The following is a 115,343-nucleotide window of genomic DNA, read 5'->3' on the forward strand; positions in this document are numbered from 1 at the left end:
GCGGCCTACACCCTGCAGGAACTCCTCACCATCAAGTCGGACGACGTGGTCGGCCGCGTGAAGGTGTACGAGGCGATCGTCAAGGGCGAGAACATTCCGGAGCCCGGTATCCCGGAGTCGTTCAAGGTGCTCTTGAAGGAACTCCAGTCGTTGTGCCTCAACGTGGAGGTGCTGTCCTCGGACGGCGCCGCCATCGAGATGCGCGACGGCGACGACGAGGACCTGGAGCGCGCCGCGGCGAACCTGGGTATCAACCTGTCCCGCAACGAGGCTGCGACGGTCGACGACCTGGCGCAGTGAGCGAACGGTCCTGGAGCGCCGAGAGGCGCTCCAGGGCAACGGATTTGAACTTTTGCTCATTCTCAACCCGAACAGGGGAAAGGAAGTTACGTGCTAGACGTCAACTTCTTCGATGAACTCCGGATCGGCCTGGCGACCGCCGAAGACATTCGCAACTGGTCTTTCGGCGAAGTCAAGAAGCCGGAGACCATCAACTACCGCACGCTGAAGCCGGAGAAGGACGGCCTCTTCTGCGAGAAGATCTTCGGTCCCACCCGGGACTGGGAGTGCTACTGCGGTAAGTACAAGCGTGTCCGCTTCAAGGGCATCATCTGTGAGCGCTGTGGTGTCGAGGTGACTCGTGCCAAGGTGCGTCGTGAGCGCATGGGCCACATCGAGCTGGCCGCCCCGGTCACCCACATCTGGTACTTCAAGGGTGTGCCGTCGCGCCTGGGCTACCTGCTCGACCTCGCGCCGAAGGATCTGGAAAAGATCATCTACTTCGCCGCGTACGTGATCACCGCGGTCGACGACGAGCTGCGCCACAACGAGCTGTCCACGCTCGAGGCGGAGATGGAGGTCGAGAAGAAGTCGGTCGCCGATCAGCGCGACGCCGACCTCGAGGCCCGCGCCCAGAAGCTGGAAGCCGACCTGGCCGAGCTGGAGGCCGAGGGCGCCAAGTCCGACGTCCGCCGCAAGGTCAAGGACGGCGGCGAGCGCGAGATGCGTCAGCTGCGCGACCGCTCCCAGCGTGAGCTGGACCGGCTCGACGAGATCTGGACCACCTTCACCAAGCTGGCCAAGAAGCAGCTGATCATCGACGAGGTGATCTACCGCGAGCTGCAGGACCGCTACGGCGAGTACTTCACCGGTGCCATGGGTGCCGAGGCGATCCAGAAGCTCATGGAGACCTTCGACATCGCCGCCGAGGCCGAGAACCTGCGCGAGACCATTCGCACGGGCAAGGGCCAGAAGAAGCTGCGCGCGCTGAAGCGTCTGAAGGTCGTGGCCGCGTTCCAGACCAACGGCAACTCGCCGATGGGCATGGTCCTCGACGCCGTGCCGGTGATCCCGCCGGAGCTGCGCCCGATGGTGCAGCTGGACGGTGGCCGCTTCGCGACCTCCGACCTGAACGACCTGTACCGCCGCGTCATCAACCGCAACAACCGGCTGAAGCGACTGATCGATCTGGGTGCGCCCGAGATCATCGTGAACAACGAGAAGCGCATGCTTCAGGAGTCGGTGGACGCGCTGTTCGACAACGGCCGTCGTGGCCGTCCGGTCACCGGTCCGGGTAACCGCCCGCTGAAGTCGCTGAGCGATCTGCTCAAGGGCAAGCAGGGTCGTTTCCGTCAGAACCTGCTCGGTAAGCGTGTCGACTACTCCGGCCGTTCGGTCATCGTCGTCGGTCCGCAGCTGAAGCTGCACCAGTGTGGTCTGCCCAAGCTGATGGCGCTCGAGCTGTTCAAGCCGTTCGTCATGAAGCGTCTGGTCGACCTGAACCACGCGCAGAACATCAAGTCCGCCAAGCGGATGGTGGAGCGGCAGCGTCCCCAGGTGTGGGATGTCCTCGAAGAGGTCATCTCCGAGCACCCGGTGCTGCTGAACCGTGCGCCCACCCTGCACCGCCTGGGTATCCAGGCCTTCGAGCCGCTGCTGGTCGAAGGTAAGGCCATCCAGCTGCACCCGCTGGTGTGTGAGGCGTTCAACGCCGACTTCGACGGTGACCAGATGGCCGTGCACCTGCCGCTGTCGGCGGAGGCGCAGGCCGAGGCCCGCATCCTCATGCTGTCCTCGAACAACATCCTGTCGCCGGCGTCGGGTCGTCCGCTCGCCATGCCGCGTCTGGACATGGTGACCGGTCTGTACTACCTGACGCGCCTGGAAGAGGGCGCGAAGGGCGAGTACCGCCCGGCCACCAAGGACGAGGCCGAGTTCGGCGTCTACTCCTCGGCCGCCGAGGCGCAGATGGCTGTCGACCGCGGTGAGCTGACCGTGCGTTCGCTGATCAAGATTCGTCTGACCGAGCAGCGTCCGCCGAAGGACGTCGAGGCCGAGCTGTTCCCGAACGGCTGGCAGCGGGGCGACGCGTGGATCACCAAGACCACGCTGGGCCGCGTCATCTTCAACGACCTGCTTCCGGCGGACTACGCGTTCATCGACGAGCCGATGCCGAAGAAGCGTCAGGCGGCGATCATCAACGATCTCGCCGAGCGCTACCCGATGATCGTCGTGGCGCAGACCGTCGACAAGCTGAAGGACTCCGGCTTCTACTGGGCCACCCGCTCCGGTGTCACCGTCTCCATGTCGGACGTGCTCGTTCCGCCGGAGAAGGCGGAGATCATGGAGCGCTACGAGGCGCAGTCGGATCAGATCGAGAAGAAGTACCAGCGTGGTGCGCTCGATCACCAGGAGCGCAACAACGCCCTGGTCAAGATCTGGCAGGAAGCGACCGAAGAGGTCGGTAAGGCGCTGCGCGCGCACTACCCGGCCGACAACCCGATCATCACGATCGTCGACTCGGGCGCGACCGGTAACTTCACCCAGACTCGTACCCTCGCCGGTATGAAGGGTCTGGTTACCAACCCGAAGGGTGAGTTCATCCCGCGGCCGATCAAGTCCTCCTTCCGTGAGGGCCTGACGGTTCTGGAGTACTTCATCAACACCCACGGTGCGCGAAAGGGTCTGGCCGACACCGCGCTTCGTACCGCCGACTCGGGTTACCTGACCCGTCGTCTGGTGGACGTGTCGCAGGACGTCATCGTGCGCGAGACCGACTGTGGCACCGAGCGCGGCATCGTGGTGCCGATCGCGGAGAAGCAGGCCGACGGCTCGCTCATCCGGGACGCCCACGTGGAGACCAGCACCTACGCTCGTACGCTGGCCACCGACGCGGTGGACGCGAACGGCAATGTCGTCGTCGAGAAGGGCCACGACCTGGGCGACCCCGCCCTGGAGGCGCTGCTCGAGGCCGGCATCACCGAGGTGAAGGTCCGTTCCGTGCTGACCTGCACCACCGGCACCGGCGTGTGTGCCACCTGCTACGGCCGCTCGATGGCGACCGGCAAGCTGGTGGACATCGGTGAGGCCGTCGGTATCGTCGCCGCCCAGTCCATCGGTGAGCCCGGTACCCAGCTGACCATGCGTACCTTCCACCAGGGTGGTGTCGCGGGTGACGACATCACGGGTGGTCTGCCCCGAGTTCAGGAGCTCTTCGAGGCTCGTGTGCCCAAGGGCAAGGCCCCCATTGCCGAGGTGTCGGGTCGCGTGCGGCTCGAGGACGACGACCGCTTCTACAAGATCACCATCATTCCGGACGACGGTTCGGACGAGGTGCTCTACGACAAGCTGTCGAAGCGTCAGCGGCTGCGGGTGTTCAAGCACGAGGACGGCTCCGAGCGTCTCCTGGCCGACGGTGACCACGTCGAGGTCGGTCAGCAGCTGCTCGAGGGCTCGGCCGATCCGCACGAGGTGCTGCGCGTGATGGGTCCGCGTCAGGTGCAGGTCCACCTGGTCCACGAGGTCCAGGAGGTGTACCGCTCGCAGGGTGTGTCCATCCACGACAAGCACATCGAGGTGATCGTCCGCCAGATGCTGCGCCGCGTCACCATCATCGATTCGGGTGCGACCGAGTTCCTCCCGGGTTCGCTGGTGGAGCGCGCCGAGTTCGAGTCCGCCAACCGCCGCGTGGTCGCGGAGGGTGGCGAGCCCGCCTCGGGTCGCCCGGTGCTGATGGGTATCACCAAGGCGTCGCTCGCGACCGATTCGTGGCTGTCGGCGGCCTCCTTCCAGGAGACCACCCGCGTGCTCACGGACGCCGCGATCAACTGCCGCTCCGACAAGCTGATCGGCCTGAAGGAGAACGTGATCATCGGTAAGCTGATCCCGGCCGGTACCGGCATCAACCGGTACCGCAACATCCAGGTTCAGCCCACCGAAGAGGCCCGCCAGGCCGCGTACGCTGTCCCGTCCTACGACGACAGCTACTACAGCCCGGACGGCTTCGGCACCTCCACCGGTGCCGCGGTCCCGCTGGACGACTACGGCTTCAGCGACTACCGCTGAGCTTTGTAGGCAGCCAATAGAATTCGGCCCCTGCTCCGATCGGAGCAGGGGCCGAACTCTTTTCACGTCCGGGTGCGCATCGCGGGCTTATGCTGGTTGCGGCGATTTAGCCCATCCCCGGTGGAGGAGCTGACATGTCCGTTGGTCGTATTCGTCACGGTGTCGTCGCGGCAGTCTCCGGGGTGGCGGTGTTGTCGCTGTGGGCGCCGCAGGCCGCGGCCGATCCGGGCGGCGGGCTGGGTGGCTGTCAGCACGGTGGAATGCTGAGCGGCACCAGGATTCCGGGTACCGGCAGCGCCGGCCAGAGCGTGCGGCGCGAGGCGGATCTGTGGGGGTGCTCCAGTCCGCTGCTGCCCGGCATCGTGTCGGGGCATTTCAGCGCCGAATTGCCGTTCAACAGTCTCGACGCGCCGTCCATGGGCCAATTCGCCTGGGCCGACGGCAGTGTCAGCACGGTGATCGCCCAGCCCAATGCGTTGTGGACGATCACCGGCGGCCCCGGCAGCGGGCACACCTTCCGGTTCAACCTCGCCGGCGAAATGAACGTGTGGTGGTACCACTGGGACAACAGTATGCCCGTGGACTCGATGATCTTCCTCGAGTGAGACGACCTTCCTCGAGTGAACCGGGAATGCGAACGGCCCGCGCTATGACGAGGAGCGCGGGCCGAATTGTGGTGCGGGGTGGGTCAGTTCGCCGGTTGGGGGGCGGCGGGGAGGGCGGCGAAGGCCGGGCGGAAGAGGTTGCCGGTGCCGGGGGCGAGGGTGTCGACGTAGCTCAGGGCCGCTTCGGTGGCCTGCTGGCCGCCCGACATCTGGAGGCCGATGGCGCCGCCGACGACGCCGCCGACCACGGCGAGCAGGGGAGCGGTGATGAAGTCGAGGACGAACAGGCCGACGGGGAAGCCCGCGATGAAGCCGATGGTGGCGCCGATGGCCGCGCCGGTGGCGACCGCGGGCAGGTTGGCCTGGACGACGTCGAAGAAGTGCTGCTGGGCGTCGACCTCACGGACCGGGGTGTCGGATTCCGCGATGGGGGTGAGGGTCAGCCGGCGGTTGTCCTGATCGATGGTCGGGGTGAATTCGGCTGTCTTGCCGTCGATGTCGTACTTCAGGGGGACCGTGGAGACCAGGACGCCCTCGTCGTTGGTCACGATGACGGCGTCGCCGTCCCAGGTGGCGAGGAAGCGCCCGGCCTGCAGGGTGCTGACGGCGGCGCGATGGTCGGCGGTGAGGGCCACGTCATAGCCGATATTGTGATCGGTGCCCTTGATCTGCAGGGCGGGTTGCTCCGGAGCCTGCGCCGGTTCGGCGGTTGCGGTGCCCGCGACAGTGGTCGCGGTCAGGCAAAGCAGGGCGGGTGCAATGTATTTGGTTATACCCATCGTGGTTTTCCCTCGAGTTGCGGACTGGTTCCCCGACATTTGCGACAAACTACCGTTATCAACTCGAGATGTGAAGGGTTGTGGCGCACAAGGGCAATCGATAAGTGGAACCGGCAGGTCAGCGCCGGTGTCAGGAGAGTGGCGTGTCGCTCGCCAGGGGGTCGTCCGCCGGCTCGCCCAGCCGGACCACCACCACGCCGATGAGAATCAATGCGCCACCGAGCAATTGGATCGGCGCGGGCACCTGGCCGAGCAGTGCCCAGGAGAACAGAATGGCGGCCAGCACCTCGCCGAGCGCGGCGAAGGACGCCAGCCGGGAGCCGAGCAGCCGGGTGGCGGCAATGCCGGTCACGTACGAGACGGCGGCGGTGATCACGCCGAGCGCGAGCAGCGGCGCCCACCAGTCCACGATGAAGCCCTGGAACGCGACGGAATTGGTAGTGGCGTGCAGCGGCACGATGCCGATCAGTCCGGCCGCCAGAATGCCGAGCCCGCCGACCAGCAGTCCGCCGGTGGCCAGCACGGTGCCGGGTACCTGGTCCCCGGCGTGCGCGGACAGGATGAAATACGCTGCAGCGCCGACCATCGCGCCCAGCGCCCAGGTGATGCCGACCCCGCTGGTGGCCGTGCCGGAGTTCAGGTCGAGCACCAGGATCAAGCCGGTCACGCCGATCACCGCGCCGAGAACGGTTGCGCGCCCGGGCTTCTGGTTGTGCCGCAGCCACAGCCACACCACCACCGCGATGGGTGCGGTGTATTCGATGAGCAGTGCCACCGCGACGTCCATGTGCGCGACGGCGTTGAAGTAGGCCAGCTGCGCGGTGGCGACGGCGAGCAGGCCGTAGCCGGCGAGCAGGGCGGCATTGCGGCGCAGCAGGTTCCAGTCGCCGCGCAGCTGCCGCGCGGCCACGGGCAGCAGGACCAGCGCGCCGAGCAGTACGCGCACGATGACCACGGCGGCCGGACTCCAGCCGGCGTCGATGAGCCCGCGGGCCAGCGGGCCGGAGAGCCCGAACGCGGCCGCCGACAGCGCGGCGCAGAGCAGCCCGGAACGCAACCGGTTCGACACCGCCGCTCTGTCATGAGTCAAAGTCGCCATGGCAAATGACGCTAGGCGGCCCGGGTGTAATCTGTCAAAGTGATTTTCGCTGATGACACAGTGGCGGCCATGGCGGCGGCGGTGGAACTGGTGAACTCGGCCGAGGACCCGGACACCCTCACCGAGATCGCCCAGCTGGACGAGTTTTTCGTCAAGCACGGCTACACCGGCGTCCACGCCCGTACCCGGGCGGAGCTGACGGCCGTCCGCGCCCAGCGCGCCCCGCTGCGCCGCCTGCTCACCGCCGACCGCGATACCGCGGTCGACCTGGTGAACGCCATCCTGGCCGAGCATCACGCGGTGCCGCGGCTGGTCCGCCACGACGGCCTCGACTACCACATCCACGCGGTCCCGCCCGAGGCTCCGCTGGATGTCCGAATGGCCGTCGAGACCGCCATGGCCATGATCGACCTGATCCGGGCCGACGAGCTGTCCCGGCTGGCCATCTGCGCCGACGAGACCTGCGCGGGCATCGTGCTGGACCTGTCCCGCAACCGTTCCCGCCGCTACTGCTCCACGGCCTGCACCAATCGCAATGCGGTCGCGGCCTACAGGGCTCGCAAAATGGTCGGTTGAGCCCGCCGGACGGTCAGCTGATCACGTCGGCGAGCCGATCCACCTGATCGGTGTCGCGGCCGTAGCAGTACAGCATCACCTCGTCCGCCCCGAGATCGCCGAATTGCCGGATGGCGTCGCGGATTTCGCCGGGCGTGGTCAGCATGCCGTCGACCATGAAGTCGGCGCGGCCGGAGAATTCGTAGTACGCGCCCATGGACGCGCGGGCGTCGTCGAGCACGGCGTCCGCGCCGAGCGCGACATTGATCTGGGCCACGATGCGGGGCGCGCCGGTGCGGCCGTGGTCGCGCCAGGAACGGCGGACCGTGTCGAAGAGCCCGCCCGCCCAGGAGGGCGCGGCGGCCGCGAGGAAGCCGCCGCCCCAGCGGCCGACGCGTTCCAGCGCGGCGGGCTGGAAGCCGCCGAAGAGCAGTTCCGGGCCGGGGAGCGAGCTCGGTGCGGGGCCGATGGGCCCGCAGGTGGAACTGAACGGTTTGCCGGCCCAGAGGTCGCGCATGAGGCCGATCTGCTCATCGAGGCGGCGGCCGCGAGTATGCAGTTCGGTGCCGGAGGCCTCGTGGTCGTCGGCGCGCCCGCCCACGCCGAGGCCGAGCACGAAGCGCCCGCCGGACAGCACATCCAGGGTGGCGGCCTGTTTAGCGAGCAGCGCGGGATCGCGCAGGGGTGCGATGAGGACCTCGGTCTGCAGCTTGACGCGGCTGGTCGCGCCGGCGAGCACGCCGAGGGTGACCAGCGGTTCGGGATTGTCGTAGACCAGACGATCGAGCAGACCGAGGGTGGAGAAGGGGCCGACGTCGGCCCGGCGCGCCCAGTCGAGCAGGGCGGGGGGATCGGAAATGGGGAGTCCGAGACCGATGTGCATTGGGGTGACCTCCATGGAGAGATGCGTGGGCACAATTGCTCTGCCGCCCACTCCGCGCCTCTCCGGAGGCGGATGCTCTCATTCTGCGGCACAACTTCCGGAGAGCATCTCTTGGATTGTGGCCAATATAGGACGCTTTCGAGCAATGTCGCAACCGGGTCGGTAGCTCCGGGTGCGCCGGGCCGGGTTGGGCGATAGTGTTGCTGCGCCGCCCTGGCGGGCCGGTGGATGGTGCTAGCGTGCCCGTACGCTGTACGAGTTCAATCGGGGTTTTCCAGGTAATGACGATGAGAACACAACTGCCGCTGCGGCCCTACGATGTCGTGCTGATCGGCGGCGGCATCATGAGCGCGACGCTCGCGATGCTGATCAAGCATCTGGAACCCAGCTGGACCATCGCCGTGTACGAGCGATTGCCCGAGGTGGGCTCCGAAGCGTCGGCGGCCTGGAACAATTCGGGCACTGGCCATGCCGGACTGTGCGAACTCGATTACACCACCGAGAATCCCGATGGCACGATCGATATCGAGCCGGCGCTCGAGCTCAATGAGCAGTTCCAGCTCACCCGGCAGCTGTGGGCGTCGCTGGTGGAATCCGGGGTGCTGCGCAAGCCGGAGACCTTCATCAATCCGGTCCCGCACCTGACGCTGGCGCGCGGGCAGCGGGAAGTGGATTTCCTGCGCCGCCGTCACGAAACCATGTCCGCGCACCACCTTTTCGCGAATATGCGATTCAGCGACGATCCGGAGGTCATCGCCGACTGGGCCCCGCTGATCACCCGGGGCCGTGACGCCTCCGAGCCGATCGCCGCGACCCGCGATATCACCGGTAGCGATGTGGATTTCGGCGAACTGACCGGCCAGCTGTTCCATTGGCTGCGCTGGCAGGATGTCGAGATACACCGCAATTGCGAGGTGCGCGGGCTGCGCCGCAACAATGACGGCACCTGGCAGTTGCGGGTCGACTGGCGCACCGACAACGACCGCCTCACGCGAAAGGCGGACGCCCGCTTCGTATTCGCGGGCGCAGGCGGCTGGGCGCTGAAAATCCTGCAGCGAGCCGGTGTTCCGGAAGTGCACGGTTATGGTCTGCTGCCGGTGAGTGGCCGATTCCTGCGCTGTGACAATCCCGCCGTGGTGGCCGAGCACGATGGGAAGGTCTATGGCAGCGCGCCCGAGGGTGCGCCGTCGATTGCCATGCCGCACTTGGATACCCGGGTCGTGAACGGCGATCGCGCGCTGCTGTTCGGTCCGTACCCGGGTGCGAATCCTCGTTTCCTGAAACGGGGTTCGCTCTTCGACGCCGCGGGGTCGGTGCGGCCGGGCAATGCGGGCCCGATCGCGGCCATGTTGAAGTCGAATCCCGAGCTGATGCGGCTGCTGGTGGCGCAGCTGGCCTCGACCCGGAAGAAGAAGCTCGCCGCGCTGCGGGAATTCGTCCCCGAGGCGCGCACCGAGGATTGGACCCTGATCACCGCGGGTCAGCGCGCCCAGCTGGTGAAGCCGGATCCGCAGCGCGGCGGGGTGCTGGCGTTCGGGACGGAAGTCGTTGCCGCGCAGGATGGTTCGATCGCCGCGGTGCTGGGCGCCACGCCGGGTGCGTCGACCGCCCCGGTGATCCTGCTCGAGGTACTGGAGCGCTGCTTCCCGCGCTACTCCCGGCTCTGGGAGCCGCGGTTGCGCGAGCTCATGCCGACGCTGGGGCAGAGCCTGGCCAACGATCCGCGGCTGGCGCGCCAGACCATGGCCCGGACTGCGGAGGCGCTGGGGCTGGCCGGCCGGGTAGTGGGCTGAACCGGCGGAAGCTGTCGTGGAGATCCGTGGCAGGAGGCTGCCGTGGACAAAGCCGCGTCCGGCCCGGTATGAAATTGGAACAGGTTTCAATTTCTGGCCGACCAGGAGAAGCGATGGACAGCGCTACCAAGGACGAGGCGAACGCCGCCATGGGCGAGATGGTGATGGCGGGCTTCCAGAAGCTCGGCTTCATCCAGTTCACCGGTATCGAGGGCGTGGACTACACCCCGGGCCGCAATGTGGTCCGCATGGCCGCGCGCCCCGAGCACTTCAACCACAATGGCGATATCCACGCCGCCCTGCTGTTCGGCCTGGCCGAGACGGCCGCCATGGGCGCGTCCATCTCCGGCATCGTGGACCTGCTCGGCGACACCTTCATCGTCGCCCGCGACGGCCGCATCGAATATCTGGCCCGCGCCAAGGGTGAGGCGGGCCCGTTCAGCGCCACCTCCGAGCTGACGCCGGAGACCATCGCCGAGACCCGCGCGAACATCGAATCCCGCACCGAGATCGAGCTCGAGGTGCCGGTGACGATCTCCGATGTCACCGGCAAGCCCGTGGCCCGCGCCGCCTTCACCGCGGTGATCCGGCCGCGCCGGAAGTGATTCCGGCGCGAGCGAAATGACTCAGCGCTCGCTGTCGAGCATGGCCATCTGCGCGGGCGCGTAGCGGCCGCCCGCCACCTGGCCGGCGGGCACGGCCGCCTCGATGGTGGCCAGCTCGGCCTCGGACAGCCGAATGTCCACCGCCGCAACGGCTTCGGCCCAGCGTTCCGGCTTCCGCGCGCCGATCAGCGGCACGATGTCCGTGCCCCGCGACAGCACCCAGGCGATGGCCAGCTGGGCCACGCTCACCTGGTGTTCGGCCGCGATCTTCGCCAGCGCGTCGACCAGGCGCAGGTTGGCGTCGAGATTCTCGCCCTGGAAACGCGGGCTGTGCGCCCGGAAATCGGAGGACGCGAACTGCTGCCCGGGCCGCAGCGAATCGCTCAACAGGCCGCGCGAGAGCACCCCGTAGGCGGTGATGCCGATGCCGAGTTCCCGTGCGACGGGCAGGATTTCGGCCTCGATGCCACGCGAGATCAGGGAGTATTCGATCTGCAGGTCCGCGATCGGGTGCACGGCCGCCGCGCGGCGCAGCGTCTCCGCGCCCACCTCGGACAGGCCGATGTGGCGGATGTAGCCGGCCTGCACCAGCTCGGCCAGGCCGCCGATGGTCTCCTCGATCGGAATGTTCGGGTCCAGCCGGGCGGGCCGGTAGATGTCGACGTAGTCGGTGCCCAGCCGCTGCAGGGAGTAGGCGAGGAAGTTCTTGGTGGCCGCGGGCCTGGTGTCGACGCCGCCGAAGCTGTTGTCGGGTCCGCGCAGCGCGCCGTACTTCACGCTGAGCAGGATGTCCTCGCGCTTGCGGTCGGCCAGCGCCTGCCGGATGAGCAGTTCGTTGTGGCCCATGCCGTAGAAGTCGCCGGTGTCGATGAGGTTCGCGCCCGAGTCGAGGGCGGCGTGCACGGTTGCGATCGAGACGGCGTCGTCGGCCGCGCCGTACATGCCGGACATGCCCATGGCTCCGAGGGCCAGGCGGGAGACGGCGGGCCCGGTCTTGCCGAGCTGGACGGTGCTGAGGTTCGTGGTCATATCGATAACACTGCGCCCCGCCGGCGAGGTCCGGGAGAGGAGCGTTCATCCAGGGATCGCCGATCCCTGGTTACCGCCTGTGGACGGCTGGGGAGTAATTCGCGCGCCGCAGACTGGGATCGCCGGTACCTGGCTAGCGGGCCGGGGACGGGGGACAGTGGTGAGGTGGATCGAACCGAGCTGGCAGACTTCCTGCGCCGCCGCCGTGAGCAGCTGCAACCCGCCACCGTCGGGTTGCCGCCGGGCGCGCGCCGCCGCACCCCGGGCCTGCGCCGCGACGAGGTCGCCATGCTCGCGGGCATGTCGACCGACTACTACACCCGGCTGGAACAGGCGCGCGGCCCGCGCCCGTCCGTGCAGGTCCTGGCCTCGCTGGCGCGGGCGCTGCGGCTGACCGACAGCGAGCGCGACCACCTCTACCACCTGTCCGGCCACCAGGCCCCCGCGCGCGGCGACGACAGTCACGTGGGACCGGGCCTGCTGCACCTGCTCTCGAAGCTGGACGACACCCCCGCCGTGGTCATCTCCGACCTGGGTGAGGTGCTGGTGCAGAACCGCATGCACACCCTGCTGTCCGGGGACTACTCGCAGCGGCGCGGGCTGGAGCGCTGCATTCCGTGGCGCTGGTTCACCGAACCGGGCTCCCGCGCCATCTTCCCGCCGCAGGACTGGGAAGCCATGAGCCACAAGCATGTCGCCGATCTCCGCGCGGTCTCCGCCCGCCGCGCCGGCGACGCCGACGTGACCGAGCTGGTGGCCCGGTTGCGGGCCGCCAGCCCGGAGTTCGAGCGGCTGTGGAACGAACACGAGGTGGGCACCGGAACCGGCCACATCAAGCGCATGGTCCACCCCGAAGTCGGTGTGCTGGAGCTGATCTGCGAACCGTTGCTCACCCCCAGCGCCACCCGGCACGTGCTGATCTACTACCCCGCGCCCGGCACCGACACCCAGGAGAAGCTGGATCTGTTGCGGGTCATCGGAACTCAGTCCATGACCAGCCGCTGACGGTCGACCGCAACGAAATCGGCCCCGAACCCGCCGTGCGGTTCGGGGCCGGCCTTCGTCTCACACGTGCGGCACGCCGCAGTTCACTCGTGCGGCACGCCGCAGTTCACTCGTGCGGCACGCCGCAGTTCACTCGTGCGGCACGCCGCAGCGGCGCTTGCGCGGCTTCAGATGCAGCCCCGGCAGCGGCGGCGCGGGGATCCGCTGGTCCGGTGTGTGCCCGGCGATATCAGCGAAACGGCCGACATCGTGCTTCTCCCAGTCGTTGCGGGCCTGTTCGATCTCCTCATGGCTGCGGGCCACGAAGTTCCACCACATGACGAGATCCTCGCCGAACGGTTCACCGCCGAGCAGCAGCAGATGCGCGCCGCCCGCGGAGTCGTGCAGCCGGAGGGACTCGCGGTCGCTGCCCAGGTAGAACAGGCTGCCGGGCGCGACGGTGGTGTCGTCGATGCTGAGCCCGCCCGCGATCACCAGCACCGCGTGCTCGAAGTCCGGATTCAGCGGCAGCGTCACCGCCGCACCCGCCTCGAGGCGCAGATCCGCGCCGACGATCGGGGTGTAGGCCCGCGCCGGGGAGGTGACCCCGCCGAGCGAGCCCAGCAGGACGACGCCGTGCAGCCCCGACAGCGCGAACTCGGGCAGGTCCCGATGCTGCTCGAAATGCGGTGCGATATCCCGGGATTCATCCGGCAGTGCCACCCACAGCTGGAGCCCGTGACCCGAGATATGGTCCGGCACCCGATATTCCGAGTGCGCGATGCCGCGTCCGGAGGTCATGAGGTTCAGCTGCCCGGGCGCGATCTCCACATCCGAGCCCACGCTGTCGCGGTGGCGGATCCGCCCGTCCAGAGGCCATGTGACCGTTTGCAATCCGATATGCGGATGCGGGTCGATATCGTGCCCCTCCGGGTTGGTGGGCGAGCCCCCGTCGAAATGGTCCAGGAAGCACCACGCGCCGACCGTCGGCAGGTCCCGCTGCGGCAGCGACCGGAAGACGGTCACCCCGCGTACGCCGCCCAGCGGCACCTCGCGGGCCGGAAAGAATTCGGCGCGTGGCCCGGGCCGCCCGGACGATTCGCACAGCGCCTCTTCCGGCCGTGGCTCCAGATCGCTCATGCCCGCTCCTCCCTGATCACCTCTTGATGCCCTTGCCCACCACGTATTCGTCGTATTCCGGGTGCTTGTCCAACCAGCCCTTGATGAACGGGCAGCGCGGCACGATGACGCGGCCGCGGGCGATCACATCCTTGATCGCCTCCTGCGCGAGCAGATTCGCCAGGCCCTTGCCGCTGAATTCCTGATCCACCTCGGTATGAATGAAGGTGGTGTCGTTGTCGTCGCGCTCGCGGTACTCGCTGAACCCGGCGAGCGAATTCCCGTACCACACCTCGTACCGGTGTTGCGCGTCGTTACGAACGACTGCGGCCGTCACGGCCTGTTCGCTCATTGTTCAGTTCTCCTTCCGCACCCGCACCGGATGTCTGCTCATAATCGACACGCGATTGAACGCGCCGATAGTGGTCGCAGCCCAGATGAGAACGGACATCTGGTCATCCGACAAATGTTGCCGCGCAGCAGCATACTCACGCTGCATGGTCTCCTCATCCGGTAATGAAGTGACCGTCTCGGCGACCGAGAGTGCGGCCTGCTGCAGTTCCGTGAACAGGTACGGACTGCGGTGCCAGGCGGTCAGGACATCCAATTGCTGCTGGGTGACACCGGCTTCGCGGGCGTACCGGGAATGCAGGTCCAGGCAGAACGGGCAGCCAGTGAGCTGGGAGACGCGCACATTCACCAATTCCATGACCGCACGGTCCAGATCGGCGGCCGCGGCGGCGTTCCGCACCGCGAGCGCGACACTGTTGAGTTCGCGGAAGACCTCGGGCGTCTGCTTGTCGATCCACAACCGGTCGTGAGTTACAGGTGACTGCATAGTGGCTGCATCGTAAGCCGAGAATGTGAACCGTGCCTTCCGGTCTGAAAATTGGTGTTTCAGTCCGAGGTCTTCCGGGGTGAACTCAGAGTGCCGCGGCCGCCCGCTGCCTCGCGAAGAAATCGAGCACGGCCGTGTGCCAGGCGTCGGGCTGCTCCACCATGACGACGTGCCCGCCCGGGAGCTCGGTGTACTCGGCCCCCGGAATCCCGGCGGCCTGCGCGCGGGCGTTGGCCGGATCGCAGAGCAGGTCGCCGGTGAGCCCGATGACCAGCGTCGGTACCGCCACCTGCGGCAGGTCGGCGCGCACATCCGTGTGCTCGATCAGCGCCGCCTGCGCGGCGGTGCCGCCCGGGATGTTCGCCGCGGTCTGCGCCAGGATCTCCGAAAGCTGCTCTTCGGGAAGGGCATTCACGAAGTCCGCGCTGAACCCGGCGAGCAGGACGAACCGCGCGAAGGATTCGCGGTCCCCGGCGGCCAGGGCACGCTGCCACAGCTGGATGTTCAGCCGCGACCGATTGTCGGGCTTGGCGAAGCCGCCGGTGAGCACCAGCCCGCGTACCCGCTCCGGATGCCGCACCGCCGCCCGGATCGCCACCGCGGTGCCGAGGGAGAAGGCGACGATCGAAAAGGTCCCGGCCCCTCGAGCCACCGCCTCGGCGACCAGGGCGTCGGCGAGGGAGTCCAGCGTGAGCGGAGTGTCATCGGTCGGGTAATCGGACCCGATGACCAGGTGATCGGTGGCGAGCAGAGGGATCAGGCCGCCGAAGTTGGCATCGATGCCGCCGCCCCCGCCGTGGGCCAGCACGATGGCGGGGCCGGAACCGGAGACCTGGGTGGTGAGGACCGGGCTTTCGGAAGAAATGTTCGTCATGGCGGCGACGTTAGGGATTCACATGGGTGTGAAGGTCAACGCGATGTGCGGGAGGTCACAGTGCTGATCGGCGAACTGTCCCGGGCCACCGGGGTGCCCGCCCGGCTGCTGCGCTACTACGAGGAGCAGGGGCTGCTTGTCCCGCACCGTGATTCGAACGGCTACCGCAGCTACCCGGCCACCGCCCCGGATCGGGTCGCCCGCATCCGCGAACTCCTCGACGCCGGACTGCCCACCCGCGATATCCGGGAACTGCTGCCCTGCGCCACCGACTCCGGCTTCCAGCACTGCGACCATTCCCGGCGGGTGGTGAGCGACGGTCTCGATCGCCTCGACGACCAGATCGCCGACCTGACCCATCGCCGCATGCTGCTGGCCCGGCAGCAGGACGCGGTCCTGGCCGCGCCCTACGACCCGAATCCCGGTGTGGCCGAGGCGTCCTGAGCCGACTCGGAACGACTAGGCGGTTCCTTCCCGGAGGCGGCGATTGACCTCGGTGAAACCCGCTGCCACAGCGGCCAATTGCTCGGGAGTGAAGGCGTCGATGAAGAATTCGCGCACTGTCTCGACGTGACCCGGGGCGGCCTGGTCGAGGCGCTCGCGTCCGGCGTCGGTGAGGCGGGCGTAGACCGCGCGTAGATCGGTGCGGCAATTGCGGCGGGTCACCAAGCCCGCTTTCTCCAGTTGGTCGACCTGGTAGGTGAGCTTGCTCTTGGAGTTGAGCAGGGTCGAGGCCAGTTCGGTCATGCGCAGTTCGCCGTCGGGGGCGGCGGCGAGGCGAACCAGGATCTCGTATTGCAGGTGGGAGAGTCCGGAGTCCCGCTCGAGCTGTCTGCCGAGTCGGCGTTCCAGCAGGCTGGAGGCACTCAGGAAGGCCAACCAGGCCGCCCGCTCCTCCTCGTTCAGCCAGCGTGGACTCATCTGCCCAGGTTACAGCCGGTTGTTCGAGTCGGAATAACCTTCCGCCTCCTGCGGTTCAAATTTGAACACTGTGCCCCATTCAAAGAACTGGTCCCTGGCCTCAGGAGAACTCTCATGAGCAGCACCTTCGTCGGCGCAAGCGTTCGCACCCGCGTGCGGATTCCGCTGACCTTCGCCGACGGCTACTCGACCACCGCACAGGCGGTCACCTTCGATGGCCTCGCCGACGGCCGCGAGCACGTGGCCCTCGTCCTCGGTGAACCCGACCCCGGTCCGGACGGGCCGGGCACGCCGCTGGTGCGGCTGCACTCGGAATGCCTCACCGGCGATGTCTTCGGCTCCGCCCGCTGCGACTGCGGACCGCAGCTGCGCGAGGCCGTCGAGCTCATCACCGGCACCGGCGGCATCCTGCTCTACCTGCGTCAGGAGGGCCGTGACATCGGCCTCTACAACAAGCTCGACGCCTACGCCCTGCAGGACTCGGGCCTGGACACCTACCAGGCCAATACCGAACTCGGCTTCGACGAGGATGCCCGCGACTACACCGCGGCCGCCCAGATGCTGGCCGCCCTCGGCGTCGGTGAACTCGACCTGCTCACCAACAATCCCGACAAGGTCCGCCAGCTGACCGCCCTCGGCGTGACGGTGCGCGACACCGTCCCCACCGGCGTCCACGCCACCCCCGACAACCTGCGCTACCTGCGGGCCAAGGCCGAGCACACCGGGCACACCATCCGGCTCGTCGGCTGAGCCGACCATAGCAATCCCCGAAAGGAAATCCCATGTCCCAGGCCGTGACTCACGAGCGGACGGACCGCATGCCGGTGCTCTACCTGAGCCACGGCGCACCGCCCCTGGCCGACGACCCGATCTGGCCCGGCCAGCTCGCCGCCTGGTCGGCCGAACTGCCCAGGCCCACCGCCATTCTGGTGGTCTCCGCGCACTGGGAGGACGCGCCCGTCACTCTCGGCGCGACCACCACCGTGCCGCTGCTCTACGACTTCTGGGGCTTCCCCGAGCACTACTACCGGGTCCGCTACGCCGCACCCGGCGCTCCCGACCTGGCCGTGAAAGTCCGTGCGCTGCTGGGCGGTCCGGGCCGGCCGGTGCACGAGGCGCCGACCCGTGGCCTCGACCACGGCGCGTACGTGCCGCTCGTCGAGATGTATCCCGACGCCGACATCCCGGTCCTGCAGCTGTCCCTGCCGACCCTCGACCCGGTCGGCCTCTACGACCTGGGCCGTCGTCTCGCCCCGCTGCGCGACGAGGGTGTCCTCATCCTCGGCAGCGGCTTCTTCACGCACAACCTGCGTGAGGCGAACTTCTCCATGCCGGCCGACTTCGCGCCCGGCTGGTCCCAGGAATTCGACCACTGGGGTGACGAGGCGCTGGCCGCCGGTGACATCGACGCCCTGCTGGACTTCGAGCACACCGCCCCCGACGCCCGCCGCGCCCACCCGCGCACCGAGCATTTCGCGCCGCTGTTCGTGACCCTCGGCGCGGGCGCGGACGAACTGGCCACGCAGCACACCGCCATCGACGGTTTCTGGTACGGAATGGCCAAGCGCTCCATCCAGATCGGCTGATCCGGGCGGAGCCGGGGCTCAGTTCCGCCGGCGGGCAGCGCCGTTCGACCCGACCAGCGGATCACACACCTGGCCGCCCCCGTAGAGCTCGATCTTGTGGTCGAGGACCACCAGGGTGGACTGGAGTTCCTCGATCTGGGTGAGCACTTCGGCGCGGGTTCGCCGGAACATCTCGAGCCGCTCCGGATAGGTGTGCTCCCCGGCCCGCACCAGCTCCGCGTACTTGACCATGTCGGCCACCGACATGCCCGTGCGCCGCAGCTTCCCGATGAACGCCAGCCACCCCAGATCCCGGTCGCTGAACCGGCGCTGGCCGGAGTGGTCGCGGCCCACGTAGTCCATCAGGCCGATGCGCTCGTACCAGCGCAGCGTGTCCCGGGTCAGGCCGCAGCGATCGGAGACCTCGCCGATCGAATACCGCGGACGTTCGTGTTCCACGGTGTCCTGTGGTGCCGGATTGCGCTGTTGTACCGGTGCTGCGCTCATCGGTCTCACCCCTTCCTGCCGAACCATCCACAACGCTAGTGGGTTGGAGTGCACTCCAAGCAAGCCTTCGGGCGTGCGACGGTGGGGGATCTGGGGTGCGCGAAGTTTCGGTGTGCGGCTCGACCGGCTCGTTTCGCGCCTACCCTGGGGTCATGGCTGGAAAAGACGTGGATCGGATCAGGGCTCGCTCGGCCCTGGAGACGGCCAAGGAACAACCGGTGATCACGGCCATTGCCGCGCTGCCCGTGGTGGCGGTGCTGGGCGTGGTGTGGTGGCTGCTCGGCTTCTGGCCGGCGCTGCTGCTCCTGCTGATCTTCGGTGGTGTCGTGGTATGGAAGGGCAAGCTACTCGGCTGAGCCCGGCCCTGCCGAGGTAACCGGACCTACCGCGGCACGTGGAATCGCACCAGTTCACCCGTGCCCGGGTCGGCGGCTGCCCACGGGCGGTCGAACTCGATGACCGCCAGCGCCGAGGTGGGGAATTTCGCGCTCATCTCCTCGGCCGGGCCGGAACGCCGGTTGGCTGCCAATTCCCATGCCGTCCAGGGCATTCCGGGGGAGTGGCCGATGACCAGCAGGGTTTCCACGGCATCGTCGGTGAGTTGCAGCATCTCGATGATGACGTGCGGGGACGCCTCGTAGATCGAACCCTCGAATGTCACCGGCGCGGTGATGCCGGTGGCCGCCAGGGTCTCCCGCGTCCGCGTCGAAGTGGAACAGAGGACGGCGTCGATCTCCGGCTGGGTGGCGCGCAGCCAGTCACCCGCCAGCGCCGCCTCGCGCCGCCCGCGCGGGGCCAGGGGCCGCTCATGGTCTTGCACGCCCTCGGGGTATCCGGATTTGCCGTGCCGCATCAGGATGAGAGTCCGCACCATAGGCATTACGGTAGGGGGCCTCGAGTGCGCCCAGGAGACCGGTCTCACAGCGGTGCACGCCGGTGCCGACGCGAGACAGTGCTCACACTCGAGGCACACTGAAGGTGGCGACACATCGCAGTGCCGACACCCGATGGAACGCCGCCTATATTAGAACGTGTTCTACCGACCCTGCTCGAGCCCGAGCGGAGTATTACACGCGACAGTTTCGAGGATCTGCGAGATATGGCCTATGTGATCACGCAGCGTTGTTGCAACGACGCCAGCTGCGTACCCGAGTGTCCGGTCGATTGCATTCGTCCCACGCCCGAGCAACGCGAGTTCGCCACCACCGAGCAGCTCTACATCGACCCGGACACCTGCATCGACTGCGGCGCCTGTGTCGATGCCTGCCCGGTCGACGCGATCTTCTCCGAGGACGATCTGCTCGCCTCGCTGGCGCGCTTCCGCGATATCAATGCCGCCTACTTCCAACGGCATCCGCTGGAGTCGAACTTCGAGCCGCTGGTCGCGTCGTCACGGGCGCCCAAGGAACTGGGCACGCTGCGGGTCGCCATCATCGGCGCGGGCCCCGCCGCCTGCTACGCCGCCGAGGAGCTGCTGCGCCGCGCCGACGTCGAGGTGGAGCTGTTCGACCGGCTGCCCACCCCGTACGGCCTGGTGCGCGCCGGCGTCGCCCCCGACCACCCGGGCACCAAGTCGGTGGCCGGCCTGTTCGAGTCGGCCTTCCGGCGCGAGGCCTTGCAGTACCGGTTGAATGTCGAAGTCGGCAAGCACATCTCGCACGAGGAGCTGCTCGCCCACCACCACGCCGTCATCTACGCCGTCGGCGCGGCCACCGACCGCCACCTCGGCATTACCGGCGAGGATCTGCCCGGCAGCCACTCCGCCACCGAGTTCGTGGCCTGGTACAACGGCCACCCGGACTTCGCCGACCGCGAATTCGACCTCTCCGGCGAGCGCGCCGTCATCGTGGGCAACGGCAATGTGGCGCTCGACGTGGCCCGCGTGCTCACCGTCGGCCCGGACGAGCTGGCCAAGACCGATATCGCCGACCACGCCCTGGATGCGCTGCGCCGCAGCAACATCAAGGAGGTCGTGGTGCTGGGCCGCCGCGGTCCGCTGCAGGCCGCCTACACCTCGCCGGAATTCCTGGCGCTGACGCACCTGAAGGGCGTCGACATCATCGTCGACCCCGAGGACCTGGTCCTGGACCCGGCCTCGCAGGCTGAGCTGGACGACCCGGAGGTCGAGCCCTCGCTGCAGCTCAAGTACACCCTCGCCCAGGAATACGCCGCCGGTTCCCGCAACCCGGACAACAAGCGAATCGTGTTCCGCTACCTGGTCTCTCCGACCGCCATCACCGGCGCCGGCAAGGCCGAGGCGGTCGAGTACGTGCACAACGAGCTGGTCGAGGAGAACGGCCGCACCGTGGCCCGCGCCTCGGACCGCACCGGCACCCTCGAGGTGTCGCTGGTGCTGCGCTCCATCGGCTACAAGGGCGAGCCCGTCGCGGACGTGCCGTTCGACGAGTCCGCCGGCGTCATCCCCAATGACAAGGGCCGAGTCCTGGCCGACGGCAACCCCGTTCCGGGCGTCTACGTCTCCGGCTGGATCAAGCGCGGCCCGCGCGGCGTCATCGGCTCCAACCGGGTCGACTCGCAGGAGACCGTCGATCAGCTCATCGAGGATTTCACCCAGGGCAAGCTCGCTGCCCCGCAAGCCGATCGCGCGGCGTTGGAGGCCCTGCTCGCCCAGCGGCAGCCCGACCAGATCGGCCGGGACGGCTGGAAGGCCATCGACGCCGCCGAGAAGACCGCGGGCAAGTCCGCGGGCCGCCCGCGCGTGAAGTTCACCAGCGTCGAGGACCTCCTCAAGGCCGCCAAGGGGTAAACCCAACTCTCGGGACTCTCCGGGGCTTCGCCCCCGAACCCCGTGGAACGCGGACCTGTCCCTGCAGCAACGGCTGTGGCCCCGCCTGTAATGGGTGGGGGCACAGCCGTTTTGGCGGTTGGCCTGGGAGTTGACGGCCGATGAGGAGGCCGTCCTCGGCGCACAGGGAGGGGACGGCGGGGTCGGGTTGGGCATTGGTGATCGGCCCGTCTCGCAGCGCCGCAGGCAAATGTCCAGCGAACGTATTGGCCCGCAGGGAATGTCGCATAAGGTCAGCCGATTTCGCAGTTGCGCCACCGGCTCAGCTGAGCAGTATCGGATTCAGCTGGGCAGTATCGGATTCAGCTGGGCAGCGGTCCGATGCGCACCGCCGTGGTCGTCACCCCGCCCACCACGAACCACAGCCGCAGCGCCGCCGGATGCCCGGTGCGGTCGCCCGGCTCGTACCGGCTGCGCACGCTGATGTGCTGACGCGCCAGCACCGGCGCCACATACTCGATGACCGCGCGATGCGGCCCGGCCACCAGCTTCGGGTAGTCGACCAGGTACTGCTCCACCGCCTGCCAGTAGGCCGCGTTGTTCACGTGGTTGTACTGGTCGATATCGGTGGCGCGCACCGGGAACGGCAGATCCACGTCCGATTCCGGCGGCGTGGGGTCGGTGAGCCAGGGCCGCCAGCGCAGCCGGTGCTGATCGGTGGTGCGGGCGAGTTCGGCCAGGCCCTCGTCGCTGATCCGGGTCGGCATATTGGTGAACTCGTTGATATTGATCCAGAACCCTTCGGTCTCGATCAGACCACCGTTCTCGCTGGTGATTCGCACCCGCATATTGGTCCACCGCGTCGACATGGCCGAACACCAGCGCCGCAGTTCCACCCGGTCCGGCCAGTGGATGGGCCGCACCACGTCCACCACGGTGCGCCGCACGATCCAGGCCGGATCCGTCTGATGGAAGAATCCGGATTGCATTTCCTCCCAGGCGATGTCCTGGAGATAACGGGCCACGGCATCGAATCGCAGCCGTTGATAGGGATCCACATCGCCGGCTCGGGCGGGCCACGCGGAAGCGAAGCCCATGCCCTCCTGGGGAAGCGGGGCGAGTGGCTCATCGAGTGACACTGGTGCTCCTCGCGCTGCACGGTGTGCCGCATGTCTTTCCAAAAGCACCGGTGAGGTGCTTGCTGACCGAAGTCCGTGACATGACTCTACGGGGCGTGCGGGACACACTCTCGTCGAGTCACCTGTACTTCTGTTCGTGGAACGACAGTGTTTCTCGGCTGCGGAGATCAGTCCAGCCGAATGGGAAACGGCACTGTTCGGGGCTTGACGGCGTCGTCGCGCAATGTCGCCGTTATCGGCGGAGGGACTATGTCGCTTTTGGGGGAATGACAGTGCGTCGCACGGCCCGTAGCCTTTCCTGTTGTACATCCAGCAGCAGGGAGGACGACGCAGGGTGGCCGCAGGGGCGAGGGCCGGTTCGCGGTTCGGGCAGTACGAGTTGCGGCGGCTGCTCGGGGTCGGCGGCATGGGCGAGGTCTACGAGGCCTACGACACGGTGCGCGACCGGGTGGTCGCGGTGAAACTGCTGGATGTCGACCTGGCGCGGCAGCCCACGTACGTCGAGCGCTTCCGCCGCGAATCCCGCACCGCCGCCAAGCTCCAGGAACCGCACGTCATTCCGGTGCACGACTGGGGTGAGGTGGACGGCGTCCTGTTCATCGACATGCGGCTGGTGCGCGGCCGCGACCTCAAGGCTTACCTGCACGACGAGGGCCCGATGGCGCCCGAGCAGACCGTCACCGTGGTGGAGCAGGTCGCCTCCGCACTCGACGCCGCTCACGAGAGTGGGCTCGTACACCGCGACGTCAAACCCGCCAATATCCTGCTCACCGGCGAAACCTTCGCCTACCTGGTGGATTTCGGCATCGCGCACACCGAGTCCGACGTCCAGCTCACCCAGACCGGCAATGCCATCGGCTCCTTCGCCTACATGGCCCCGGAACGCTTCGAGCACAATGCCTCCGTCTCGCCCGGCGCCGACATCTACGCGCTGGCCTGCGTGCTCTACGAATGCCTCACCGGCGGGCCGCCGTTCCGGGTGGAGGGCAATCTCGCCACCATCCGGGCCCACATGCTCACGCCCCCGCCGCGGCCCAGCGTCCGTGCCGGGGTCCCGGTCGGCCTGGACCAGGTGGTCGCCATCGGCATGGCCAAGGATCCGACCCGGCGCTACGCCACCGCCGGGCAACTCGCCCGCGCCGCCCGGGCCGCGCTGATACGGGTCGGCCACGGCGAGCCCACCCGCACCACCGTGCCGCCCGCCCCGCCGACCATCGGCTCCCCGGCCGTCCCGCCCGGGCACTCCGGGCCGAATTACCTCGACCGGCCGTCGGGCTCCGTCGAATACCCGCGTCCGGGTCACCCGTCCGGGACCGGCAATGTTTCCGGGGGTGCTCATCCCTCGGGCCCGGTGGATTACCCCCGTGGCGGCCAGGTTTCCGCTCCGCACACCGGGCCGGGCAACAACGAACCGACCGTGCTGCGGCGCCCGATTCCCCCCGCGCAGGCCGGGTACCTGCCCGGTCATCCGCCGTACGAAAATCCGGCAGCGTCCTACGCCGCAAACCCCGCACCGCCCTACGAGAACCCGGCCCTGCCCCGCGAGCACCCCTCCGCGCCGCTGCCGTTGCCTCCCCGGCAGCGCAACAACCTGCCGCTGCTGGTGGGTGCGCTCATCGGGGTGGTCCTGGTGCTGGGCGCGGTGCTCGCGTGGGCGCTGTTGTCCGGCAGGACCGGTGGCAACGATGCCGGCGGCGTCACGACGGTCACCGGTCCGGCGCAGACCACCGCCGCGCGCACCTCGATGACCACGGCCCCCACGACCGCCCCGACCACCACCCTGGCCCCGCTCTCGGGCACCGTATCCGGCACGGACGCACAGGGTTTCACCGCGCAGCCGCCGCACTGCAATCTCGATGACCCGGCGATGGCCATCGGCCGCACCGACAAGTCGCGCCTGGTGGTGTGCCGCACCGCGACCGGCCGCTTCTACTACAAGGGCGTGCGCATCAGCGACAACGCGGGCATCCAGCTCGATGACCCGGTGCCCGACGGTACCGGCGGCTTCACGGTCACCAATCCGACCGACGGCACGCAGTACCGGATCACCGCCTACAGCCTGGTCATCACCACTGGCGGTCAGGTCGCGGCAAATGAGTCCATGATCGAATACGCCCATCGCTGAGCCTCGGCGACCGAATTCCTTCGTGCCCGGCCGAATGATGTTGTTGCTCTCCGGCTCCCAAGGCGACAACTGATTTCGGAACGTTCGGGGTAACTCGTCGGGTACGCCCTGAATTGTTTCGGCACCATCCGCAGGCACGGGTACGAAACCGGCAACGGCTCTCAGCCGTCCGCCGAAGGCGCGGGGCGGCGGGGGGTGCTACGTTCGGCAGGTATCCGCCGGCGAATTGATCGGAGTTGATCGAGAATGCGCGCAGCCGTGGTGAGCAAGCTGGAAGGCCCGGAGGCCATCGAAGTTCTCGATATTCCCGAGCCGGCGGGGTATCCGGGCGGCGTCGTCATCGACGTGCACGCGGCCGGGATCGCCTTCCCCGATGTGCTCATGACCCGCGGTCTGTACCAGATGAAGCCGCCGCTGCCCTACGTCGTCGGCTGCGAGGTCGGTGGCATCGTGCGCCAGGCGCCGGAGGGCTCGCATGTGCGGCCCGGCGACCGGGTGGTCGCGCTGACCCTGCTCGGCAACGCGGCCGCGGAAGTCGCGGTGGCGCCGGCGGAGATGGTCTTCAAACTACCCGACAATGTCTCGCTGGAGTCCGGGGCGGGCGTGCTGTTCAACGACCTGACCGTGCACTTCTGCCTCCGGAACCGCGGCCGCCTGGCCCCGGGGGAGACCGTGCTGGTGCACGGCGCCGCCGGCGGCATCGGCACCTCCACGCTGCGCATGGCGCAGGCGCTGGGCGCTGGCCGCGTCGTCGCCGTGGTCAGCACCGAGGAGAAGGCCGAGGTCGCGCGCGCCAACGGGGCCACCGACGTGGTGCTCACCGACGGCTGGCTGGCCGCGGTCAAGGAACTCACCGGCGGCCGCGGCGTCGACATCGTGCTCGATCCGGTCGGCGGCGACCGCTTCACCGACAGCATCCGCTCGCTGGCTTCGGCCGGGCGGCTGCTGGTGGTCGGCTTCACCGCGGGCGACATCCCCACCGTCAAGGTGAACCGCCTGCTGCTCAAGAACGTCGAGGTGGTCGGCGCGGCCTGGGGTGAATGGGTCATGTCGCACCCGGGCTACCTGCAGGAACAGTGGGCCGAGGTGGAACCGCTGCTCGCGAACGGCAAGATCACCCCGCCGGAGCCCGTCCTCTACGCCCTCGCGCACACCGCCGAGGCGGTCTCCGCCCTCGACAAGCGCACCGCCACCGGCAAGGTCGTCATCACCCTCCGCTGACCGGATCGCCCGGCGCGATCGCGCGAACCAGGTGCGGCTCACGTAGCGTCACCGATCGTGAAGCTGTCCAACCGGGTGCTGAACCGGACCCTGCTCGCGCGTCAGCATCTGCTCGAGCGGTCCGGGCTCGGCGTGCACGCCCTGTGCGACCACCTCGTCGGCCTGCAGGCGCAGGACATGCTGCCGCCGTTCGTCGCATTGTGGAGCCGCACAGCCGATTTCGATCCCGAGACGGTGTCCGAGGCCCTCGACGACCGGTCGCTGGTGCGAATCACCCTGATGCGCGGCACCATTCACCTGGTCACCCCGCCCGACGCGCTGCGCATCGCCCCGCACATCCAGCCCGAACTCGAAAAGATCCCCTTCCGTAAGGGTTTCAACTTCGGCGCGCTGGTCGGCCTGGATCCCGAGGAGGTGCGTGCGCAGGGGGAACAGGTACTCGGTGAGGAGCCGACCCCCGCCGCCGCGCTGCGCGAACACGCCGCCGCCCGGTACCCGGATCGCGATCCCGGCGCGATCGTGCAGGCCTGGCTCTACCAGCTCCCCGTCCTGCAGACCCCGCCGCGCGGCCGCTGGGGCGACAGCAGCCGCCCGGTCTGGTCCCGCGTGCAACCCTGGCTCGGCGAATCCCTCGACCCCGGTTATCCGCTGGAGGAACTGCTGCTGCGCTATCTGCGCGCCTTCGGTCCCGCCACCACCATGGACATGCAGACCTGGTCCAAGCTCACCGGCATGAAGAAGGCCGTCGAGAAGCTCGGCGACCGCGTCCGTACCTACACCGACGACCGCGGCCGCACGCTCTACGACGCCGCCGACGCCACCCTCGCCGACCCCGACCTGCCCGCCCCCGTCCGCTTCCTCGGGTGGTACGACAACGCCATCCTGTCCCATCAGGACCGCACCCGCATCGTCCCCGACGGCAATGCCCCGCCCCTGCGCGCCTTCGCCAACCAGGTCTCCCCGATCCTGATCGACGGCTTCCTGGCGGGCGTCTACAAGGTGTTCGCCAAGGGGGACACCGCGTCGCTGCGGATCAGCCCGCACGCCAGGTGGTCCCGCGCCGACCGCGCCGCGGTGGAGGCGGAAGCCGCTGCCCTGCTGTCCTTCTCGGAACCGGACCGCAAGCCCGTCGTCGAAATCCTCGATCCCGGAGCGGACCTGCGTCCCTGACCGGGCGATCCGCTCCGGATTCTCAGTGCGCGGCGCGGTACGCCGGCGCCTTGCTCGACCCGGACGGGGTGAGCGTGCGCAGCAGCGGCAGGGTGCGCTGCGGGACCACGGTCGACAACACCACCACGCTGTGCGATCGCACCACCGAGCTGGTCCGGTCGATGCTCAGCAGGACCGCCTGCAAGCCGGCGTGCGAATCCGCGCCGATCCGGCACAGCACATCCCCGGAACCGGTGGTGGCGTAGGCCTCCAGCACACCGGGGATGGCGTCGAGGTCGTTGGCGACCGCCTCCAGCGCGCCCTGCGCGATCTCCAGCGTCACGAACGCCTGCACATCGAAACCGGCCGCGGTGACATCGATCTGCGGATCGTAGGAGGAGATCACCCCCGCCTCCTCCATGCGCGCGATGCGCGACTGCACGGTGGCGCGGGCGACCCGGGTGCGACGGGAGAGTTCCAGAATGCCCGCCTTCTGGTACTCGTGCATGGCGGTGAGAATGGCCAGATCCAGCTCATCCAGCCGGGCGGGCGTGCGGGACATGGCGGAACCTCCGCTCGTGAGTTCACTGCTATTCAAATTGTCCAGCACCTGGCCGCAGATGATGGTGCAATTCACCAGAGTGTCCAGTGGAATTCAGCGATATTGCCTAGTGGCGACCGCTGGGCTTTTCCTGGGCACATGAGCATCGACGCAGGACACCACGGCAGCGCTCACGCCCGCTCCGGAGTCGCTCGGGCCCGATCCGGCGACCTGCCCGGCGACGACGAACTCCGCCGCCTGGTCGGCCTGGTGGACCACGATGCCGCCGCCGACCCGTTCCCCGTGCTGGGCTGGGACGCCATCGTCTGGGTGGTCGGCAATGCCACCCAGACCGCGCACTACCTCCAGTCCGCCTTCGGCATGCGGTTGGAGGCCTACTCGGGTCCCGAAACCGGCAATCGTGACCACAAGGCCTTCGCACTGCGCAGCGGCGGCGCCCGATTCGTCGTCAAGGGCGCGGTGGATCCGGCCAGTCCGCTTGTCGCACACCACGATCTGCACGGGGACGGGGTGGTGGACATCGCGCTCGAGGTCCCGGATGTGGACCGCTGCATCCGCCGCGCCCGCGCCCAGGGCGCCACTGTACTGGTCGAACCGCACGACGAGACCGACGACTACGGCACCGTCCGCACCGCCGCCATCGCCACCTACGGCGACACCCGGCACACCCTCGTCGACCGCTCCCGCTACTACGGGCCCTACCTGCCCGGCTACACCCCGCGCCGCTCCGCCTACGCCCCGCGGGCCGGGCAACCCCGGCGCATCTTCCAGGCCATCGACCACGTGGTCGGCAATGTGGAACTCGGGCGCATGGACGAATGGGTCGAGTTCTATCGGCGCGTCATGGGTTTCGAGAACCTGGCCGAATTCGTCGGCGACGACATCGCCACCGAGTACTCCGCCCTGATGAGCAAGGTGGTGGCCAACGGCAACCACCGGGTCAAGTTCCCGCTCAACGAGCCCGCTCCCAGCCGCAAACGCTCCCAGATCGACGAGTACCTCGAGTTCTACCGCGGCCCCGGCGTCCAGCACATCGCGCTGGCGACCGGCGACATCCTCGCCGCCGTCGACGTGCTGCGCCGCGAGGGCATCGAATTCCTCGACACCCCCGACAGCTACTACGAGGACCCGGAACTGCGCGCCCGCATCGGCCACGTCCGCGTCCCGGTCGCCGAACTGCAGCGCCGCGGCATCCTGGTCGACCGTGACGAGGACGGCTACCTGCTGCAGATCTTCTGCAAACCCATCACCGACCGGCCCACCGTCTTCTTCGAGCTGATCGAACGCCACGGCTCCCTCGGTTTCGGCAAGGGCAACTTCAAAGCCCTCTTCCAGGCAATAGAACGTGAACAGGAAGCACGCGGAAACCTCTGACAGTCACTTCACTTCGCATTCCGGTACCGTCCAGAACATGAACTCGCGAACCCGTCCCGGAGCGAAGCGGAGGGGCAAGATGGGCACCGCGATCGTCACGGGGTTGAGCCTCGCGCTGCTGCTGTCGGCGTGTGGGGGGAAGAGCGATTCCGGCGACGAACCGGGGTTCCGGCCGCCGCAGAAGGTAGCGGCGCTGGGCCCGTTCGTCGGGGAGTGCGGCCATCTCACCGACGACGAGGTACGCGACCTGGGTGGGCTCGGCACCCTCACCACCGTCTTCAAGAACTCGACCGGCTGCAACTGGCAGGCCGGCGGAATCAGTTCCTCCAGCGTCACTTTCGCGTCCTACCGCGGCAGCCCCATCGATCGCGAGAAGGCGTGGGTAGCCAGCGTCGGTCGCACCCCGGACACCATCGACGTGGGCGGGAAGAAGGGCTTCCAGGCCCTCGACCCCAGCAACGCCGTCTGCGATCTCGCGGTGCAGCTGGACGACGACTTCTTCGAATGGTCCATCTCCTACGGGGTATTCAGCAGCGGCAACCTCGGCAACCCGTGCGACCGCACCCACAAGATGGCCGAACTGACCGTGCAGCGGCTCGGATGAGGGGGATCGGAATGTCAGCTCGATCCAGGCGGGTACGCGGCGCGGTCGCCCTCTCGGTGCTGGCCCTGACCGCCGCGCTGGCCGGCTGCGGCAAGACGGTCCCCGGCAGCGCCCTGCCTGCGGGCGGCACCACCGGCACCGGCGGAACCTCGCGCATCAATACCAATTTCGACAAGCTGCTGCGCGAATGCCAGGTGGTCGCCCAGGACGACATCGCGAAATCGGTGGGCGACAACATGTATGTGGAGCCGTCCTTCAATGGCGCGGTCTGCATGTGGAACCTCACCGGCGGCACCGCCGGCAGCGGCATGGTCACCCTCAGCTGGTACGAGCTGGGCTCGCTCAACAACGAGAAGCAGAACAACGACCGCCTGAAGTATGTGACGAACGACATCACCGTGCAGGGCCGCCGCTCGGTCGAAACCCGCCGCCCGAACGATGCGGACTCCTGTGGCGTGAGCGCGCCGGCCGCGGATACCGGTATCGTCGGCTGGTGGGTCAACTACCGCAGCGGATCTCAGCATGCGGACCCCTGTGATGCGGCGCGCAAGCTGGTCGAGTTGACGTTGAACCTGGCTCGATAAGGGCTCTACCAGCCCCGGTGTGGGGACCCTCTTTTGCCCCCGAAAGAGCCGACGAGTATCGTGGACCGCTGTGCCCGGAGCATGCGGGCAAGTTGATGTGCAGTACGTAGGCCAGCGAGAGCGGCTGACCGTTTCAGCATGCCTTGAAAAAGGCCTCTGAGCTGTGCACGACACGCCCGACCTCGTGGTGGAGAAATGCTACGAGAGCAGGGCGGAAAGCTCGAATGACAAAGACATGAAGTTCCAGACACCTGGTTACTAAAAGGAAAGCCGGTCTATGCCAACCATCAACCAGCTGGTCCGTAAGGGTCGCCGCGACAAGGTCGCCAAGACCAAGACTGCGGCCCTCAAGGGGAGCCCGCAGCGTCGTGGCGTGTGCACCCGCGTGTACACCACGACCCCGAAGAAGCCGAACTCCGCGCTGCGTAAGGTCGCGCGTGTTCGCCTGACCAGCGCGGTCGAGGTCACGGCTTACATCCCCGGTGAGGGCCACAACCTGCAGGAGCACTCGATGGTGCTCGTTCGCGGCGGTCGTGTGAAGGACCTCCCGGGTGTGCGCTACAAGATCATCCGCGGCTCGCTCGACACCCAGGGTGTCAAGAACCGCAAGCAGGCCCGCAGCCGCTACGGCGCCAAGAAGGAGAAGAGCTAATGCCGCGTAAGGGTCCCGCTCCCAAGCGTCCCCTGATCAACGACCCGGTCTACGGCTCGCCCCTGGTGACGCAGCTGGTCAACAAGATCCTGCTGGACGGCAAGAAGTCCACCGCCGAGCGCATCGTTTACGGCGCCCTCGAGCAGGCTCGTGAGAAGACCGGCACCGACCCGGTCGTCACCCTCAAGCGCGCGCTCGACAACGTCAAGCCCGCCCTCGAGGTCAAGCCCCGCCGCGTCGGTGGCGCCACCTACCAGGTGCCGGTCGAGGTTCGTCCCGGCCGCGCCAACACCCTGGCGCTGCGCTGGCTGGTCAACTACTCCCGCGCCCGTCGCGAGAAGACCATGATCGAGCGTCTGGCCAACGAGCTGCTGGACGCCAGCAACGGCCTGGGCGCTTCGGTGAAGCGTCGCGAGGACACCCACAAGATGGCCGAGTCCAACCGGGCCTTCGCGCACTACCGCTGGTGACCTGTGGCCCGGCCCTCCGTTCGGAAGTGCCGGGAGACGAGTCACATGTCGGGCGCGACAGCTGAGCTGTTTCAAGCGAGGCACCTACGCGTCGCGCCCGACGTTGACACCGAGGGCTTCGGAGAACTCGAGGCCTATCCCGTTGAATCCCAACTAGCTACGAGCGGGGAAGATTTCCGTGGCACAGGACGTGCTCACCGACCTGCACAAGGTCCGCAACATCGGCATCATGGCCCACATCGATGCCGGTAAGACGACGACTACCGAACGCATCCTCTTCTACACCGGTATCACCTACAAGATCGGTGAGGTGCACGACGGCGCCGCCACCATGGACTGGATGGCGCAGGAGCAGGAGCGCGGCATCACCATCACGTCGGCCGCGACGACCTGTTTCTGGAAAGACAACCAGATCAACATCATCGACACCCCCGGCCACGTGGACTTCACGGTCGAGGTCGAGCGCTCGCTGCGCGTCCTCGACGGTGCCGTCGCGGTGTTCGATGGCAAGGAAGGCGTCGAGCCGCAGTCCGAGCAGGTGTGGCGCCAGGCCGACAAGTACGACGTCCCGCGCATCTGCTTCGTCAACAAGATGGACAAGCTGGGCGCCGACTTCTACTTCACCGTCCAGACCATCAAGGACCGCCTGGGTGCGAAGCCGCTGGTCATCCAGCTGCCGATCGGCGCCGAGGACACCTTCGAGGGCATCGTCGACCTGGTCGAGAACAACGCCAAGGTCTGGCGGGGCGAGACCAAGCTCGGTGAGCAGTACGAGGTCGTCGAGATCCCGGCCGATCTGAAGGACCGCGCCGAGCAGTACCGCCAGGAGCTGCTCGAGACCGTCGCCGAGTCCGATGAGGCCCTGCTGGAGAAGTTCTTCGGCGGCGAGGAGCTCTCGGTCGAGGAGATCAAGGGCGCGATCCGCAAGATGACCGTGAACTCGGAGCTCTACCCGGTGCTCTGCGGTTCGGCGTTCAAGAACAAGGGCGTGCAGCCCATGCTCGACGCCGTCATCGACTACCTGCCGTCCCCGCTGGACGTCGAGTCCGTGCACGGTCACGTGCCGGGCAAGGAGGACGAGGTCCTCACCCGCAAGCCCAGCTCGGACGAGCCGTTCGCGGCGCTGGCGTTCAAGATCGCCACCCACCCGTTCTTCGGCAAGCTGACCTACGTCCGCGTGTACTCGGGCAAGGTCGACTCCGGTGCCCAGGTCATCAACGCGACCAAGGGCAAGAAGGAGCGTCTGGGCAAGCTGTTCCAGATGCACTCCAACAAGGAGAACCCGGTTTCCGAAGGTGTGGCCGGCCACATCTACGCGGTCATCGGCCTGAAGGACACCACCACGGGTGACACCCTGTGCGATCCGCAGAACCAGATCGTGCTCGAGTCCATGACCTTCCCGGACCCGGTCATCGAGGTGGCCATCGAGCCGAAGACCAAGGCCGACCAGGAGAAGCTGGGCGTCGCGATCCAGAAGTTCGCGGAGGAGGACCCCACCTTCAATGTGAAGCTGGACCAGGAGACCGGCCAGACCGTCATCGGCGGTATGGGCGAGCTGCAGCTCGACATCTACGTGGACCGCATGAAGCGCGAGTTCAAGGTCGAGGCCAACATCGGCAAGCCGCAGGTGGCGTACCGCGAGACCATCACCAAGAAGGTCGAGAAGCTCGAGTACACCCACAAGAAGCAGACCGGCGGCTCGGGTCAGTTCGCTCGCGTGATCATCGCCCTGGAGCCCTTCGTGGGCGAGGACGGCGCGACGTACGAGTTCGAGAACAAGGTCACCGGTGGCCGCGTTCCGCGTGAGTACATCCCGTCGGTCGACGCCGGTGCGCAGGATGCCATGCAGTACGGTGTCCTCGCCGGATTCCCGCTGGTCAACATGAAGGTCTCGCTGCTCGACGGCGCCTACCACGAGGTCGACTCCTCGGAAATGGCGTTCAAGATCGCCGGCGCGATGGCCCTCAAGGAAGCGGCCCGCAAGGCCGGTCCGGTGATCCTCGAGCCGCTCATGGCGGTCGAGGTCACCACGCCCGAGGACTACATGGGCGAAGTGATCGGCGACCTGAACTCCCGCCGTGGCCAGATCCAGGCCATGGAGGAACGCAGTGGTGCCCGTGTCGTCAAGGCGCTGGTTCCGCTCTCGGAGATGTTCGGCTACATCGGTGACCTGCGGTCGAAGACCCAGGGCCGAGCGAACTTCTCGATGGTGTTCGATTCGTACGCGGAGGTTCCGGCCAACGTGTCGAAGGAGATCATCGCCAAGGCGACCGGCGAGTAATTCGCTACGGGACGGGTTTGCGAGAATCCGTCCCGAGTCGGTCGTCTGAACGACCCCCTGTAAGAAAAAACCGCACTGCTGCAAAAGCAACGCACTAACTAGTCCAGGAGGACAACAGTGGCGAAGGCGAAGTTCGAGCGGACGAAGCCCCACGTCAACATCGGCACCATTGGTCACGTCGACCACGGCAAGACCACGCTGACTGCCGCGATCACCAAGGTGCTGGCTGACACCTACCCGGACGTGAACGCTGCGTTCGCGTTCGACCAGATCGACAAGGCGCCGGAGGAGAAGGCTCGTGGTATCACGATCAACATCTCCCACGTTGAGTACCAGACCGAGAAGCGCCACTACGCGCACGTCGACGCCCCCGGTCACGCGGACTACATCAAGAACATGATCACCGGTGCCGCCCAGATGGACGGCGCGATCCTGGTCGTGGCCGCCACCGACGGCCCGATGCCGCAGACCCGTGAGCACGTGCTGCTCGCCCGTCAGGTCGGCGTGCCCTACATCCTGGTCGCGCTGAACAAGTCCGACATGGTCGACGACGAGGAAATCCTCGAGCTCGTCGAGATGGAGGTCCGCGAGCTGCTGGCTTCGCAGGAGTTCGACGAGGATGCCCCCGTCGTGCGCGTCTCCGGCCTGAAGGCGCTCGAGGGCGACCCGAAGTGGACCCAGTCCGTGCTGGAGCTCATGAACGCCGTCGACGAGTCGATCCCGGACCCGGTCCGTGAGACCGACAAGCCGTTCCTGATGCCGATCGAGGACGTCTTCACGATCACCGGTCGTGGCACCGTCGTCACCGGTCGTATCGAGCGCGGTGTGATCAACGTGAACGAGGAAGTCGAGATCGTCGGCATCCGCGAGAAGTCGCAGAAGACCACCATCACCGGTGTCGAGATGTTCCGCAAGCTGCTGGACCAGGGCCAGGCGGGCGACAACGTCGGTCTGCTGGTTCGTGGTCTGAAGCGTGACGACGTCGAGCGTGGTCAGGTCGTCGTGAAGCCGGGCACCACCACCCCGCACACCGAGTTCGAGGGCCAGGCGTACATCCTGTCGAAGGACGAGGGTGGCCGCCACACCCCGTTCTTCAACAACTACCGCCCGCAGTTCTACTTCCGTACCACCGACGTGACCGGCGTCGTGACCCTCCCCGAGGGCACCGAGATGGTCATGCCGGGCGACAACACCGAGATGAGCGTCAAGCTCATCCAGCCGGTCGCCATGGACGAGGGCCTGCGTTTCGCGATCCGTGAGGGTGGCCGCACCGTCGGTGCCGGTCGTGTCACCAAGATCGTCAAGTGATTTTCCGAAATCACCGGTGATTCTCTGAATCGCTGACGAACGGCGTCGCTCCGAAAGGAGCGGCGCCGTTTGCGTTTCCGCGCTCCGGTCCACCCGGCGCACCACGCGATCCAGTAGCAGCCTCGAACGACGGGCCTGGCGGATCCGGGGGTGATCATGGCCGGTCGAGCTCGAATGGCGCGGATCATGACTCGCGATCGCGACCAGCGTCCCCCCAATGTGGAGAGCTTTGCCGTGCTGAGCCCGAACGCGATCGTGATGGTTAGCGCGGACGCCGGATTCTGGTCCCGGACCCGATGCCCCGTCGGCGGATGTGCAGGCCGGCAAGTGCTATCTCGCCTACGGGCGCTATCTCGCGGTCGTCAACGACAAGGATCGGGCCGAAGCCAGGCAACGCGCCGCCGCGCAATATGCACTGCTGGCCAACAGTTTCTGACTTCCGTCAGCAGACCTGCGCCTGCGAGGCTGTCGCGCCGAGGAGGCGGCCGGACTCGAAAGTAGCCGCGGCGGTGGGGAGTTGAGCGGTACGGCCGGAGGCCAGGACGCGGACGGTGCCGGTGCCCGCGGTGGGGCGGCTCAGCGCGTCCATGCGGCGCAGGGTTTGGCCGGCGACGGCTTCGGCGCTGTCGAAGACGCGGACGCCCGGGGGGAGGGTGGTGAGGATGTCGTCGAGGACGAGGGGGTAGTGGGTGCAGCCGAGGACGATGCCCTCGGTGTCGGCGGGGGTGCGGGCGGCGGCGTCGGCGATGGCCTCGGCGATGACGGGGAGGTCGCCGCGGTCGATGGCGTCGGCCAGGCCGTGGCAGGCCACGCCGGTGATATCGGCGTCGCCGCCGAAGCGGGCGATGAGGTCGGCCTGGTAGGCGCTGGCGGTGGTGGCCGCGGTCGCCCAGACCGCCACCTTCCGGCAGGCCGCGGCGGCGGGTTTGATGGCGGGCACGGTGCCGATGACCGGCACGCCGGGGCCGACCATGGTGCGGACGTGCTCGAGGGCCTGCACGCTGGCGGTATTGCAGGGCAGCACAATGACTTCCGCGCCCTCGCTCAGGGCGAGGCGCACGGTGTCCAGTACCCGGTCGATGACCCACTGCTCGGGTTTGGGTCCCCACGGCGCGCCGTCGGGGTCGTTGAGCAGCAGCAGGTCGAGATCGGGCCGCAGCTTCCGCAACCAGGCGGCCGTGGGGAGCAACCCCAGTCCGGAGTCGATGAGCGCGACGATCACACCCTGCACGGTAGTGAAGGAACCGCCTCCGCCGCGAACTGCGGGTCGAAAAACCGCGTGGGCGTGGCTCGGCCGACTGCGGCCGAGCGGGTCAGCCGACCGTCGCCGAGGGGCGCAGGGTCGCGGCGAGCTGGGCACGGGCCTTCATGACCTTCCCGGCCATGCTCGCGCCGACGACGGCGACGAGTTCGCCGCCGCGCAGGTAGTGGGCGAGGAACTTGCGCCCCTTGTCCTCGACGATCTGCACCTCGTCGGCGAGCGCCGGGATGCCGAGCACCTGGATCTTCACGTCGTACTGGTCGCTCCACACGTAGGGCACCTGCACCTCGGTGGACCGGTCGGCGCCCAGGAGCGCGGCGGCCAGCAGCTGGGCCTGCTCACCGGCGTTGGTCCAGTGTTCGACGCGCTTGTTGCGGCCGCTCGCATGCGGCCAGGCGGCCACGTCGCCGAGCGCCCAGACGCCGGGGACGCTGGTGCGCCCGGTGTCGTCGGTGAGGACGCCGCCGCCCTCGGCGGGCGCGGCCAGCGGGATCCCGGAGTCGTCGAGCCAGCCGGTGACGGGCACCGATCCGATGCCGATGACCACCAGGTCGGTCTCGATCACGCTGCCGTCGGTCAGCCGCACGCCACGGACCGTGTCGTCTTCGGTGGCAAGTGCCGAGTTGTCCTCGGTGACAAGCGATTCCACGCCGATCCCGCACCGCAGTTCGACGCCCTCGGTTTCGTGGAGCCGGGCCACCAGCGCGCCGACCTGTTCGCCGAGCGCGGCGAACAGGGGAGTGGGCTGTGGCTCGACGATGGTCACCGCCAGTCCGCGGGACCGGAAGCTGGCGGCCAGTTCGCAGCCGATGAAGCCCGCGCCGACGATGACGGCCTTGCGTGCGCTGCCGAGGTGTTCGCGCAGGGCGTGGGCGTCGGCGTGCGAGCGGAGCACGTGGACGCCCGAGACCTCGGGCAGACCCGGGATTCGCCGCGGCCGCAAACCCGTGGCGATCACGAGGGCGTCGTATCCGGCTTCACTGCCGTCGGAGAGCCGGACCCGCCGGGCGGCGGTGTCGACGCCGGTGGCGGCGACTCCCAGCCGGAGCCGGATGTGCTGCTCGGTGAAGAATTCCGCGGGCCGCAGGGCGGTGTCGTCGGTTTCGCCGCGCACGTACTGCTTGGAGAGCGGCGGCCGGTCGTAGGGCGCGCGGTTCTCGTCGCCCAGCAGGGTGAGTTCGCCGGAGTAACCCGCACGTCGCAGCTCTTCGGCCGTGCGCAGTCCCGCGAGGCCCGCGCCGACAATTAGAACGTGTTCTACCGAGTGCGACATGCGCCAACCTTAGCTGTTCCCGAGGTCACGCGCCGACGTGTCGACCGTCACACCCGAGATGCGGCCCAATCGTGTCCGGGCATTTATTGATCGGGCGGTCAATCAGGAATACAACGGGATCAGAACATATTCCCTGGCCTTTCAAAGGAGGCATTCCATGTTCACCGTGAGTCGCGCGGAGCAGGCCATGACGGTCGTGCTCGGCGCAATCGCCGCGCTGTCCCCGATCTGGGTGGCGCACAGCAACCGTGCACTGTGGACCCTTGTGGTGCTCGGCGTGCTGGTCGCACTCGCGGGCCTGGCGCAGATCGCGGAAATGGCGACCGGCACGGTCGGCTACGCGCTCGGCGTGCTGGGCGTCCTCATGTTCATCTCCCCGTGGGTGATGAACTTCCACTCCTACAGCGGCGCTTCCTGGGTCGCGTGGATCGTGGGTGTGTTGACGGTCGTGGTCGCGCTGGCGGAGATGCCCGAGGTGTCGGGCCGCTTCGGCGCAGCGGCGCATCACTGACCGATTCGCGGCGTGCCGGCCTCGGCTCTCCGTGATCACGGGTGCACAGTCCTCGTGACCGCGGGAGACGCAGCGAGGTCGGCGCGTCCGCGCGTTATGCTTGTCATCTACGTCCGCCGACCGGTGGCGGCCGCCTCCGCGTCGAAGCGTGAGGAGGAAGTCGAGCAGTGCCCACATCACGCAAAGCGGAATCGGATTCGTCGCGCACAGCAGAGTCTGAACTGCTGCGCAGTGTGGGACCCGCGCCCCGCCGGGTGGGGCGTCGTCGCAGCAAAAAGGTCGATGGTGACGCTCGCCAGCTCATCCTGGATGCCGCCGAACGGCTTTTCGCGGCCAATGGATTCGACGCGACTCCCACGGCGTCCATCGCCGAGGAGGCCGGGGTGCCCAAGGGCCTGGTCTTCTACTACTTCCCGACCAAGGGCGCGATTCTGTCGGCGCTGATGGCCGAGCGGGTCCCCTCGCAGCCGCTGGACGATATCGAGTCGGTGGTGGTGCCGGGTGATCCGGCCAAGAGCCTGGTCAATATGGATGCCGCGCTGAATCTGCGCGAGAACAATTCCTCGGTGCTGCGGGTGATCATGTGGCGCGAGGCCGATACCCATCCGGATGTGCGGAAACAATTGCGCCGCATGCGAGATCAATTGCTGGACGCGACCGCGCGGGTGCTGGCGGCGAGCGCGCCGGCCCCGGTGCAGCCGGGGACATTGCGGGCGTGTGCGGCGGCGTGGGTGTCGGCGATGCTGGCCATCGCGAGTACGGATCGGTTGCACGCCCTGGACGGGGTGCCGCTGCCGACGGCCGACGAAATTCTGAATGTTGCGCAGGTGGTGGCGGCGGGCATGACCCATCTGGGTTGAGGTTGCGAGGATCCTCAGTGACCACTGAATGTTTGCTGGCGTGTCGCTGTTTCCTCTGGTGAACTCCCGAATCACACTCGTTGTGGGGTAATCATGCGATTCTCACTGCGAAATTCGTGGAGGAACTGGTGTATACCAAGTTATTGCTGCGTGGTTTCGGAATCCTGGCGGCGGGTCTCGCGCTCGCGGGCATGACGCCCACGGTGCACGCGGATCCGATCTACCCCGCGCCCGATCCGGATCCGTTCTACGCGCAACCGGCCGATATCGCCGGCCATAACCCGGGCGACGTGTTGGCGGTGCGGCCCATGCCGCCGCTGCCGATGTTTCCCGAGACCACCGTCACGATGGTGAAATTTCGTTCCACGAATTCCGAGGGTGGTCCGATCGCGGCGGTCACCACGGTGCTCACCCCGCGCGAGCACCAGCCGGACGGGCCGCTGCTGTCGTATCAGCACATCATCAACAGCCTGGGCTCGGAATGTGCGGTGTCGCGGGTGCTGTACACCGACGACCCGAATCTGCAGGTGCGCGAGGCGGTCGCGCTGAATGTGGCGCTCCGGCGCGGCTGGTCGGTGGCGCTGCCGGATCATCTGGGCCCGAATTCCGCCTACGGCGCAGCCAGATTGGGCGGGATGATCACCCTGGACGGTATTCGCGCGGCGAAGCGGCTGCCGGAATTGGCGGTGGCGAACAGCCGGGTGGCGATGGCCGGATATTCCGGCGGCGGCATGGCGACCGCGTGGGCGGCGGCGCTCGCGCCCCGCTATGCGCCGGAGTTGGGGATCGCGGGCGCGGCCACGGGTGGCGTGCCGATGAATCTGGTGAAGATGGTGAACGCTCTTGGCCTGCAACCGCATCCGGTGTTCGGGCTGGCGATGGCGGCGGCCATCGGATTGGAGCGGGAGTATCCGGACCGGTTGCCGATCAGCACCCAGATGAACGCGGCCGGGCTGGCCGCGCGCAATGCCATGGCCAATGGCTGCGCCAATGAAATCATGGCGATCGGCGCCGGGCACAGTGCGCCCGAATTCGCGGCCAGCACCTCGCTGATCGACGATCCGGCGGTGATGTCGGTGCTGCAGGAGAACAGTCTGGAACTGTACGACGGGGTGCCGAATACGCCCATCTTCGAATGGCATTCGCCGAGTGATCCGCTGATTCCGGTGGACGCCATCGTGAATACCGATCATCGTTATTGCGCGGCCGGGGTGCAGCTGGAGATGGATCTGAATCCGTCCCCCGAGCATCTGTCGGCGGCGGTGCTGGAACTGCCCGCCGTGCTGCAGTGGATCGACGCGCGGCTGCGCGGCGAACCCGCTCCGAGCAATTGCTGAGCGGTATCAATGCCCCAATACCGTTGGTCGTGAGCCGGTTTCGCCGTGACCGCGTAGACGCCCCGGCCCTGGCCCGAGTCGCACGCGTTCCCGCGGGCCGGTAAGAATGTCGGCCATGGATGCCGATTTCGCCACCGGCCCGGGGGATTCGCGCCCCGCGCGCCAGCCGGGCTACCGACTCACCCATCCCGATACCCCGTCACCGGGCACGTCGCCGAACCAGGTGCTGACCGGCATCGACACCGGCGGCCACGCCGGCCCGGTCCGAAACGGTCAGGAGCAGGCGGTGCAGTGGTCGACCGCGCCTGTAACCCTGCGCGCCACACCGGAACCCGATGCGCTGCCGCGCCGGATCGCCCCCGACCTGCCGCAGCGCACCGCGGACCCGGAGGCGGTGGCCGCCCGGCTCGCCGCCGACGGCGAGCCGTTCTCGGCTCGGATCACCACCGACAGTGAACCGTTCGCGATGCCCGCCACCAATGGCGAGCCCTTCGCCGCGCGACCCGCCACAAACGGGTCGCCCTATGCCCGATCCACGTCCGATAGCGGATCGTTCGCCAGTGCCGCCCTCGACAGCGAGCTCTACGCGGCCGCGCCCGTGGTGGCCGACGAGACGATCGCGGTGCGCCCCGTGGCCAATGGCTCGCCGTTCGCGGCCCATTCCGGCGCGCACGAGGATGTTTTCGCGGCGAGCCGGCCCGCCGACCTGGAGGCCCCCACCGGTCGTCGGCACGCGCCGGACCCCGAGCCGCCGGCCCGGCTGGAGAGCCCCGCCCGCTTGGAGAGCCCAGCCCACATGGAGAGCTCCGCTCGCATCGAAAGCCTGGAGGCCGTCGCGGCCTCGCTGCGGGAGAGCGTGCCCGATCCCCTGCCCGAGCCCGAGCGTCCGGCGAGCGTCAAGTCCCGGCGGCGTGCGGCCCCGGAACACGCTGTGGCGCAGCCGGATTCGACAACCGCCGAGGCCAAGGCCGGCGCCGAGTTCCGGACCGGCGACGCCACCATCGATCTGCACCACATCATGCGGCTGCTGGTGGCCAGCCACGATCTGGACGTGGCCGCGGCGGCGGTCGAATCCGGCGAGATCACCGTCTCCGAACTGGCCGACGTGGCGCGGCGCACCCGCACAGCGGCCGTGGAATTGGTGGCGGCCTGGTACGGCGGAGCGGATCACATGCGGAAATTCGGCGAGGTGCTGTTACAGGCCGCGGCTGAAACCGCTTGATATAGATCTAGGATTCGATCGACATTCTCTCCGGCTCGCGGACGCAGGAGGCGCGATGAGCGGAACCGACGTGCCGTCGAAAGCCCTGACGGCGGCCGCGGTGCAGGCGGAATTGGCGGCATCCGCCGATCCGGCCGACGCGGAGCATTTGCAGCGGTTCTTCAAGACCGGGCCGGGTGAGTACGGAGAAGGGGATGTATTCATCGGCGTCCGGGTTCCGCAGACCCGGAAGGCGGTGAAACAATTTGCCGGCCTGCCGCTTTCGGAGATCGATCTGTTGCTCGACAGTCCGGTGCACGAGCACCGGCTGGCCGGATTGGTGATTCTGAACGGCGAAATGGCCGGGGCTACACGCAAACGCGGGAACAATGCGGCGTGGCAGCGGGAGATCGTCGATCTGTATGTGGCGGCCGTGCGCCGCGGCCGGGTGAACAACTGGGATCTGGTGGATGCCTCGGCGGAGTTCATTCTCGGCCCGTGGCTTTTCGAACGCTCGCGGGAGCTGCTCGACGAATTCGCGGCCGGGGATTCGCTCTGGGAGCGGCGGGTGGCCTTGCTGACCACCTTCGCGTTCATCAAGCAGGGCGATACCGCGACCACGCTCGAGCTGTGTGAGCGTCTGCTCTCCGATCGCCGCGATCTGATCCAGAAGGCGGTGGGCTGGATGCTGCGGGAGATCGGCAAGCGGGTGGATTCAGCGATTCTCATCGGATTTCTGGATGTGCACGCGGCGGATATGGGCCGTACCGCACTGAGTTATGCGACCGAGCATCTGGCTCCCGACCAGCGTGCGAAGTACCGCGCTCAGCGGTGATCCGGGGGCGGAATAGGCGCGTCGGGCGAAGCTGCAGAATTGCTGTGACGAACCACTCGGTCAGTTCGCACCGAGTGTTCATCTTGTGTTTGGTTTGCGTTTACCTGACGAGATCAGTCTGTGATCAGTCGGTGAAGGCCGATACCAGCTCGAAATGAGCCGGTGACTACCACGCAGAGACCGCCGCCTTCGGCGGGAGCGTGACTGAACGGTGATAGCTGGGAAATATCCCGAATCTCGTTCCGCCACTTGCACATCACAACCCATGCAGTGCATCGGCGAGTCCCTCCGGGTGCCCGCCGTGGTGAGCTCTGCGCCTGTTATCACCATGATCAAACGAAACCTGTTCGCCCAGCCCGTCAAGACCATCACCGGCGCAGCCGCCGCGGCCCTGGCCGTCTCGGCCGTGATCGCCGCCGGTCCGGCCGCCGCCGACATCAACGGCGTCCCACCCGAGTTCCAGGCCACCGCCCAGCAGGTCCAGCAGCAGGCCACCCAGCTCGACAGCGGCCTCCCCGCTGCGCAGCAGGACCAGGTCCGTCAGGCCCTCCAGGGCCTCCCGGCCCCGTTCAACCAGGCCCTCCCCCCGGTCTTCGCCGACGACCTGAACGGCTGGATCCAGAACGCCCTCTTCGTCATGGGCCAGCACGGCATTCCCGGCAGCTACGACGGCATCTTCCGCAACATCCAGCGTGAGTCGGGTGGCAACCCTCGGGCCATCAACCTGTACGACTCCAATGCCGCCGCGGGCATTCCGTCCAAGGGCCTGCTCCAGGTGATCGATCCCACCTTCCAGGCGTACCACGTCGACGGAACGTCCTGGGACATCTACGACCCGGTCGCCAACATCACCGCCGCCTGCAACTACGCGTCGCACCGCTACGGCTCCATCGACAACGTCTTCTCGGCGTACTAGGTAGCACCACTTTCGGTGGCTCTCCGGGGTTCAGTGCCGCACCCCCGAATAAGAATGTGGCCGTCGCGTTTTCGACGCGGCGGCCACATTTCGCTTTTCGCGGGCTCGTCAGAACTGGATCTTCAGGTGATCCGTCACCGGGCGGGCCTGGCATCCGAGGATGTAGCCGTTGGCGATGTCCTCGGGGTCGAGGATTTCGGCGTTTTCCATTTCCACTTCGCCTTCGAGGACGGTGCAGGCGCAGGAGCCGCATTCGCCTTCGAGGCAGGAGTAGGGGACGTCGAGGCCCTTGGAGAGCATGATGTCGACCAGGGTCTGGCTGCGGGGCCAGGTCATTTCGTGGGTTTCGCCGTCGAGTTCGACCTCGACGCTGGCGGCGTCGGCGGCCTCCTCGGCGGTGATCTCGGTCGGGGCGACCTCCGCGAAGGGGTCGCCGGAGAGCGAGTTGAAGACCTCGGCGTGGGTGCGATTGCGGGGCATGCCGAGCTGGCCGAGGGCGTCGTGGACGCGGTCCATGAACGGCTTGGGACCGCACATGAACGCCTCGTGGCCGGCGTAGGGCGCGACCAGGGTGGCGAAGGCGTCGGCGGTCGGCAGGCCCTGCAGGTGCTCGAGCCAGTGGATGACGACCAGCCGCTGCGGGTGCTTGTCGGCCAGCTCGCGCAGTTCCCGAGCGAAGATGACCGAGTCGTGGTCGCGGTTGGCGTAGACGACCACGATGCGGCCGTCGCCGCGGGCCAGCGCCGACTTGAGGATGGACATCACGGGTGTGATGCCACTGCCGGCCGCGAACAGCAGCAGGTCCTCGTCGAGGTTCTTGGGGGTGAAGACGCCCGAGGGCGGCAGCACCTCGAGGGAGTCGCCGGCTTTCACGTTGTCGCACACCCAGTTCGACGCGTAGCCGTCGACGGTGCGCTTGATGGTCACCTTGGGCTTGTCGTCGGTGTGCGGCGAGCTCGCCAGCGAGTAGCAGCGGGCGACGGACCCGGTGAGGTCGCTGGGGATGCGCAGGGTCAGGAACTGGCCCGGCTGGTAGGTGAAGCGCTCACGCAGGTCCTCGGGCACGTCGAATACCAGCGAGCAGGAGTCGGCCGTCTCGTTGATGACCGCGGAGACCCGCAGCACGGCCGATCGCGAGCTGTGCGGTACGTCGACGGTGGTCATAGTGTCCTCTCGAACCCGGCGGTGTGGGCAGCCGGTGCAGTCTACCTAAACTAGAACGTGTTCTAGTTTGACTATACGTGGCTGTCCCGCTGCCGGACAAGCTGAGCTTCCAGGCCCGCGATCAGTACGTCCATCGAAAAGTCGTAGGAGTACTTGCCACGCAGATCCGCCAGGTGTTTGGTAGCGCGTTCCACCGCCTCCGGGAGCACCCGGTCCAGCAGGCCCGCCCGGTCGCGCGGGTTCACCTTGGAGCGCCCGAACAGATAAGTGTGGATGGTGGCGTAGGCGGAGAGCACATTGCGCTCGTCGAAACCGGCGTCGAAGAGGATTTCCATGACAGCGGCGATCAGGTCCAGCTGTTTGCCGAGCATCTGTTCGATCAACACGTCGCCGAGACCCGGGTGTTTGCGCAATTTCTCGTCGATCTGGTCGATCAGATCCCGCAATCGCATTTGCCACGTACCGAATTCGGGTGGCGGCTTGCGCACGCCGGTGAGGGCGGCGGTGGCGACCAGATCGAGTAGCTCGCGCTTGTCGGCGACGTAGTAATAGGGGGCCATCGGTGAAACTCCGAGTTCGCGGGAGAGCCGTCGCATGGACAGCTTCTCCACACCGTCCTGCCGGACCACCCGCAGGGCGGCCTCGACGATCTCGGATTCCGAGAGGGTGTTACCGCCCCCGCCTGTCTGCATGCGCCCGACTCCCATACCGCCTCGACCACCACGGGCACGGATTTCCGTCCCCGACCTGTTCAACTCCCGAGTTTCCTCCCGCAGTGTAGAGCGCTCCCCGCATCAGCCGTCGAGCTACGGTCCGATGCATGGACAAGGCTGAATCCCGGCTGGAGATCCTCATTCCTCGACAACCTGCCGAAGCGGTAACCCAAGAGGTTCACGGCCGTCTCGATTCCGGACTGCGGCTTGATAGACCTTCGCCTCGGAGCGGGGGAGCGAACGGCTCCATAGACCTGCGCCTTGGAGGAGCGGAGGAGGGAAGAATCGAGACCGCGGCTCCATAGACCTGCGCCGTGGCCGCGAACCCGCCCGGAGCGAAGCGAAGGGCAATTAAACACACCGCGCCAATCATCATTGCCAGTGGTTGGCTGACTTAGCATTCGGGAATGCGCCATGATCGCCTTCCCGATGGTTTCGGGGTGCGAATCGATCCCAGGGTGCGCACTTATTCCGGTGGACGGCTCCTGGTCGGCGGCACGCCAACGAGGTTGCTACGGCTCGCTCCGGAAGCTGCGGCCTTGATCGGTGACGGGTACCTCGAGGTGACCGACCCCGCGTCGGCTCGGGTTGCCAGACGTCTCCTCGATTCCGGCGTCGCGAATCCGCGCCCGCGGCTGCTGCCGTCGCTGGAGGACGTCACCGTGATCGTGCCGGTGCACAACAATGCTCCCGAGCTATCGCGGCTGCTGTCGGCGCTGCGTGGCCACACGGTGATCGTGGTGGACGACGGTTCGGATCAGCCGGTGCAGATTCCGGACGCCAGAAGCCGCTGCCGGATCACGGTGCTGCGCCGCGATCGCCGGCACGGGGCGGCCGCCGCCCGCAATTTCGGATTGCGCGCCGCGGCAACCGAATTCGTGGCCTTCCTGGACCCGGAGGTGGTGCCCCGCACCGGCTGGCTGGAGGTCATGCTCGGGCACTTCAGCGATCCCAGGGTGGCGCTGGTGGCCCCGCGCATCCTGGCCATGGACCCGGATTCCACCCTGCTGGCCCGCTACGAGCACACCCGCGGCTCGGTGCATCGCGGCCGCCGTGAGTCGGCGGTGCACGCGCACGGCCCGGTGCCGTACGTGCCGAGTTCGGCGGTACTGGTGCGCCGGCTGGCGCTGCTCGGCGAGGGCGGGTTCGACGAGACCATGGCGGCGGGCGGCGATGTCGACCTGTGCTGGCGGCTCGACCGCGCGGGCTGGCGGCTGCGCTACGAACCGGCCGCCCGGGTCGCGCACAGCAATCCGGTGTCGCTGCGAAAGTGGTTCGCCCACAAGGTCACCCATGGGACCGGTGTGGCGCCGCTGGCCCAGCGGCATCCGGGCCTGGCCGCACCGCTGTCGCTACCGATCTGGACCGCGGTGTCGGCGGTGCTCCTGGGCACGATGTTGCGCTGGGGTGTGTTCGGCGGCCTGCTGACGCTGAGCGCGACCCTGGTCCGCCTACGCCGGGTCTTCGCCGGGCTGGACAATCCGACCCGGGTGGCGGCCATCTACATGACGCGCGGTTTCACCGGCGGTGTGTGGCGTCTGGCGACGGCCATGTGCCGGCACTACTGGCCGATCACGCTGCTGGGCATGCTGTGCTCGCGGCGGGTCCGTCATATCGCGTTCACCCTGGCCATGGCCGAGGGCCTGGCGGACTGGTTCACCCACCGGGAGCCGGGCAGCCTGGATCCGATCCGGTACGTGCTGTGCCGGCGGCTGGACGATGTCGCCTACGGGACGGGTCTGTGGTGGGGTGCGGCTCGCATTCGCAGCGCGGCGGCGCTGAAGCCGACCCTGCCGACGAGCTGAATTCGATGCTGCTCCCGGACTGAATTCGATGCTGCCGCCGGGATGTTCAGCGGTAGTAGATCTCGAGCGTGGTGTTGCGCCCGTCCGGAGCGAGGGTGAACACGCCGAGGGCCAGGTGCTCATCTGGGCGTCAGGCGGACGGGCATGTGCCGCACGCCGGTGTGCTTGTTGCTGCGGGTGTATTCGACGGGTGCGGTGAGTTCGGCGGTGCCGACGCGGTCGAGGAGGGCGTCGAAGACGACGCGCATCTCCATGCGGGCCAGGTTGGATCCGAGGCAGAAGTGGCCGCCGCGCCCGAAGGCGAGGTGCGGGTTGGGCCGCCGGGTGATGTCGAAGCGATGTGGCTCGGGGAAGACGCTCGCGTCCCGGTTGGCGGAGGTCCACCACAGGGTGACCTTGTCCCCGGCCCGGATTCGCTGATCCCCGAGTGTGGTGTCGCGGGTGGCGGTGCGGCGGTTGTAGGAGGTGGAGGAGGCCCAGCGCAACATTTCCTCGACCGCGCAGTCCAGCTGGGAACTGTCTTCCTGCAGCGTCCGCCAGAGTTCCGGCCGCTCGATGAGCGCGAGCATGCCGACGGCGATGGAATTGCGCGTGGTCTCGCTGCCCGCCGCGATGAGCAGGCTGAACAGCATGGCCTTCTCCATATCGGTGAGCGGCTGCCCGTCGATGGTCGCGTGGGCGGCCAGCGACATCAGATCGTCGGCGGGTGCGGCGGTCTTGGCGGCGAAGAGTTTCGCCCCGTAGGCCCGGGTCTCGGCCACGGCTCGCTGGGTGCGCGCGGTGGCCTCGCCCAGGTCCCGATCGTCGTAGTCCAGCGCCACATTCGCCCAGCCGAAGAGCTGGTGGCGATCGGCCTGCGGCACCCCGAGCAGTTGTGAGACCGCCTGCAGCGGGAGTTCGGCGGCGAGGTCGAGGAGAAAGTCGCACTCGCCCTCGGCCAGTGCTGTGTCCACGATGGCCGCGGCCCGTTCCCGGAGGTCGTCCTCGATCAGTTTCAGGGTGCGCGGCGCGACGCTCGGCATGAGCAGCTTCCGCACTCCCGCATGCCGGGGGTCGTCCATCATGTTGAGCAGCACTCCGACCGCCCAGTCCACGGGCAGATCCTCGATGAGCGTGCCCCCGCCGGCGCGCTCGCCGCCGCTCTCGGAGGAGTAGGTGGCCGAATCGCCGGCGACGGCAACGATGTCCGCGTACCGGCTGATCACCCAGAAGCCCTCTCCGGATGGGGTGTGCGCGGTGGGTGGATGCCACCACACGGGCCGTTCGGCGCGGAGATGATCGAAGACCGCGTGCGGGAAGCCGTGCGCGAAGCGGTCGAGGTCGGTCAGGTCGATGTCCTCCACGGACCCACCCTGGCACAGTGCCGGGCTGTCCGGCAGCGCATTCGACGAAGTAGACGGCCGCGAAAAGCAGAGCGCCACAATCTGATTCGCCGAAGCAACCACCACATTCAGATGCAAATGCTGAATTCGCGGCCCGCCCCGATTCTGGACTGACGGAGCGTAGGAGGGAAGAATCGGGGTCACGAGGGCCGCGACCGTCTCCAACCTCCCCGCGGCTCGCCGGAGCGTAACGGAGGCGAATAGACGCAGCTCACATTCCGTGAGGCGCCCGTTGGCGTGTGACCTGTCGGACAAACGTCCGGCTTCCGCCTTGAGGTCTTCGGTGCGCCGGTACTCTTTGGGGCGGAAAGAAAGGCAAATGGTCAGCAATCTCGCAGGTGGTGGGCAACCCAACCACGGCGTCGAACCGGGCAGTCAGCTCGGGGCGCTCGAAACATATGCCGCCCAGGCGCACGGATATCTCAGTGTGGGCGGGGATCAACTGGGGCAGTTGCCCGGCCTGCTGCGGCCGATGGTGCTCGAGTCATGGCTGCGCAGTCTGCGCGGCGGCGTCGATCCGATGGACGACGGAGACGGTCGTGGCCTGCGCGGCGCCGACCTCGAGCGCTACCGTGACGCGCATCCGATCGCCTCGGTCATGCCATTGGTGGACAAGCTATTACTGCGCGACGCGACCAGCACCGGTTTGATCGTGGTGGTGGCCGACCAGTTCGGCCGTGTGCTCTCGGTGCACGGCAATGCCGATCGGGTGCAGGCGGCCGCGGAGGCGGGCCTGCGCGAGGGCAATGACCTGAGCGAGCGCCGGGTGGGCACCAATGCGGTGGGCCTGGTGGTGCGCACCGGCCGCGCGGCCTGGATCCACGGCCCGGAGCATTTCCTGCACCGCATGCACCAGATCACCGGAGCCGCCGCGCCGGTGCACGATCCGGACGGCCGCCTGGTGGGCGTGCTGATGATTGCCGGCGGGGTGCGGGTGGCGCGCCCGGAGATCCTGGCGTTGGTGAAGGCGGCGGCAACGGCAGCGGAGATGGATCTGCTGCTGGCCGCGGTCCGTTCGGGCCAGGATCGCCGTTCGAACGCCGATGCCCCGGCGCCGGAGCGGCTGGGTCTGGAGGTGCTCGGGCTGGGGCAGCCGCAGCTGACGGTGGCGGGGGAGCGAGTCCCCCTGTCGCAACGGCACGCCGAGATTCTGCTGCTGCTGGCCGAGCACGCTGAGGGACTGTCGGCGGATCACCTGGCCTTGCTGCTGGACGACGCCGATCTGGACAATGCCACCATTCGCGCGGCCATGTCGCGGCTGCGTTCGGTGGTCGGGTCGAATGTGTTCGGCTCGCGTCCCTACCGGCTGCGCGTTCCGATCGCCACCGATGTGGAGGCGCTGCGCGCCGCGCTGGATTCCGGGGATGTGGATTCTGCGGTGCGGCTGTACGCGGGTCCGGTGCTGCCGCGTTCCACGGCGCCGGGAGTTATAGACATTCGCGATGAATTGCGAGTGCGTCTGCGCACCGCTGTATTACGTTCCGGCGACGCTTCGGTCTTGAGTCGGTGGACATCGGGTGCCGAGGGTCGTGACGATGCGGCCGCGTGGGCGGCCTATCGCGCCACCGTCGATCGTGAGTCTCCGCTGTATGCGCAGATCGAGGCCAAGATTCGCGTGCTGGATCGGCGCATGGGCGCCGATGCAACGCAGTTGCAACGTTTCGACTCATAGTCTCCACATCCGAAAGTGTGGTCAGTCACACCGCGGCCTTGTCATGTGGTCGTACCCACATTTATCGCGTTCTCGGCGCGAGGCTGTCGGCCAACTAGACGCTCGTCCAACTTTTTTTCGGGAAAAAGTTCCTTTTTATTGTGTAAACGCCTAGTGTCCACATGCATGAACGGCATCCCTGTGATGCAGGTGACAGTTGGAGGAGATCGGCAGTAGGACACCCCGGATGCGATGACCCGGAGGCACTCGCATCCCGGCCGGAGAGCCAGTAGGCCCGGCCGCTTCGAGCACTAGTTGGATCAGGCGCGGATTTCGCCGCGCATTCGTCGAATCACCCAGGGCGGTGCGATTTTTCGCGGCCTGGTGCGCCCTCGTCAGCCGAGCGCACCCAGGTCTATTTCGTGATGCCCGAAACCGTTGGTCGACATAGCAATTCGCCATGACAAGGGAGGCTCTGGTGCAGGGTACGGACTCGAGTGGTCTCGGACCGAGTGAAGTTCCGACGTCGAATGTCTCAGCGCCTTTTCCTCTCGGACCCGCACAGATCGGGGTCTGGTACGCCCAGCTGCTGAACCCCGACGTGCCGTGCAGCATGGCCCAGTACGTCGATATCCAAGGCGATTTCGATGCCGACCTGCTCCTACGCGTGTCCCAGGACGGCGTGCCGATCTGGCGCTCCTCCCAGCTGCGCTTCACCGAGATCGACGGTCAGCCCTTCCAGTACATCGACGAGTCCGCCGGTCACAACACCCGCCTCATGGACCTGCGGTCGGAGGCCGATCCCATTGCGGCCGCGCATGAATGGATGCGCACCCAGATCGTCCAGCCGGTGAACGTCCTCACCGATGCCGAGCGGCTCTTCGCGCCCGCGCTGATCCGGGTCGCCGATCAGCGCTGGTTCTGGTTCGTGGTCGGCCATCACATCGTGGGCGACGGCTATGCCGCCATGAACACCATGCAGTGGACGGCTCGGCGCTACACCGCCCTGAAGCGCGGCCTGGAACCGGAGACGGTGCAGGTCGGCACGCAGCAGGAGCTGGTCGAGTCCGAACTGGCCTACCGCGAGAGCAGCCGGTTCCGCACCGATCGCGCGCACTGGGCCCAACGAACCGCCGGCCTGGAGGGCGGCACCACCCTCAAGGGCCGTTCCGCGCCGCCGCGCGCGGGCAATATGCGCTACGGCCAGATCCTGCCCGAGGCGCTGCAGCGGCGCATCGAAAAGTGCGGCGAGCAGCACGATTCCGGTCTGCCCGGGGTGATCATCGCGGCCTTCGCGGCCTATATGGCCCGGCTCACCGGCAAGGACGAGGCGGTGCTGAGCCTGCCGGTGACGGCCCGTACCACCGCGGTCATGCGGCGCTCGACGGGCATGCTGTCCAATATCGTGCCGCTGCGCATTCCGGTCCGGGACGAGACCACCTGGGGTGAGCTGCTCACCTCGGCGCGGGTGGAGATCTCGGGCGCGCTGCGCCACCAGCGCTACCGCCACGAGGACATCCACCGCGATGCCGAACAGCAGGGCAGCCCGGCCTCGCGCGCGCTGTTCGGCCCGATGGTCAATGTCATGCTGTTCCATCCCCAACTGGAGTTCGGGGATATCCAGGCGCGTCTGCACCTGCTGTCCTCCAGCCCGATCGAGGACATGAGCCTCAATCTCTTCTACGGGGAGAACGACCGCATCCACCTCGATCTCGAGGTGAACCCGAACCTGTACACCAGCGCGGAGAACGTCCGCCACCATCGGCGCTTCCTGACCTTCCTGGAGCGGCTGGTCGGCCTGGAGTCGGATGAGCGGCTCGGGGGCGTGGACGTCTGCACCGAGCTGGAGCGCGATGTGGTGCTGCGGCTGTGGAACGACACCGCGTATCCGGTGGACGGCACGGCGACGCTGGTGTCGATGTTCGACGCGCAGGCGGCCCGTACGCCGTCGGCGCCGGCGGTGCGTTTCGCCGGTGAGCCGGCCCGCGATCTCGGCTACGGCGCGCTCGCACAGCGCGTGAATCGCCTTGCCCGTCATCTGATCTCGCTGGGCGTCGGCCCGGAGTCGCTGGTCGCACTGCACCTGCGCCGGTCGCCGGAGCTGGTGGTGGCCATGTACGCCGTGCAGGCCGCCGGTGCGGCCTATGTGCCGCTGGACCCGGACCACCCGGCCGAGCGCACCGCCCACATCCTGAAGACGGCCGCGCCCGCGCTGGTGCTGACCACCGCGGCCGATCGCCCCGAAACCGATGTCACCGCACTGGATCTGGACCTGCTGAGCGGTGACGCCCTGGCCGGATACTCGGCCGCGCCGGTGACCGATGCCGAACGCCGTGCGCCGCTGCGGCCCGCGAACACCGCCTACGTCATCTTCACTTCGGGTTCCACCGGACGCCCCAAGGGCGTGGCGGTGACCCACGCGGCGATCGTGAACCGCCTGGTGTGGATGCAGCAGACCTACCGGCTCTCGGAAGCCGATGTGGTGCTGCAGAAGACGCCCGCCACCTTCGACGTGTCGGTGTGGGAGTTCTTCTGGCCGTTGCAGATCGGCGCGACCCTGGTGCTGGCGCAGCCCGACGGCCACCGTGACCCCGCCTACCTGCGTGCCGTGATCGCCGAATACGGCGTCACCACCGCACATTTCGTGCCCTCCATGCTGGACGCGTATGTATCCGAGTTGGAGCAGTCCGCTCCGGTTCGCGGCGCGTCGCGTTCTGGACTGAGTGGAGCGGGGGAGCGCAGCGGAGGAGCGGAGGGAGGGAAGAACGCGACCTCCAGCGCCGCGAACCCGCCGGAGCGCAGCGGAGGCAAATTAAATACAGTCTTCGCCTCCGGTGAGGAGCTGCCGGGCCGGACCGCCCAGCGGCTGCGCGCGCTGACCGGCGCCGCGCTGCACAATCTCTACGGTCCCACCGAAGCTGCGGTCGATGTCACCTTCCACGAGGTGACGGCCGCGGACACCGTTTCCGTGCCGATTGGCGCACCGGTGTTCAATACCCGGCTGTACGTGCTCGATGCACGTCTGCGGCCGGTCCCCGTGGGGACCCCGGGTGAGCTGTATCTGTCGGGGGTTCAGCTCGCCCGGGGCTATGTGGCGCGTCCGGGACTGACGGCCGAGCGCTTCGTCGCCGATCCGTTCGCCGGCGAGTCCGGAGAGCTCATGTACCGGACCGGCGATCTGGTCGGCTGGACCGACAATGGTGAGCTGGAGTACCTGGGCCGCACCGATTTCCAGGTGAAGGTGCGCGGTCTGCGCATCGAGCTCGGCGAGATCGAGTCGGTGCTGGTGGCCGTGGACGGCGTCGCCCGCGCGGTGGTGATCGTGCGTGACGATCAGCTGGTGGCCTACGTGGTCGCGCCCGCCGAGGTGGACGCCACCCGGTTGAAGGCCGCAGCGGCGCGGGCGCTGCCGGGTTACATGGTGCCGAGCGCCTACGTGGTGCTGGATGCCCTGCCGGTCAATGCCTCCGGCAAGCTGGATCGGGCCGCGCTGCCCGAGCCGGTCCGGGTGGCGGTGCGGCACGAGGCGCCGGTCACCGTGACCGAGCAGGCCGTGGCGCGGGTCTTCGCTGAGGTGCTGGGTGCGAGTGAGGTCGGCCGCACCGACGATTTCTTCGCCCTGGGCGGCAACAGCCTGATCGCCACCCAGGTGGCGGCGCGGCTGAACGCCGAGCTGGGCTGCCGGCTCACCGTGCGCGAGATGTTCTCCGCCACCGGCGTATCCGAGCTGGCGGTGGTGATCGACGACCAGTTCCTGGACGCCGACGCGGATGCCGGCAGTGCGGTCGCCCTGGTGCGGCGCGAGCGCCCGGAGGCGCTGCCGCTGTCCCCGGCGCAGCAGCGCATCTGGTTCCTCAACCGTTTCGACACCGGCAGCGCCGGCTACAACATGCCCTTCGTGGTGCGCCTGCGCGGCGAGGCCGACGAGGCGGCCATGCGGGACGCGCTGATGGACGTGCTGGACCGGCACGAGGTGCTGCGCACCGTATTCCCCTCGACGGCATCGGGTTTCGCGGTGCAGCAGGTGCTGACCGTCGCCGCGGCGGCGGAGCCGGTGGCGCACGAGACCTGCGACGCTGACGAACTGGACGTGCGGATGCGCGAATTCGCGGCGCAGGGTTTCGACTTGGAATTCGAAATTCCTTTCCGTGCAAGACTGTTCACCGTCACCGGTGCGATCGCCTCGGACTGCGGACTCGGGGGTCCGGTACTGGTGGACGCCGCCGATCTGGACGTGCCCGAGTACGCCATCGCCATCGTGCTGCACCACATCGCCGCAGACGGCCTGTCGCTCCCGGTCCTGGCCCGCGACCTGATCACCGCCTACCTGGCGCGGTCGCAGGGACAGGCCCCGGCCTGGCAGCCGCTGCCCGTGCAGTACGCGGATTACACGCTGTGGCAGCGTGATCGCCTCGGCGCTGCCGACGATCCGGACTCGCTGCTGTCGCGGCAGTTGGACTTCTGGCGGCAGACCCTGGCGGGCGCCCCGGACCTGCTGGAACTCCCGGCCGACCGTCCGCGTCCGGTGGCCGCCACCGGCCGCGGCGCCAAGCTGGCCGTCGAACTGCCCGCCGAGTTGCACTCGCGCATTTCGGAAACCGCTCGGGCCGAGGGTGTTTCGACCTTCATGCTCATGCACGCCGCACTGGCGGTGCTGCTGTCCCGCCTGTCCGGTGAATCGGATATCGTCATCGGAACCCCGGTGGGCGGCCGCGGCGCGCGCGAACTCGATGACCTGATCGGCATGTTCGTCAATACGCTGCCGCTGCGCACCGACGTCGACGGCGCCCTGAGCTTCCGTGAACTCGCGCACCGGGTCCGCGACACCGATCTCGCGGCCTTCGCGCACGCGGACGTGCCCTTCGAACAGCTTGTCGAGGCACTGAATCCGGCCCGCTCGCAGTCGCGGCATCCGCTGTTCCAGGTGGCGCTGTCCTTCACCGCGACCGGAGACATCAGCCTCGAACTGCCCGGGTTGCTTGCCACGACGGGTACGCTGGACACCGAGGTGACCAAGTTCGACCTCTCGGTAGCGGTCACCGAAAGCTTCGCCGGTGCCGGTCCCGGGGAAGGTCCGGCACCGGCGGGGATTCACGCGGAGTTCGAGTTCGCGGTGGATCTGTTCGACCGAACCACCATCGAGGTCTTCGCGCATCGTTTCGTGCGCCTGCTCGAGGCCGTCACCACCGATCCCACCGTGATCGTGGACGCGCTGCCGCTGCTGGCCCCCGCCGAATACGCCGATCTGACAACCCGTTCGGGCGGTGCGGTGCAGGCCACCCGGTTGCTGCCGGACATGATGGCGCGCGCCGTGGCCGTGGGCGCGGACCGCCCGGCGCTAACCTCTGGCGAGACCACGCTCAGCTACGGCGAACTCGACGCGACCACCAACCGCCTGGCCCGCCTGCTGATCGACCGCGGCATCGGCCCGGACGATCTGGTGGCCGTCGGCTTGCCGCGGTCGCTGGAAGCCGTTGTCGCGGTGTGGGCGATCGTGAAGACCGGCGCCGCCTGGCTGCCGGTGGATCCCGCGTTTCCGGCCGAGCGCATCGCGCACATGGTCCGCGACTCGGGCGCGGTCCTCGGCGTGACCGGCTCCGCCGTGGTCGAGGGGCTGCCGGACGTACTGCCTTGGCTGATGCTCGACGAGCCCGGATTCCGGGCCGGCTGGGCGGGATTCGTGGCCGATCCGGTCGGCGATGCGGACCGGGTGCACCCCCTGCGCGCCGGGAATGTCGTCTACGCCATCTACACCTCCGGCTCGACCGGTGTACCCAAGGGCGTACTGGTCACGCACGCGGGTGTGCCGGGCCTGGCCGCCTCCCAGTACGAGCGCTACGTCGGTTCGCCGTCGGCGCGGGTGCTGCAGGGCTCCACCCCGAACTTCGACATCTCGGTCGCCGAACTGCTGATGGCGATCGAGTCGGCCGGCACGCTGGTCATCGCGCCGCCCGGGGCCACCGTGGGCCCGGAGCTGGCGGAAGTGATTCGCGCGCAACGGGTGACGCACGTGCTGATGACGCCGTCGGCGATCGGCACCATCGATCCCGCCGACGTGCCCGGCCTGCGCCACATCGCGGTCGGCGGCGAGGCCGTCCCGGCGGAGCTGGTGCGGCGCTGGGCCGAGGCCGGGCGCACCCTGGTCGATGCCTACGGGCCCACCGAGACCACCGTCGTCGTGAATGCCAGTGCGCCACTGCCCGCCAACGGCCCGGTGACCATCGGCCGTCCGCTGGCCGGGGTGCGGGAATGGGTGCTCGACGCCCGGCTGCGGCCGGTGCCGGTGGGCATGATCGGCGAACTGTACGTGGCCGGTCCGCAGCTGGCCCGCGGCTACCGCGGCCGCGCCGCCCTCACCGCCGACCGCTTCGTGGCCTGCCCGTGGGCGCCCGGTGAGCGCATGTACCGCACCGGCGACCTGGTGCGCTGGACCACCGACGGCACCGTGGACTACCTGGGCCGCAACGACTCCCAGGTCAAGGTGCGCGGCTTCCGGATCGAGCTGGGCGAGATCGAGTCCGCCGTGGCGGCGCATGCGCTGGTGCGCAGCGCCGCGGTTGTCGTGCACCGCGACGCCGTGCGCGGGGACCAGATCGTCGCCTACCTGGTGCCCGAGTCCGCGGGCCTCGACCTGGCCGAGCTGAAGGCCGGACTGGCGAATCGCCTGTCCGCGTACATGATTCCGGCCGCCTTCATGGCGCTCGACACCCTGCCGATGACCATCAACGGCAAGCTGGACTACCGCGCGCTGCCAGCACCGGTCTTCGCCAAGCGCGAATTCCGCGCCCCCGCCACGCCGGTCGAGCAGCTGGTCGCCGATGTCTTCGCCGAGGTGCTGGGTCTGGTCCCGGCCGTCGCCGAGACCGCCGTGGAAACCGTGCCGTCACGTCCCCGGCCGGCCTCGGCCGATGCCGGCGACGCCGCGCACCCGGTCGGCGCGGATGACGACTTCTTCGAGCTGGGCGGCAATTCGCTGATCGCCACCCAGGTGACCGCCCGCCTGGGTGCCGCCCTCGACACCCAGATCCCGGTGCGGCTGGTCTTCGAGGCCTCCAGCGTGGCCGAGCTGGCCGCGCGGGTGGCCGAGCTGGCCGGATCAGGTTCCCGCGCACCGCTGGTGGCGGGGGAGCGGCCCGAGGTGGTGCCGCTGTCCTATGCCCAGCAGCGCATGTGGTTCCTCAATCGCTTCGACAACAGCTCGATCGCGGACAATCTGGTCGCGGCCATCCGGCTGGACGGCCGGTTGGACGTGGACGCGCTGGCCGCGGCGGTCACCGATGTGGTGTCCCGGCACGAGACGCTGCGCACGGTGTACCCGGCCGTGGACGGCGTCGGCCGCCAGCTGGTGCTGTCCGCCGAGGCGGCCGGCATCGCCCTGGCGCCCGAGCAGGTGAGCCCGGACGCGCTGGAATCGCGCATCATCGAGCTGGCCGTGCTGCCCTTCGCGGTGGACGAGCAGCCGCCCGCGCGGCTGACGCTGCTGCGCCTGGCGCCGCAGACCCACGTGCTGGTGGTCGCCGTGCACCACATCAGCGCCGACGGCTGGTCCATCGCGCCGCTGACCCGGGATCTCATGGTGGCCTACGCCGCCCGCCGCACCGGCGCCGCGCCGCAGTGGACGCCGCTGCCGGTGCAGTACGCGGACTACACGCTGTGGCAGCGCGCGGTGCTGGGCGACGAGGACGACCCGGAATCGTTGCTGGCAGAGCAGATTCGCTTCTGGCGCGCCGAACTGTCGGGCCAGCCCGACACCTTGGAGCTGCCCAGCGACCGGCCCCGCCCGGCGGTCGCCAGCCGCCGCGGCGCGCAATACCGCTTCGCCATTTCCGCCGAGCGGCACCGCCGCCTGCGCGAGCTGGCCGAGCGCGATCACGCCACGGTGTTCATGGTGCTGCACGCCGCGTTCGCCACGCTGCTCGCGAAACTCTCCGGCACCGCGGACATTTCGATCGGCTCGCCGGTCGCGGGCCGCGGCGAGCAGGCGCTCGACGACCTGGTCGGCATGTTCGTCAACACCCTGGTGCTGCGCACCGAGGTCACCCCGCACCGCTCGTTCCGGGAGCTGCTGGCCCGGGTGCGCGAGGCCGATCTGCGGGCCTTCGCCCACGCCGACGTGCCGTTCGAGCGGCTGGTCGAGGTGATCGCGCCGATGCGCTCGCAGGCCCGCCACCCGCTGTTCCAGGTGGCCCTGGACCTGGCCAATGTCACCCAGCCCACGCTGGAGCTGGACGGCCTGACGGTGTCGCGCATCGATCTGGATCCCGGCGCCGCCAAGTTCGATCTGCAGCTGTCGGTGGGCGACGACGCCGCGACCGGCGAGCTGAGCGCCCAGTTCACCTATGCCACCGACATTTTCGACGAGGCCACCGTGGCGGCCTTCGCGCGACGGCTGGACGTGGTGCTCGAGGCCGTGACCGACGAGCCGGACCGGCTGGTCGGCGAGATCGACCTGCTCATCGGCGACGAGCGCTCCCGGGTGCTCATGTCCTGGAACGACACCACCCGCGATACCCGAGAGCTGCTGCCCGCCACCGATTCCGGCACCGCCACCCTGGTCGACGTGTTCGAGGCCAGGGCGCTGACCTGCCCGGATGCCCCGGCTGTGGAATTCGAGCACACCGATACCTCCCAACCGGCCGCGACGCTGTCCTACGGCGAGTTCGCCGCCCGGGTACATCGCCTGGCCCGCAAGCTGGCCGACTCCGGGGTGACCGCGGAATCCCGGGTGGCCCTGGCCATGCGGCGGTCGGACGACATGGTCGTGGCCATGTACGCCGTGCTCGCCGCGGGCGGCGCGTACGTGCCGGTGGACCCGGACCAGCCGCGCCTGCGCATCGACTACGTGCTCGACGCCGCCGCTCCGGTGGCCGTGCTCACCACCGTGAGCGACGGCTTCACCACCGACCGCGACCTGCCGGTGCTCGCCGTGGATGCCCTCGACCTCCGCGACTACTCGAGCGCCCCGCTCACGGACGCGGATCGCGTGGTGCCGCTTCGTGATTCGAACACCGCCTACGTGATCTTCACCTCGGGCTCGACCGGTCGCCCGAAGGGTGTGGCGGTGCCGCACTCGGCCATCGTCAACCGCCTGGTGTGGATGCAGGCCGAGTACGGCCTCACCGCCGCGGACGTCGTGCTGCAGAAGACCCCCTACACCTTCGACGTGTCGGTGTGGGAGTTCTTCTGGCCCTTGCAGGTCGGCGCCAAGCTGGTGGTGGCCGCCCCCGACGGCCACCGCGATCCGAAGTACCTCGTCGACACCATCGTCCGCACCGGCGTCACCGTCGCCCATTTCGTGCCGTCCATGCTGGCCGTCTTCGTGGCCGAGCTCGAATCAGCCGCCCGCCGAGCAGCGGAATCCCCGCCAGAGCGCAGCGGAGGCAAATTAAACACAGTGTTCGCCTCGGGTGAGGCGCTGCCCGCGCCGACCGCGCAGAAGCTGCGCGAGCTCACCGGTGCGCGCCTGCACAACCTGTACGGCCCGACCGAGGCCGCGATCGACGTCACCTATCACGAGGTGGCCGACGCGGATACGGCGTTCGTGCCGATCGGCCGCCCGGTGTGGAACACGCGCACCTACGTGCTGGACGCGCGCATGAACCCGGTCGCACCGGGCGTCGCGGGTGAGCTCTATCTGGCGGGCGACCAGCTGGCCCGGGGCTACCTGGGCCGGGCGGATCTGTCGGCGGATCGCTTCGTGGCCAACCCCTTCGGCACCGGCGAGCGCATGTACCGCACCGGTGACCTGGTCACCTGGACCCCCGAGGGGGAGCTGAACTACCTGGGCCGCACCGACTTCCAGGTGAAGCTGCGCGGCCTGCGCATCGAGCTGGGGGAGATCGAGGCGGCGCTGCTGGCGCAGCCGGGCGTCGCACAGTCGGTCGTGGTGGTGCACGCCGACGCGCACGCCGGTGACCAGCTGGCCGGATATGTGGTCCGCGAACCCGAGGCCGTGGTCGACCTGGACGCGATCAAGGCCGCCCTGGCCGCCACGCTGCCGGCCTACATGGTCCCGGCCGCGCTCGTGGTGCTGGATGCCTTCCCGCTCAATGTCTCCGGCAAGCTGGACCGTACCGCCCTGCCGGCCCCCGTCTTCGAGACCGCGGTCTACCGGGCGCCGGAGACGGTGGCCGAGGAGGTCGTGGCCGGTGTGTTCGCGGACCTGCTGGGGGTCGAGCGGGTCGGCGCGTACGACGACTTCTTCGCACGCGGCGGCAGCTCGCTGCTCGCGGCCCGCGCCGTCGCCCGGGTGGGCGCGGCCCTGGATGCCGAGCTGTCGGTGCGCGACCTGTTCGACGCCCCGACCGTCGCCGGCCTGGCGGCCATCGCGGAGGCCAAGGCGGGCACCGGAACCCAGCTGCCGCTGACCGTCCGGCCCCGCCCGGAGCGGGTGCCGCTGTCGGATGCACAGCGCCGCATGTGGTTCCTCAACCGCTACCACGCCGATGCGATCGGTGCGGGCCCCGGCGCGGCCTCGGACAATATCCCGCTCATGCTGCGGGTGTCCGGCGTGCTGGACGCCGAGGTGCTCGATGCCGCGCTGCGGGACGTGGTTTCGCGCCACGAGACCCTGCGCACCGTCTACCCCGACGGCCCGGACGGCCCCGAGCAGCAGGTGCTGGCGGCGACCGACGCCGAGCTGCTCACCGCCCGCGTCACCGCGGACGAGATCGCGGGCGGGGTGGCCGGGATCATCGGCCACGCCTTCGACCTGACCCGCGAAACACCGTTGCGCGCAGCACTGTTCAGCGTCTCGGAGACCGATCACGTGCTGGTGCTGGTGGTCCACCACATCAGCGCGGACGGGTTCTCGCTGGGCCCGCTGGCCACCGACTTCATGACGGCCTACCAGGCGCGCCGCTCCGGCGCCGCGCCCGCGTGGGCCCCGCTGCCCGTGCAGTACGCCGACTACACGCTGTGGCAGGCCGAGCGCCGCGGCGACGAATCCGATGAGCTGTCCCTGGCCCACCGGCAGCTGGAGTTCTGGCGGCAGCGCCTGGCCGGGCTGCCCGAGCAGTTGGAACTGCCCGCGGACCGGCCGCGTCCGGCGGTCGCCTCGCTGCGCGGCGGCACCCACCGCCTGAGCATCGACTCCGATCTGCACGGTCAGCTGGGCGAATTGGCGCGCAAGCACGACACCACGCTGTTCAGCACCGTGCACGCGGCGCTGGCGGTGCTGCTGGCACGGGTGTCGAACAGCACCGACATCGCGATCGGCACCCCGGTCGCGGGCCGCGGCGAGCAGGAGCTCGACGGCTTGGTCGGTATGTTCGTCAACACCCTGGTGTTGCGCAGCGAGATCGACCCGCGCGCCCGCTTCGACACCGTGCTGGACGCGGTGCGCGCGGACGACATCGCCGCGCTCTCGCACGCGGAGGTGCCCTTCGAGCGCCTGGTCGAGGTGCTGTCCCCGGCCCGGTCGCAGGCCCGGCACCCGCTGTTCCAGGTGGCCCTGACCTTCCACAACTACGCGCTGCCCACGGTCGAGCTTCCCGAGCTGCGGGTGCACCCGGAGACCCCGGACGCCGGGGTGTCCAAGTTCGACCTTCAGTTCACCGTGCTCGAGACCCACGCCGAGGACGGCCGCGCCGGTGGCATGGACATCGAGATCACCTACGCCAGTGAGCTTTTCGACGCCGACACCATCGCGTCGCTGGCTCGCTGCTTCAGCCGGGTGCTGGCGGCGGTGGCCGCCGACCACACCGTGGTGGTCGGCGATATCCAGTTGCTGAGCGGCGAGGAGAGCGCCCGGGTATTGCACGAGTGGTCCGCCACCGGTCCCGATGTCGCCGAATTCACCACTCTCGCGGACCGATTCGCGACCGCCGCCGCCCTCGACCCGGCGGCCCCGGCCGTCCGCGCCGGGGACGTGACCCTCGGCTATGCCGAGCTCGACGCCCGCTCCAACCGTCTGGCCCGCTGCCTCATCGCGGCCGGTGTCGGACCGGAATCGCTGGTGGCCGTGGCGCTTCCGCGCAGCGCGGAGCTGGCCGTGGCGCTGCTGGCCGTGGTGAAGGCCGGCGGCGGCTACCTGCCGATCGACCCGAACTACCCGGCCGACCGCATCGAGTACGTGCTCGACGACGCCCGCCCGGTGTGCGCGATCAGCAGCGGTGACGCGCAGCTGCCGGCCGGCTGGTTCGGCGGACCGGTCGTCTGCCTCGACACCATCGACCTCGACGGCTACGCCGCAGACCCGGTCACCGACCGCGACCGGCGCGCGCCGCTGCGCCCGGCCGACACCGCCTACGTCATCTACACCTCGGGTTCCACCGGCCGCCCCAAGGGTGTGGTGATCCCGCACCGCAATGTGATCCGCCTGTTCGACAATGCGCAGGGACACTACGGTTTCGGGCCCGCCGACGTGTGGACCATGTTCCACTCCTACGCCTTCGACTTCTCGGTCTGGGAGCTGTGGGGCGCGCTGCTGTACGGCGGCAGCGTGGTGATGGTCGACTACTTCACCTCGCGGTCGCCGCAGCAGTTCCGCGAACTGCTCGCCACCGCGGGCGTGACCGTGCTCAACCAGACCCCGTCCGCGTTCTACCAGCTGATCACCGCCGATGCCGAGTCCGATACCGAGCTCGCGCTGCGGTATGTGATCTTCGGCGGCGAGGCGCTGGAACCGCAGCGGCTCGCGGGCTGGTTCGCCCGGTACCCGCAGGGCCCGGCGCTGATCAACATGTATGGCATCACCGAGACCACGGTGCACGTGTCCTACCGCCCGATCGCCCCGGACACCGGCTCCGCCAGCGTGATCGGCGGCGCGCTGCCGGGTCTGACCGTGCGCGTGCTGGATTCACGACTGCGTCCGGTGCCGGTCGGCGTCCCCGGCGAAATCTATGTCTCGGGCGGGCAATTGGCGCGCGGTTACCTGAACCGCCCCGCGCTCACCGCCGGTCGCTTCGTGGCCGACCCCTACGGTGGTCCCGGCGAATCCGCCTACCGCACAGGCGATCTGGCGCGCTGGACCGCCACCGGCGACCTCGAGTACCTGGGCCGCATCGACCAGCAGGTGAACCTGCACGGCTTCCGGGTCGAGCTCGGCGAGATCGAGGCCGCGCTGCTGCGGGATCCGCAGGTGCGCGAGGCCGCGGTCATCGTGCGCCACGACGCCGCCGTGGACGCCTCCCGCATCGTCGGCTACGTGGTCCCGGCCGCGGACACCGCGCCGTCCACCGCCGACCTGCGTGCCTTCGTCGCCCGGGAGCTGCCCGAGCACATGGTGCCCGCAGCGGTGGTGATCGTGGGCCGGATCCCGCTGACCGTCAACGGCAAACTCGACCGCGCGGCGCTGCCCGCCCCGGTCTTCGAGGGCACCGAGTACCGGCAGCCGGCCACCGTCGCCGAAGAGCTCATCGCCAACGTCTACGCCGACCTGCTGAGCATCGAGCGGGTGGGCGCGGACGACGACTTCTTCGCCCTGGGCGGCTCCTCGCTGCTCGCGGCCAAGGCGGTCGCCCGCATCGGCGCCCTGTTCGACACCACGGTCGGCGTGCGCGCCCTGTTCGAGGCGCCCACCGTGACCGCCCTGGCCGCCCGCGTGCAGGCCGAGGCCGACGGGCCGAAGCGTCCGGTGCTGGTCGCCGGCGCCCGCCCCGAGCACCTGCCGCTCTCACCCGCCCAGCAGCGCATGTGGTTCCTCAACCGCTTCGATCGCGCGTCCACGGCCTACAACATCCCGCTCGCCCTGCGCCTCACCGGTGAGCTGGACGCCCCCGCGCTCGAGGCCGCCTTCGCCGCCGTGGTGGAACGCCACGAGACCCTGCGCACCGTCTATCCGGAGACCGCGGACGGGCCCGCGCAGGTGATCCTGCCTGCCGCGCAGGTGGTTTCGGAGCTGAAGCCTGTCGACGTGACCGAGGCCGAGCTGGTGGCCCGGGTCACCGAATTCGCCACCACCACCTTCGACGTGACCGTCGACGTGCCGGTGCGGGTGCTGCTGCTGCGCGTGGTCGACATCGAGGGCGCGCCCACCGGCGATCACGTGCTCGCCGGTGTGCTGCACCACATCTCGGCCGACGGCTCCTCGGTGGTCCCGTTCGTGCGCGACCTGATGGTCGCCTACGACGCCCACCTGGCCGGCTCCCGGCCGTCGTGGACCCCGCTGGCCGTGCAGTACGCCGACTACGCGCTGTGGCAGCGCGCCCTGCTCGGCGCCGAAGACGACCCTGCGTCGGTGGCCGCGGGCCAGCTCGCCTTCTGGCGGGAGACCCTGGCCGGTCTGCCCGACCAGCTGGACCTGCCCGCCGACCACCCACGCCCGGCGCGGCAGAGCCTGCGCGGCAGCTACATCCGGCTCCCGCTCGACGCCGACCTGCACGCCGGTCTGACCGAGCTGGGCCGCCGCCGCGGCGCGACCCTGTTCATGGTGGTGCACGCCGCCTTCGCGGCCCTGCTGTCCCGGCTCTCGGGCACCACCGACATCGCGGTCGGCACCCCGATCGCGGGCCGCGGCGACGCCGCCCTCGACGACGTGATCGGCATGTTCGTCAACACGCTGGTGCTGCGCACCCGCACCGATGGCGGCGAGCCGTTCACCGACCTGCTGGCCCGCGTGCGCTCCGGCGACATCGCCGCCTTCGGCAATGCCGACGTGCCCTTCGAACGCCTGGTGGAGGTGCTCAACCCGGCCCGCTCCACCGCCCGGCACCCGCTGGTCCAGGTGGGCCTGTCCTTCCAGAACCACGAGCGCGCCGAGCTGCAGCTGCCCGGCCTGACCGTGTCGGAGGTCGAATTCGACACCCACGTGGCGCAATTCGATCTGCACCTGTTCGCGGTGGACCACTACACCGGGACCGGCGCGCCCGCCGGGCTGGAGCTGACCCTCGGCTACGCCCACGACCTGTTCACCGAGGGCACCGCGCAGCGTTTCACCGCCGCCCTGGCCCGGCTGCTGGAAACCATAGCGGCGCAGCCGGACACCGTCATCGGCGATATCGACCTGCTGGGTGCGGGCCTGCGCCAGCGCATTCTGCACGACTGGAACGCCACCGCGCACCAGCTCGCGCCGGCCACCCTGGCCGATCTGGTCGATGCCCGGGTGGCGACGAACCCCGCCGCGGTCGCCCTGCTGGACGCCACTGAAACATTGCTCACCTACGCGGAATTCGACGCCCGGGTCAACCGTCTGGCCCGCCGGCTCATCGCCGCGGGCGTCGGCCCCGAGACCGGCGTGGTGCTCGCCATGCGGCGCGGCATCGATCTGGTGGTCGCCATGTACGCGGTGGTCAAGGCCGGCGGCGCCTACGTGCCGATCGACCCGGATCACCCGGCCGACCGCATCGCCTACATTGTCGAAACCGCCGCTCCGGCAGTGGTTCTCACCACGGCGGCCGACGGCGTGCCCTTCGAGGCCACGGTCCCGGTGCTCGAGGTGGACCGGCTGGAGCTGTCCGGCCTGTCCGCGGCCCCGATCACCGACGGTGAGCGGGTGCGGCGGCTGCGCCCGGAGCACCCGGCCTACATCATCTTCACCTCGGGTTCGACCGGCCTGCCCAAGGGCGTGGCGGTGCCGCACGCGGCCATCGTCAACCAGTTGCGCTGGCTGCGCGCCACCTTCGAGCTGGACGCGGGCGACCGCGCGCTGCTGAAGACCCCCGCCACCTTCGACCTGTCGGTGTGGGAGTTCTGGTCCGCGCTGACCACCGGCGGCAGCCTGGTGGTATCCGCCGCGGGCGACGAACGCGATCCCGACCGTCTGCGCGCCCTGATCGAGACCCACGCCGTCACGATCCTGCACCCGGTGCCCTCGCTGCTGGGCATGCTGCTGGCCGGCGGCCCGCTGCCCGCCTCGGTGCGCGCGGTGCTGGCCATCGGCGAGGCGCTGCCGGCCGCGACGGCCGCGGAGTTCCTCGACCAGCACCCCGACAGCGCGAATGCCGAGGGCGCACGACTGTTCAACCTCTACGGCCCCACCGAGGCGGCGGTCTCGATCACCTCCTACGAGGTGCGCGAGCGACACCGCCAGGCGGTGCCGATCGGCTCGCCCGCCTGGAACAGCCGGGTCTACGTACTCGACGCCCGCCTGTCCCCGGTCCCGATCGGCGTGCCCGGCGAGCTGTACCTGTCCGGTGCCCAGCTGGCGCGCGGCTACCACGGCCGCCCGGCCCTCACCGCCGACCGCTTCGTGGCGGACCCCTTCGCCGGCGGCCGCATGTACCGCACCGGCGATATCGTCCGCTGGCGTGCGGACGGCGCGCTCGAGTACATCGATCGCGCCGACTTCCAGGTCAAGATCGGTGGTTTCCGCATCGAGCTCGGTGAGGTGGAGACCGCGCTCTACCGGCAGCCCGGCGTGAGCGCCGCGGTCGCCGTCGCCCGCACCACCCCCGATGCGGGCGCCCGGCTGGTCGCCTACGCCGCGGTCCCCGGCACCTCCGAGGAACGCCGCGACGAGGTGTCCGCCGCCCTGCGCGTCGCGCTCACCGCGGAGCTGCCGACCTACATGGTCCCGGCCGCGCTGGTCGTGCTGGACGCCCTGCCGTTGAACGCCAACGGCAAGGTGGACCGGGCGCGGCTGCCCGAACCGGTCTTCGCCGTGGCGGCCTACCGCGAGCCGGTGACCGCGCTCGAGCAGTCCGTCGCCGCGGGCTTCGCGGAGGTCATCGGCGCGGCCGAGGCCACCCCGATCGGCCTGGACGCCGACTTCTTCGCACTGGGCGGCAATTCGCTCATGGCGACCCGCCTGGCCGCCCGGCTGGGCTCGGATCTCGGTGTGCGGGTGCCGGTCTCGGCCCTGTTCGAGGCTCCGACGGTCGGCGGGCTGGCGGGCTGGATCGCCACCGCCGATCCGGCCGAGCTGCTGCCCGCGCTGACCCGCCGCACCGACGCGGGCCCGGCCCCGCTGTCGCTGGCCCAGCAGCGCATGTGGGTGCTCAACCGCTTGCACCCGGAGTCGGGCGCCTACAACGTGCCCGCCGCCATCCGGCTCCGCTCCGTGGACCCGCGCTCCGGCGCGCTCGACAAGGCCGCGCTCACCGCGGCCCTGCGAGATGTGCTGGAGCGTCACGAGATTCTGCGCACCCGCTATCCCGAGGTGGACGGCGAGCCCGTGCAGGTGGTGCTTGAGCTGGGTGACCTCGAGGGTGAGCTCACCACGGTCCCGGTGTCCGAGAACGAGATTCAGGCCCGCCTGATCGAGGCGGCCACGGCCGGTTTCGATGTCACCGTCGCGCCGCCGGTGCGGGTGACGCTGTTCGAACTCGGCCCGGCCGACCACGTCCTGCTGGTGGTGCTGCACCACATCAGCGCCGACGGCTACTCGGTACTGCCCATGACCCGGGATCTGGTGCTGGCCTACACCTCCCGCCTGGCCGGGGACGCGCCCGCCTGGGCGCCGCTGGAGATCCAGTACGGCGACTTCGCCGCCTGGCAGCGCCGCGTGCTCGGTTCGGACGCCGATCCGGACAGCCTGCTGTCGCGGCAGCTGCGCTTCTGGGTGGACGAGCTGTCCTCCGCGCCCGAGCAGCTGGCGCTCCCCACCGACCGTCCCCGGCCGGTGCGGCGCGAGATGCTCGGCGAGACGGTCGATTTCGCGGTCGACGCGGAGACCGTCGAGCGGCTCTCGGCCCTGGCCCGCGCGCACGGCGCCACCCTGTTCGGCGTCGTGCACGCCGCCTTCGCGGTGCTGCTGGCCAAACTGTCCGGCCAGCGCGACATCTCGATCGGCGTCCCGCTCGCCGGCCGCGGCGAGCGGGCGCTGGACGACCTGATCGGCATGTTCGTCAATACCGTGGTGCTGCGCGCCGAGGTGGACGGCAAGCTCGCCTTCACCGATCTGCTGCGGCAGGTGCGCGACCGCGACCTGGCGGCATTCGCCCAGGCCGATGTGCCGTTCGAGCGCGTGGTGGAGGCCGTGCTGGCCGCCACCGGCCGGGCCCGTTCGGCGTCGGTGAGCCCGCTGTTCCAGGTGGCCTTCGCCTTCCAGAACATGTCGCCGGTCTCGGCGGCGCTGCCCGGTCTCACCGTCGAGGCGCTCGATCCCGAGCTCACCGAGGCCAAGTTCGACCTCCAGCTCACCGGTATCGAGCGGCACGACGACGCCGGCCGGGTGGTGGGCCTGGACATGCGATTCGGGTACGCCACCGACATTTTCGGTGCGGACAGCGTGCGTCTGCTGGCGCAGCGGCTGCTGCTGGTGCTGCATGCGGTGGTGGCCGATCCGGAAGCGCCGGTGCGCGACATCGACATTCGCACCGAGGCGGAACGCACCCGCCGCCCCGGCAGCGGACCGGTCAGGGACACCACGGCGGTGCCGCACGGGGCTACCGCGGCGGTGCCGCACACGGACGCGGCAGCACCGCCGCAGCCGGCCGACCTGCCCGCCCTGCTCGCCGCGGCGGCGGCGGCCGCCCCCGAGGCGGTCGCCCTCACCCACGGCGAGCACACCGTCACCTATCGGGATCTTGCCGAGAAGATCGCCGTCACCGCCCGCGCCATGGGCGCCGCCGCGAAGCCGGAGGCGCTGGTGAACGTGGCACTCGCCGGACTGGTACCCGGCATTCTGGCCGCTCTCGGCGCGGCCGGACTCCATCAGGCCCTGAGCACGCTGACCGCGGACGCGCAGGCCCTGGTTCTTCGCTCGAAGAGCACGTCGGAAGGAAGCCTCTGATGCACTACGCAGAGTCGATCGCCACCAGCCGGAACGGACGGGTCACGGCCTTGCGCCGAGCCTACGGCGTGGGCGACCTACCATGTCTGATCGCTGTCGTGGCCGAGCTGGACGCCGACCGCATAGCCCTGCGGGACGCGGGCGACACCGTCGCCTACGGCGCCCTGGCCGCCGAGATCGCCATGCTCAGCGAGGCCATGGGCGGCGCGCTGGAGCCCGAGGCGCTCATGCAGGTGGTGGTGTCCGGGCAGCTCCCTGGACTGATGAGCGGTGAGGCCGGCGGTCTCACCGCGGCGCTGGAGGCGCTGGTCGACGACGCCGTGCTGGCCGCCTCCGACGTCCTCGACCCCAAGCTGGCCCCGGTCGAGACCCTCAGCACGCAGTTCCGCGCCCAGGTGCAGCGCACCCCCGACGCGGTGGCTATGGAATTCGAGGGCGTGACGCTCACCTACGCCGAATTCGCCACCCGCGTAACGGTTCTCGCGCGGCATCTGCGCGGCCTGGGCGTCGGCCCCGATGTCCTGGTGGGCCTGTCGGTGCGCCGCTCCTTCGAGCTGATGGTCGGCATGTTCGCCATCCTCGAAGCCGGTGGCGCGTACGTGCCCCTCGATCCGGATCACCCGGCCGAGCGCATCTCCTACGTGCTCGAGGTGGCGCAGCCCGCGGTGGTGCTCACCACCACCGCCGACCAGCCCGCCTTCGCGCTCGAGGCCCCGGTGCTGCGCATCGACGAATTCGAGCGCAACGCACGGGAATACGGCATCGACGGCGATCGGCTGCTGTCCCCGGCCGACGATCCCGAGCTGCCGCAGCCGGGCCCGGACAACCTGGCCTACGTCATCTTCACCTCGGGCTCCACCGGCCGCCCCAAGGGCGTGGCCATCCCGCACCGCGCGGTCGTCGCCTTCCTGCGGTGGCAGCAGCGGCAGTTCCGGATCACCGAGGACGACGCGGTGCTGTTCAAGACCAGCACCACCTTCGACGCGTCGGTGTGGGAGATCTTCTGGCCCCTGCAGACCGGGGCGCGGCTGGTCATCACCGCTCCGGACGGTCACCTGGACCCCGCCTACCTGGTCCGCGTCATTCGCGAATCACGGGTCACCACCGCATTTTTCGTGCCGTCGATGCTGGCCGCGCTGGTGGGCGAGGTCATGCGCAGCGGCGAGGACATGCCCGATTCCCTGCGCTATCTGCTCACCGGTGGCGAGACCGTCCCCGTCGGCACCGCCGCTGACTTCCGCAGCGTCAGCGGCGCGACCCTGTTCGACGTGTACGGTCCCACCGAGTCCACCGTGCTGGCCACCGCCCACGAGGTCACCGCGGCCGATGTCGACACCATTCCGATCGGCAGCCCCGGCGACGATGTCGAACTGCTGGTCCTCGACGCGGATCTGCGCCCGGTGCCGGTCGGTGTGGTCGGCGAGCTGTACATCGCCGGTACGCAGCTGGCCCGCGGCTATGTGGGCCGCTCGGGTCTGACCGCCGAACGGTTCGTGCCCAACCCCGAGGGCCCGTCCGGCGATCGCATGTACCGCACCGGTGATCTGGTGCGCTGGGTCTCCGGTGTGGACGGCGGCCCGGACGAGCTGGAATACGTGGGCCGCAGCGACTTCCAGGTGAAGATGCGCGGCCTGCGCATCGAGCTCGGCGAGGTGGAGTCCGCGCTGCGCCGCGCCGCCGCCGTCGCGCAGGCGGCCGTGCTCATGCACACTCGCCCGAACGGCGAGCAGGCACTGGTCGGTTATGTCGTCGCGGCCGACGGCGTCGAAATCGACAGTGCCGCGGTGCTTTCCACTGCGCGGGCGCACGTGCCCGAGTACATGGTGCCGTCGCAGCTGGTCGTCCTGCCCGAGATGCCGATGAACGTGAACGGCAAGCTGGACCGGCGCGCCCTGCCCGACCCGGTCTTCGCCGACACGGCCACCGCCTACCGTGCCCCGGCCACCCCCGCCGAGGAGGCGGTCGCGGCCATCTTCGCCGACCTGCTCGACCTCACGGTGGTCGGCGCGGACGACGACTTCTTCACCCTGGGCGGCAACTCACTGATCGCCACCCGCGCCATCGCCCGGATCCGGGAGTCGCTCGGCGTCACCGTGGACGTGCGCGACTTCTTCGAGCGCCCGACCGTGTCCGCGCTGGCGGCGCTGGGTGACGGCGCGGGCCCGGCGGCCCGGCCGCCGCTGACCGCCGGGCCGCGCCCGGACCACATTCCGCTCTCGCCCGCCCAGCAGCGCATGTGGTTCCTGAACCACTTCGCGCGCAGCGAATACGACCCGGCCGCCGATGATTTCGATCCGTCGGCGGTGGACAACATGCCGTTCGCGCTGCGCCTGCGCGGCGAGCTCGACACCGCGGCGCTGGCGGCCGCCTTCGCCGACGTCATCGAGCGCCACGAGTCGCTGCGCACCTACTACCCGGCCGCCGACCAGGGGCCCGCCCAGGTGGTGCTGCCCGCTGCCGCGGTGGACCTGACCCCGCGCGAGGTGCCCGAGGACCAGCTGGCCACGACCGTATTGGCCCTGGCCGCACAGGGATTCGACGTCACCGCCGAGGTGCCGCTGCGCGCCCGGCTGCTGCGCTCGGGTCCCGGCGACCACACGCTGGTGGTGGTGGCCCACCACATCGCCGCCGACGGCGCCTCCATCGGACCGCTGGTGCGCGACCTGGTGCTGGCGTACATGGCGCGGCAGGCGGGTCAGCGGCCTTCCTACCAGCCGCTGGCCGTGCAGTACGCCGACTACGCGCTGTGGCAACGGGCCTGGATGGGCGACGAATCCGATCCGGACTCGGTGGCTTCTCGCCAGATCGCCTTCTGGGCAAGCGAACTCGCGGATCTGCCCGCTCAGATCGACCTGCCCGCAGACCGCCCGCGTCCGGCCGTGTCCACCTTCCGCGGCACCTCTTTCGAGACCGTGCTGGACGCCGACCTGCGCGCCGTGGTCGACCGGGTGGCCGCCGCCCACCGCGCCACCCCGTTCATGGTGCTGCACGCGGCACTGGCCGCAGTGCTGGCCCGGCTCTCGGGCACCGGCGACATCGCCATCGGCACCCCGGTCGCCGGGCGCGGCGACCAGGCCCTCGACGACCTGGTCGGCATGTTCGTCAACACCCTGGTGCTGCGCGCCGAGGTGCGCGGCGCCGACTCCTTCGCCGACCTGATCGCCCATGTGCGCGACCGGGATCTGCGCGCCTTCGCCCACCGCGACGTGCCCTTCGAGCGCCTGGTGGAGGTGCTCAATCCGGCCCGCGCCCGCAACCGCCACCCGCTGTTCCAGGTCGCGCTGTTCATGCAGAACCTCGGCGACCTCACCGCCGCGCTGCCGGGACTGACCGCCGAGGAACTGGACTTCGATCCGGGCATCGCCAAGTTCGACCTGCAGCTGACCGTCGTCTCCGACGGCGACCGCTACCGGGTCCAGTACACCTACGCCACCGACCTTTTCGACGATCACACGGTGCGCGAGTTCGCCGCCAAGTTCACCCGGCTGCTGAGCGCCGCCACCGCCGACGCCGCGGTGCCCGTGGGCGATATCGAACTGCTGGACGCCGGCGAGCGCGACTACGTCACCTCCAGCTGGAACGCCACCGGCTCCCGCGTCCCGGATCAGTTCCTGCACCAGGGTTTCGACGCGCAGGTGGCGCGCACCCCGCACGCCCGCGCCCTGGTCTTCGAGGACACCGAACTCACCTACGCCGAGTTCTCCGAGCGCGCGAACCGGTTGGCGCGCTACCTCATCGCCGCCGGGGTCGGCCCGGAATCGCTGGTGGTGCTGGCCATGGCCCGCTCGGTGGAACTGGCGGTCGCCATGTACGCCGTGCTGCGCGCCGGCGGCGCGTACGTGCCGGTGGACCCGTCCCACCCGGCCGAACGCATCGGCCACATCCTCACCACCGCCGGCCCGCACGCCGTGCTCACCACCCGCCGCGACGGCTTCACCCTGCCCGAAACCCTCGACGTGCCACTGCATCACCTCGACGAGCTGGAGCTGGCGGAGTACTCCGCGGCCAAGATCGGCGACCGCGAGCGGCGCGCAGTCCTGCACCCGGACCACCCGGCCTACGTCCTTTTCACCTCCGGCTCCACCGGCAAGCCCAAGGGCGTCGCGGTCACCCACCGCGCCATCGCCAACCAGCTGGCCTGGATGCAGGCGGAGTACGGCGTGCGCGGCCAGGACGTGTACCTGCAGAAGACCGCCACCACCTTCGACGTCTCACTGTGGGGCTACTTCCTGCCGCTGCGCGCGGGCGCGACCCTGGTGGTCGCCACCCCCGACGGCCACCGCGATCCCCGCTACATCGCCGAAACCATTGCCCGCCACGGGGTCACGCTCACCGACTTCGTGCCCTCCATGCTCGCGGTGTTCGCCGCGCACGCCGAGGCGGGCGAACTCGATTCGCTGCGTGAGGTCTTCGTCATCGGCGAGGCGCTGCCGCCGGAGACCGTCACCGCCTTCTGGGCCGTCAGCGACGCCGGGGTGCACAACCTCTACGGCCCGACCGAGGCCGCGGTGTCCATCACCTTTCGCGAGGCGCACAGCTCCGACACCCTCACCGTGCCGATCGGTGAGCCGGAGTGGAATTCCCAGGTGTTCGTGCTGGATTCGCGCCTGCACCCGGTGGCCATCGGGGTGCCGGGCGAACTCTATCTGGCCGGTGTGCAGCTGGCCCGCGGCTACCACGGCCGGGTCGACTTGACCTCGGATCGCTTCGTGGCCAACCCCTTCGGCGGGGTGGGTCCGGGGGGCGCGAGCGGAGCGCGTATGTACCGCACCGGCGATCTGGTGAAGTGGACCGAGGACGGCGAGCTGGTCTACCTCGAACGTCTCGACTTCCAGATCAAGTTTCGCGGCCAGCGCATCGAACTGGCCGAGATCGAGAGCGCCCTGCTGCTGGCGCCAGAGGTGGCGCAGGCCGCGGTGCGGCTCGTCACCGCCGACTCCGGCGACTACCTGGCGGGCTACGTGGTCGCGGCCCCCGGCATCGACCTGGACCCGGAGACCCTGCGGGACGGGCTGATCCGGGTGCTGCCGCCGTACATGGTGCCGACCGCCCTGATGGCGCTGCCCGAACTGCCGCTCAACTCCAGCGGCAAGCTGGACCGCAAGGCACTGCCCGTTCCGGAGCTGCGCGCCAAGAGCTTCCGCGCGCCCGTCGACGCCGCCCAGCGCCTGGTAGCGGCCGTGTTCTCCGAGGTGCTGACAGTCGAGCGGGTCGGCCTGGACGACGACTTCTTCGCCCTCGGCGGCAGCTCGCTCGACGCCGCCCGGGTGACCTCCCGCATCGGCGCCGAGCTCGGCGCCCGGGTGCCGGTGCGCCTGCTCTTCGAGGCCTCCACCGTCGAGGGCATGGCGGCCGCGCTGGTCGCCGCCAACCCCGACGCCGCCCGGCCGGTGCTGGCCGCGCGCCCGCGCCCCGACCGCATTCCGCTCTCGCCCGCCCAGCAGCGCCTGTGGTTCCTCAACAGGATCGAGACCGAGGACGGCGAGCACAGCGTCTACAACCTGCCGATCGTCCTGCGCCTGCGCGGTGCGCTGAACATCGCGGCGCTGGAACAGGCGACGCTGGACGTGCTGGCCCGCCACGAGTCCCTCCGCACCACCTACCCGGACTCGGAATCCGGCCCCTACCAGCACATTCTGGATGTGGCGGACATCGGGCTGAGCCTGAGCCCGGTGCCGGTCGCCGCCTCGGAGATCACCGGCGCGCTCGCCGCCTTCGCCTCGGCCGGATTCGACGTGACCGGCGAACTCCCCTCGCGCATCGGGCTTTTCGTGCTCGACGAGGAGACCGAGGACCGGTCCCCGGAATACGTCCTGGCCGTCGTCGTGCACCATATCGCCGCCGACGCCCTCTCGCTGGCGCCGCTGATCACCGATCTCATGCGCGCCTACACCGCCCGCCTCGCCGACACCGGACCCGGCTGGGAGCCGCTGGCGGTGCAGTACGCGGACTACAGCCTCTGGCAGCACGAATTGCTCGGCGACGACCGGGAACCGGGCTCGGTGGCACACCAGCAGCTCGAGTTCTGGCGCGCGACCCTGGCGGGCCTGCCCCCGCAGCTGGCGCTGCCGACCGACCGCGCCCGTCCCGCGACGCCCGCCAATACCGGTGCGTCCGTGTCGTTCTCGGTGGACGAGACCGTCGCCGCCGACCTGCGGGAGCTGGCCCGGGCCCACGGCGTGACCATGTTCATGGTCGTGCACGCCGCCTTCGCGGCCCTGCTGGCGCGCAGCAGCGGCACCGCCGACGTGGCCGTGGCCTCGCCGATCGGCGGCCGCGGCGAACGCGAACTCGACGCCCTCATCGGCATGTTCGTCAATACCCTGGTGCTGCGCACCCAGGTCGAGCCCGATCTGTCCTTCACCGACCTGCTGGGCCGGGTGCGCGCCGCCGACCTGGCCGCCTTCGCCCACGCCGACCTGCCCTTCGAGCGCATCGTCGACGCCCTGGCCGTGGACCGCACCACCGGCGCCCCGCCGCTGGCCCAGGTGATGCTGACCTTCACCGACGCGGCCCGCATGGGCGGCGCGCAGGCCTTCGCCCTGCCCGGCCTGACCGTGGCCCCGGTCGAGATCGACGACCCCACCGTCAAATTCGACCTGCACCTGGTGGTCGGCGAGCTGGGGGAGCGCGCCGGGCTGACCGGCAACCTGCGCTACGCGACCGAGCTCTTCGACGCCGCCACCGCTGCCGCGCTCGCCGCGCGCCTGGGCCGGGTGCTGGCGGCCGTGGCCGCCGACGCGACCGTGCGGGTCGGGGACATCGACCTGCTCGACGCCGCCGAGCGGACCCGGATTCTGCACGAATGGAACGACACCGCCGCCGCGCTCGACCTGCCCGAGGGCGATGCCGCGACGCTGGTGTCGCTGTTCGAGACCCAGGTGGCGCGGACTCCCGACGCGACCGCTCTCGCCTTCGAGGGGTCGAGCCTGACGTACAGCGAGTTCGCCGTGCGGGTACGGCAGCTGGCGCGCTGGCTGATCGGTGAGGGCGTCGGCCCGGATTCCTTCGTGGCCCTGGGCATGCGGCGCTCCCTCGACCTGCTGGTCGGCATGTACGCGGTGGCCGCCGCCGGCGCCGCGTATGTGCCGTTGGACCCGGACCACCCGGCCGAGCGCATCGAATACATCCTCGACACCGCCGATCCGGTCACCGTGCTGACCTCGGGCGAGGACCTGGCGATGGATGTCGCGCAGGTGCGGATCGATCTGCTGGATCTGACCGGGTTCTCCGACGAGCCGATCACCGACGCGGATCGCGCTGCGCCGCTGCGGGCTTCGAACAATGCCTACGTCATCTTCACGTCCGGCTCGACCGGTCGCCCGAAGGGCGTGGCGGTGCCGCACTCGGCCATCGTCAACCGCCTGGTCTGGATGCAGGCCGAGTACGGCCTGACCGCCGACGACGTGGTGCTGCAGAAGACCCCGGCCACCTTCGACGTGTCGGTGTGGGAGTTCTTCTGGCCGTTGCTGATCGGCGCCACGCTGGTGGTGGCGCGGCCGGAGGCGCATCGCGACCCGGCTCAGCTCGCGGAACTCATTGCCCGCGAAGCCGTCACGGTCACCCACTTCGTGCCCTCCATGCTCGCCGTCTTCGTCGCCGAACTCGAGACTGCGCTTCGCGTCGGCGAAACGTCGGTGGTTCGCGGCCGTCTCGATTCTGGACTGACGGAGCGGGGGAGCGAAGCGGAGGAGCGGAGGAGCGAAGAATCGAGACCTCAGGGCCGCGAACCCGCCGGAGCGGAGCGGAGGCAAATCCTACACAGCCTGCGCATGGTGTTCGCCTCCGGTGAGGCCCTGGCGCCGAAGTCCGCGCATCGACTGCGTGAGCTGACCGGTGCCGAGCTGCACAACCTCTACGGCCCGACCGAGGCCGCCGTCGACGTCACCTACCACCAGGTCGCCGACGTCGACGTGGACTCGGTGCCGATCGGCCGCCCGGTGTTCAACACCCAGGTGTACGTGCTGGATTCGCGGCTGCGGCCGGTGCCGGCGGGTATCGCCGGTGAGCTCTACCTCGCGGGCGATCAGCTCGCCACCGGCTACGTGGCACGCCCGCGCCTCACCTCGGATCGCTTCGTGGCCAACCCCTTCGGTGTCTCCGAACGCATGTACCGCACCGGCGACCTGGTGAAGTGGCTCGACAGCGGCGAACTGGAATACCTGGGCCGCACCGACTTCCAGGTGAAGTTGCGCGGTCTGCGCATCGAGCTCGGCGAGATCGAATCCGCCCTGGTCGAATCGGCGTCGATCGCCCAGGCGGCGGTCGTGGTGCGCGGTTCCGGCCGCGCCGGCGCCGAGCCGCAGCTGGTCGCCTACCTGGTGCCCGCCCCCGGCGCGGAGATCTCGCCATTAGAGCTGAAATCAGCTCTCGCGCAGCGCCTTCCGGCCTACATGGTGCCCGCCGTCTATGTGCCGCTGGACGCCCTCCCGCTCAATGCCTCCGGCAAGCTCGACCGCGCCGCCCTGCCCGCGCCGGCGGCCGCCGCCTCCGCCTTCCGCGCCCCCACCGGCCCCGAGGAGCGGATCGTCGCGGAGGTCTTCGCCGCCCTGCTCGGGGTCGAGCGGGCGGGCGCCGACGACGACTTCTTCGCCCTGGGCGGCAACTCGCTCATCGCCACCCAGCTGGTGGCGCGCCTGGGTAAGGCCGCGGGCGTGCGGATTCCATTGCGCGCGGTCTTCGAGGACGCCACGGTCGCCGGGCTGGCGGCCCGGATCTCCGCGGCCGACGCCGAAACCGTGGTCGAGCTGCCGCCGGTCTCGGTGCAGCAGCGCGGCGACCGCATCCCGCTGTCCATCGCGCAGCAGCGCATGTGGTTCCTCAACCGCTTCGACATCCGCGACGGCTACACCATTCCGTTCGCGCTGCGGCTCACCGGCTCCCTGAACCTCGAGGCCCTGCAGGCCGCGGTGGCCGATGTGGTGGACCGGCACGAGACCCTGCGCACCATCTATCCCGAGCACGACGGCGAGGCCAGCCAGCTCGTCCTGCCCGCCGGCACCCGCCTGATCGATCTGGTGCCCGAGCCGGTCTCGGCCGACGCGCTGCCCGGCCTGGTGGAAGCGGTGGCGCGCACCGCCTTCGACGTGACCGCCGAGGTGCCCTTCCGCATCCGCCTGCTCGAGCTCACCGACGAACCCGGCGCCTACCTGCTGGTCATGGTGGTGCACCACATCGCCGCCGACGGCTGGTCCTTCGGCCCGCTCACCCGCGACATCGCCAGCGCCTATGTGGCCCGCTGCGCGGGGGAGATCCCCAATCTCGCGCCCCTGCCGGTGCAGTACGCCGATTTCGCGCTGTGGCAGCGCGCCGCCCTGGGCAGCCCCGACGATGCCGACTCGGTCCTGGCGCGCCAGCTTTCGCACTGGACCCGGCGCCTGCACGGGGTACCCGACGTGCTGGCCCTGCCCACCGACCGCCCCCGCCCGGCGGTCGCCAGCGGCCGCGGCGCGGGCTTCGGCGGCCGCTTCGATGCCGAATTGCACGCGGCCGTCCTGGATTTCGCGGCCACCCGCCGGGTGACGCCGTTCATGGTGCTGCACACCGCGCTGGCGGTCACGCTGGCCCGGCTCTCCGGCACCGGGGACATCGTCATCGGCACCCCGGTGGCCGGACGCGGTGACGAGGCTCTCGACGACCTGGTCGGCATGTTCGTCAACACCCTGGTACTGCGCACCGAGGTGCGCCCGGACGCGTCGCTGTCCGAGCTGCTCACCCAGGTCCGCGACACCGACCTGACCGCCTTCGAACACGCCGTGGTGCCCTTCGAAATGCTGGTCGACGCGGTGAATCCAGTGCGCTCCCAGGCGCATTCGCCGCTGTGCCAGGTCACGCTGACCCTGCAGAACCACATCCGGCCCAGCATCCGGCTCAACCGCCTGGCCATCGAGGCGCTCACCGTCGACGCCACCGCCGCCCAGTTCGACCTGGACTGGACCATGGCCGAGACCGCCGACGCCGAGGGCGCGCCCGCCGGCATCGAGGTCTACATCACCTACGCCACCGACCTGTTCGACGCCGCGACCATCGGCGCGTTCCAGGACACCTACGAGCGCGTGCTGCGCGCCCTGCTCGCCGACCCGCGCACCACCGCCGGGGACGTGGAGATCATGGCGCGCGCCGAACGCGGTGTGCTGCTGGTGGATCGCAATGCCACCACCCGGGTGCTGCCCGCCGAGACCCTGGCCGAGCTGCTGGACGCCCGCGCCGCGCAGGACCCCGACGCGGACGCGCTCGTCTTCGAGGGCGATCGGATCGCCTACGCCGACCTGGCGCGTCGCGTGAATCGCCTGGGCCGCCTGCTGATCTCGGAGGGTGTCGGTCCGGACGCCATCGTCGGCGTCACCGCGCAGCGCTCGATCGACATGGTGGTGGCGCTGTACGCCGTCGTGGCCGCCGGCGCCGCCTACGTGCCGGTCGATCCGTCGCATCCGGCCGACCGCATCGCGCACGTCCTCGGCACCTCGGCCGCCACCCTGGTGCTCACCGTCGGCGGCGCGGAACTGCCGGCACTCGACGGCGTGCGCGTGCTCGACGTCGCGGGGCTGACGGAATCCGGTGCCCTGGAGGATCTTTCGGACCAGCGGATCACCGATGCCGACCGACGGGGCGCGCTGCGGCCGGACAATCTCGCCTACGTCCTCTACACCTCCGGCTCCACCGGCCTGCCCAAGGGCGTGGCGACCAGCCACCGTGCCATCATGAACCAGCTGCGCTGGCTCGAGGACCGCTACGGCGTCACCCGCGCCGACCGCATCATGCAGCGCGCCCCGCTGGCCTTCGACGTCTCGGTGTGGGAGTGCTTCCTGCCCGCCATGGTCGGTGCGCCCCTGGTGATTCCGCGTCCCGGCGGGCACCAGGACCTCGACTACCTGGCCGGGCTCATGCGCGAGTTCGGCGTCACCATCGCCGAACACGTGCCGTCGGTGCTGGCGGCCCTGGTCGCCGAGGGCCACGGCGACGCGCTGCGCTCGTTCCGGCACCTGCACACCGGTGGCGAGGCGCTGCCCGTCGAACTGCTCGGCCGGCTGCGCGAGCTGGTGAGCGGCTCGGTGCACAACGCCTACGGCCCGACCGAGGCCGCGATCTCGACCATCTACCACGAATTCTCCGACGCCGACCCGGATTTCGAGGTCGCCATCGGCCGCCCGAACTGGAACACCCGCGCCTACGTACTCGACGCCCGCCTGCGCCCGGTGCCCACCGGCGTCATCGGTGAGCTCTATCTGGCCGGTGCGCAGCTGGCCCGCGGCTACCAGGGGCGGGGCGGGCTCACCGCCGACCGGTTCGTGGCCGACCCGTTCGGCGTGCCCGGCGCGCGCATGTACCGCACCGGCGATCTGGTGCGCTGGAACCGCACCGGCGACCTGGTGTACGTGGGCCGCAACGACTTCCAGGTGAAGCTGCGCGGCCAGCGCATCGAACTGGGGGAGATCGAGGCGGCCCTGCTGTCCGCGCCCGGCGTCGCGCACGCGGTCGTGCTGCTGGCCCGCGACACCGCCGGGACCGACTGCCTGGTCGGCTACGTGTCCGGCACCGGGCTCGACGCCGAGACCGTGCTCGAGCACGCCCGCACCCAGCTGCCCTCCTACATGCTGCCCGCCCACCTGGTGGTGCTGGCGGAGATGCCGCTCACCAGTGTCGGCAAGCTGGACCGGAATGCCCTGCCCCCGGTCGAATTCACCGCCGCGACCGTCGCCTACCGCGCGCCGGCACCGGGCACCGAGGCCACGCTGGCCGCCCTGATCGGCGATCTGCTCGGCGGCGTCACCATCGGCGCCGACGACGACTTCTTCGCGCGCGGCGGCAACTCCCTGCTGGCCATGCGCCTGGTGGCGCGCGCCAATGCCGCCCTGGGCGCGGAGCTGAGCGTGCGTCAGCTGTTCGAGGCGCCGACCGTGGCCGAGCTGGCGGCCCGCATTCGCGGTGGCGGGCAGCGCCTGCCGCTGCGGCGGACGCCGCGACCGGAGCGAATCCCGCTGTCGCTGGCCCAGACCCGGATGTGGCTGCTCAACCGCCTGGACCCGGAATCCGCGGCCTACAACGTGCCCGCGGCCGTCCGTGTCACCGGCGAGATCGACACCGGCGTGCTGAGTGCCGCCTTCGCCGACGTGATCGGTCGCCACGAGACGCTGCGCACCATCTACCCGGCCGACGCGGACGGGGTCGGTTACCAGTTGGTCCTGCCCGTCGACAGCGCGCTCCCAACCCTGGAGATGCGAACCGGCGCCGACGCGGCCGACCTCACCTGGATCGAGAGCTTCGTGGCGCGCGGCTTCGACGTCACCACCACGGTGCCGGTGCGCGCCGCGCTCATTCGCGAATCCGAGCACAGCCACGTGCTGGTGGTGGTGCTGCACCACATCGCCGGCGATGGCAAGTCGCAGGATCCGCTGCTGCGCGACACCATCACCGCCTACCTGTCCCGCGCCGCGGGCCAGGCTCCGGTGTGGATGGAACTGCCGGTGCAGTACGCCGATTACGCGCTCTGGCAGCGGGCCGCCCTGGAACAGTCCGGCCCGCGTGAGCTGGCGTACTGGACCGAGGCGCTGGCCGATCTGCCCGAGGAGCTGCCGCTGCCGACCGACCGGCCCCGGCCGGCCGTGGCCTCCGGGCGCGGCGCCCGGGTGCAGGCGCGGCTGGACGGCGGCCTGGCCGCCGCGATCAGGCGAATCGCGGAGGCGCACAACGTCACCCCGTTCATGGTGTGGCACGCCGCGCTCGCGGTGCTGCTGGCCCGGATGTCGGGATCCGCCGACATCACCATCGGCACCCCGCTCGAGGGCCGCGGCAATGCCGCCCTCGACGACCTGGTCGGCATGTTCGTCAACACCCTGGCGCTACGTACCCGCCCGGAACCCGGCCTCGGGTTCGATGCGCTGCTGGACCAGACCCGCGAGGTCGATCTGGCCGCCTTCGACCATGCGACGGTGCCGTTCGACCAGGTGGTCGAGGCCCTCGGTGTGCCCCGCACGCAGGCCCGCAACCCGCTGTTCACCGTGGTCCTGAGCTACATGAACCTGGGCGCGCAGACCTACGCGGTGCCCGGCCTGGTGCTGGAGCCGGTCGACTTCGAACACCGGGTGGCCCGGTTCGATCTGCAGTTCACCGTCTCCGACGAACCCGATGTCGACGGCCACCTGGCCATCGAATTGAACTACGCCACCGACCTTTTCGACGAGGCCACCGCGGCCGGTCTGCTGCGCCGCCTGGGCCGCGTGCTCGGCGCGATCGCGGTCGACGCCTCCGTCCCGGTCGGCGAGATCGACCTGATGTCCCCGTCGGAACGCGCGGGACTGCTGGATCGGTCCGTCACCCAGCCGGTTGCGCCGCGCTCGCTCGGTGACTACTTCGCCGAGGCCGCCGCGACCTACCCGGACAACATCGCCGCGCGGTACCGGGACCGGGAGCTCACCTACCGCGAGCTGGACGCCGAGTCCTCACGCCTGGCTCGGGTGCTCATCGACCGCGGCATCGGCGCGGAAGACTATGTCGCCCTCGCCATTCCGCGCTCGGACACCACCCTGCTGGCGGTGTGGGCGGTCGCCAAGACCGGTGCCGCCTTTGTTCCGGTCGACCCGAACTACCCGGCCGACCGCATCGAGCACATGCTGACCGACTCGGGCGCGACCTTCGGGTTGACCGTCGCCGCGAGCCGAGACCGGCTGCCCGGCGCGGCCGAGTGGCTGGTCATCGACGACGCCGAATTCGTCACGGCAACAAGGGAACTCGACACGACCCCGATCGCGCCGGGCGAACTGCGTCGACCGGCGCGAGTTTCCAACCCGGCCTGGATGGTCTACACCTCCGGTTCCACGGGCCTGCCCAAGGGCGTCGTCGCGACCCACGGCGGTGTGGCGGGCGTCGCGAGCTCGCAGCGGGAGCGGTACCGGCTCGCCGCCGACGCCCGCGTCCTGCAGGTGTCCTCGCCGAGTTTCGACGCCTACCAGCTGGAGATCCTCATGGCCACGCCGGTCGGCGCGCGCCTGGTGATCGCCCCCGCCGAGGTGTACGGCGGCACGGAGCTCACCGACCTGATGGCCGCCGAGGGCGTCACCCACGCTTTCATCACGCCGTCCGTACTACAGACGCTGGATCCGGCGCGGCTGCCGGGCCTCCGCGAATTGGCCATCGGCGGTGAGGCTTTCGGCCCGGAGATGGTGACCCGCTGGTCCACCGGCACCCGTGCCGTACACAACGCCTACGGTCCGACCGAGACCACCATCACCTCCAATATCGGCGCGCCGATGCTGCCGGGCGAGCCGGTGGAACTGGGTGCCCTTACCGCAGGCATGGCGGCGGTCGTGCTCGACTCCCGGCTGCGGCCGGTCCCGGTCGGCGTGACCGGTGAGCTGTACCTGAACGGCCCGGGCGTGGCGCGCGGATACCATGCGCGGCCGGGACTCTCGGCCGAACGCTTCGTGGCCGACCCGTACGGCGCGCCGGGCGAGCGGCTCTATCGCACCGGTGACCTGGTGCGCTGGACGGCCCGGGCGGACGGCCGGCGTGGGCTCGAATACGTCGGCCGCGCCGACCATCAGGTGAAGGTGCGCGGCCTGCGCATCGAGCTCGGCGAGATCGACGCGGCCCTGACCGCCCACGAGACGGTCGAATTCGCCGTCACCCTCGGCCACACCGACGCCGCGGGCGCGGCCGCGCTGGTGTCGTACGTGGTGGCCGCGCCCGGTCACGCCATCGACGTGGACGAGTTGGTCGCCCACGCGGGCCGCTCGCTGGCCGCGTACATGGTGCCCGCATCGATCATGGTGCTCGACGCCGTCCCGCTCACCCCGGTCGGCAAGCTGGATCGTAAGGCCCTGCCGGAGCCCGTCTTCCGCACCGTCGAATTCCGGGCCCCGCGCACCGACGCCGAGCGCACCGTCGCCGGGGTGGTCGCCGCCGTGCTCGGCACCGTGGACGCGGAGCGGGTCGGCCTCGCCGACGACTTCTTCGCGCTCGGCGGAAACTCGCTCACCGCGACGCAGCTGGCCGCGCGCCTGAGCGCCGCGTTCGGCGTGCCGGTGCCGGTCCGGGCGGTGTTCGAGCATTCGACCGTGGAGGCGCTGGCCGCCGCGGTGCTCGCGATCGACTCGGACGCCCCGGCCCGCCCGCCGCTACTGCCCCGGACGGTGACCGGCCCGGTCCCGGTTTCCCTTGCGCAGCAGCGCATGTGGTTCCTGAACCGCCTGGATCCGGACTCCACCGCCTACAACATCCCGCTCCCCATCCGCCTGACCGGGCCGCTGGACGCGGCGGCGCTGGCGGCCGCGATCGCCGACGTGGTGGTCCGGCACGAGGTGCTGCGCACCGTCTACCCGGAAACCGAGTCGGGTCCGGTGCAGGTGGTGCTGCCCGCCACCGCGGCCACGGATCTGCCTGCGCTGGAGCCGATTCCGGTGACCGAGGAAACGGTCATGGCGGCCGTCCTCGAGGTGATCGGCCAGGGCTTCGACGTCACCGCGGCCGTGCCGCTGCGGGCGGCGCTGTTCCAGCTGGCCCCCGAGGACCACGTCTTCGTGGTCGTCATGCACCACATCGCGGGCGACGGCAGCTCGCTGGTGCCGCTGGCTCGCGATGTGATGACGGCCTACGCGGCGCGCAAGTCGGGCGTTGCTCCGGCATGGACGCCGCTGCCGGTCCAGTACGCGGATTACGCGGTCTGGCAACGCGAACTGCTCGGCTCCGAGGACGATCCCGCCTCGCTGGTCTCGCGGCAGCTGAGCTTCTGGACCGAGACCCTGGCCGGACTGCCCCCGCTGCTCACCCTGCCCGCCGACCGCCCGCGGCCGGTGGTGCTGGACACCGACGGTCGCCGCGTCGATTTCGCCATCGACGCCGAGACCCACACGGCCCTGGCCGAATTGGGCCGATCCAGCGGTGCGACCCTGTTCATGACCGTGCACGCGGCCTTCGCGGCCCTGCTGTCCCGGCTGACCGGCTCGACCGATGTCGCGGTCGGCACCCCGGTCGCCGGGCGCGGTGACGCGGCGCTGGACGATCTGGTCGGCATGTTCGTCAATACCCTGGTGCTGCGCACCGAGGTCGCCCCGGCCGAGGGCTTCACCGACCTGCTGCGGCTGGTCCGGGCCCGCGACGTCGCGGCCTTCGATCACGTGGACGTGCCCTTCGAGCGGCTGGTCGAGGTGCTCAACCCGGAGCGTTCGACCGCGCGTCACCCGCTGGTGCAGGTCGGCTTCTCCTTCCACAACCAGGACCGGGCGGCCTTCGATCTGGACGGGCTGCGGGTCGGCGCCATCGAATTCGATGCCGACGTCTCGCAGTTCGACCTGCACCTGGTGGTCATGGACCGCTACGACGCCGACGGCGCCCCGGCCGGGATGACCGCGACCATGACCTATGCGACCGCGCTGTTCGACGAGGTCACCGTAGCCGGATTCGCCGAGCGCCTGGAGCGGTTGCTGGCGGGCGTGATCGCCGATCCGCACGGTCCGATCGGCGACCTGGACATCCTGGGCGACAGGGAAAGCGAACGCCTGACGCGGTCCTGGAACGCGGCCGACAGCGGCTTCCCCGCGCGCGGGCTGCTCGACGAGTTCGACGCTCAGGTGCGACGCACTCCCTTCGCCCTCGCGGTCGTCGAGGGCGGGCGGACGCTGAGTTACCGCGACTTCGCCGAGCAGGTCGACCGGCTGGCCCGGGTGCTCATCGGCGCGGGCGTCGGCCCGGAAACGCTGGTGGCGCTGGCGCTTCCGCGCAGCATGGAACTGCTGATCGCCATGTACGCCGTGGTGCGGGCGGGCGGTGCCTATGTCCCACTGGATCCCGCGCACCCGATCGAGCGCACCGCGATGGTCCTCGTGACGGCCGCGCCGGCCGTGGTGCTCACCAGCTCCGCCCGGACCATGACGCTGCCGGACGACCTGCCGGACGCCACGATCGTGCTGGACGTCGCGATCGCCGGCGATCGGACCCTGCCGGGCGCCGCGATTCGCGACGAGGAGCGCCGTGCGCCGTCCTCGCCCGCCGATCCGGCCTACGTGATCTTCACGTCGGGTTCGACCGGCAAGCCCAAGGGCGTGGCCGTGCCGCACGCGGCGGTCGCGCACCAGCTGGACTGGATGCAGTCGGAATACGCCCTCGCCGAGGGAGATTCGGTGCTGTGGATGACCTCCGCGGCCTTCGACCTGTCGGTGTGGGAACTCTGGTGGGCGTTGCGCACCGGATCACGGATCGTCCTGGCTCCCGAAGGTGCACAACACGACCCGGAAGGACTGCTCGATCAGATCCGCCGGGAGTCCGTCACCACCCTGACCCTGGTGCCCTCGCTGCTGGCCATGCTGGCCGATGTCGCCGGCGCGGACGGTCTGCCGGCGTCACTGCGCCGCCTGCTGGTCATCGGCGAGGCGCTGCCCGCCGAGACGCTCCGGCGCGCCAGGTCGGCGACCGCCGCGCGCATCGACAACCTGTACGGCCCGACCGAGGCGGCGGTATCGGTCACCCGATTCCGCACCGACGCCGACCTGCGCCAGGCCGTGGTGCCGATCGGCACCCCGGAGGCGGGCAACCGGGTGTACGTGCTCGACGACCGGCTGCGACCGGTGCCGGTCGGTGTCCCCGGCGAGCTGTACCTGGGCGGCGCGCAGCTGGCCCGCGGCTACCACGACCGTCCGGATCTGACGGCGGAGCGGTTCGTGGCCGATCCGTTCGGCCCGGCCGGTTCGCGCCTCTACCGCACCGGCGACCTGGTGCGCTGGGTGCGGTCCGCCGATGCCGGCGTCCTGGAATTCGTGGAACGCCGCGATTTCCAGGTGAAGGTGCGCGGCTACCGCATCGAGCTGGCCGAGATCGAACACGCCCTGCGTGCGCAGCCCGGCGTGACCGACGCGGTCGTCGTGGTCGACGGCGCGGGCGACGCGGCACGGCTGGTCGGATACTTCAGCCTCGACGCCGACACCGAGCCCGCGCAGCTGCGTTCGCGGCTGGCCGGACTGCTGCCCAGCTACATGGTGCCCGAGGCGCTCCTGTGCCTGGACGCCGTGCCGCGCAACGCCAATGGCAAGGTCGATCGTGCCGCGCTGCCCGCGCCGGAGTTCGCCCCGCGCGAATACCGCGCTCCCGCAACCGAAGTCGAGGCCGCCGTGTGTGCGGTGTTCGCGGAGGTCGTGGGCGTGGACCGGGTCGGCCTCGACGACAACTTCTTCGAGCTGGGCGGCAATTCCCTGCTCGCGGTCCGGCTGGCCACGCGGCTCGGTGAAGCGCTGGGCCAGCAGGTTCCCGTCGTCCTGGTCTTCGCCGCGCCGACGCCCGCCGAGATCGCGGGGCCGCTGAGCGCTCCGGGCGGCGTCGACACCGAGGCCGCGTTCGCTGTCCTGCTGCCGCTGCGGCCGTCCGGTACGGGCGCACCGCTGTTCTGCGTCCACCCGGTCGGCGGCATCTCCTGGTCGTTCGCCGGTCTGGCGCCCTACCTGGCGGAGGACCGCCCGATCTACGGTCTGCAGTCGCCGACCCTGGCCGCCGATGTGCCGCTGCCGGATTCGATCGAGGAGTGGGCGGCGCGCTACGTGCGCGAGATCCGCGCCGTGCAGCCCGAAGGGCCGTACCACCTGCTCGGCTGGTCGCTCGGCGGTGTGCTCGCCCACGCCATGGCGGTGCAGCTCCAGGACGAGGGGCAGGAGGTCGCGGTCCTGGCCATGCTGGACAGCTCGCTCGAGAGCGACGTCGATCCCGAGTCCGCCGTCCCGGTGGCGGAACTGCTCGGCGAGGTGCCGGGACTGGTCGACGCCGAATCGGAGGTCGGCGCGGACCGGATCGCACGGATCGTGGACAGCGCACTCGCGGCCTTCCCGCTCATCGGCGCCTACCGGCCCCGCCGCTTCAAGGGCGACCTGATGTATTTCCATGCGGCCCTGGACGATCCGAGCGGCAGCTGGGGCGTCTCCAGCTGGACCGACGCCATCGACGGCGTGCTGGAGAACCACGCTGTCCCGGCCACTCACTGGCGGATGACCTCGCCCGACGCGCTCACCCACATCGCCCGCGTACTGAACGCCCGCACTCCCCGGACTTAGGAAGGCAACCCGCATGAGCAATCCCTTCGATGACGAAAACGCGCAGTTCTACGTACTTGTCAACGAGGAGGCCCAGCATTCGCTGTGGCCGGTGTTCGCCGCCGTCCCCGGTGGCTGGACCGTCGCGCACGGTCCGGCCCGCCGGCAGAGCTGCCTGGACTATGTCGAAGCGCACTGGACCGATATGCGGCCGGCGTCGCTGATCCAGGCGATGGCGGCCGATCCCGAATAGCCCTGCGGCACAACAGTTCCGCATCCAAGACCCGGGGTCACATCGGCCCCGTGCGGCGGTCCCGAGAAGAAACCACAAATCGAGGGGGTCTGTCCGCGTCGTGAAAGAAAGGGAAACACCATGACCACCACTCCTCCCCCCACTGGTGGCGGAACCACCGTCGACATCGGCGCCCTGATGACCCAGGTGCTGCAGTTCCTCGGCGCCGGTTCCACCGCGAGCTACAACCCCAAGGGTCCGAAGGCCAAGCGCCGCAACGCGAAGTAATTCGCGCCGAACACCGAACACTCTGAAAGGATCTTCCATGCCTGTCTACACCGGCAGCGGTTTCACCGACCTCCTTCTGGCCTTCGCCCACCTGGTGACCTCGGGCTCGTCGACCTCGATCGTCCAGGGCTAGGAGGCGCCATGTTCAGCGGCAGCGCTGTGAACAATCTCTTCGAACTGTTGGCCAAGGCGCTGGGCACCGGTTCCTCGTACACCCTCCCGCCGCAGACCACGACTACGGTGTAGCGGTCGGCCAGGTGTGAAGGCCGCCAGGACTTTCCGGTCCTGGCGGCCCCGGGCCCGCGACGTCCGGCCATCGGCGCTCAGTCGACGGCCGGCCAGTCCCAGCCCAGTTGAAGAAACATGCCCAGCCGGTCGCTGACCGCGCGGATCTCGCTGATGCGCGAGTCGGTCAGGGTGAAGATCCAGATCTGCTCGACGTCGCAGGTGCGTCCGGTCGGCTCCGGCATCCGGGCATGCGCGCCCGTGTGACGGCCGATCACCCGTAGCCGCGCCACGATTCGATCGTCCTCACCGATCAACTCCTGCACCAGGATTCCGCTCTCCTGCTCGTCGGTCGCACTGAAGGCCGCGAGCTGCCGGCGGAAACCCTCGATGGCGGCGCCCGGTGCGTCCTCCTCCCCGAAGATCACCTTGTTGTGGTCGATCACCTGCGGGGACAGGTAGCGGACCCACTCGGTCCCACCCTCGAGGCCGTGGTTGAGCGCGTCGATGAACGCGGTGATGACGGTCTTGTTGTCGGCGACGGTGGTGGTGGTCATGCGGTTTCTCCCTTTCCGATGACTCTTACGTCGTAAGAGTTCGTTGCCGTGGACTATGATTCACTTACGACGTAAGAGTTGTCAACACCGGAAGGAAACCCGATGGCCGCCAAGCGCACCCGAGCCGAGCGAGCAGGCATTTCCCGCGAGCAGGTGCTCGACGCGGCACTCGCCTTCGCCGATCGGGACGGCCTGGCCGCGCTGTCCATGCGCAAGCTCGGGGCCGAGCTCGGCGTGGAAGCCATGACCCTGTACCACTACGTCCCGAACAAGGACGCCCTGCTCGACGGCATGGTCGAGCGCGTCATGTCCCAGGCCGACGCCGGATTCACCGACGGCCCTTGGCAGTCGGTCCTCGGCGACTACGCCCGTGCCCTGCGGACCGCGCTGCTCGCGCATCCCGGCGCGCTGCCGCTGATCGCGACCCGGCCCGCCGTGACCCCGAAGACCCTGCACACCGCCGAACGCGGCCTGAAACTGTTGGTGGAGGCGGGTTTCGACCTCGGCCCCGCCCTCGACGCCCTGAACGCGCTCACCCTGTTCGTGGTGGCCCATGCCAATTCCGAAGCCCGTACGGCCCCGGTCAACGAGGCGGGCGATCCCGGATCTGCCGACTATCTGAAAACCCTTGATCCGGAGGAATTCCCGCTGATCCTGCAGGCGGCACGCACCGGCGCGGGCACCGACGACCGCATCCGTTTCGAGTTCGCCGTGGCGGCCTTGGTCCATGGCTTCGCCGCCGCCGCGGGACTGCCGGCGAATCGCCAGGTGTGAGAGCGATACTCGGAATCGCCGCGCGTCAGCGTTGCAGCTGCTGCAGAACCCAGCCCGCGGTTTCGGCGCTGGACCGGATCAGCGAGTGGTCCACCGGCTCGGCACCCGGGAAGAGATCCTCGTACACCGCGTTCACCACACCCGGCTCGTCGAGGGTCGAGCAGGCGGGGGCGGGGGTGGCGAGCTGATCCTTGCGCGTCGCGATCACCGAGTAGATGACGCCCGGCTGGGTGACCGCGGTGTCGAACAGTGCGCGGTACGTCGGTGAGTCCGGCATCATCTGCATGGCGGTGGCCATATCCGGCGAACTCGCGGCAAGCAGCGACTGCAGCCACGGCGCCGAGGTCAGCAGCTGCACCGGGGTGATCGGCGGATTCCTCAGGCCGACAACGCCCGCCCCATCGCACCCGCGCGCCTCCGGTGTGATGAAGACCGCGTGGCTCACCGTCGGCGCTCCGCCGAGCAGCTTCAGGTAGTAGTTCGACACGATGGTCCCCGCCGAGTGCGCCACGATCTCGACCCGGTCGGCCCCGGTGGTCCGGCGCACCTTCGCGATGAAGTCCGCGACCTGCCGCGCCTCGCCGGGCATATCGCCGTTCCACCGCTTGTCGTTCACGATCCCGCCCTGGAACACCAGGGCGCAGTACCCGGCCCCGCGCAGCGCCCCGACCATGGTGTCCCATTGCGCGGCGGTCTGTTCCGGACTGCCGTCCCCGCCCGGCAGCACCACCACCGGATCCGGGTGTGCGACCGTCGGCGCGCAATCGATGGCCGGCTCGATGGTCTCCCCGGCCGGGAGCGCCCGGCTCCCGGATCCGGTATCCGGCGTGGCCTGCGCCGTTCCCATCGACAGCACGGCCGCTCCCGCGACGACAGCGATGGCGTTCATGATAATCCTCATGGACACAACGCCTTCCGGCCCGATTCGTGTAACCCGCCCGAAACCTGGTTAACCGGCAGTTTCGGGACTGTAGGCCCTTGGGGGCCGACGACGCCTTGGGTACTATTCTGCCGCAACCGATTCCAAGGAGACTACGTGTATCCGCAGCACACGCATCAGGGTGCTACCGCCAGCTCGAAGTCGCCGGTCGAGAACATGGGTCCGCGAATCCCGATCTACAGCCCGGAATTCGCCGCCGATCCCCACGGGTACTACCGTCGGATGCGCAGCGACTATGGAGCGCTGGTGCCGGTCGAGATCTGGCCGGGAGTACCCGCGACCCTGGTCGTCAAATACGCGACCGCGGTGCGTATTCTCAACGACTCCACTCATTTTCCGGCTGATCCGAGTGCCTGGCAGCGGTCCGTGCCTGCCGATATCCCGATCATGCCGATGATCGAGTACCGGCCCAACGCGATCCGCACCAGCGGCCCGGTGCACACTCGCTACCGCAAGGTGCTGAGCGACGCGTTGGCCGGGATCGACCTGAACTCGGTGCGATCCATGGTGGAGCGTACCGCGATCCCCGTGGTCAATACCTTCTGCGAGGATGGACGGGCCGACGTGCTGAGCCAGTACGTCCTCCCGCTGGTCTTCTCGGTCTTCTGCCAGGTACTCGGCTGTCCACCGGACATCGGTGAGCGGGTCGCGGCCGCCAGCGCCGCGATGTTCGACGGTGTGGATACGGCGAGCGTGAACGCGAGCATGGGCGAGGCATTGCTCGACCTCACGGCACTGAAACGGGCTCAGCCGGATGACGACGTCACCACCAGAATGGTCCAGCATCCCGCCGGGCTGTCCGACGAGGAGATGGTGCATCAGCTGGTCCTGCTGTTCGCGGCCGGTGTCGAACCGCCCCTGAACCTCATCGCCAACACCCTGCTGCTGATGATGACCGACAACCGCTTCACCAGTGCCGTACAAGGGATTCCGCTGCCGACGAGCACCGCCATCGGCGAGCGGCTCGCAACCGACCCGCCCATGGCGAACTACTGCATCACCTACCCGCGGCAGCCCACCCTGATCGAGAACGTGTGGCTGCCGGCCGACGAGCCGGTCATCATCAGCATGGCCGCCTGCAACACCGATCCGGAGTTGAACCCGGGCGAATCCCTCGGCAACGCATGGAACCTGGCGTTCAGCTCCGGCGATCACGCCTGCCCCGCGCACGCCCAGTCGTATGGGCGTCTGCTTGCACAGGAGGTCATCGATCAGCTCCTGGACTTCCTCCCCGAAATCCAATTGGCGGTCGCCGCAGACGATCTCGTGTGGCGGCCCGGTCCGTTCCACCGCGCGCTGACCGAGTTGCCGGTGGTGTTCCCGCCTTCCAGGCCATTTCCTGCTGTGTAGGTGTAGCTCCCGGCCCGTCGGACCCGCGGTGGCCGTCGGCGGTCTGTGATAGTTCACCGTGAGCCGCGACACGATTTGTGTAACAATACAATTCATGACACTGGCGGTCGAAGGTAGCTCTGCGGCAACGGTGTTGCCGCAGTTCGACGCGGCCGCAATGTCGGCTCATCAGCGTTTATGCGCTGCTGCCCAACCGGTACGAACACACCTACAACCCCGGCGACAGGACCAGATCGGGAGACCGTCGCCGCGGGAACCTCACGTGAAGGTGTGTGGTGCGACAAGCTTTTGACAGGTGATCGCCCGGCTCCTTCTTCCGGTCCCCGCGGTGTCCGCATGAGCGTGCGTCAACGGTGGCCCCCCGGTGCATCGAAGTTCGGCAGCGATCGTCTCGCATGCCCAGCGGTGGACGAATCGCCGCTGGGATCGTGAATGAGTAGGAGGCGGTTATGGATACGCACGGGCGCAAGGAAGGGACATCGCTGGCCGAGCTGCTTCGGCACGGTGACCTGGCATTCGACCAGCATCTGCAGAAGGTGCTCAGCAACCCGGACTACTTCGTCACGGAGCAGCAGAGCCAGGCGCAGCGCCGGCAGAACGCCTACGACCAGTTGCGGTATCTGGTCCAGGAGATCGGTAGCACCAGCGATGTCGCCACCCGTCTACCGCAGCTGTTCGCCGTGTTCGACTGGGCGGCAGTACTGGCGACGGACCTGATTCCGCTGATCTCGGGCCACTACAACCTGGCCTCGGGCAGCCTCGCCACCCTGACCGATTCCGATTCGGCCGCACCGTATCTGGAGGACCTCGACGACGCCTCCGCCATCGGCGTCATGCTGCTGACCGAGTACGGGTGCGGCTCCAACATCCAGTTCATGCAGACCCGCGCGACCTGGGACGGCGACGGGTTCGTGATCAACACCCCGAACCCGCGGGCGCGCAAGTTCATGCCCAGCGTCGGTATCCCGGTTTCCCGGGTCTGCGTCGTCGGCGCCCGCTACATCGACTCGGCGGGCGTCGATCAGGGCGTGCATCTGTTCACGGCGCGCCTGCGCGGCGCCGACGGAGAACCGGCGCCCGGCGTGACGATCACCCAGCTCGACCACCAGCCGCTGGTCATCATGGACAACTCGGTGATCAGCTTCGACAATCTCCGGGTCGAGCGCAGTGCCTGGCTCAGCAACGATCTGGCCACCATCGACGACGACGGCGTGCTGACCTGGCGCGACGAGTCCAGCCAGAAGCGGGCATTCGCCTCGGCGATCAGTCAGCTCACCGTGGGACGCTTGGCGCTCTCGTCCTGCCTGAACGCCTCCGCCCGCGCCGCGCTCTACATCGCGCTGCGCTACGCCTCCAAGCGGGTGGTGCCGCTGACACCGTTCGACAGTCCGCTCATGGCCGATATCCCGCACGTGCGCGAGACCCTGCTCACCGATCTGGCCGGCACCGTCGCCCGCACCATCTACGGGAACGCGATCAAGACATCGCTCGCGGGCAGCGATCTCACCAGTCGCGACACCGTCGTCTCGGTGATGCTGGCCAAGCACTACATCCAGCCGCACGCTCTGCAGACGGTGACCAACAGCCGCCTCAAGATGGCCGCCCAGGGCATGTTCAGCGCCAACCGGGTCGCCGACTATCTCGGTGTCTGTCACGCGGCCATCACCGGCGAGGGCGACTGCCACGTGCTCGGTTCCGTGGCCGGTCGCGTCCTGGCCAAGCACCTGGCCGGGAAGCCGGTCCCCGAAGTCCGCGTGCACGATGGCGCGGATGCCGGCGACCGGATGAGCCTGTTCAGCGCACGCACCCTGACGATCGTGGAGGAGGCGCAGCACTATCTGACGACGCCGGGACTCGAAGCCCGGCTGGCGATCATTCCGGAGGCGCTCGAGCTGGCCGAGGCATGCAGCGCCGAAGAGGCGCTGCAGCTGCTCCACCAGCATTCCGATCATCCCGAGATCATCGCCGTGCGTGACGTTTTCGCACTGAGCTACCTCGATCAGCACGCCACGTGGTACCTCACCCGCGGCCTGCTCGACATCGACGCGGTGAAGACGATCAAGCAGCAGCTCCGCCTGGCCATCGACAACCTGGCCGACAACCTACCGGCGCTGCTGGACGCTTTCGGCCTCGACGATGAAATTCTCGGCGCACCGGTCCTTTCCGACGATCTACCGGCCGCGTGGGTCTCCCGCATCAACGATCGACGCCGTCCCTGATCCTGCCCGGGCAGGTCCGGATAGGGCACCCGTCGGGGCGCCCTATCCGGTAGGGCTCGGTAGGTCCGGCGGTGTTCCACCGGATCGGGTTCGGCGGGTGCGCGCAGCCGCTGTTCGTAATCACGCAGCAGGGCCTCGAAATGCCAGGCATCCACCGATTCGGGCGCGAGTTTCACCGCGTATCCGGAGGATTCCGAGACCAGGAATCGGGAGGGTGCGCGGCGCGGGCGATCGGGTTCCGCCACGCGGCGCAGATTGTTGATGTGCACTTGCGGACCGACAGGCGGATTGCCTTCCCACAGATCGTCGATGAGCCGATCGGCGCTGGTAGCGCGGCTGTCCGCGGCGATCGGGCGGGCCTGCACGGGCAGCAATTATTCCACCGCGGCGCGGCCGCAAAGGGCGGAAACCGGTGAGTGAATTCGACTCGCGCATGCAGCTTCAACCATGGGCGAATGATTGGCAAATATATTTGCTCAGAAGAGAAGCCCTGATCACCACGAAAGAGTCCCGAAAGCGTGGCGGCGAATACTTTTCGGCATGACCCGCTACCCAGGGATTGCCAATGGTGACCGTAATGAGCAGGAGCGAGGACTACGAGGCCGTGTCGGCGGCGATCATGCGCGGAGCCCGGCCACCCCGAGTCACGCAATCGCTGACGGGTAGCTATGAGAGGAAGGCCATGAGCCGGAGTGACACGGTCGAACCGAGCACGATCGGCCTCTATTGGGACCGCGACGGCGACATCTGGCAGCGGGAGGACGCCGGCTGGCGGCTCATCCTGCAGAGCGGCATCGCCGTCGATCCGATCTCGCTGTGGGACTGGGACAAAGGGCACGTGTGCGATTACGCGCCGTTCACCCCGCTGAAAACCCTGTCCGACTAGCCCTCAGGACTCCGGCGTACCGGCTCCGAATAGGGTGACCTCCATCAGCCGGATCACCCTGGGCTGCGGGCAGATCGACGGATAATCGCCGAACTCCCGGCCCAGGTCCACCACCAGACCGAAGGCGGCCTGCACCAGGATGCGTGCCTCGCCCTCGGACAGTTCCGGGCGTACCGCCACCAGCAGCCGCACCCACTCGGCCACGATGAGCCGCTGCACATTGCGCAGCATGGTGCGCTCCTCGGCCGCGACGTGCCCGAATTCGGCGTAGTACACGAAGGTCAGCTCGCGCTCGGTGAACGAGCCCGCGACATACAGGTCCACCAGCTTGCTCATCGCCTCGGCCGGACTCGACGAGGACGCCACCGCCGGCCCGATCGCCCCCGAAACCCGATCCGCCGCCCGGCGGAACGCGGCGGCCAGCAGATCGCCCTTGCTGCGGTAGTAGCGGTACACCGCCGAGGCCGCCGACAGATCCGCTGCCGCGGCGATGTCCTCCACGCTCACGTTCGGATAGCCGCGCGCGTGGAAGAGTTCGACGGCCTTCTTGAGCAGCAGCTCGTGCTTGAAGCTCTGCGGAATCTCGACTGCCCGCGGCGCCTCGGTGACCGTGCCCTCGGGCGGCAGCTCGGTCGCGATGATGGCGTCGCAGGCCGAATGCAGCAGGGCCGTCAGCGATTTCGCGGGCAGCGTGGCGTGATGGTCCCCAATGCTGGAGATGACGCTGAATATCGACACCGCCCGCACCGCGCGGCTGTGCCCGTCCAGTTCGGGCCGCACATCCGCGATGAGCGCGCGCAGCGTGGTCAGCGCCGCGGTGAACTGCTCCTCGAGGGTCTGCCGGTCGGTGTCGTCGAGGTAGCGGCGCTCCCAGCGCACCAGGGTGACCGTGGCGCGATTGGCGATGGTCTCGGCGATCAACCGGTCCAGCACCCGGTCCAGCCGCTCGCGCGGGGACAGGCTCTCGGACTCGTCGGGCAGGGTGGCGGCCTCCACGGTCAGCCGCGCCAGCCGCAGCAACTCCTCGCGGAAGAGCGCGTATTTGCTCGGATAGTGGCGATACAGTGCGGCCGAGGAAATGCCGAGCCGCGCGGCGATGTCCTCCATGCTGACGCCGTGATAGCCGAGCGAACCGAAGGCGGCGGCCGAGGTAGCGGCGATCTGGGCGCGCCGGTTCTTCGGGCGGCGGCGGATCACGCGCTGCGGCTGCTCCTCGACGGTCATATTCGCAATGGTAGTCACCAGGCATTTCCGTCGACGTCGCGCCGCCGATCTCGTAGGCTGCCCACAGGATCCGCGTCCATCAGAACGGAGCCGGCATGCGCACGGTCGATGTCGAACGCACCATCGCGGCAGCACCGCCCGACGTCTTCGACTGGCTCACCGATGTCGCCAATTACCAACGGGTCCCGATGGTCCGCCGCGTCACCCTGGTGCGTCCCGGCGATACCGCGGGCAACGGCGCGGGCGCGGTGCGCCTGGTGGTGACCCCGCTGCTGCGCCTCACCGAGGAGATCGTGGAATACGATCCGCCCCACCTCATGCGCTACCGATTGCTGAATTCCGTTCCGCCCCTGCGGCATCAGGAGGGATCCATCACCTGCGCGCCGGTCGCGTCGGGCACCCGGGTGCGCTGGTCGTCCACCTTCGAGATCGCCGCGCCCGTGCTCGCGCCGCTGTGGACGCGGATCTTCCTGCCGGTGGTGCGCGGCGGCTTCGTCATGGTGCTGCGAACCGCGGAGCGCGAGTTGGGCGGGCGGTGACGCGGGTTACCATCTGGGGCCATGGCGGAGATCAAGGTGGAGCGCCTCAACTCAGTGGCGCTCGTAACGGTGCATGACCCCGACAAGCGGAATGCGTTGACGCTGGACCTATCCGCCGATCTCGCGGATGCGGTGGCGGACGCGGAGGCCGACGACTCGGTGCACGCGCTGGTGGTCACGGGCACGCCCCCGGCCTTCTGCGCGGGCGCGAACCTGACCGCCCTGGGTGAGGCGAAAGAGGAGGGCCTGCGGGCCATCTACGAGGGCTTCCTGGCCGTGGCGCGCTGCAAGCTGCCCACCGTGGCGGCGGTCGGCGGCGCGGCGGTCGGCGCCGGCCTGAACCTGGCCCTGGCCGCGGACCTGCGGTTCGCGAATCCCAAGGCGCGCTTCGATGCTCGCTTCCTGCGCCTGGGCATCCACCCGGGCGGCGGTATGACCTGGATGTTGCAGCGTGCGGTCGGCCCGCAGCAGGCGACGGCCATGACGCTGTTCGGCGAGGTGCTCGACGCGCAGGCGGCCGCGCAGGCCGGTCTGGTGCACCGCGTCGTCGACGGCGATCATGCCGCCCTGGTGGCCGCCGCCGTCGAATTCGCCTCCGCCACCGCGGAAGTCCCGCGCGAGCTGCTCATCACCACCAAGCGCACCATGCGCGCCACCCGCGCTCTGGCCGCCCACGCCGAGGCGGTGAACACCGAGGTGGTGCCGCAGCTGGCCTCCCTGGAATCCCCGGAGTTCGCGGCACGCCTGGCCGCGGCCCAGACCCGGATCACCGGTTCGAAACACTGAGAAACCCGGTGGCGCGGGCAGATTCGCACCCGCCCGCGCCGCTGTCCCCGACCGCGCTCGGGGAGATTCGGCCCGCCGCCGCGAGTGCCCCGCGCCGTTGCGTGGTCGCCCTGCGCCACATCTCCACGGCACCGGTGGAATTCGGCCCCCACGGCACCGGTGGAATGCGGCCCCCACGGCACCGGTGGAATTCGGCTCAGCGCCGATTTCGATCCGGTGCCGACCTCATTCCAGGGCGGCGAGCGCCATGCGCCGCAGCACCGGCCGTGCGCGGGTCGCGCTGGCCGGTGCGCTGTGCGGTGTGGAGTTGATCAGGCCGAAGGTCGCGTGCGCCTGTACGCGTGCGGCCTGCTCCGGTAGCTCCGGCCGCAGTTCACGCAGCACCGCCACCCAGACCTCCACGTACTGCCGCTGGGTGCGCCGCACCTGACGTCGTGCGGACTCCGGCAGGTTCTCCAGGTCGCGATCCTGGATCCGGATGAGTTCGGGCTCGCCAAGGGCGAAGTCGAGGTGGAAGTCCACCAGTCCGCTCAGCGCCTGCTGCGGCGATGCCGCCTGCTCGGCCACGGCCCGGCCGCCGTCGAGCAGCCGCTGACTGATGCCGACCAGCAGCTCGACCAGCAGCGCCTCCTTGTTGGGGAAGTGCCGATACACCGCGGGCCCGCTGATCCCGGCGGCCGCGCCCAGGTCGTCGAGCCGCATTCCCAGGAATCCGCGATCGGCGATGAGCCGCGCCCCCGCCTCCAGCAACTGCTGCCTACGCTGGGCTTTGAGCTGCTCACGACGGGTGAGCGTGACGGTTTCCGTGGTGTTCACCGTGGCTCCCTCTCGCCGGTGCTGGACAACTCAGTTAGTGAAGATTATCTTATTTTCCAGTTATTGGTGACTAACCGAGCGGCCGGATCGGCCGAACGGGGAGGCGGAGCGAATGACGCTGACCGAAGGCACGCGGACCGGGAACCGAGCCGCGCATCTGGCGCTGGTCGACGAGCTGCGGGAGCGGCTGGCCGTCAGCGCGCTGGGCGGACCGGAGCGGGCCCGGGAACGGCACCTGGCGCGCGGCAAGCTGCTGCCGCGCCAGCGGGTGGATCAGCTGCTGGACACCGGCAGCCCGTTCCTGGAGCTGTCGCCGCTGGCGGCCAACGGCATGTACGACGACGAGTCACCCGGCGCGGGCGTCATCGGCGGCATCGGCCGCGTCTCCGGACGCGAATGCGTGATCATCGCCAATGACGCGACGGTCAAGGGCGGCACCTACTACCCGATGACGGTCAAGAAGCACCTGCGCGCCCAGGAGGTGGCGCTGCAGAACAACCTGCCGTGCATCTACCTGGTCGACTCCGGCGGCGCCTACCTGCCGCGTCAGGACGAGGTGTTCCCCGATCGCGAGCACTTCGGCCGCATCTTCTACAACCAGGCGAACATGAGCGCCAAGGGGATCGCGCAGATCTCCGCGGTGCTCGGCTCCTGCACCGCCGGTGGCGCGTACGTGCCCGCCATGAGCGACGAGACCGTCATCGTGCGCAATCAGGGCACCATCTTCCTGGGCGGCCCGCCGCTGGTGAAGGCTGCCACCGGTGAGGTGGTCACCGCCGAGGAGCTGGGCGGCGGCGACCTGCACTCGCGCACCTCGGGTGTCACCGACCACCTGGCCGAGAGCGATCAGGACGCGCTGCGCATCGTGCGCAATATCGTGGCCACCCTCGGCCCGAAGACCCCGACCCCGTGGGATGTCGCGCCGACCGTGGATCCCATTGCGCCGCAGGACGAGCTGTACGACGTGGTCCCGGTGGACCTGCGCACCCCGTACGACGTCCGCGCGGTCATCACCCGCATGGTGGACGGCGGCGAATTCCAGGAGTTCAAGGCCGAATACGGCAAGACGCTGGTCACCGGCTTCGCCCGCATCCACGGCCACCCGGTCGGCATCGTCGCCAACAATGGCGTGCTGTTCAGCGAATCCGCCATGAAGGGCGCGCATTTCATCGAACTGTGCGACAAGCGCAAGATCCCGCTGCTGTTCCTGCAGAACATCACCGGCTTCATGGTCGGGCGCGACTACGAGGCGGGCGGCATCGCCAAGCACGGCGCCAAGATGGTGACCGCGGTGGCGTGCGCCCGCGTGCCCAAGCTGACCGTGGTCATCGGCGGCTCCTACGGCGCGGGCAACTACTCCATGTGCGGGCGCGCGTATTCGCCGCGCTTCCTGTGGATGTGGCCCAATGCCCGCATCTCGGTCATGGGCGGCGAGCAGGCGGCCTCCGTGCTGGCCACCGTGCGCGGTGACCAGTCCGAGGCGGACCTCGAGGCGTTCAAGGCCCCGATCCGGGAGCAGTACGAACACCAGGGCAACCCGTACTACTCCACGGCCCGCCTCTGGGACGATGGCGTCATCGACCCCGCCGACACCAGAACCGTTGTCGGCCTAGCCCTCTCGGTCTGCGCGCAGGCCCCGCTCGAGCCCGTCTCCTACGGCGTCTTCCGGATGTGATGACCATGATGAACAGAGCACAACCCGTCGCCTTCGACACCGTGCTGGTCGCCAATCGCGGCGAGATCGCGGTGCGGGTCATTCGTACCCTGCGCGCCATGGGAATTCGATCGGTCGCGGTGTACAGCGACGCCGACGCCGACGCCCGCCATGTGCGCGAGGCCGATACCGCGGTCCGCCTCGGCCCGGCCCCCGCGCGCGAGTCCTACCTGAGCATCGACAAGGTGGTCGCGGCCGCCGTGCGCACCGGCGCGCAGGCCGTGCACCCGGGATATGGCTTCCTGTCGGAGAATTCGGCCTTCGCGGCCGCGCTCGAGGCGGCGGGCATCGCCTTCCTGGGCCCGTCCGCCCGCGCTATCGAGGTGATGGGCGACAAGATCACCGCCAAGAACGCGGTGGCCGAATACGGCGTGCCGGTGGTGCCCGGCATCGCCAAGCCCGGCCTCACCGACGCCGAATTGATCCACGCCGCAACGGAGATCGGCTACCCGGTGCTGGTGAAGCCGTCCGCCGGTGGCGGCGGCAAGGGCATGCGCCGGGTCGATGATCCGGCCGACCTGCCCGCCGCCCTGGTCAGCGCCCGCCGCGAGGCCGGCGCGGCCTTCGGCGACGACACCCTGTTCCTGGAGCGCTTCGTCACCCGCCCCCGGCACATCGAGGTGCAGATCCTGGCCGATCAGTTCGGCCACGTGCTGCACCTGGGCGAGCGCGAGTGCAGCCTGCAGCGTCGCCACCAGAAGGTGATCGAGGAGGCGCCCTCGCCGCTGCTGGATCCGCAGACCCGGGCCCGGATCGGCGCGGCCGCCTGCAATACCGCGCGCAGTGTCGACTATGTCGGCGCGGGCACGGTCGAGTTCATCGTCTCCGCCGACCAGCCGGACGAGTTCTTCTTCATGGAGATGAACACCCGCCTGCAGGTCGAGCACCCGGTCACCGAGCTGGTCACCGGCGTCGACCTGGTGGAATGCCAGGTGCGCATCGCGGCCGGGCAGAAGCTGGCGGCCGCACAGGACGACATCCGCCTCACCGGCCACGCCATCGAGGCGCGCGTCTACGCCGAGGATCCGGGCCGCGACTTCCTGCCCACCGGCGGCACCGTGCTCGCGCTGTCGGAGCCGGAAGGCCCCGGCGTGCGGGTGGATTCGGGCCTGCGCGCCGGCACCGTGGTCGGCAGCGACTACGACCCGATGCTGTCCAAGGTCATCGCCCACGCCGCCGACCGCACCGCCGCCATCGCCAAACTCGATGCGGCCCTGCGGGACACGCAGATCCTCGGCGTGCGCACCAATACCGATTTCGCGCGCTTCCTGCTCGCCGACCCGGATGTCCTCGCGGGACAGCTGGATACCGGTCTGCTGGACCGTCGCGCGGTGGACTTCACGCCCGAACCGGTCAGCGACGCGCAGTTCATCGCGGCCGCGGCCGAACTCTGGTTGCGCCGCTGGCCGGCCGCCTCGGTCGATCCGTGGCAGCAGCCCACCGGCTGGCGGGTCGGCGCGCACGCACCCGTCGGCATCCGCCTCATCGGCGGCGACCGCACCGCACACGTGTACCTCTCCGGGACCCCGGAGCAGGCGACGGCCTGGGTCGAGGGCGGCGAAAAACACGTCCTGACAGTGGAATCCGACGGTGACGCGCTGATGCTGGCCCTCGACGGTTTGCGTACCCGCTTCCGCGTCGCCACCGGGTCCGGTCAGATCTGGGTCGCCGACCGCACCGGCACCGCGCTGCTGCGCGAGGTCGGCGAGGCCGATGTCCGCGGCGGTGACGCCCACGTCGGCGACGCCGAGATCCAGAGCCCCATGCCGGGTTCGGTCATCGCCACCCCCGCCGCGGACGGCGAGCTCGTCGCCGCGGGCACGCCCATCGTGGTCGTGGAGGCCATGAAGATGGAACACACCCTCACCGCACCCGTTGCCGGCCGCGTCGAACTGCTGGTCGAGCCCGGCGCGCAGGTGAAACTCGAACAGCCGCTGGCTCGCATCATCGCCGAGGAGAAGACCCAGTCATGACCGATTTCCTGTCCACCGGAACCCTGCCGGACGAGTACCGCGAACTCGCCCTCACCGTCCGCGATTTCGCCAACCAGGTGGTGGCCCCGGTCGCCGCGAAGCACGACGCCGAGCACAGCTTCCCCTACGAGGTGGTCTCGGGCATGGCCGATATGGGCCTGTTCGGCCTGCCGTTCCCCGAGGAGTTCGGCGGCATGGGCGGCGACTACTTCGCGCTGTGCCTGGCCCTCGAGGAGCTCGGCAAGGTCGACCAGAGCGTGGCCATCACCCTGGAGGCCGGTGTCTCCCTGGGCGCCATGCCGATCTACCGCTTCGGCAACGACAAGCAGAGGGCGGAGTGGCTGCCGCTGCTGGCCAGCGGGCGCGCGCTGGGCGCGTTCGGCCTCACCGAGCCCGGCGCGGGCAGTGACGCGGGCGGCACCCGCACCACCGCGCGGCTGGACGGCGACACCTGGATCATCAACGGCTCCAAGCAGTTCATCACCAACTCGGGCACCGACATCACCCGGCTGGTGACGGTCACCGCGGTCACCGGGGGAGTGGACGGCAAGAAGGAGATCTCGACGATCATCGTGCCGACCGACACTCCCGGCTTCACCGCCGAACCCGCCTACAACAAGGTCGGCTGGAACGCCTCCGACACCCACCCGCTCAGCTTCGACGACGTCCGGGTGCCCGCCGAGAACCTGCTCGGCGAGCGCGGCCGCGGCTACGCCAACTTCCTGCGCATCCTCGACGAGGGCCGGATCGCCATCGCGGCGCTGTCGGTCGGCGCGGCGCAGGGCTGCGTGGACGAGAGCGTGCGCTACGCCAAGGAGCGCGAGGCCTTCGGTCGCGCCATCGGCAGCAACCAGGCCATTGCCTTCAAGATCGCCCGCATGGAGGCGCGCGCCCACATGGCCCGCACCGCCTACTACGACGCGGCCGCGCTCATGCTGTCCGGCAAGCCCTTCAAGAAGCAGGCCGCCATCGCCAAGCTGGTCGCCAGCGAGGCCGCCATGGACAATGCCCGCGACGCCACGCAGATCTTCGGCGGTTACGGCTTCATGAACGAATATGCTGTCGCCCGGCACTATCGCGACAGCAAGATCCTGGAAATCGGTGAGGGCACCACGGAGGTGCAGTTGATGCTGATCGGTCGGGAGCTCGGCCTGTGACCGAGATGAAGCGGGTCGTCCAGCGCGGCTTGTGGTTCGACGAGTTCGAGATCGGCGTGGTGTACGAGCACCGGCCCGGCCGCACCATCACCGAGGCCGACAATGTGCTGTTCACGACGCTGACCATGAACACCCAGGCCCTGCACCTGGACGCGGCGTTCTCCGACGCGCTGCCGCCGTTCCACCAGCGGCTGGTGAACTCCATGTTCACGCTGTCCACGCTGGTGGGCCTGTCGGTGGCGCAGCTGACCCAGGGCACCATCGTGGCCAACCTCGGCTTCTCCGAGATCGCCTTCCCCAAGCCGCTCTTCCACGGCGACACCCTGTACGCGGAGACCGTGGTGACCGACCTGCGGGAATCGAAGAGCCGCCCGGGCGAGGGCATCGTGACCTTCGCGCACACCGGGCGTAATCAGCACGGCGATATCGTGGCCATCGCCACCCGCAAGACCTTGGTGAGACGAGGCCCGACATCCAGCCCGCTGGAGGAACCGGCATGAGTTGGGAAATGCCCGGCCCCGCTTGGCTTTTCTGCCCCGCGGACCGACCCGAGCGCTATGGCAAGGCCCTCGCCGCGGCCGACGTGGTCATCCTCGACCTCGAGGACGGCGTCGCCGAGGCCGACAAGGCGGCGGCCCGCGACGCGCTGATCGCCACCCCGCTGGACCCCGAACGCACCGTCGTCCGTGTCAATGCCGCGGGCACCTTCGAGCACATGCTCGACCTGGATGCCCTGGTGCGCACCGAGTACCGGCGCATCATGCTGCCCAAATGCGAATCGGCCGAACAGGTCACGCGGCTGACCGACTACGAGGTGATCGCGCTCATCGAATCCCCGCTGGGCGCGCTCGCGGTCGGTCGGGCGGTCATGGTGCGCAATGCCATCGGTGTCATGTGGGGCGCGGAAGACCTGGTCGCCGCGCTCGGCGGCAACTCCAGCCGGCACGCCGACGGCGGCTACCGGGATGTGGCGCGGCACGTGCGCTCCCAATCCCTGCTGGCCGCCAAGGCATACGGCAAGTTCGCACTGGACTCGGTGTACCTGGACATTCCCGATCTGACCGGGCTGGCGGCCGAATCGGAGGACGCGGTCGCCATCGGCTTCGACGCCAAGGTGGCCATCCACCCCAGCCAGGTGCCGGTCATCCGGACCGCCTACGCGCCGACGCCCGGCGAAGTCGACTGGGCGCGCAGACTATTGGCGGAAGCGCCGAACCATCGGGGTGTCTTCACCTTCGAGGGGCGCATGGTGGACATGCCGGTCATCCGGCATGCCGAGCGAATCGTGCAGCGGGCCGCCACGGCCGGCAGCGCGGGATTCGCGTCGTAGGAGGTATTGCGGTGGAACCACAGTGGGTGCCGAGCGATCAGGACATCGCCGAGGCACAGGTGACGAGCTTCGCGCTGTTCGTCGAGAAGCGCACCGGGCTGTCCCTGCCGGACTATCGAGCCCTGTGGCAGTGGTCGGTGGACGACCTGCCCGGCTTCTGGGGCGCGATCTGGGACTACTTCGATCTGGGCGAGCGGTCCGACGAGGTGCTCGCGGCCGCGGAAATGCCCGGCGCACAGTGGTTTCCGGGTACCGCGCTGAACTACGTCCAGCAGGTGATGCGGCAGGTCCGCGACGACCGGCCCGCCATCCTGTCCGTCGACGAGACCGGGGAGATCACCGAGATCTCCTGGGCCGCACTGATCGCCACCGTCGCCGCCTTCGCCCGCACCCTGCGCGCGCTGGGTGTCGGACCCGGTGACCGGGTCGCCGGGTACCTGCCGAACATCCCCGAGGCCGTCATCGCCTTCCTGGCCACCGCCAGCATCGGGGCCGTCTGGAGCGCGTGCGGCCAGGACTATTCCGCCCAGGCCGCACTCGACCGGCTCGGGCAGCTGGAGCCCAAGGTGCTGGTCACCGCCGACGGCTACCGGTTCGGCGGCAAGGCGCACGACAAGACCGCCGATATCGCCGCCCTGCGCGCCGGACTGCCCTCGCTGGCGGCGACCGTGCTGGTGCCGCGCCTCGGCCTCGAGGTGCCCGACACCCTGGCCTGGGAGAGCGTCGATCCCGGTGACCAGTTCGTCGAGCTCGCCATCGAGGAGGTGGATTTCGCGCACCCGCTGTGGGTGCTGTACTCCTCCGGCACCACCGGCAAGCCCAAGGGCATCGTGCACGGGCACGGCGGCGTGCTGCTCGAACACCTCAAAGCCGTTGCCGTGCAATCGGATATCGGTCCGGACGACACGTTCTTCTGGTACACCAGCCCGAGCTGGATGATGTGGAACTTCCAGGTCGCCGGACTGCTGGTGGGCGCGACCATCGTCTGCTATGACGGCAGCCCCGCCGCGCCGACACCGGATGCGCTGTGGCAGTTGGCCTCCCGCACCGGCGCGACGGTCCTCGGCACCAGCCCCGGCTATGTCCTGGCCTGTGCCAAGGCCGGATCCGTGCCGCAGACCGACCACGACCTGTCCGCCCTCCGGCTGGTCGGCATCACCGGCTCCTCGCTGCCCCCGTCGTCCTCGCTGTGGCTGCGCGACAATGTCGGCGAGCGGGTGCCGGTGGCCTCGATCAGCGGTGGCACCGATGTGGTGTCCGCCTTCATCGGCGGCGTCCGCACCGTGCCCGTCTGGCCCGGCGAGCTGTCTGCCCCGTATCTCGGTGTGGCCCTGGACGCCTGGGACGAGCAGGGCAATCCGGTGCGCGACGAGGTCGGCGAACTGGTCATCACCAAGCCCATGCCGTCCATGCCGGTGTCCTTCTGGAACGATCCCGACGGCTCCCGCTATCGCGACGCGTATTTCGAGATGTTCCCCGGCGTGTGGCGGCACGGCGACTGGATCACCATTACCGAGCACGGCAGCATCGTGGTACACGGCCGCTCCGATTCCACCCTGAACCGGCAGGGTATCCGGATGGGCAGCGCCGACATCTATCAGGCGGTGGAACGCATTCCGGAAATCGCCGAGGCACTGGTCATCGGCGCCGAACAACCGGACGGCGGCTACTGGATGCCGTTGTTCGTGGTGCTGACCCCCGGGACCGAATTGACCGACGAGCTGCGAACCCGCATCAATGCGACCATTCGCGCCGAAGTGTCCCCGCGACACGTGCCGGACGAAATCATCGCGGCCCCCGGGATTCCGCACACCCGCACCGGCAAGAAACTGGAAGTCCCGATCAAGAAACTGTTCCAGGGTGCCGAAGTGTCCACGGTGGTGGCCCCCACGGCCGTCGACGTCCCCGAACTCCTGGACTGGTACGCCGCGCACAAGCCGCAGTGAGGCGAGTCAGTGTGCACCGGGTAGACGACGACGCCCGGTGCACACTTCCGACGCCAAATCCTCATAGCCGACCGCCAATTCGGCCAGGTGCTCCCAGGCAATGGTGAGTTCCTGTCCGGATTCGCGCGCCAGGGCCGCATAGGCGGTGGCGGTGAACCGGGCCAGCCGATCGATGACCGCGCCCAGGGTTTCGGTGTGCACCCGGGCCGCGCCGTGTGACGGCGGCAATTGCGCGGTCACCCAGCAGTCGATCTCATGCACCAAATCCGTTCGGATGGTGTCGAGTTCGATCTGCAGGGCCGGTTCGGCACTGAGCAGGCGCTCGTGCAGCGCGGTCAGGTCGTGCGCCGCGCGTAGTAGTGGATGACCGGGCTGACCAGAACCTCGACAAGCCTGAAGGACCTGGTTCTTGGATGGCAGTGTGTCCCTCATCGCGACTCCTATAACGCGACCTGCGAATTCCCAGCACGTTAGTCAGCGCAGATGACAAGGACATGTCTGCCGGTTCAACAGCCCACTTCGATTCCGCTATTGGAACCTCGCCGTACCCGATGGACAAACGGTGAGATCACGCCCGTACCAATGGGGAACTCAGGCCGTAGCGCCGCCATCGATGACCAGATCGTGCCCGATGACGAAAGCGGATTCCGGGGAGGCCAGCCACACCACGGCCGCCGCGATCTCCGCCGGATCCCCGACCCGGCCCAACGGAATCGCCGACGCCATCCGCGCATCGCGATCCGCGCGAGTTTCGCCCGGGCGGAAGGACATTCGCGTATCGGTCGCACCCGGGCTGACCGCATTGATGCGAATGCCGTCACCGATATGGTCACGCGCGGCGGTCTGGGTCAGCACGCTGACCGCCGCTTTGGATGCCGCGTAGGCCGCCAGACCCGGACGGCGGCCGTGCGCGCCGATATTCGAGGCCATATTCACGATGACGCCGCCGCCATTGCCGCGCATATGGGCGATCTCGTGCTTCATGGACAGGAAGACACCGGTCAGATTGACATCCAGCACCCGGTGCCAGTCGGCATCCTCCAGATCGCCGACCGGGGCGGGCGCGCCCAGAATTCCGGCATTGTTGAAGGCCACGTGCAGGCCGCCGTGCCGACGCACGACCTCCTCGATCATGGCCGCCACCTGGTGGCCGTCGGTGACGTCGGCGACCACCCAGTCCACCGTGCCGCCCGCTGATCGAACCCGTCCGGCCGCGTCGGCCAGCTGCTGCGCATCACGGCCCGCCAGCACCACCGTGGCACCGAGATCGGCGAACGCCTGGGCGGTCGCGCCCGCGATCGTGCCGGCGCCACCGGTGATCAGCACAGTTTTGTCATCGAATCGGGTGCTCATGACGGTCTACAGCTCCTTTTGAAGAATGATCGTTCTTGAATGTGGACAGTGCGGAAGGTTGTGGATGAATGGGAAACCTGTTCAGCCGAGCAGGGATACGGCCACGCTGGCCACATCCCGCAGGCGCGCAGCCGAATCCGGCGTGCGCTCGATGACGCGGATTCCTTGAAAGAAGACGAGAAGGAATCGGGCGAGTGCGCGCGGGTCCGCGTCCGCGGCCAGTTCGCCCTGTGCGCGGGCGCGCAGCAGGGCGGAAGTCAATGTCGTTTCGAGGTGCGCCCAGCTGGACTCCACGAGCCGTGCCACCGCGTCGTCGCAGTGTGCCAACTCGACCGCGCTGTTCACGACCAGGCAGCCCAAAAATGAATCGGGACTGGATGCTTCGCGTACGAATCGCTGGACGAGTCCGCGCACCGCGGGCAGGACCGGACCCGGCTGCGACAACTCGTCCATGATCACCGGATCGGTGGTCTCGAGGTAACGCTGGAGCGCCTTCAGGTAGAGGTCGCGCTTGCCGCCGAAGGTCGAGTAGATGCTCGCCCTGGCAATCCCAAGATGCTCAACGAGATCCGACATGGACGTCGCCTCATAGCCACGCTCCCAGAACAATTCGAGAGCGCGGCGGAGCGTCGTGTCCGGATCGAACTCCTTGGTCCTCGCCATGGCGAGGACCCTACGACTTTCGGGACCAATCGGTCAAATATGGCGGGCTCCGTGGATCTTGCCGAAGCAGGCCTGAATATCGGCCACATGCGCCCGGGGAACGTCCATGGCCAGGAAGTGGTTGCCCGTATTGCCCTCGGGCCAGTGCACGATGGTGTTGTCGCGGTCGGCGAGCCGGCGCATGAGCGGCGAGCCCCCGGCGTACACGCCCACCGGGACCAGCTTCTGGCCCGACGGCCACGCGAAGCCCTGGTAGCCCAGTCCGTTGTACATGGGCCAGGACGAGGTGGCGGCGGTATCGGAAAACCAGTAGACGCTGACATTGGTCAGCAGCTGGTCGCGGTCCACGGCATCCTCCAGCTGGTCGGCCAGTGGCGAGAACTCGTCGAACTTGTGGACCATCCAGGCGAGCAGGCCGATGGGGGAGTCGGTCCAGGCGTGCGCGAAGGTCTGCGGCGCCTGGCGGAGCAGGACATGGTGATTCACGCCGGACTGCCACTTCTGCATGAGGTCCCATTCGGCGCGTTCCTCAGCGGTCATGGTCGGCACGTCCGCCTCGGTGGGCAGGCCGATGCCGCCGTCGATGTGCACCCCGACCAGGCGGCCCGGATCGGCGATGGCCATCTCCTGCACCACGTACGCGCCCAGATCGCCGCCCTGAGCGCCGTAGCGGTCGTAACCCAGGCGGGCCATCAGCTCCACCCACATGCGTGCCACGTGCCGCGGCCGCATGCCCGGTTCGCGCGGCGCTTCCGAGAACCCGAAGCCCGGCACCGACGGAATCACCACATGGAACGCCTGTGCCGACTCCATGCCGTATGCGCGCGGATTTGTCAGCAGGGGAAGGGTTTTCGTGAACTCCACGAAGCTGTTCGGCCAGCCGTGGGTGAGGATGAGCGGCAACGCATTGGGGTCCTCCGAGCGCACGTGCAGGAAATGCACGTCCAGCCCGTCGATCTCGGTCAGGAACTGGGGGAACTCGTTGAGTGCCGCTTCCTGAGCACGCCAGTCGAATTCGTTGCGCCAATACTCGGCCAGCTCGCGCAGATAATCCACCGGGACGCCACGCTCCCAACCCTGGCCCGGGAGCTGCCGGGTCCAGCGCGCCCGCGCCAGCCGGTCCACGAGGTCATCGAGATCGGACTGCGGCACGGCGATGCGGAACGGGCGGATATCGGTGGTGGTCATCGTGACTCCTCACGTCGGGCGAACGATCCGCTTACCACGCTAGAAGTTATCTAGGACTATTCTCGTCCTACTTCGAATTGAGGATGACGGGTATGAGCGACACGTCGGCACGACTGCTGCGGCTGCTGTCCCTGCTGCAGACCCCGCGCGAATGGCCCGGCAGCGAACTCGCCGAACGCCTCGGCGTCACCGATCGCACCGTCCGCCGCGACATCGACCGCCTCCGCGATCTCGGCTACCCCGTCGAGGCCACCATGGGCGCCACCGGCGGCTACCGCCTGGTCGCCGGGGCCGCCATGCCGCCACTGCTGGTCGACGACGAGGAGGCCGTCGCTATCGCGGTCGGTCTGCGGGCGGCCGCGGGCTCCGCCATCACCGGCATCGAGGAGGCCTCGGTCCGCGCCCTCGCCAAGATCGAACAGGTCCTGCCCGCCAAACTCCGTCGCCGCGTGCGAGTCCTGGGAGCGGCCACCGTCGCGCCCCGCACCGGCGCGAACCCCGTCGACCCCGAGTTGCTCACCGCCCTGGCCGCGGCCGTGACCAACAAGGAGCGAGTGCGTTTCGCCTACGAAGCCGCCGACGGCTCCGAAACCCGTCGCAATACCGAGCCCGTGGGCCTGGTCCCGCACAAACACCGCTGGTACCTGGTCGCTTTCGACCTCGACCGCAATGACTGGCGAGTCTTCCGCGCCGACCGAATCCGCCGAGTGCACGCCACCGGCGCCCGCTTCACCCCACGCGACCTCCCCGCCGCCAACCCCGCCGCGTATGTAACCGGCGAGCGAACCGACTGGCGCACACCGACATTGCATTTCCTGGTCGACATCGCCGCTCCCGCCGAAGCCGTCATCGGCCGTCTGGGCGAAGGCCCCGGTGATGTTGTCCCGCGAGGATCGGACGCCTGTGCCCTGGATATGAACCGAGACGATCTCCCCGAATGGGTGGCCCATCGCCTCCTGGAGTTGGGCGCCGACATCAAGGTGCACAGCCCCGCTCAGCTGACAGACGCTATTCGAACCATCCGCGATCGCGCCACACGCGCCATAGATGGCAAAAGCTGAAGAACCAAGACCCAAAGAACGAAGACCCAAAGAACGAAAAGACAAAGAACGAAAAGACAAAGAACCAAAAGATCAAAGGACAAAAGATGCCTGGAGGAGGGAGGGAGCCGGGCTTGGGGACGCGCCTTCGGCTACCAGCCCCCTCACCTTTGAACCTGCATGTGGATGTCGCTGCAGGAGGTATTCGCTTGGATCACGGGGCCGGGGCATCCTCGGGAAGGGAGTCCAGCTCGTAGGAAGAGCGCTGTGGATTTGTGGTGGGTTCGTCTCTAGGAGGTGATCGGCTGGCGGCTCTCGACCTGGCGTCAGCCCAAGTCCGGTAGGGCAGGCGACGCAACCACACTTCCCGGTCTCTGCGCACGCCAGCAGCACACGCGCAGCGGAGGTTTCATGCGGCCCGTGAACCCCACCTCAGACAACTCGATTCGATGGCAGCGGCGACCCGCTCCCCGACGTGATGCCTGTCGTTCACGCGTGGGGTGCCTGTGGGGTCAAGACTTTTCGGGGCAATCCATCCGGTGCGCCCCCGATAGGGGGAATCTTTGCCCATGACAACAGTTTTCCAGCCCCGGCACTGTCGTTGACCAGTGCGTGGCAGTGATCGCAGGCCAAGGTCAGGTTGTTCAGGTCGGTGGGCCCGCCCTTGGCCCAGTCGGTGATGTGGTGCACCGCGCACATACTCGCCGGGGTCTCGCATCCCGGGCGGGTGCAGCCCTTGTCGCGGGCGATCAACGCCAAACGCTGAGCGGGAGAAGCCAACCGATCGCAGCGACCGAGGTAGAGCGGCATCCCATCGGAGTCGAGCACGACCAGGACCGGCTTGGTGCCCTCGGCCATCTTCAACGCCTCGTTGATCGAGACATGGCCACCGGAGGCGGTCGTCGCGACACCCGCGCCACGCTCCAGATCGTTGAGCGACATGGTCACGATGGCCTGGACCGGCAGACCACGGTGCGAACCCAGCTTGGCGGGGTCAACGCCGGGCTGCAGCAGCGCGTACAGGGCATCATGGGTGCGCTGACCCGCATCGCGACGATCACGGCGGGCGGCGGCGTCGAGGACCTTCGAGTCGACGGCTTTGGCGGTGGCGGCGATGCTGTCGACGTCGTCGATGTTGCACATACCCGGACGCGCAAGCTTCGCGAACACAGCGTCCAGCAACGCACGCAGCTCAGGGGTGATCCAGCCTTCGATCCACGACATCCCATCCACACCGGGACGACCCAGGATCAGGCCGCGGCGTCGGCGGCGGTCGGCGTCGGACACCACCTTCCCGTCCGGATCGACGCGGGCGAGGATGTCGCGCCCGATCTTGGGCAGGTCATCGGGCCAGCCGACCCGGGAGTGCCCGACAAGAATGTCCTCGGCCTCGGTTCGGGTCTCGGCGGGAATGTCTGTCGGCAGGTGCGTCATCACGTCGATGATGTTGCGCACGTGATCACGCGAGATATCGCCCGCCTCATACGCTTCGGCGGTCTTCGCGAGGGTGGCAGGACGCAGGTGTCCGGTCGGCTCGAAGAATTCTCCGCACTGCAGGGCGATCTTCACTCGCAGCGACGCGTCATTTTTCGACAGCCCCAGCGTCTGACGCAGGAACGGTACGACATCCTTCGCGGCACTGCCCTTCGGCAGAGAACGGTCGCAAGCTTCGATGATCAGGCGTGAATCCAGTGCCGACAGTTGGCGTTTGCAGGTCTCCAACCGCTGCATCAACTCCACGATATCGCCATCGGAGAATTCCTTCAGGCTGGCATTCGAAAGGGTCTGGACTGCGGTCGCCAATTCGGCGACCCCGCAGTCCTCGAGCACTTCCCCCTTCGAATTCATACCGCTATTCTATCGCGGCATCAATCCTATTGGAATCCGAATTATCCAGTTGTACAACATATTTCAAGCAACCAATGCCGATTTCTGCTGCGTAAGAACGCCATCCACCATCCGATACACACTGTCCATCTGATCCAGATGTGACAGATCGTGCGTCACCAGCAATGTCGCCGCGCCGTGCTCCCGTACGATCCCCACGATCAGATCGATGATGGCCGCCCCCCGCTCCTGATCCAGGGCGCTGGTCGGCTCGTCGATGACGAGCAGCGACGGATCGTTCATGAGTGCCCTCGCGATGTTCACCCGCTGCCGCTGCCCGCCGGAAAGCTGCGCCGGCCGCTTGTTCTCGTGCCCCGACAGCCCCACCGCAGCCAGCAGATCCCGTGCGCGCGAACGGGCTTCGCGCCGCTTGGCAGGCGAGACGAACCAGCTCTGCCCCAGGTGCACCATTGCCTCGAGCTGCTCGACGGCGGTCAGCGCCGGGACCAGATTGGACTGCTGGAACACGATGCCGATCGATGTGCGACGCAGGGTCGCGGCGTCGCGGCGGCTCAGCGAGGCGAGATCGATGATGCCCGTGGCTGTTTCGAGCTCGACCCGCCCCGACTCCGGGCGCAGCAGGGTGGAGACGGTGGCCAGCAGGGTCGACTTGCCGGAGCCGGACGGCCCGGTGATGGCCGCGATCTCGCCGCCGGTCACGCGCAGGTTCACGTGGTCGAGGGCGGTGATGCGGTCCGTGCCGTCCGGGAAGGTGAGGGTCAGATCGGAGACGGTCAGTGCGTTGGTCATCGCAATGCTCCTGGGAGGCAAGGGGAGTGTGGTCATCAGCGGGCCTGGTTGAGAGCGGTGAGAGGATCGGTGGTGACGAGGAACCGCAGCGCGAAGGCCGCGCCGAGCAGACCGAGCGCGATCAGCGCCGCGGCCGGGAACAACGTCGTGCTCACACTGAGCACGAAAGGCACTGCACCGCCCATGAATACGCCCGCCACGGCGGTCAGGCCGACACCGACACCGACGCCGAGCAGCAGCACGATCAGCGCCTGACTCAGGGCATCCCGGATCAGGGAGCCGGTGGTCGCGCCCAGCGCCTTCAGCGTCGCGATGTCCGGCTGCCGCTGCACGGTCCACACCGTGAAGAACGCACCGATCACCAGCGCCGAGATGGCGAACAGCATGACGGTCATGAGGGTGAGCGACCCGTTCTCGGCCTTGTACGACGACATCGCGGACAGCGAGTCCTTGCTGCTGGTCGTGGCGGTGTGCGCGGTCGCGTTCACCGCGGACCGATCGCTCACGCCGGACACCGCGAGGATGGTGGCCGCGCCCGAGTGTGGGTTGAGGGACTGCCAGTCCGTCAACGTCATCCACACCACGGGGGTGTGCGCGTACCAGTCGTCATCGGTCACACCCTGCACGGTGTAGGAGGCCGAGCCCAGCTCGACGGTGTCGCCGGTCTTGGCATCGAGGTCCTTGGCGGCGGCCTTGGACAGGATCACCGAGCCCGGATCGGTTGCCACGCGCTTGCCGAAAGGCGTGCCCTGGACGCCGAACAGTGCCACCTGGGTGGGCGACGCGCCGTTGAGGGTGGCGCGGGTGCGGCTGATGCCGATCGGATCGACGGTGCCGCCCGTCGCCTGCCACGTCTGCACCTGCTCGGTGCTCAAGGTGGAGGCGTCGAAGGAAGGGGAAGACCCGGTGTCGGAGAAGACGACCGTGTCGGTCTTCAAGGACTGGATGGCGGAAATATTCTGGTGCGCCAAACCGGCCGTCAGGCCGCTGAGAAAGCTCACCAGCAGCGCGACCAGCGTGACCACCAGGGAAATGAGGAGGAAGCGGCCGCGGGCGGCCCGCAGATCTCTGAGTGCGACGAACATGATTCCACTGTGTCGTCGCGGACCCCGGAAACCATCGTCGAGCGGGACGGTTCCGGGACCAGCCAAGGGTGGGGCGGCGTTTCCTACTTTCGATGGATGCCGCGGCAATAGCCGGGCATAAGCTGGTCGCGTGCACCGCTCGCCACTCACCCCGGTCTTCTCCGCCATGCAGGCGGGACTGCATGTCATGGTGGTGGCGCTCACCATCGTGGTGGCGGTGCAGGAGTTCCTGACGGGTTCGCATCGGGCGCTGGTCGTGGTGCTCGCGGGCGTTTTCCTCGGCGTCTACTTCGCCGGCGGCCGATTCCGTCGCAATCTTCCCGCCGCACGGGTGTGGCTGGGCCTGCTGACGCTGCTGTGGCTGGGTCTGATGATCGTGGCTCCGCTGGCGGTGTATCTGGTGTTCGGACTCTTCTTCCTGTATCTGCATCTGCTGCCACGCAATTGGGGGCTGCTCGCGGTGACCGCGGCCACGGTGGTGTCGGTGGTCGGGTTCGCCGCGCACCGCGGCTGGACGGTGGCCGGTGTGATCGGCCCGCTGCTCGGCGCCTTGGTCGCGGTGGCCATCGGGCTCGGCTACCGGGCACTGTTCCAGGAGGCTGCCGATCGGCAGCGCCTCATCGACGAATTGCTCGCCACCAGAAACACTCTCGCCGAGCAGGAACGCACCGCGGGCAAGATGGCCGAGCGGGAGCGCCTGGCCCAGGAGATCCACGACACGGTTGCCCAGGGCCTCAGCAGTATTCAGCTGCTGCTGCATGCCGTCGAGCGCGCCGCCCCGGATCATCCCGCGCTGGAGAAGATCCGGCTGGCTCGCGAAACCGCCGCCGACAGCCTGGTCGAAACCCGCCAGCTCATAGCGGAACTCACGCCCGCCGCGCTCGAGGGCCAGTCCCTCGCCGGTGCGCTGCGGCGCATTGCCGAGCGGGCCGCCGCGCCCGGCCTCGACGCCCAGGTGCTCGTCGAGGGGGAGCCACAGGCGCTGCCCATGTCCATGGAGGCCGCCCTGGTCCGCATCACCCAGGGCGCGGTCTCGAATGTGGTGCGGCACGCCCACGCTCAGCGCATGCGGGTCACCCTCACCTACGCCGATGACGCCGTGCACCTGGACGTGGTCGACGACGGAGTCGGTATCGAACCCGCGGTGCTGGCCGAATCCCCTTCCGGCAGCTTCGGT

Annotated in this window: 79 protein-coding genes (1 of these 79 running past the window's edge); 50 read left to right on the forward strand and 29 right to left on the reverse strand. The window is 69.0% G+C overall.

What is annotated here, in order from left to right; translation table 11 throughout:
- The 3 genes from ABZ909_RS32090 to ABZ909_RS32100 form a co-directional block, all read left to right on the forward strand.
- Positions 1 to 300 (forward strand): hypothetical protein (locus ABZ909_RS32090; RefSeq protein WP_357007127.1); only part of this gene is annotated, 300 nt, incomplete at its 5' end.
- 90 nt (positions 301 to 390) lie between these two features.
- Positions 391 to 4,344, forward strand: coding sequence for a DNA-directed RNA polymerase subunit beta' (locus tag ABZ909_RS32095; protein ID WP_357007130.1), 3,954 nt, complete (start codon positions 391 to 393; stop codon positions 4,342 to 4,344).
- A 134-nt stretch (positions 4,345 to 4,478) separates the two neighbouring features.
- The gene (locus ABZ909_RS32100; RefSeq protein WP_357007132.1) at positions 4,479 to 4,949 is read left to right on the forward strand and encodes a hypothetical protein; all 471 of its coding nucleotides are present in this window, start codon (positions 4,479 to 4,481) and stop codon (positions 4,947 to 4,949) included.
- 83 nt (positions 4,950 to 5,032) lie between these two features.
- On the opposite strand, the gene ABZ909_RS32105 is transcribed toward ABZ909_RS32100, so the two are convergent.
- Positions 5,033 to 5,728 (reverse strand): hypothetical protein, encoded by a 696-nt coding sequence (locus ABZ909_RS32105; RefSeq protein WP_357007135.1) that lies wholly within the window; start codon positions 5,726 to 5,728, stop codon positions 5,033 to 5,035.
- Between the two features lie 130 nt (positions 5,729 to 5,858).
- Positions 5,859 to 6,827 (reverse strand): DMT family transporter, encoded by a 969-nt coding sequence (locus tag ABZ909_RS32110; protein ID WP_357007138.1) that lies wholly within the window; start codon positions 6,825 to 6,827, stop codon positions 5,859 to 5,861.
- Between the two features lie 39 nt (positions 6,828 to 6,866).
- Here ABZ909_RS32110 and ABZ909_RS32115 point away from each other — a divergent pair, with 39 nt between their 5' ends.
- Complete coding sequence (locus tag ABZ909_RS32115; protein WP_357007140.1) at positions 6,867 to 7,403, forward strand: CGNR zinc finger domain-containing protein; 537 nt, start codon at positions 6,867 to 6,869, stop codon at positions 7,401 to 7,403.
- A 13-nt stretch (positions 7,404 to 7,416) separates the two neighbouring features.
- On the opposite strand, the gene ABZ909_RS32120 is transcribed toward ABZ909_RS32115, so the two are convergent.
- Complete coding sequence (locus ABZ909_RS32120) at positions 7,417 to 8,280, reverse strand: LLM class flavin-dependent oxidoreductase (RefSeq protein ID WP_357007142.1); 864 nt, start codon at positions 8,278 to 8,280, stop codon at positions 7,417 to 7,419.
- A gap of 272 nt (positions 8,281 to 8,552) precedes the next feature.
- Here ABZ909_RS32120 and mqo point away from each other — a divergent pair, with 272 nt between their 5' ends.
- Entirely contained in the window at positions 8,553 to 10,058 is a 1,506-nt protein-coding gene (gene mqo, locus ABZ909_RS32125; protein ID WP_357007145.1) for a malate dehydrogenase (quinone), read from the forward strand.
- Positions 10,059 to 10,171: 113 nt separating this feature from the next.
- A complete protein-coding gene (locus ABZ909_RS32130) occupies positions 10,172 to 10,663 on the forward strand; it encodes a DUF4442 domain-containing protein (RefSeq protein WP_357007148.1) in 492 nt (163 codons plus the stop codon).
- A gap of 21 nt (positions 10,664 to 10,684) precedes the next feature.
- Here the strand turns inward: ABZ909_RS32130 and ABZ909_RS32135 are convergent, their stop codons facing one another.
- The gene (locus tag ABZ909_RS32135; protein WP_357007151.1) at positions 10,685 to 11,692 is read right to left on the reverse strand and encodes an aldo/keto reductase; all 1,008 of its coding nucleotides are present in this window, start codon (positions 11,690 to 11,692) and stop codon (positions 10,685 to 10,687) included.
- 165 nt (positions 11,693 to 11,857) lie between these two features.
- Here ABZ909_RS32135 and ABZ909_RS32140 point away from each other — a divergent pair, with 165 nt between their 5' ends.
- Complete coding sequence (locus ABZ909_RS32140; RefSeq protein WP_357007154.1) at positions 11,858 to 12,697, forward strand: helix-turn-helix transcriptional regulator; 840 nt, start codon at positions 11,858 to 11,860, stop codon at positions 12,695 to 12,697.
- Between the two features lie 129 nt (positions 12,698 to 12,826).
- On the opposite strand, the gene ABZ909_RS32145 is transcribed toward ABZ909_RS32140, so the two are convergent.
- The 4 genes from ABZ909_RS32145 to ABZ909_RS32160 form a co-directional block, all read right to left on the reverse strand.
- Complete coding sequence (locus ABZ909_RS32145; RefSeq protein ID WP_357007157.1) at positions 12,827 to 13,816, reverse strand: pirin family protein; 990 nt, start codon at positions 13,814 to 13,816, stop codon at positions 12,827 to 12,829.
- Between the two features lie 16 nt (positions 13,817 to 13,832).
- On the reverse strand, positions 13,833 to 14,147 hold the full coding sequence (locus ABZ909_RS32150; RefSeq protein ID WP_357007160.1) for a GNAT family N-acetyltransferase: 315 nt from the start codon (positions 14,145 to 14,147) through the stop codon (positions 13,833 to 13,835).
- A gap of 3 nt (positions 14,148 to 14,150) precedes the next feature.
- On the reverse strand, positions 14,151 to 14,633 hold the full coding sequence (locus tag ABZ909_RS32155) for a carboxymuconolactone decarboxylase family protein (RefSeq protein WP_357007163.1): 483 nt from the start codon (positions 14,631 to 14,633) through the stop codon (positions 14,151 to 14,153).
- Positions 14,634 to 14,718: 85 nt separating this feature from the next.
- A complete protein-coding gene (locus tag ABZ909_RS32160) occupies positions 14,719 to 15,507 on the reverse strand; it encodes an alpha/beta hydrolase (protein WP_357007166.1) in 789 nt (262 codons plus the stop codon).
- 45 nt (positions 15,508 to 15,552) lie between these two features.
- Here ABZ909_RS32160 and ABZ909_RS32165 point away from each other — a divergent pair, with 45 nt between their 5' ends.
- Positions 15,553 to 15,951, forward strand: coding sequence for a MerR family transcriptional regulator (locus tag ABZ909_RS32165; RefSeq protein WP_357007169.1), 399 nt, complete (start codon positions 15,553 to 15,555; stop codon positions 15,949 to 15,951).
- A gap of 15 nt (positions 15,952 to 15,966) precedes the next feature.
- On the opposite strand, the gene ABZ909_RS32170 is transcribed toward ABZ909_RS32165, so the two are convergent.
- Positions 15,967 to 16,428, reverse strand: a complete 462-nt coding sequence (locus ABZ909_RS32170; protein ID WP_357007171.1) for a MarR family transcriptional regulator — start codon at positions 16,426 to 16,428, stop codon at positions 15,967 to 15,969.
- A gap of 114 nt (positions 16,429 to 16,542) precedes the next feature.
- Here ABZ909_RS32170 and ribA point away from each other — a divergent pair, with 114 nt between their 5' ends.
- Both ribA and ABZ909_RS32180 read left to right on the forward strand, forming a co-directional pair.
- The gene (gene ribA, locus ABZ909_RS32175; RefSeq protein ID WP_357007173.1) at positions 16,543 to 17,178 is read left to right on the forward strand and encodes a GTP cyclohydrolase II; all 636 of its coding nucleotides are present in this window, start codon (positions 16,543 to 16,545) and stop codon (positions 17,176 to 17,178) included.
- A 32-nt stretch (positions 17,179 to 17,210) separates the two neighbouring features.
- Positions 17,211 to 18,014: a class III extradiol ring-cleavage dioxygenase gene (locus ABZ909_RS32180; protein WP_357007175.1), complete on the forward strand. Its 804-nt coding sequence runs from the start codon at positions 17,211 to 17,213 to the stop codon at positions 18,012 to 18,014.
- A gap of 18 nt (positions 18,015 to 18,032) precedes the next feature.
- Here the strand turns inward: ABZ909_RS32180 and ABZ909_RS32185 are convergent, their stop codons facing one another.
- Positions 18,033 to 18,500, reverse strand: coding sequence for a MerR family transcriptional regulator (locus tag ABZ909_RS32185; protein WP_357007177.1), 468 nt, complete (start codon positions 18,498 to 18,500; stop codon positions 18,033 to 18,035).
- A gap of 152 nt (positions 18,501 to 18,652) precedes the next feature.
- Between ABZ909_RS32185 and ABZ909_RS32190 the strand changes: the two genes are divergently transcribed.
- Positions 18,653 to 18,856, forward strand: coding sequence for a hypothetical protein (locus ABZ909_RS32190; protein ID WP_354836509.1), 204 nt, complete (start codon positions 18,653 to 18,655; stop codon positions 18,854 to 18,856).
- Between the two features lie 26 nt (positions 18,857 to 18,882).
- Here ABZ909_RS32190 and ABZ909_RS32195 read toward each other — a convergent pair whose 3' ends face one another.
- A complete protein-coding gene (locus ABZ909_RS32195; protein ID WP_357007179.1) occupies positions 18,883 to 19,374 on the reverse strand; it encodes a histidine phosphatase family protein in 492 nt (163 codons plus the stop codon).
- A gap of 225 nt (positions 19,375 to 19,599) precedes the next feature.
- On the opposite strand from ABZ909_RS32195, the gene ABZ909_RS32200 reads away from it, so the two are divergent.
- Positions 19,600 to 21,267 carry an FAD-dependent oxidoreductase gene (locus ABZ909_RS32200; RefSeq protein ID WP_357007182.1) on the forward strand — a complete coding sequence of 556 codons (1,668 nt, stop codon included), beginning with the start codon at positions 19,600 to 19,602 and terminating at the stop codon, positions 21,265 to 21,267.
- A 341-nt stretch (positions 21,268 to 21,608) separates the two neighbouring features.
- On the opposite strand, the gene ABZ909_RS32205 is transcribed toward ABZ909_RS32200, so the two are convergent.
- Positions 21,609 to 22,385: an acyl-ACP thioesterase domain-containing protein gene (locus ABZ909_RS32205; protein WP_357007185.1), complete on the reverse strand. Its 777-nt coding sequence runs from the start codon at positions 22,383 to 22,385 to the stop codon at positions 21,609 to 21,611.
- A 334-nt stretch (positions 22,386 to 22,719) separates the two neighbouring features.
- Between ABZ909_RS32205 and ABZ909_RS32210 the strand changes: the two genes are divergently transcribed.
- From ABZ909_RS32210 to ABZ909_RS32220, 3 genes are all read left to right on the forward strand, one after another.
- Positions 22,720 to 24,510 (forward strand): protein kinase, encoded by a 1,791-nt coding sequence (locus tag ABZ909_RS32210; protein ID WP_357007188.1) that lies wholly within the window; start codon positions 22,720 to 22,722, stop codon positions 24,508 to 24,510.
- Positions 24,511 to 24,756: 246 nt separating this feature from the next.
- Positions 24,757 to 25,731 carry an NADPH:quinone oxidoreductase family protein gene (locus tag ABZ909_RS32215; RefSeq protein ID WP_357007191.1) on the forward strand — a complete coding sequence of 325 codons (975 nt, stop codon included), beginning with the start codon at positions 24,757 to 24,759 and terminating at the stop codon, positions 25,729 to 25,731.
- A 57-nt stretch (positions 25,732 to 25,788) separates the two neighbouring features.
- Positions 25,789 to 26,901 (forward strand): winged helix DNA-binding domain-containing protein, encoded by a 1,113-nt coding sequence (locus ABZ909_RS32220; protein WP_357007194.1) that lies wholly within the window; start codon positions 25,789 to 25,791, stop codon positions 26,899 to 26,901.
- A 22-nt stretch (positions 26,902 to 26,923) separates the two neighbouring features.
- Here the strand turns inward: ABZ909_RS32220 and ABZ909_RS32225 are convergent, their stop codons facing one another.
- Positions 26,924 to 27,442, reverse strand: a complete 519-nt coding sequence (locus tag ABZ909_RS32225; RefSeq protein WP_357007197.1) for an Lrp/AsnC ligand binding domain-containing protein — start codon at positions 27,440 to 27,442, stop codon at positions 26,924 to 26,926.
- A gap of 138 nt (positions 27,443 to 27,580) precedes the next feature.
- Here ABZ909_RS32225 and hppD point away from each other — a divergent pair, with 138 nt between their 5' ends.
- The 8 genes from hppD to ABZ909_RS32265 all read left to right on the forward strand — a co-directional run bounded on the left by hppD (position 27,581) and on the right by ABZ909_RS32265 (position 35,151).
- Positions 27,581 to 28,816 carry a 4-hydroxyphenylpyruvate dioxygenase gene (gene hppD / locus ABZ909_RS32230; protein ID WP_357007199.1) on the forward strand — a complete coding sequence of 412 codons (1,236 nt, stop codon included), beginning with the start codon at positions 27,581 to 27,583 and terminating at the stop codon, positions 28,814 to 28,816.
- Between the two features lie 37 nt (positions 28,817 to 28,853).
- Positions 28,854 to 29,420 carry a DUF3558 domain-containing protein gene (locus tag ABZ909_RS32235; RefSeq protein WP_357007202.1) on the forward strand — a complete coding sequence of 189 codons (567 nt, stop codon included), beginning with the start codon at positions 28,854 to 28,856 and terminating at the stop codon, positions 29,418 to 29,420.
- Positions 29,421 to 29,431: 11 nt separating this feature from the next.
- Entirely contained in the window at positions 29,432 to 30,004 is a 573-nt protein-coding gene (locus tag ABZ909_RS32240) for a DUF3558 domain-containing protein (protein ID WP_357007205.1), read from the forward strand.
- Positions 30,005 to 30,281: 277 nt separating this feature from the next.
- Positions 30,282 to 30,656 (forward strand): 30S ribosomal protein S12, encoded by a 375-nt coding sequence (gene rpsL, locus ABZ909_RS32245; RefSeq protein ID WP_014353064.1) that lies wholly within the window; start codon positions 30,282 to 30,284, stop codon positions 30,654 to 30,656.
- Positions 30,656 to 31,126: a 30S ribosomal protein S7 gene (rpsG, locus tag ABZ909_RS32250; protein ID WP_030517120.1), complete on the forward strand. Its 471-nt coding sequence runs from the start codon at positions 30,656 to 30,658 to the stop codon at positions 31,124 to 31,126. The genes rpsL and rpsG overlap by 1 nt, the downstream gene beginning before the upstream one ends.
- A gap of 178 nt (positions 31,127 to 31,304) precedes the next feature.
- Complete coding sequence (gene fusA, locus ABZ909_RS32255; protein ID WP_357007209.1) at positions 31,305 to 33,407, forward strand: elongation factor G; 2,103 nt, start codon at positions 31,305 to 31,307, stop codon at positions 33,405 to 33,407.
- A 117-nt stretch (positions 33,408 to 33,524) separates the two neighbouring features.
- Positions 33,525 to 34,715, forward strand: coding sequence for an elongation factor Tu (gene tuf, locus ABZ909_RS32260; protein WP_357007212.1), 1,191 nt, complete (start codon positions 33,525 to 33,527; stop codon positions 34,713 to 34,715).
- Positions 34,716 to 35,028: 313 nt separating this feature from the next.
- Positions 35,029 to 35,151 carry a hypothetical protein gene (locus ABZ909_RS32265; protein WP_357007214.1) on the forward strand — a complete coding sequence of 41 codons (123 nt, stop codon included), beginning with the start codon at positions 35,029 to 35,031 and terminating at the stop codon, positions 35,149 to 35,151.
- A 6-nt stretch (positions 35,152 to 35,157) separates the two neighbouring features.
- Here ABZ909_RS32265 and ABZ909_RS32270 read toward each other — a convergent pair whose 3' ends face one another.
- Positions 35,158 to 35,937: an aspartate/glutamate racemase family protein gene (locus tag ABZ909_RS32270; protein WP_357007217.1), complete on the reverse strand. Its 780-nt coding sequence runs from the start codon at positions 35,935 to 35,937 to the stop codon at positions 35,158 to 35,160.
- 91 nt (positions 35,938 to 36,028) lie between these two features.
- On the reverse strand, positions 36,029 to 37,249 hold the full coding sequence (locus ABZ909_RS32275; RefSeq protein WP_357007220.1) for an FAD/NAD(P)-binding oxidoreductase: 1,221 nt from the start codon (positions 37,247 to 37,249) through the stop codon (positions 36,029 to 36,031).
- Between the two features lie 157 nt (positions 37,250 to 37,406).
- On the opposite strand from ABZ909_RS32275, the gene ABZ909_RS32280 reads away from it, so the two are divergent.
- From ABZ909_RS32280 to ABZ909_RS32305, 6 genes are all read left to right on the forward strand, one after another.
- Complete coding sequence (locus tag ABZ909_RS32280; RefSeq protein WP_357007223.1) at positions 37,407 to 37,760, forward strand: SPW repeat protein; 354 nt, start codon at positions 37,407 to 37,409, stop codon at positions 37,758 to 37,760.
- A 221-nt stretch (positions 37,761 to 37,981) separates the two neighbouring features.
- Positions 37,982 to 38,620, forward strand: coding sequence for a helix-turn-helix domain-containing protein (locus ABZ909_RS32285; RefSeq protein ID WP_357007313.1), 639 nt, complete (start codon positions 37,982 to 37,984; stop codon positions 38,618 to 38,620).
- 191 nt (positions 38,621 to 38,811) lie between these two features.
- Positions 38,812 to 39,957 (forward strand): lipase family protein, encoded by a 1,146-nt coding sequence (locus tag ABZ909_RS32290; protein WP_357007315.1) that lies wholly within the window; start codon positions 38,812 to 38,814, stop codon positions 39,955 to 39,957.
- A 115-nt stretch (positions 39,958 to 40,072) separates the two neighbouring features.
- Positions 40,073 to 41,179, forward strand: coding sequence for a hypothetical protein (locus tag ABZ909_RS32295; RefSeq protein ID WP_357007226.1), 1,107 nt, complete (start codon positions 40,073 to 40,075; stop codon positions 41,177 to 41,179).
- A gap of 55 nt (positions 41,180 to 41,234) precedes the next feature.
- The gene (locus ABZ909_RS32300; protein ID WP_357007228.1) at positions 41,235 to 41,993 is read left to right on the forward strand and encodes a DNA alkylation repair protein; all 759 of its coding nucleotides are present in this window, start codon (positions 41,235 to 41,237) and stop codon (positions 41,991 to 41,993) included.
- A 328-nt stretch (positions 41,994 to 42,321) separates the two neighbouring features.
- Entirely contained in the window at positions 42,322 to 42,909 is a 588-nt protein-coding gene (locus ABZ909_RS32305) for a transglycosylase SLT domain-containing protein (RefSeq protein WP_357007231.1), read from the forward strand.
- 108 nt (positions 42,910 to 43,017) lie between these two features.
- Here the strand turns inward: ABZ909_RS32305 and ABZ909_RS32310 are convergent, their stop codons facing one another.
- Both ABZ909_RS32310 and mftR2 read right to left on the reverse strand, forming a co-directional pair.
- A complete protein-coding gene (locus ABZ909_RS32310; protein WP_357007233.1) occupies positions 43,018 to 44,073 on the reverse strand; it encodes a ferredoxin--NADP reductase in 1,056 nt (351 codons plus the stop codon).
- Between the two features lie 71 nt (positions 44,074 to 44,144).
- Positions 44,145 to 44,765 carry a mycofactocin system transcriptional regulator MftR2 gene (mftR2, locus tag ABZ909_RS32315; RefSeq protein WP_357007235.1) on the reverse strand — a complete coding sequence of 207 codons (621 nt, stop codon included), beginning with the start codon at positions 44,763 to 44,765 and terminating at the stop codon, positions 44,145 to 44,147.
- Between the two features lie 428 nt (positions 44,766 to 45,193).
- On the opposite strand from mftR2, the gene mftF reads away from it, so the two are divergent.
- Positions 45,194 to 46,591, forward strand: a complete 1,398-nt coding sequence (gene mftF, locus ABZ909_RS32320) for a mycofactocin biosynthesis glycosyltransferase MftF (RefSeq protein WP_357007237.1) — start codon at positions 45,194 to 45,196, stop codon at positions 46,589 to 46,591.
- A 119-nt stretch (positions 46,592 to 46,710) separates the two neighbouring features.
- Here mftF and ABZ909_RS32325 read toward each other — a convergent pair whose 3' ends face one another.
- Positions 46,711 to 47,952, reverse strand: coding sequence for a cytochrome P450 (locus ABZ909_RS32325; RefSeq protein ID WP_357007318.1), 1,242 nt, complete (start codon positions 47,950 to 47,952; stop codon positions 46,711 to 46,713).
- 340 nt (positions 47,953 to 48,292) lie between these two features.
- On the opposite strand from ABZ909_RS32325, the gene ABZ909_RS32330 reads away from it, so the two are divergent.
- From ABZ909_RS32330 to ABZ909_RS32350, 5 genes are all read left to right on the forward strand, one after another.
- Complete coding sequence (locus tag ABZ909_RS32330; RefSeq protein WP_357007239.1) at positions 48,293 to 49,645, forward strand: GAF domain-containing protein; 1,353 nt, start codon at positions 48,293 to 48,295, stop codon at positions 49,643 to 49,645.
- Positions 49,646 to 50,084: 439 nt separating this feature from the next.
- Entirely contained in the window at positions 50,085 to 68,237 is an 18,153-nt protein-coding gene (locus ABZ909_RS32335) for a non-ribosomal peptide synthase/polyketide synthase (RefSeq protein WP_357007241.1), read from the forward strand.
- Entirely contained in the window at positions 68,237 to 87,265 is a 19,029-nt protein-coding gene (locus ABZ909_RS32340) for a non-ribosomal peptide synthase/polyketide synthase (RefSeq protein ID WP_357007243.1), read from the forward strand. Before ABZ909_RS32335 ends, ABZ909_RS32340 begins: the two co-directional genes overlap by 1 nt.
- Positions 87,266 to 87,278: 13 nt before the next feature.
- Complete coding sequence (locus ABZ909_RS32345; protein WP_357007245.1) at positions 87,279 to 87,497, forward strand: MbtH family protein; 219 nt, start codon at positions 87,279 to 87,281, stop codon at positions 87,495 to 87,497.
- Positions 87,498 to 87,617: 120 nt separating this feature from the next.
- Positions 87,618 to 87,764, forward strand: coding sequence for a hypothetical protein (locus ABZ909_RS32350; RefSeq protein ID WP_157184737.1), 147 nt, complete (start codon positions 87,618 to 87,620; stop codon positions 87,762 to 87,764).
- 323 nt (positions 87,765 to 88,087) lie between these two features.
- On the opposite strand, the gene ABZ909_RS32355 is transcribed toward ABZ909_RS32350, so the two are convergent.
- On the reverse strand, positions 88,088 to 88,546 hold the full coding sequence (locus ABZ909_RS32355) for an ester cyclase (RefSeq protein ID WP_357007247.1): 459 nt from the start codon (positions 88,544 to 88,546) through the stop codon (positions 88,088 to 88,090).
- Positions 88,547 to 88,648: 102 nt separating this feature from the next.
- Here ABZ909_RS32355 and ABZ909_RS32360 point away from each other — a divergent pair, with 102 nt between their 5' ends.
- Positions 88,649 to 89,320, forward strand: coding sequence for a TetR/AcrR family transcriptional regulator C-terminal domain-containing protein (locus ABZ909_RS32360; protein ID WP_357007249.1), 672 nt, complete (start codon positions 88,649 to 88,651; stop codon positions 89,318 to 89,320).
- Between the two features lie 25 nt (positions 89,321 to 89,345).
- Here ABZ909_RS32360 and ABZ909_RS32365 read toward each other — a convergent pair whose 3' ends face one another.
- Positions 89,346 to 90,209, reverse strand: coding sequence for a hypothetical protein (locus tag ABZ909_RS32365; RefSeq protein ID WP_357007251.1), 864 nt, complete (start codon positions 90,207 to 90,209; stop codon positions 89,346 to 89,348).
- A 147-nt stretch (positions 90,210 to 90,356) separates the two neighbouring features.
- Here ABZ909_RS32365 and ABZ909_RS32370 point away from each other — a divergent pair, with 147 nt between their 5' ends.
- From ABZ909_RS32370 to ABZ909_RS32385, 4 genes are all read left to right on the forward strand, one after another.
- Positions 90,357 to 91,610, forward strand: coding sequence for a cytochrome P450 (locus tag ABZ909_RS32370; RefSeq protein ID WP_357007253.1), 1,254 nt, complete (start codon positions 90,357 to 90,359; stop codon positions 91,608 to 91,610).
- 449 nt (positions 91,611 to 92,059) lie between these two features.
- On the forward strand, positions 92,060 to 93,829 hold the full coding sequence (locus ABZ909_RS32375) for an acyl-CoA dehydrogenase (RefSeq protein ID WP_357007256.1): 1,770 nt from the start codon (positions 92,060 to 92,062) through the stop codon (positions 93,827 to 93,829).
- A gap of 71 nt (positions 93,830 to 93,900) precedes the next feature.
- Positions 93,901 to 94,245 (forward strand): hypothetical protein, encoded by a 345-nt coding sequence (locus ABZ909_RS32380; RefSeq protein WP_357007258.1) that lies wholly within the window; start codon positions 93,901 to 93,903, stop codon positions 94,243 to 94,245.
- Positions 94,246 to 94,406: 161 nt separating this feature from the next.
- Positions 94,407 to 94,715, forward strand: a complete 309-nt coding sequence (locus ABZ909_RS32385) for a hypothetical protein (RefSeq protein ID WP_357007260.1) — start codon at positions 94,407 to 94,409, stop codon at positions 94,713 to 94,715.
- A 3-nt stretch (positions 94,716 to 94,718) separates the two neighbouring features.
- On the opposite strand, the gene ABZ909_RS32390 is transcribed toward ABZ909_RS32385, so the two are convergent.
- Positions 94,719 to 95,939, reverse strand: coding sequence for a TetR family transcriptional regulator (locus ABZ909_RS32390; protein ID WP_357007321.1), 1,221 nt, complete (start codon positions 95,937 to 95,939; stop codon positions 94,719 to 94,721).
- A 95-nt stretch (positions 95,940 to 96,034) separates the two neighbouring features.
- On the opposite strand from ABZ909_RS32390, the gene ABZ909_RS32395 reads away from it, so the two are divergent.
- Both ABZ909_RS32395 and ABZ909_RS32400 read left to right on the forward strand, forming a co-directional pair.
- Entirely contained in the window at positions 96,035 to 96,478 is a 444-nt protein-coding gene (locus tag ABZ909_RS32395; RefSeq protein ID WP_357007263.1) for an SRPBCC family protein, read from the forward strand.
- Between the two features lie 21 nt (positions 96,479 to 96,499).
- Complete coding sequence (locus ABZ909_RS32400) at positions 96,500 to 97,264, forward strand: enoyl-CoA hydratase (RefSeq protein WP_357007266.1); 765 nt, start codon at positions 96,500 to 96,502, stop codon at positions 97,262 to 97,264.
- 225 nt (positions 97,265 to 97,489) lie between these two features.
- Here the strand turns inward: ABZ909_RS32400 and ABZ909_RS32405 are convergent, their stop codons facing one another.
- Positions 97,490 to 98,080: a TetR/AcrR family transcriptional regulator gene (locus tag ABZ909_RS32405; protein ID WP_357007269.1), complete on the reverse strand. Its 591-nt coding sequence runs from the start codon at positions 98,078 to 98,080 to the stop codon at positions 97,490 to 97,492.
- Positions 98,081 to 98,192: 112 nt separating this feature from the next.
- Here ABZ909_RS32405 and ABZ909_RS32410 point away from each other — a divergent pair, with 112 nt between their 5' ends.
- The 6 genes from ABZ909_RS32410 to ABZ909_RS32435 are packed head-to-tail and all read left to right on the forward strand — an operon-like array spanning position 98,193 to position 106,200.
- Positions 98,193 to 99,755 (forward strand): carboxyl transferase domain-containing protein, encoded by a 1,563-nt coding sequence (locus ABZ909_RS32410; protein WP_357007271.1) that lies wholly within the window; start codon positions 98,193 to 98,195, stop codon positions 99,753 to 99,755.
- Positions 99,756 to 99,760: 5 nt separating this feature from the next.
- Positions 99,761 to 101,767, forward strand: a complete 2,007-nt coding sequence (locus ABZ909_RS32415) for an acetyl/propionyl/methylcrotonyl-CoA carboxylase subunit alpha (RefSeq protein ID WP_357007273.1) — start codon at positions 99,761 to 99,763, stop codon at positions 101,765 to 101,767.
- Positions 101,764 to 102,924 carry an acyl-CoA dehydrogenase family protein gene (locus ABZ909_RS32420; protein ID WP_357007274.1) on the forward strand — a complete coding sequence of 387 codons (1,161 nt, stop codon included), beginning with the start codon at positions 101,764 to 101,766 and terminating at the stop codon, positions 102,922 to 102,924. The genes ABZ909_RS32415 and ABZ909_RS32420 overlap by 4 nt, the downstream gene beginning before the upstream one ends.
- Before the next feature lie 5 nt (positions 102,925 to 102,929).
- Positions 102,930 to 103,424: a MaoC family dehydratase gene (locus ABZ909_RS32425; RefSeq protein WP_357007324.1), complete on the forward strand. Its 495-nt coding sequence runs from the start codon at positions 102,930 to 102,932 to the stop codon at positions 103,422 to 103,424.
- Entirely contained in the window at positions 103,421 to 104,254 is an 834-nt protein-coding gene (locus tag ABZ909_RS32430) for a CoA ester lyase (RefSeq protein WP_357007276.1), read from the forward strand. Before ABZ909_RS32425 ends, ABZ909_RS32430 begins: the two co-directional genes overlap by 4 nt.
- 11 nt (positions 104,255 to 104,265) lie before the next feature.
- Positions 104,266 to 106,200, forward strand: a complete 1,935-nt coding sequence (locus tag ABZ909_RS32435; protein ID WP_357007278.1) for an acetoacetate--CoA ligase — start codon at positions 104,266 to 104,268, stop codon at positions 106,198 to 106,200.
- Positions 106,201 to 106,206: 6 nt separating this feature from the next.
- Here the strand turns inward: ABZ909_RS32435 and ABZ909_RS32440 are convergent, their stop codons facing one another.
- The 4 genes from ABZ909_RS32440 to ABZ909_RS32455 all read right to left on the reverse strand — a co-directional run bounded on the left by ABZ909_RS32440 (position 106,207) and on the right by ABZ909_RS32455 (position 109,404).
- A complete protein-coding gene (locus ABZ909_RS32440) occupies positions 106,207 to 106,632 on the reverse strand; it encodes a DUF4254 domain-containing protein (RefSeq protein WP_357007281.1) in 426 nt (141 codons plus the stop codon).
- 159 nt (positions 106,633 to 106,791) lie between these two features.
- A complete protein-coding gene (locus tag ABZ909_RS32445) occupies positions 106,792 to 107,553 on the reverse strand; it encodes an SDR family oxidoreductase (RefSeq protein WP_357007283.1) in 762 nt (253 codons plus the stop codon).
- An 81-nt stretch (positions 107,554 to 107,634) separates the two neighbouring features.
- Positions 107,635 to 108,216: a TetR family transcriptional regulator gene (locus tag ABZ909_RS32450; RefSeq protein ID WP_357007285.1), complete on the reverse strand. Its 582-nt coding sequence runs from the start codon at positions 108,214 to 108,216 to the stop codon at positions 107,635 to 107,637.
- A 33-nt stretch (positions 108,217 to 108,249) separates the two neighbouring features.
- Positions 108,250 to 109,404, reverse strand: a complete 1,155-nt coding sequence (locus ABZ909_RS32455) for an epoxide hydrolase (protein ID WP_357007287.1) — start codon at positions 109,402 to 109,404, stop codon at positions 108,250 to 108,252.
- 92 nt (positions 109,405 to 109,496) lie between these two features.
- On the opposite strand from ABZ909_RS32455, the gene ABZ909_RS32460 reads away from it, so the two are divergent.
- The gene (locus tag ABZ909_RS32460; RefSeq protein ID WP_357007288.1) at positions 109,497 to 110,465 is read left to right on the forward strand and encodes a YafY family protein; all 969 of its coding nucleotides are present in this window, start codon (positions 109,497 to 109,499) and stop codon (positions 110,463 to 110,465) included.
- Between the two features lie 468 nt (positions 110,466 to 110,933).
- Here ABZ909_RS32460 and ABZ909_RS32465 read toward each other — a convergent pair whose 3' ends face one another.
- The 3 genes from ABZ909_RS32465 to ABZ909_RS32475 form a co-directional block, all read right to left on the reverse strand.
- Positions 110,934 to 112,292: a DUF222 domain-containing protein gene (locus ABZ909_RS32465; RefSeq protein WP_357007291.1), complete on the reverse strand. Its 1,359-nt coding sequence runs from the start codon at positions 112,290 to 112,292 to the stop codon at positions 110,934 to 110,936.
- Between the two features lie 63 nt (positions 112,293 to 112,355).
- On the reverse strand, positions 112,356 to 113,081 hold the full coding sequence (locus ABZ909_RS32470) for an ABC transporter ATP-binding protein (RefSeq protein ID WP_357007294.1): 726 nt from the start codon (positions 113,079 to 113,081) through the stop codon (positions 112,356 to 112,358).
- A 35-nt stretch (positions 113,082 to 113,116) separates the two neighbouring features.
- Positions 113,117 to 114,166 carry an ABC transporter permease gene (locus ABZ909_RS32475; protein ID WP_357007297.1) on the reverse strand — a complete coding sequence of 350 codons (1,050 nt, stop codon included), beginning with the start codon at positions 114,164 to 114,166 and terminating at the stop codon, positions 113,117 to 113,119.
- A gap of 130 nt (positions 114,167 to 114,296) precedes the next feature.
- On the opposite strand from ABZ909_RS32475, the gene ABZ909_RS32480 reads away from it, so the two are divergent.
- Positions 114,297 to 115,343 carry the 5' portion of a sensor histidine kinase gene (locus tag ABZ909_RS32480; protein WP_357007300.1) on the forward strand. Its footprint extends 132 nt past the window's final position, so 1,047 of the gene's 1,179 nt are visible here — the first part of the coding sequence; the start codon lies at positions 114,297 to 114,299; its stop codon lies beyond the right edge, outside the window.

This window comes from Nocardia sp. NPDC046763 (assembly GCF_040645495.1).
Classification (GTDB): Bacteria; Actinomycetota; Actinomycetes; order Mycobacteriales; family Mycobacteriaceae; genus Nocardia.

Excerpts from the sequence above, each read along its gene's own strand:
- ABZ909_RS32100 (WP_357007132.1), top strand. The coding sequence starts at position 4,479 with ATGTCCGTTGGTCGTATTCGTCACGGTGTCGTCGCGGCAGTCTCCGGG.
- ABZ909_RS32105 (WP_357007135.1), bottom strand. The coding sequence starts at position 5,728 with ATGGGTATAACCAAATACATTGCACCCGCCCTGCTTTGCCTGACCGCG.
- ABZ909_RS32110 (WP_357007138.1), bottom strand. The coding sequence starts at position 6,827 with ATGGCGACTTTGACTCATGACAGAGCGGCGGTGTCGAACCGGTTGCGT.
- ABZ909_RS32120 (WP_357007142.1), bottom strand. The coding sequence starts at position 8,280 with ATGGAGGTCACCCCAATGCACATCGGTCTCGGACTCCCCATTTCCGAT.
- mqo (WP_357007145.1), top strand. The coding sequence starts at position 8,553 with ATGAGAACACAACTGCCGCTGCGGCCCTACGATGTCGTGCTGATCGGC.
- ABZ909_RS32130 (WP_357007148.1), top strand. The coding sequence starts at position 10,172 with ATGGACAGCGCTACCAAGGACGAGGCGAACGCCGCCATGGGCGAGATG.
- ABZ909_RS32135 (WP_357007151.1), bottom strand. The coding sequence starts at position 11,692 with ATGACCACGAACCTCAGCACCGTCCAGCTCGGCAAGACCGGGCCCGCC.
- ABZ909_RS32145 (WP_357007157.1), bottom strand. The coding sequence starts at position 13,816 with ATGAGCGATCTGGAGCCACGGCCGGAAGAGGCGCTGTGCGAATCGTCC.
- ABZ909_RS32150 (WP_357007160.1), bottom strand. The coding sequence starts at position 14,147 with ATGAGCGAACAGGCCGTGACGGCCGCAGTCGTTCGTAACGACGCGCAA.
- ABZ909_RS32155 (WP_357007163.1), bottom strand. The coding sequence starts at position 14,633 with ATGCAGTCACCTGTAACTCACGACCGGTTGTGGATCGACAAGCAGACG.
- ABZ909_RS32160 (WP_357007166.1), bottom strand. The coding sequence starts at position 15,507 with ATGACGAACATTTCTTCCGAAAGCCCGGTCCTCACCACCCAGGTCTCC.
- ABZ909_RS32170 (WP_357007171.1), bottom strand. The coding sequence starts at position 16,428 with ATGAGTCCACGCTGGCTGAACGAGGAGGAGCGGGCGGCCTGGTTGGCC.
- ribA (WP_357007173.1), top strand. The coding sequence starts at position 16,543 with ATGAGCAGCACCTTCGTCGGCGCAAGCGTTCGCACCCGCGTGCGGATT.
- ABZ909_RS32180 (WP_357007175.1), top strand. The coding sequence starts at position 17,211 with ATGTCCCAGGCCGTGACTCACGAGCGGACGGACCGCATGCCGGTGCTC.
- ABZ909_RS32185 (WP_357007177.1), bottom strand. The coding sequence starts at position 18,500 with ATGAGCGCAGCACCGGTACAACAGCGCAATCCGGCACCACAGGACACC.
- ABZ909_RS32190 (WP_354836509.1), top strand. The coding sequence starts at position 18,653 with ATGGCTGGAAAAGACGTGGATCGGATCAGGGCTCGCTCGGCCCTGGAG.
- ABZ909_RS32195 (WP_357007179.1), bottom strand. The coding sequence starts at position 19,374 with ATGGTGCGGACTCTCATCCTGATGCGGCACGGCAAATCCGGATACCCC.
- ABZ909_RS32200 (WP_357007182.1), top strand. The coding sequence starts at position 19,600 with ATGGCCTATGTGATCACGCAGCGTTGTTGCAACGACGCCAGCTGCGTA.
- ABZ909_RS32215 (WP_357007191.1), top strand. The coding sequence starts at position 24,757 with ATGCGCGCAGCCGTGGTGAGCAAGCTGGAAGGCCCGGAGGCCATCGAA.
- ABZ909_RS32225 (WP_357007197.1), bottom strand. The coding sequence starts at position 27,442 with ATGTCCCGCACGCCCGCCCGGCTGGATGAGCTGGATCTGGCCATTCTC.
- hppD (WP_357007199.1), top strand. The coding sequence starts at position 27,581 with ATGAGCATCGACGCAGGACACCACGGCAGCGCTCACGCCCGCTCCGGA.
- ABZ909_RS32235 (WP_357007202.1), top strand. The coding sequence starts at position 28,854 with ATGAACTCGCGAACCCGTCCCGGAGCGAAGCGGAGGGGCAAGATGGGC.
- ABZ909_RS32240 (WP_357007205.1), top strand. The coding sequence starts at position 29,432 with ATGTCAGCTCGATCCAGGCGGGTACGCGGCGCGGTCGCCCTCTCGGTG.
- rpsL (WP_014353064.1), top strand. The coding sequence starts at position 30,282 with ATGCCAACCATCAACCAGCTGGTCCGTAAGGGTCGCCGCGACAAGGTC.
- rpsG (WP_030517120.1), top strand. The coding sequence starts at position 30,656 with ATGCCGCGTAAGGGTCCCGCTCCCAAGCGTCCCCTGATCAACGACCCG.
- ABZ909_RS32275 (WP_357007220.1), bottom strand. The coding sequence starts at position 37,249 with ATGTCGCACTCGGTAGAACACGTTCTAATTGTCGGCGCGGGCCTCGCG.
- ABZ909_RS32280 (WP_357007223.1), top strand. The coding sequence starts at position 37,407 with ATGTTCACCGTGAGTCGCGCGGAGCAGGCCATGACGGTCGTGCTCGGC.
- ABZ909_RS32290 (WP_357007315.1), top strand. The coding sequence starts at position 38,812 with ATGACGCCCACGGTGCACGCGGATCCGATCTACCCCGCGCCCGATCCG.
- ABZ909_RS32295 (WP_357007226.1), top strand. The coding sequence starts at position 40,073 with ATGGATGCCGATTTCGCCACCGGCCCGGGGGATTCGCGCCCCGCGCGC.
- ABZ909_RS32300 (WP_357007228.1), top strand. The coding sequence starts at position 41,235 with ATGAGCGGAACCGACGTGCCGTCGAAAGCCCTGACGGCGGCCGCGGTG.
- ABZ909_RS32305 (WP_357007231.1), top strand. The coding sequence starts at position 42,322 with ATGATCAAACGAAACCTGTTCGCCCAGCCCGTCAAGACCATCACCGGC.
- ABZ909_RS32310 (WP_357007233.1), bottom strand. The coding sequence starts at position 44,073 with ATGACCACCGTCGACGTACCGCACAGCTCGCGATCGGCCGTGCTGCGG.
- mftR2 (WP_357007235.1), bottom strand. The coding sequence starts at position 44,765 with ATGCAGACAGGCGGGGGCGGTAACACCCTCTCGGAATCCGAGATCGTC.
- mftF (WP_357007237.1), top strand. The coding sequence starts at position 45,194 with ATGCGCCATGATCGCCTTCCCGATGGTTTCGGGGTGCGAATCGATCCC.
- ABZ909_RS32330 (WP_357007239.1), top strand. The coding sequence starts at position 48,293 with ATGGTCAGCAATCTCGCAGGTGGTGGGCAACCCAACCACGGCGTCGAA.
- ABZ909_RS32335 (WP_357007241.1), top strand. The coding sequence starts at position 50,085 with ATGACAAGGGAGGCTCTGGTGCAGGGTACGGACTCGAGTGGTCTCGGA.
- ABZ909_RS32340 (WP_357007243.1), top strand. The coding sequence starts at position 68,237 with ATGCACTACGCAGAGTCGATCGCCACCAGCCGGAACGGACGGGTCACG.
- ABZ909_RS32345 (WP_357007245.1), top strand. The coding sequence starts at position 87,279 with ATGAGCAATCCCTTCGATGACGAAAACGCGCAGTTCTACGTACTTGTC.
- ABZ909_RS32350 (WP_157184737.1), top strand. The coding sequence starts at position 87,618 with ATGACCACCACTCCTCCCCCCACTGGTGGCGGAACCACCGTCGACATC.
- ABZ909_RS32355 (WP_357007247.1), bottom strand. The coding sequence starts at position 88,546 with ATGACCACCACCACCGTCGCCGACAACAAGACCGTCATCACCGCGTTC.
- ABZ909_RS32360 (WP_357007249.1), top strand. The coding sequence starts at position 88,649 with ATGGCCGCCAAGCGCACCCGAGCCGAGCGAGCAGGCATTTCCCGCGAG.
- ABZ909_RS32365 (WP_357007251.1), bottom strand. The coding sequence starts at position 90,209 with ATGAACGCCATCGCTGTCGTCGCGGGAGCGGCCGTGCTGTCGATGGGA.
- ABZ909_RS32375 (WP_357007256.1), top strand. The coding sequence starts at position 92,060 with ATGGATACGCACGGGCGCAAGGAAGGGACATCGCTGGCCGAGCTGCTT.
- ABZ909_RS32385 (WP_357007260.1), top strand. The coding sequence starts at position 94,407 with ATGAGCAGGAGCGAGGACTACGAGGCCGTGTCGGCGGCGATCATGCGC.
- ABZ909_RS32390 (WP_357007321.1), bottom strand. The coding sequence starts at position 95,939 with ATGACCGTCGAGGAGCAGCCGCAGCGCGTGATCCGCCGCCGCCCGAAG.
- ABZ909_RS32395 (WP_357007263.1), top strand. The coding sequence starts at position 96,035 with ATGCGCACGGTCGATGTCGAACGCACCATCGCGGCAGCACCGCCCGAC.
- ABZ909_RS32400 (WP_357007266.1), top strand. The coding sequence starts at position 96,500 with ATGGCGGAGATCAAGGTGGAGCGCCTCAACTCAGTGGCGCTCGTAACG.
- ABZ909_RS32410 (WP_357007271.1), top strand. The coding sequence starts at position 98,193 with ATGACGCTGACCGAAGGCACGCGGACCGGGAACCGAGCCGCGCATCTG.
- ABZ909_RS32415 (WP_357007273.1), top strand. The coding sequence starts at position 99,761 with ATGATGAACAGAGCACAACCCGTCGCCTTCGACACCGTGCTGGTCGCC.
- ABZ909_RS32420 (WP_357007274.1), top strand. The coding sequence starts at position 101,764 with ATGACCGATTTCCTGTCCACCGGAACCCTGCCGGACGAGTACCGCGAA.
- ABZ909_RS32425 (WP_357007324.1), top strand. The coding sequence starts at position 102,930 with ATGAAGCGGGTCGTCCAGCGCGGCTTGTGGTTCGACGAGTTCGAGATC.
- ABZ909_RS32430 (WP_357007276.1), top strand. The coding sequence starts at position 103,421 with ATGAGTTGGGAAATGCCCGGCCCCGCTTGGCTTTTCTGCCCCGCGGAC.
- ABZ909_RS32440 (WP_357007281.1), bottom strand. The coding sequence starts at position 106,632 with ATGAGGGACACACTGCCATCCAAGAACCAGGTCCTTCAGGCTTGTCGA.
- ABZ909_RS32445 (WP_357007283.1), bottom strand. The coding sequence starts at position 107,553 with ATGAGCACCCGATTCGATGACAAAACTGTGCTGATCACCGGTGGCGCC.
- ABZ909_RS32450 (WP_357007285.1), bottom strand. The coding sequence starts at position 108,216 with ATGGCGAGGACCAAGGAGTTCGATCCGGACACGACGCTCCGCCGCGCT.
- ABZ909_RS32455 (WP_357007287.1), bottom strand. The coding sequence starts at position 109,404 with ATGACCACCACCGATATCCGCCCGTTCCGCATCGCCGTGCCGCAGTCC.
- ABZ909_RS32460 (WP_357007288.1), top strand. The coding sequence starts at position 109,497 with ATGAGCGACACGTCGGCACGACTGCTGCGGCTGCTGTCCCTGCTGCAG.
- ABZ909_RS32465 (WP_357007291.1), bottom strand. The coding sequence starts at position 112,292 with ATGAATTCGAAGGGGGAAGTGCTCGAGGACTGCGGGGTCGCCGAATTG.
- ABZ909_RS32470 (WP_357007294.1), bottom strand. The coding sequence starts at position 113,081 with ATGACCAACGCACTGACCGTCTCCGATCTGACCCTCACCTTCCCGGAC.
- ABZ909_RS32475 (WP_357007297.1), bottom strand. The coding sequence starts at position 114,166 with ATGTTCGTCGCACTCAGAGATCTGCGGGCCGCCCGCGGCCGCTTCCTC.